Raw genomic sequence first — 115,343 nt, forward strand, 5'->3', positions numbered from 1 at the left:
CATATGTGCGGTATCTGGTCCCCAATAGTCCTTCACGACGACGTAAGGCTCCCCAAATTTTTTCGTCCATTTTGCCTGTGCGCTTTTATAGCCGCTGTCCAGACAGAATTGTTCAATTCCCCGTTCGTGAAGATACGTGACCACTTCTCTAATCAAAGCCGAGGCAATTCCCTGGCCCTGATCGTCCGGCAGTACGTATAAACTGCCCAATTCCCCTACTTGCTCCAATTGATTGCCTGTGCAGGCTTTAATATCCTCGCCCGACGGTCCAAAGGAAACGGTACCAACCACAACCCCCTCCCGCTTGGCAAGCCAAAAACAGGTTTCCGGCTCATCTCTGTCCATAGCGCTGCGGAACGTATTTATTTTGTATTCGATCTCTGCCCGCATGTCATCTGTCAAATGTCCAATCCCGTCCTGTTCGAAAGCGTTGGGGATCGCCGTTTCAAACACATGGCAGACCTGCTCGAGGTCGGATGGGCTGAACTGAGTGATGGTAAGGCCGTTCATCATTTTTTGTTCCTTTCGATGTAAAATGGATGGAGGCAGCATGATTTTCTTAAGATTATAGCATGCTTTAACCAACAAAATCTGCACCGGTATTGTCGGCTCAATCCCTGTTCAGTTTGATACGATACGAATCGAAAGGAGGGCGTGAATTTGGATGCATTAAAGCAGGTCAACCTCGCTATGAGTTATATTGAAGCCAATTTGGCCGGAGAAATCGATTTCAGGGAAGCTGCAAGGCTGGCCTGCTGCTCGGAATATCATTTCAAGCGGATGTTCTCATTCCTGTCCGGCCTGTCACTCAGTGAATATATCCGCCACAGAAGACTTACTTTGGCAGCACTTGAGCTTCAGAGTCTGCAGCATATAAAAGTTATTGACCTCGCCGTCAAATACGGGTACGATTCGCCGGATTCATTCACAAGGGCTTTCCAGGCATTACATGGCATTACTCCATCGGAGGCACGAAAGAAGGGTGCTGCTTTAAAGGCATTTCCGCCCATGACCTTTCAACTGACGATTAAGGGAGGCAGCAAAATGGACTATCGAATTGTAGAGAAGGAAGCTTTTCAAATTGCCGGGATCAAAAAACAAATCACTTTAATTTATGAAGGCGTAAATCCGCAGATGGATGAGATGTGGGCCAGCCTGACGGAAAATGATTACGCTGAGCTGAAGCGTCTGTCCAATGTGGAGCCGACGGGTATACTATGCGCCTCTGCCAATTTCACCGAAGGCCGGGCCGAAGGAACGATGCTGGACCAGTACATTGGGGTTGCCACCTCGGAAGCCGTACCACAGCGTTGGGAGGTATTGAACGTTCCGGCAGGCACATGGGCTGTGTTTACAGCCATCGGACCATTTCCACAGGCACTCCAGGATGTTTGGGCCAGAATTTATGCCGAATGGTTCCCAACCTCCGGGTATGAAATCACAGGAGGGCCGGAAATATTATGGAATGAGAGCAAGGATACCAGCAGCCCGAACTATAAAAGCGAAATTTGGATTCCGGTAAGAAAATCGCTCCGCGATTCTTCCAGCTAAGATAAAATCTGCGCAAGCCTTGGATCAAAAGGCATTGCGCAGATTTTCTGTTGGTTTAATAATACTTACGAGAAGGTGTAGAAATTATACGTGTATAAAAAGAAAGTGAAAATGAGATAAGCAAGGGTCACAAGCACTAGGCAGGTTTTTTGGAAAAAGCTAATCCCCTGTTTCCTCCATCCTTTAGCAGCATAGAAAATGAGCGTTATAAAGGCTGCTCCCAGCACCCAATTCAAGATGATGTTCCAGTGAAAGCTGGACATCGGCTGAAAGGGATCTCCCGCCAATTTCATAACTGCAATGACCAAATTGACCATTCCAAGCAGTCCACCAACGGAAATCAGCAGGATGCTTTTGTGCAGACCAGACTGCCGGGTTTGCTCTCCCCTTCTTCTTCTGCCGGCGTTTTTCACCCAGCCAACAATGCCGATCGTTAGTCCAATTACAAACAAAATCAAGCACGTTCCTACCAGAATATAGCTAAAAAGAGCGGTTTGCAGGAATGAAATAGGCAGCTGGTCGGCAATCACGCCATACGACATTTGATGGACCTTCCCATTATCGTCGGTCAGGAAATAAAGACGACCTATATTCACATCTGCAAAATCCATAGGCGTTTTCGCGGAATCGGCCCGCTCAAAGAAATACGGGGCTGTTTCTACATAATCTGCGCTAATATTCAAATAAGGAATTTGAAGCGTAATTCCTCCTTTATCGTTAGCAGTAATCAGCGTATCCGTATCTGAGATGACGGAAGTGACTTTTAACAGACTTGAGGCTGCTTCACGTGCAGAGCGATATTTGCCTGCCACCTCTTCGCCATGATTCAACGTTAAGTCGGATGACGGGGATGTAAAGGTATCTCCGACGAGCAATTCAACCAGCTCGGTTCTCGCGCCGGACATTTCGCTGCCTGCATTGGTCAGGATGCTGATGCCGAAGTTTTCCTCCGGTACGATGGACAACAGGGCAGAGAATGCATCGGTATTGCCTCCATGCTCCAGCACACGATGATTTCCCGCGAATACCTCCCAAAATCCATGCGCATTCCCCGGAAGTTCGGGGGTGTGGCCAAACGATCTTTCGTGCATCCATGCCAGCGTTTCCTTCTTGGAGAAAAGCGAACCGCCCGAAGTGCCGTCGCTATTCATTTGGGCTATCATGAAATGCGCCATATTTTCCGCAGTAATGTTTAATGAACCAGCCGGCATATCATTGATGAAGAAATCTGGACGAGCCAACCATTCTTCACCCTGTTTCAAGTAGCCGACGGCTTTGTTCTCCTTGACATCAGGTATGAGATCATATCGCTGTGTGAAATAAGCCTTCTTCATGTCCAGTGGCTCGAATATATGCTTCTCGATATAGGCATCAAAGGGCATCCCGGACACACGCTCCACAATATAACCGGCCAGGTTGGTTCCGTAATTGGAATAAGCGATGATTTTGCCCGGAGGGTAAATCTGATCCGGCTGATTTTGCGGTGAAATATGCTCTGCTAAAGGCCGGAGTCTGGCTGGATCATCCACCAGCAGATTCTCCAGCCGCTCCTCAAATCCGGCCGTATGGCTCATCAAGTGATTAAGCGTAATCGGCTCTTTAAACGAGAGCTTAAGAAAATTTTCCGGCAGGTATTCTCGTATATCTGCGTCCAGATCTAGCTTGCCTTGTTCCACTAGCTGCATGACCGCCGTCCAGGTGAACAATTTGGACACCGAGCCTGCTTCCATATAGGTTGTGTCTGCGTTCATCGGTATCTGCTTAGCCACATCGGCATAACCATACCCTTTAGTGAAGATAATCTTTCCATCCTTCACAATCGAAACCGCTGCGCCGGGCGTGCTTGTGCCGATGTGCTTTTCCATAATCTCATCCACCTTGTCTTCCAGCCCGGAAACGGGCATTCCGGAAGGTGTGACCGGAACGGATGCAGGCGCCGCATGGGCTTGAAGCGGACCCAGGACCAATATCACTCCTGCCAATAACATCATTAGCATGTTTTTTACTCTCATTATCAAAGACCTCTCTTCTGCTTGAATATAGTTTGATCCTCCTCTTGTTCAGGACGTTTTTAGAATACCAGGCTAATTTTTCTTTTCTCTCTCTTATTCCTTACTTTTCTCTTACTTCGACGCAACCCGTACACGATACACAAAAAATCCCCTCAGACCACTGTGTTCAATTCACAGTTTGCCATGAGGGGATTTCTTAAAAGGACCTCGATCTCCACTATACAGTGGAATTTGAGGTCCATTCGTATTGTAAATTGAGATATTCCCATGTCATGCGAACACTTCTGGGACAGCCCCTTATACAATGTTATTGAGCGGATGCCATATACTCGGCGAGGCGATCCCATGTTTCCGTAAAGCCTTGCTGCATGCCCATGTCGATGACCGTTTTAACCGCATCGGCAGATGCATACAGTGCCCGGTTAACAACCTTCGTTTTGCCGTCTTGCTCGATAAAGGTCAAGGTGACTTCCGTAGCAGGCATGTCGTCCGCGGTGTTGCCTTCGGCATCCGAGAAGTAGTCGCTATACACGATTTTCTCCCCCTGCACGATCTCATGGTACAATGCCTTGCCCCACGCCTCAACTCCGAAAAAATCCCCCTGATTTTGATCCATACATTTCATACAGTAGTGCCATACGCCGCCCGGACGAAAATCAATATTACATACCGTCAGCTCCCAACCGCGTGGACCCCACCAGTGCTTCAAATGCTCGGCCTCGGTGAACGCCTTGAATACCAGCTCACGCGGTGCGTCAAACGTGCGCTCCGCAAATACTTCCTGTCCTTCTGTCCTGAAAATCATTGAATTCGTCATCATCGTTTCCTCCCTGAAATAGAGTTATTCCTTCGATTGTTTATCCTCGGCTTGCAGCTTTTGCAAATACCGATCCAAGGCATCAAAGCGTTCCTGCCAGAGTGCTCTATACGTTTCAAGCCACTCGTTCAACTCCTGAAACGGCTCCTGCCGGAGTCTGTAAATCCTGCGGTTCGCGACTACCTGCACCTCGACAAGACCGGCTTCCAGCAAGACACGCAGATGCTTGGAGGCTTGGGGCTGACGAATTCCCACTCGTTCGGCAATTTCCCCTACGGTCAACGGACCGTAACGCAGCAGTTCTACAATATGCAGCCGGTTTGGTTCAGCCAGCGCACTAAAGGTCGTTGTATCCATACCATTGTTCCTTTCCGTATCTGGGTCCAATCCACCTCATTTCGTCGGCTGTATATCATATTCACAATATACCATATAAAGAATATTCCTGTAAAGGAATATTGATATTGTTTTAATGTGCCTTCAATCAACCTCTTTCACTTATTTAGGAGTCGGTGAGCTGCTTCAAGGCACCTTTCGGTAATATGCCCACTTCTTTATGAAGGAGCTTTCCATGTTTGAAGTTGAGTGTGGCAGGTATGCAGCCGGTCAGCATCGCTCCCCCCTCCGCATGGTTGCCTGCGGTAAGCTCGCCTCCATGACGCCTGATAATTCTTTGCGAAATCGCCAGCCCCAATCCGCTGCCACCGGTGGAACGATTCCTGGATGCTTCTCCCCGGTATAAAGGCTCGAACACCCGCTGCAGCTCTTCTGCCGAGAAACCCGGCCCTGTATCACGTATCGTAAGCTTTACTTGGTCGTTCTCTGCATCACATTGAACCACAATTTCACCATTGGGAGGAGTATGCCTTACCGCATTATCCAACAGGTTGCTGATGGCACGCTCCAACAGGTGCATGTCCCCGCTAATGAAGCAGCCGTCTGCGGCATGGTTCGAGATCGAGATGTGCTTTTGCCGGGCCAGCGGGCTTAAACTGTCCATCGACTTCTGCAGGATGAGTTTAAAATCAACCGTTTTTTTGTTAAGTTCCGTCTCCAGATATTCCATCTTGGTAAATGTGAAAAGGTCCTCCACCAGCCGGTCCAATTGCGTCGATTTTTCCTTGCATACCGTCACATATTTTGCTATTTTCTCCGGGGATTGAGCAATGCCTCGCTCCAAGCCATCCAAATAACCACGCAAGGCGAACAACGGAGTCCGTAAATCATGCGCGACTGCCCCGATCACGAAGCGGCGTTCTTCCTCCAATTCCGCCTGCTTCTGAAAAGCTGTTTGCAGCCCCTTCACCATCACTTCGAATCCGTCGCGCACAGCAGAGATTTCAGTGATATGGGACCGGGGCAGCTCCGCATCCCAATTTCCCGCCGCGATTTGTCTGGCTGCAAAGCTCATCCTCTCAAGCGGCTTCAGCAGGAACCTGCGCATTTCCATACCAACGATAAGAAAAGCCAATAAGAACCCGGCCAGCATCGAAATCATCAGAACCGCATTGGGTGGCTTTGGCAAATAAATGACGACCCTCCCCAACAACCGGCCATCGTCGATGACAGAGAACTGCTCGGTTGACGATAAAGCGGCACGACGCTCCGGGTTAGAGCGGTAGATGACCTGATCTGACGCAGTTCGAATCGTCACATCCATTTTTGTTTGCTGTAACTCTTTATGCAATTGATTTTGCCAATTCGCATCCTGCCATTTGCCCGCGCCCGTTTCGATCAAATGTATGATCCCGGTCAGTTGTCCTTGCAGATGCGCATCCAGCGGACGGTCTTCTGTGATTCTGAACGTTTGGGTTTCCATGAAATGAGCGGTAAGATAGAAGATCCACGGCACCAGCAGTACGAAGAAAAAGCACAGCAAAGTAAATGTGCGAATGCGAAGTGTTTTCATATTATCCTCCCTCGAAACGATAGCCTACTCCCCATACGTTGACCAGGTATTGTGGATGGTTCGGATCGGATTCGATTTTTTCGCGCAGCCGGCCAAGATGCACCCGGATTGTATGCCTGTCGCCCACCCCGTCCCAAAATTTATCAAGCAACTGTTCATACGTAAACACATGTCTGGGATGCTCGGCAAATAACTGCAGCAGTTCATACTCCTTCGGTGTCAGTACGACATTTTTTCCATCCACGGTCACTTCTCTTGTGGACAGATTCAGCTTGATGCGACCAAAATCCAAAACCCTGGCATGCAATTGCCGCTGCGAAGCGGAACGCCGCAATACAGCCTTGACTCTGGCTACAATTTCGCCGGGTGAGGCCGTTTTGACGATATAATCGTCACCGCCAAGCGTCAGCCCACGAATTTTGTCCACATCATCGCTGCGGGCGCTCAAGAAAAGGACTGGAACGCTGCTTTCCGCCCGAATCCGGCGGCATAACTCAAACCCGTTCTGTCCTGGCATCATGATGTCAAGAATAATGCAGTGTATGGAATGCTGTTCAAACACTTCCCACGCCTGCGCTGCATCACAGGCCGTGATCACGTGATAATTTTCGAACTCCAAAAAATCTCTCAATAGCTCGGATATACTTTGGTCATCGTCTACAACCAGTATTGTCGTTGCTTCGCTCATGAACATCCCACCTTCGGATTCCAGTGTAACATTTCTGCCGCAAGCAGCTAACGCAGCCCCTGTTTTGTGATGAAATGTTTATTGTTTTGTGACTTTTTTGCAGCTTCGTTTGAGATATTCGTTGGTTACAATTCTTCATGTGGGCACAGACTATGGGGCTGCGGGGGTTTTGAATCTCATGAGGAAACCAAGAACATTATTCAGACTTTTGACCGTGATCAGCGTGCTGTTCATCGTTTACGCATTGGTGAAAAATTATATGATCGATCCCGGGGCCGCAGGGTTTTTAAGCCGTAAAACCGGACTAAGACGCGAGCTTAATCTCCCTGTCTGGCTGAACGCAATGTATGTTCATGTTGCATTTGCATGTATTGCCATGGCGTCAGGGCTGCTCAATTTTTCCAATCGAATCTTTGAAAAAAGCCGCCGCTTTCATCGCAGCAACGGTTACGTTTACATTGTGTCCGTACTGGTTGTCGTGCTGACGTCCGGATACATGGCGCCTTACGCCACCGGGGGAAGAATCAGCAGTATCGGCTTTAATTTGATCAATATGATATGGCCGTTTATAACCGTTATGGCGCTTGTGCAAATCAAAAAGAAACGTATGATCCGGCACCGGAACTGGATGATCCGCAGTTACGCCTTTTGCTTTACGAATATGTTTATTCATCTCATCACCACCCTTTTTCATCAGGGGTTCGGCCTTGTTTACGCTACCAGCTATACCATCGGTGTTTACGGCTCCATTGTGCTGCTGCTGGTCATTCCTGAAATCGTTATTAGAACAATCGGTCAATCCGGTGAAAAGATCGCTTAAGACAAACTGAATGCGCGGGCTGGTCGGCACACTCGGGTCAATTATTTTTAATAGTGCGTGTTCAAAAAGTCACACCCGGCGGGACAGCCCAGCTCCTCAAAAACTTTACGCGCGGCAGCATCGACCGGCAGAAAAGCCACAATTTGCGGATATCCGCGGCTGCCTGCAGAAATCGAAACCTGCCTGTAGCGGATGGGAACAAGCTCGCCGGAGCTTTCTCTTCTGGCCAATATGGTTTGCGTATAATCCACCTTTTCCTCTGCATTCGGCATATTCAAATATTCGTCCGCGTTATATTTCTGAGCTCTATGAAGCAATTCTTGATACCAGGTGTCGTAGCGGGACAGTATGTGTTCCCTCTTGAACCCCTGGATTCCGTTTATGGCGTGCACCTCCCACTGCTCGAACGACGTTTTATCGAAAGTGGAGCGGGACCGGATAGGCAAGTCAGGATTAAAATGAAAATCAACCCTGTTCATTAAGCCGTCGTAGGAACGCTCGCGGGGAATATCGAACAAGCGGCGAAACGGCTCGTTAATCTCCTTGATGTCCTGTGTATGCGTTACAATCATGGCGGGAAAAGGAATAGGCCCCATCGTTTGTTGCGCCCATTCCAATGCACGTTCCAGCACCCGCCCCTCCAATTCGGTCTGAATCGGAAGATAATCGGCGGCCAAAAGCAGATCGTTACGCTCATCAGAAGTACACTCAAGATACTCGGCGATGTTGATGATCGTCTGACGATCCGGTAATCGGCGGGAACGCCCGACCAGCAAATTTTTATATGAAGGAAAGGCCTCGTCGTTCATCTCCTGCTGTGTAAACCGTTTCAAGGACGGATGAGACCGATTCGTAAGCTCGTGCTGGCGCTTCATCCGCAGCGCTTCAATCTCTCCCAATACGGTTTTAAGTCTGGAATTCTCCGTATGCATGCCCATCTTCCTCCTCCCCTTCTTTTGATGAAGTGTAGTTCTGCACTTGGGCCGATCATTTAAATTAAAGTATACTCCGTAATGAAATCGAAAGTCATCTAATGACACACAACCAATTCATGGAGGAGATACAATATGATTCGTGCCATTACAGTTGATCCGCTTGCCCCGTTACATTTGGCGTTCAAGGAAGTTGACGCTCCACAGGCCCAGCCCTGGGAAGCGCTCGTGCAGGTGAAAGCCGTCTCTCTTAATCGCGGTGAAGTAAAAGACGCCAAGGAGCAGGAAGCATCCAGCAGACCCGGCTGGGATTTCGCCGGCATTGTCATTGAGCCTGCCAAGACCGGCGCAGGTCCGCAAAAGGGAGCCCGGGTTGTCGGCTTGCTCCCGCTGGGCGCCTGGAGCGAGCAAGTGGCCGCCCCTGTATCGATGCTGGCCGAAATTCCGGACGAGCTCACCTTTGCAGAGGCGGCGACCCTGCCCGTAGCGGGCCTGACGGCGCTTTATGCGCTGCGAAAAGGTGGCATGCTGCTCGGCAAGCGCATTTTTATTACAGGCTCTACCGGCGGTGTCGGGCTGTTCGCCCACCAGCTTGCCGCCCAGTCCGGCGCATTCGTCGTAGGTACGGCCAGTACAGAGGACAAGGCCAAGCTTGTCCGGGAGGTCGGAGCCGACGAAGTGGTCGTTGGCTATTCCGAAATTTCATCAGCCAGCAAATTCGGGCCTTATGATCTGATCATCGACTCGGTAGGCGGCGCTACGCTGGCGGCGCTGCTGCCGCAGCTTGCACCGCAAGGCATTTGTGTCGCGGTGGGATTTTCCTCTTCTAACACCGCGACGATCGATATGATGAATCTGGTGACCAGCGGCGGACGGACCTTATATAGCTTCTTTCTTGGGGAAGAGCTTACCCGCCATGCGGCCGCAGATGATCTAAGCTTGCTGGCCCGGCTGGTCGCAAAAGGTCGGTTAACACCCCGGATCGAAGTGCAGGCACCTTGGACCGAAATTGACACCGTCGCCCAAAGTTTGCTGGAGCGGAAATTCTCCGGCAAAGCCGTACTCCACATAGGTTGATTGTAAAGCTTTGCAAAAACAGATCCGCAAAAGAACCAGGGGCGCTCCCTGACTCGTTTCGAGTAGAGAGCGCCCCTGGTTTTCAATGAACTCGGCTATTTCACTTTTATATTCGGTATAGTCATATTTGGTATAGTCACGCATCCCGCTTCAATATTCACACCGCTTATTCTGCGGAAAAATCCGTTGACATCGTGACCTCTGCCCACTGCTCTGCCTCGGTTGCACGGGATCGGGACGATTCCCGGGCGAGCTTGAGCGCATCCGATCCGAGGAGCAAGCGCAATGGCGGTTGCTCCAGTTCGGCCATATCCGCTATTACCTTCGCGGCGCGAGCAGGGTCTCCGGGCATCTTCCCGTCGATTTCTTTGCGGAATCGATGCATCTTACCCACAGTCTCCTCATAATCCGCACCCACTTCCCTTATTTGCATGGACGGGCCACCCCAATCCGTGCGGAAGCCTCCAGGTTCGATAATGCTCACCTTAATCCCGAGCGGTTTCACCTCGTTGATTAACACTTCCGAAAAACCTTCTACGGCAAACTTGGCGGATTGATAAGCACTGAGTCCGGGCGATCCCCCAACCCGGCCGCCTATCGAAGAAATTTGCATGATGTGGCCGGTGCGCTGCTTCCGCATAACCGGGAGAACAGCCTTTGTCATATGGACAACGCCAAAAAAATTCGTTTCAAATTGAGCTCGCAAGTCTTCCTCTCCGGTTTCTTCGATCGGTGAGCTGTTGGCATATCCGGCATTGTTCACAAGCACATCCAGGACGCCAAACGTATCGATGGCCTGCTGAACCGCCGCTTCCACCTGTGCTACATCGGTAACGTCCAAAGCGACAGGAAGAATGCGGGCACCATATTTCGCCGTCAGATCGTTCAATTGCTCAGGGCGGCGCGCTCCTGCAACCACTTGATCCCCCCGCTGCAAAACTTCTTCAACCAGATTTCTTCCAATTCCACGAGAGCTGCCTGTAATCAACCAAACTTTACCCATATTTATCGAGAACCTCCTTCACATTGTTCAAACCTATTATCCTGCAAAATATCCGTTGAAAGTAGGCCATTCCTGCCCTATGTTTGCCTAATCCTGCAATCCAACATTCCCGCACCAAAGCAAACGAGCCCCCAGGAAATCCTGGGAGCTCACTGTTTGTGGGGCCTATGTGTTGTTTCGTATCTCATGGATATCTTTTAACGGTGGCAAACCAAAAACCCGCCGATATTCCCTATTAAACTGCGTTGGACTCTCATAACCGACTTCCCGCGCTGCCGTAGTCGCATCCGTGGCTCCACTCAACATAGGACGCCTTGCCTCCTGAAGGCGAAGACTTTTTTGGTACTGCAACGGTCCCATGTTAAATTTGTGATGCAGCCCCGAGACGCTCATGTTGCACATTTTAGCCAGTTCGGCCACGGTAAACGAGTGAGTGTAATTCTCCCTGATCCAGGTAATGGCTTTGCCTATTCCTTCAGACTGCTGCGCCCTGCTCCATTTTTTATTTTTCAGCTTGACATGAATTCCTGCCTCCATAATAACGGAAGCAATCTCTTGCATCGATAGATCGATACGCAGACCAATATACGGAGACTTCTCTTGTGCACTTACGGTCTGCCCGGACGCAGACATGTCAATTAAAGAGGCCAGGTAATCGCCCGCTCCATAATAAATGATCTCTTCACCAAGATATAGCTTTTTAGTTCCTTGCAAAATAAGACAAAAAGAAGGAGCCAGCACGCTTTGCGTCAGCATCGTCGGCCGACTGTGCTTATAGATTGAAAGAAACGGAATGATCGTTGGGTTGCGACCCTCTGGAAATGCTCTTCTATCAACCATAAGGAGCAGTTGATCCAACAAATTCAGACCGGATGAACCAGCCACCTCGAAGGCAATTGCGGCACCCCCTGCTTGCTTGTTCTCCGACATGGATTCACCTCGATTTTCAATCAAAACTTCCATTAGATCTCATGAGTTAGCAGATAATGTATCCCAGACGCACATCAGTTGAGTGATGGCAGCATCGATAACCTCGTATGGAACACCGTCACGGGCTTGCGTCGATATTCCTCGCAGAAAAGTTTCATACAACGTAACCAGCATGCAGATATCCGTTGAACCGGGCAGCTCGCCATTGGCTACGGCACGTTCTATACAATCTTTCAGCCACCCCCTGACTCTCTCCCTTTCCTTGGCGAGCATCTCCCGGATGTGCTTTTGCTCGGGAGAGCAGTTTACAGCGGACAAAACCAACAGACAGCCAGAAGGGTGAGAGTTCTCGGTCTGCATCCGTGCCGATCGCCGTAATCCCTGCTCCATGGCTGCTCTCGCTGTCAGGCTTGTATCCCGGAAGCTTTCCGAAACATCCCCATAAGTAGATATATATCGATCCACCGCTTCGCGGAACAGTGCTTCCTTGGATTCGAATGCCGCGTAAAAACTCGCCGCCGATATATTCCCCATCGCAGCGCGCAATTGGGACAATGAAGTGGATTCAAAGCCGTTTTCCCAAAATAGAATCATCGCGGCAGCGACCGCCTCGTCACGGCTAAATGAGCGTGGACGCCCTGTTTGTGGCATAAGACAACCTCCCTTATTAATTTTATACTAATCGATCCAGAACTTCTTGACAAGGGAGCCTGCCGGAACTTAATATATGGAAAGGCTGATCCACAATTCATTTCAGCTTAAAGAAGAAACGAATGCAATCATTGCTAAATTCTTCTGCAAAGGGCGTGTTGATCAATGATCCACTTTAGAGATAAATCTTATCGCTGCACCTCGGAAATTGTACTGGGTTTGGTGAGCGGGAAATGGAAAATATCTATTTTAAATTATCTGGCCAAAGGCCCGGTTCGTTTTAATGAGCTGCAGCGCCTGCTTCCTGAGGCGACTCAGCGCATGCTTACGATGCAGCTAAGAATGCTTGAAAGCGACGGTCTGATTATCCGCAAGGTTTATCCGGTTTCGCCGCCAAAAGTGGAATACAGCTTGTCCGAACTGGGCGAGCAGTTGACCCCCATGCTCTTGATGTTATGTGAATTTGGCACCACATATATCGAGAGCTTTCCCGATGAAGTAGCGTACACCAGTCATAAGCATGCATAAGCAAAAAGTCTATCGGCGCACATTCAAAGAAGCCAAACCGCGTTTAGCAGCAGTTTTTTTGCGATTCCAATCAAAGACCATGCCCTATCCGATTGAATAATTGAAGTCAAGAGGCACCCTCTCAGGTGCCTCTTGACTTGGTGCTCAATATTCGTTGCGGAGTTGCTTTAGCAAATGGTTAATCAGATCTGTTCCTCCATCACAAGCTTTTAACTTCGTATTGGCCCCGAAGACCCTCTGGGGATGGTTGCAAAGCTTGCCAGCAGAGAAACGATTCCCACCACTATCCCCTAATGATTTACAGCACTAAAAATTGCGTTCCGAATCCCTTGCCGGAAACATACGCCGCTTCCAGCTCCTCCTGGTCCCCTTTGTCCAATAACACCACATTTTCGGGATACAGTTTGCCTAACAAAGCCCATACTACAAGCTCATTTCCACCAGTAGGAATAAAATGGATTCCATCCGTATTCGTCACTAATCCAGCAAACGAGAAGATATCCACCACCTGATGCAGGCTGATCAATGTACGCTTGACAATCGCAGCTTCGGCATTGCCGTTCCCTTGCGGCCGATATAAAAAGCGATGCCCTCTAAAGAGCTGACCGAGGTCTACCGTAAATTCGCGGCCTTCCATTTCCAGACTGAAGCGCAGTGTCGTGCGATCGTCCTCCGTATTCGGCAGCAGCCGGGCGACGGATGGTTGATCGTAATGCTCTCCGGGAATAGGAAGTGTATCCTTGCTCCCCGGTGTTCCTGCTCCTGCTTCGCTGCGCGGAGCGGCATAATAATCGGCATATTCATAATCGAATGCGACCGCAGCCAAAGCTTGTGTTTCTTCTGTCCGAATCGTGTGTACCGGATGCCATTTCAAAAGATACCGCGCCGCCGTCCCGGCCGCCTCTCCCAAACCAGCAGGCAGCACGGTCCCCAGATGGTACTGGAAGCCGTAACCGGCTGTGCTCAAACCGGAACTAACCACGCTTTGCGCATACTGGACAATCGATTTGTGAGTCAGCTTCTTCCCGAGCAATTGAGTTAAAAAGACCTCACGGGCTGGCTCCAGAAAACGCAATCCTTTGAACTCCGTATATTCCTTGACTTCAAACGGTACCTGCTCCCAATTGGCGAACGGAAGCAAGGCATCCCGCAGCAGAACAAATTGGTGCAGATATTCATTGTAGAGCTGCATGACCCTTGGGCCACCCGTTGGGCCGAAAGCCTGTGCAATAGCTTCTGGAATCAGGGCATGACCATAACAATGGCTTCTAAACTCCATCGCTCCGAGCGTTTCCGGTCCGTATTGCGCGAGCACTCTCTTCTGTGCATTAATCTCCCGTGCCCAGCTTACCAATTGCTCGCCTATACGCACCGCCTGAGCCGTCAGCTCGGCGCCAGCTTTATCTTCCAAAGCCAAAGGACCAAGCGGCAAGGCCGACACACGTCCGGAAATCGCCAAATTGGCCTGCAGGCTGTCCAGCAGCACCGTCGGATCACCCTTAACCGGTTCGCCAAGCTGAACCAGCATCGCCTCCAGTAGCTTATCCAGCTCCACGACGACCTCTTTGGCTCTATATATACCGGCAGGCAAATTCCAATCCAAAGCCGTGTTCACGCCTTGTCTGATGGAGTCGCCGGAATATTTGCCAATAAGAGACTCAATATCCACAGCAGTTCCCCACACAATCTGTTTATCTTTCAAAGTAAGTTGATATTTTTGCATCATTTCGCACCCCATCTATGAGTATTTAACGGCCGCTCCACTTATGGATCGTTCGTTCTGTATGTAGATTACCAAGTTCCCATAACGCTGAATAGTACGCACTTTTTTGTATGGTCCGATCATTTTTGTAGGGTAGGATACATTTTGATACTGAGCCGACAATGCGGATTTAAATAAGAAAACCGCCCCATTTAGGGACGGCTGTTTGCTACATATTCTCTATCAAGCAATTTTAAATAACTCAACTTTCGCAGAACCCAAATCCAATTAAACCTTTGTAGCTACTGGGTTCGGAGGAATTCGAATCCCCTTCTTGCAAGTTTGCCGATTTCATGCTGCAAAAGTTAAGTTAACTCATTTTATGGACTCCAACTCCACCTAATCATCCGTGCTTGACAGTCAAGCCGCCCGTCGATCGTGGCAAGGCATGTGAACTCGCTGTCCGGGGGCTTTGCACAATTATCCCGTTGGATCAGGTAAATCAGGTAAAGAGAAACAGAAAACCGGGAACCGAACATATACTTTAGGCACGTTAAAGAAAATAACGGATCCAATGAGGCACGAAAATGTCTGTGGTTACGCGATTCAGGGCCATTGAATGGGTCTATTATTTTTGGATGTGCCTTATGGAGAAGCAGATCGGTTCGAGATCATGAGGCGATCTTAGGAGAAAGCAGAGCGTTTAGGTGATGTGAAACTGACCGAGAGAGGAGGAGGGAGAGGAGCAAGGCACCGAAAAAATAAAAAGACCCGGGTCCTCGTTGCCGCTTGAACCCGAATGCTTCCGATGTCCTCGTTCATGCTGACCCACACCGGTCAAGCCACGCACCTCATGCTCACCTTTCCTCGTTCAAGCCCTGCGATCAGGCAGCAGCCGCAAGAGGCTGCACCGGTTGGCGCGCGATCAGTCGGCGGTAAGGAATCGCCGGAATCGTCACGCTCATGTACAACAACTTCTGCCATATCGTTTCTTCCCCTTCGGTCAGGCGCAGTCGGCGGCGTCCGGTGTACTCGTTGAGGTACGCCTGCAGGTGCTTTGGTCCCAAGGCTACATACGTACTCTTCAGCGATTTCCACGCCTCTCTCACCACTTTCCGCAAGGGCGTATACAGCCGATAGGCTTGAGGGAACGATTGTACCGCCGATGTACGAACATCTACCTGTTCATGGATGAACGCAGCGAGTTCGTGACGATTCGCTCCGTTCCCCTCTCCCCTCATCTGGGGGACCAGGCGGATTTTGACCTGCTTCAGCTCGCCCGACTCCGTGACCGTGCACCCGGCTACGACCGCCGAAGCATATGGATGAGGAAACTGTGGCCGGGACGGATTACGCCCATACAGGTCACTGTTCACCTTCACGTCTCCGCAGAGCAGCTCCCGGGCATCGAACTCCCCGATGGCATGGCGGATTCGGTGTAGCATAAACCAGGCGGTCTTGTAGGTGACCTGGATCACCTGGCTCAGCCGCATCGCCGAGATGCCGTCGGGCAGCAGGAACAATTCCAGCGCCTGGAACCACTTGGTCAGGGGGAGATGGGTTCGTTCAAACATCGTACCGACCAAAGCCGACGTTTGATGCGCACAGCTGGCGCATTCGAACATGGGGATACGCCGGGAGGTCAGACGACTGCAGCGGGTGTGAGCGCAACGCGGGCAGACGAAGCCGTTCGGCCACTTCAGCACGATCAATGCCTCCATGCAGGCCTGCTCGTTGTGATAACGACTGCTGAAGGGTTGAAGTTCCGTTTCCGCTTGGACTTCCATGTCTGCTCGCCTCCGAATCAACAAAATAAGAACATAAGTTCTGTTTCTCATTATACCAAACATACGTTCCTATTTCAAGCCAAACTTCCCACTTGAGCCACCTTTTTTCGTATCTCGTTTCTCTTTCCTTCCCCCAGGCCCTCTCAAGCCCCAAGCCTCGACCCCCGCATTCTGAATAAAAGGGATAATCATGCAAAGCTATATGGGAAGGCAGCAAGCAACAGGCATTAGGCATTAGGCATTAGGCATTAGGCATTAGGCATTAGGCATTAGGCATTAGGTATTAGGTATTAGGTATTAGGCATTAGGCAACGGACACCAGACACCACTCCCTATAGACACCTATCTCACTCTGGCTACTAGACTCTGAGGGGGCGAATCCCCTTCTTGCAAGAAAGCTAGCAAAAAAGCTGTCTGCTTTGAGTACCTTATACAAAATGGAGGACGGTCAGGAGGTCACTTTCAGCTTCTTGTTCAATGAGAAGGAGTAGGCGGCGACAAGCATGCCGATAAGGATGATCATAGCCCCGATCCACCCCAGATTCTTAACAGAGGTTTGGGTTACCGCCCACCCTCCGGAAGCGGCCCCAATAGCTATTCCGAGTTGGGTAAACGAATTGTTCAACCCAAGCACCAAACCGGACGTGCCAGGAGAAATGGAAACCAGATAATACTGCTGTGCAGGCGCCGTCATATAAGCAGACCCGATCCAAACCGCGAGAATGATAAAAGCCCCTGCAAACGATACCGCTCCCCACGGAAGAACCATTAACGCTACGGCGTGGAGCAGTAGACTGGCGGACAAGGTCCGGTAAATTCCCCAGCGGTCCGCCCCATATCCACCAATACGCGAGCCTATAACCGCAAAGATGCCACAAATGAAAAGTATCAGGCTGATCTGCGAAGCATGCAAGCTTGCCGACTCCTGCAGAAAGGGAGCTATATAAGTGAACAATAATTGATAGCCCATCGTCCAAAAAAGCGTAATAAATAATCCGCTCAGAATTCGGCGGTCACTTAATGTCGCAAGTTGGGTCTTCAACGATACGGACTCCCGGCTTTCCGATGTAGGAACGAATATAGCAAGCCCAATTGTGAAAAGCAGAGCTAAGACAAAATTCAATAGAAACACATCACGCCATCCCCAATATTCGCCGATTAACGTTCCAAGGGGAACGCCGACGACCAGAGCGGTGCTTGCTCCCATCATCATAGTGCCGATCGCGCTGCCCCGTTTCTCCGGTGCCGCCAGACTGGAACCCACGGTCAAGGCCACTGCCGTGAATACACCAGTGCTTGCTGCCTGCACCATTCTGGAGGCCATAAGAACAGCAAAGTTGGGGCTAAAAAAAGCAAGCAGATCTCCAATAAGAAAAACGAGAGAGGACAGGATCAGCACACTTTTCCGCTCCATTTTAGAAGTTAATGACAACAAAACGGGCGAACCAACGGCAATCATAACGGCAAAGACCGTGACCAATTGCCCGGCCATCCCCACCGGTACACGGAGATCCTCCGCAATCATACCCAATATTCCTGCTACAACAATTTCCGCTGTCGCCATGATGAACAAACCAAATGCCAGTAAATAAATGACTCCATTCCTTTTCATTCCTACCCCTCCAACCTGATTAATAAGTTTGACATATCTTTTCTTGAATGATCATTAAAGAAATGACCAAAATAATGGCCACGCTTATTCAAAAATCGAAAGCGTGACCGACACGATGTCCTTCAGCACTGTCATATCCGTTGCCGCTTTGGCGGTAACCATCAAACCTCCATGCGAGTTTTGCAGAAAACGCGCAAGTGCCCGCAAATCCCGGTAGCGTGCCCCCAAGTCTCCTTGCTGCCTCGCCCTGGTCAAAGCCAAATAATATGCATCTTCCATGCGGATTCTTTCTCTCTCGATAAATGCGGCAATTTCCGTATCATGCGGTGCAAGCTCGACACAGGTATTGGAAATGAAGCATCCCCTTGCTCGATTCTCCGGATGGTCCAGGTCTGCAAGCAGTTCATAAAATACGTTCGTAATCGCTTCTTTACCCGACGGCGTCTGCTCAAGGGTAGAGATCACCGTGCCCTGATTGACATAATGCTTTAGCGCAGCAAAATACAGGTCCCGCTTGCCCCCGAAGGCGTTATACAGGCTCTGCGCTTTGATTCCAACATGGTGAACCAGCTCTTGCATCGATGTGCCATCATATCCATGTCGCCAGAAATGGTCCATGGCTCTATCAAGCACTTCGGTCATGTCAAACTCTTTATGTCTGGCCATCAAGCCTCCCCCTCCTTCCAAAATATTACCATTTCTTTAATGATCGTTCAAGATATTTTTTCCGGCTAAACGATATCATAGCTTAAAAATATTCGAAGCCCCCCAGAATTCTCCGAAGGGCTTTGAATATAAGTCAAACATGAGGCTATGATATCGTCTGCCCCAGCAAACCGGTTTAGCCGTTAGTTCTCCATATGCGACAAGCGAAGCTGCTTCTGATACACAACTCTGGAGATCGATACACTGATTTCGTAGAGCAAAAACAGCGGCACGATGACGATCAGATCTGACATGATATCCGGTGGCGTGATGGTCACGGCAATGATGCAGAGCAGGAAATAAGCCATCTTGCGGGCCTTCGCCAGCCGGTGCGGATTCACGATGCCCAGCTTGGTCAAAAATACGATAATCGCTGGCATCTCGAACAGCAATCCGAATGGTACCGTCATATGAATCATGAAGGTAAAATACTTTTGTGCCGTATACATCGTCAAAAATCCGCCCTCGGCCATCCGCTGCATAAACTGCAGCACCATAGGAAACAGGACAAAATAAGCAAAGCAAATACCGACAATAAACAGTAAACTGATCACCGGGATAAGCACTATGACAGAGCGCTGAGCCCCATCCGGCAGAGCTGGCTGCACGAATTTCCATGTCTGGTAGGCGGCGACCGGCAGGGTGACCGTTAAAGCGACAACTCCGGCGATGATCATGTATACCCACATGACCTCGGATGGACCAAGCAGAACCAGCTTACCGTCCATGTCCCGGACCAGCCAGCGATAAATATCTTCAACATAGATCAAGGCAGCCGTCATCGCCACGATAAACGCCAGGAGCGTGCGGATCAGGCGCTTCCGCAGCTCCTCCAAATGCTCAATCGCGCTCTGGTCGTTCGGATCAGCCTTGCTGCTTGTCGGACGCGGCAGCAGTTTGCGGAGCATGGTCCTTGCCCCCGTTCTCTTCTTCCCCATTAATCAGGCCGCGGGTGGCGCCTTTGAATTCGCTTAACGTTCGCCCGAAAGCCCGCCCGAGTTCAGGCAGCTTGGATGGACCAAATATGATCAGGGCAATGATCAGGATCAGGATTAAACCTCCGATTCCGATGTTTCCAAACGGCATGCTCTTCTCTCCCTTCGCTTAATTATTCAAGATTGAATCCGCTGATAGCAACAACTCCGCAGCGGGCCATATTTTCGCCGGGACGGTGAGGCCAGGTGCTTGTCGGCTTGCTTAAATCCTCCGTATTTTCACCAGGATGCTGTACGGACAGGAAGAGCGTCTGCTCATCCGGCGAGAAGAATGGACCCGTAAGCTCACATTCGACCGGACCGGAAGCAAACTGCAGCGCCACGCCTTTATCGGGGCCGCTGGTCGGAATGACAAACAATCCGTTATTCATAAAGGATTTATGTACCCCCTTGTTCTGGCTGCTGCTGGAGATGTCGGTGACCACCCACAGGTCGCCATTGGAAGTAAAGGCCAGGTTGTCCGGCGAGCTGAAGCCAGATTGACGGCCGCCAGCCGCAAAAATTTCAAAATCAAATTCCATCGCGCCCAGGTCGTTTCCAGCTTCAAAGATGCGTGTAATATGCCCGTGAATATTTCCGTGATTGTCGTTATTGGTGTGGCAGATAAAGACTGTGCTGTCAAATGGAGAAATTTCAATATCCTCCGGACGGTCGGTCGGTGTGCCTCCAACAAGCTTCGCCGCCTCTTGGCAATAGGTCACTACATCTCCCTGGGACGTGAACTTGTCCAGCAGGGAAGGGTCCTCGGTGGCTGCTTTGGTTACCGCCTCCAGCGTGACCGGGTGCCAGACCCCTTTTTTCAGATCCGCGACATACAGCGTGCCATCTTCCAGGAGAGCGGAGTTGGCGCGGCCTTTGTTTTTGTCGAATTTATTTGTGCTGATAAATTTATAGACACAGGCATCCTTTTTATCGTCACCCATGTAGACGACAACACGGCCGTCCGCTGCCAGACCCATTGCGGTGTTCTCGTGATTGAAGCGGCCGAGGGCGGTATGCTTTTTCAGGAAGGACTTGTCGAACGGGTCCACTTCCACGACCCAACCGTAATGCGTCTCCGGCAAGCTGGAGTTAGCCGCCGTTTCTTCGAAATTCTCCTCACAGGACAGCACCGTGTTCCAGAGCGTCACGCCGCCGGAGCAGTTGGCAAAAGTACCTGTGGCGGTGGTTGCGCTTTTCAAGGCCGGGATGCCGCGGGCTGGGCCGGTGATATCGAATTTGCTGAATCCGTTAATGCGGCGTGCGTAGGAGGACGAAGTGTCCATTTTCCATACGCCCTTCTCGTCACGGTAGATTTCGATGACAGACATGCCTTGGTAATACAGACTCTTCTGAATTTGATCCGGCGTCATCTTCCCGTCTTTTACGGGGCCGACCGAAAAAATAGTGGAGTATTCGTGGTTGTTGACCAAGAGGCCGCGGACTTGAGAGCCGCTGATAGGGAAAAATGCGTTGTAATCGCAGCCAGAGCCGAATTTATCTCCAGCCTCGTTAATAACGTCGTCAAATGCAGCAATAACATCGTATTTAAAATTTTTAGGTAGGACGAGCTCGTCTGCCTTGGTCGGTTCGATCGGATCGAATTTTCCGCTGACACGGTTGGTTTTAAATCCGAACAACTGATCTTCCGTTCCGGACATGGCGGAAGCCTTTCCCTCCAGGACGCCCAGTCCGGCGGAAGCAGCCGCCAGTGCCGTTGCCCCTGTTCCCAGATAAGAAAGAAATGTCTTGCGGTCCATCTTATTGTTCAACCTGATCCACTCCTATTCCAATATTGTGATCAGGACAAGTGTAATATGTATGTGTTAAGCAGGTGTAATCGGGAATCAGAGATTTGTAAAGAATGGAAGAATAGCGGCGTTTTCACATCCTTCCCCATACCAAGCGATAGGCAATCCTTTACAATGAAATCGCTATCAAATCAAGCGGTCACCAGCCCTCTTCACCCCCGGTAATCCGACCAAAGGAGTTGTCCCTTTGACTGTTCTGCTTTTGTTTTTGATGGGGGCCGCTCTCATCCTGTTTGTCACCAAAGCCTGCAGCCCTTTTTCGGGTCATCAGCATCGGGTTTCCTCCTTGGGTTGGAGGAACTCGCCTGCCAAGAAGACGGCGAATCAAATTCACCGTCCTCTGCTTGTTCTATATATGTTGCGAATTAAAAATTAGTTGCAATAATCTTCGAAGCAAGTTCGCTTGTCATAAAATCCATCGCGGAAACACCGAAGCGGCCGCTCGTGTTCGTGGTAAAGAATTGATTGACCTTTGGATTGATCTCGTCCGAAATCGCTCGAATGTTCGGAATGCCGAACAAGCCCGGGCTGTACCCGCTTGTGAAGTTAATGTATAACATCGATGGATTGGACGAATTCGCTTCGTTGTATTTGTTCTGAGTATCCGTCCACTTCTTGTTTCGGTCCGTTACTTTGTAATAATCCTGGATGTTCAAGTCGGCTGCATTATGGATTTCGAAAGAGGTATTGTCTTTCCAAGCCGTTGCATCAATGCCTTTCGGAAGCTGATCTGCCGCAAATCTTCGAAGAAGCACGATCTTGCCCCTGGCCTCGCCTAGAGTAGGGATGTGATCCGTCATCAACCATTTGTTCGGATTTTTATTGACGTACCACTTAAAGGTCTCCTCATAGGAACGTGTATTTTCGGCGGCGGTATGTTCCTGTTTCACGCTCATGATCACGGTTTCCGTCGGGTTGTTATTCAGGAACGAAATCACGGCATTCAAGACGCCGTCAAAGTTTTGATTCTGATACACCGCACCGTGGTGAATCGTGAAGGCGTCCTTGAAGTGTCTCGTACGAATATCCAGATAGCGGACCCCACTGGACAACTGCTCTGCAATCGTGAGATCCTGCGTCTTGGCCGTACCGTAAACCGACTCGTACATCGCACCGGAATCATGTGTTCCCGGGATCGAGAGAGCGGATAGCGCGGTCTGATCGCTAATCTCCCCCATCCAATTGGAATTGCTGTAAGCCATGGATGTGTTCGCCAAAGACGTGAAACACACAACAACGACGGCAACAAACAGAAGAGCTTTCTTAAACATTTTTGTACCACCTTGCCTCTCAATGGATTTATGTTGAAAATTAGCCTAGTAATGATTTGGTTTATTGCTGACCTTCCAGCCAACTCTCCGTCTCTTCCTGCGCTCTCTTCATTCCTTCGACAGGCGACAATTCACCTAACAAAATGCGCTCTACGTTCTCCGACAAAATATAACGCGGTTGTCCGGAACGATAAGGATAGCGGGGCGCCCACAGTTGGCTCATTTGTTTGAGAATAATGTCCATCTGCGGCTCTGCCTTCACACTTTCCCAATCTGCCGCTGCCTTAAGGACAGGCATACTCTGAGAGCGTTGTTCTTCCCACATGTATTTCTGAAAAACTTCGCTTCCGCTGAACTTCAGCCATTCCCAGGCAAGATCTTTGTTCTGGCTTGTTGTACCGATGGCAAACGGGCTTCCCGCAAACATGCCGCCCATTCCTTTCTCGGAATGCTTGAAGAGAAGCGTCGCCTGGTAACGATCTTGCGTGCCGAATGTTTTGATGCTGTCGATAAAGCCGGGTGCTACGCGCAAGTTGATAGCGACATTGTTGTTATCCTTCAAGAAGTTCTCGCTCCCTTGATCCACAAGCACACCCTCTGGAGCATACTGGCTCGCTTCCTTCAGCCGTTCCGCCGCCTCGATCATCGTCGGCGAATCGAATTCCACCTTCATGCCTTTCCACAAGAACCCGGTTCCCCACTGACCGCCAAGCGATTCGTTGACGTTCATGACAGTATCTGCGGCATCCTTTCCATTAAAGGTCAATCCATAGTTTTGTGCGCCGGTTTTCGGGTTGTTTCCCGTCATCTTCGCCGCTTTTTCCAGCACCTCATCGATCGTTGGCGATTCGGACAAATATTCGACACCCCAATCGTCGAAAAGCTGCTTGTCATACACAAGGACACGCGCATCGCCGATGAACGGCAAACTGTAAATTTCCGGCTCCTGGTCGTTCGGCCCCATCGCTCTCCAGCCGTCCACCTGACCGTTCAGATAAATACCCAGATCGAATTTGTCTTTTTCAATATAAGGCTGAAGCGACTCCAGCAGTCCTTGTTCCGCGAACGTAGCGATTCCGGGCACTTGATATACGTCGGCTGCGCCAGACTGGAGCATCGTTTGCGTCTTCTCGTTGTAGCTATCCCATCCCATAAGCACGAATTCGACCGTCACGCCGGGATACTGTTTTTCAAACTCTTCTTTCAATACATGAACCCCTTTAGTTGTCACTCCTGTGACAGGGTCCGTCGTGTCCTCAAAGGAGAAGCTTCCGATCAATTGCACCTTCACCGTTCCCGACAGTTCCTGCTTAGATGAAGTCCCCGGTTCGGATGAGGAGTTCTGCGATTCGGGTGCCGAACCGGCAGACTTGTTGTTCGATGCGCTGGTATCGGCGCTGTTTGTCCCGCTGCATGCGCTGAGTATGGCCATAAATATGAAGAACAGAGCAACGGCGCTAAACCTGGATTTTCCTTTGAACATCGTGATTCCTCCATAGATTTAAGTATTTACCTGCACTTTCTCCCTTTCTTCCCCCCGCCCCATCACTCTCCTTTCAAGCCGCTTAATGCAATGCTTCGAATGATATATTTTTGGAAAAACAGGAACACCAGCAGCATAGGCAAGATGCTCATCGCCGCCAGCGCCATCGTAACCCCGGCGAGCCGTCCGCCGTTCTCCGTGGAGAAACTGGACAGGAACAACGGCACGGTCTTCAGATCCTGGTCGTTAATGACGACAAGCGGCCACATGAACGAATTCCAGCTGTCTTGAAAAGACAGGATTGAAAGCGTCGCCGTAATCGGGCCGGTCAGCGGTGCGAAGATGTAGAAGAACGTCTTGAATTCACCGGCACCGTCCATTTTGGCGGATTCCCTCAGCCCCTCCGGAAGCTGATCGAAATATTGCTTCGCCAGCACAAGACCGAGCGCATTAACGATCGAAGGAAGGATGAGCGGATACTTCGTATTGATGAGACCTATATCGTTGAACATTGTAAACATCGGGATGAGCCGCGTTTCGAATGGAATCATCATCGTTGCCAGCACTGCAAAGAATAACAATTTCTTTCCCTTAAAGTTACCTCGTGAGAATGCATATCCACCAAGCAATGCGGAACTGACGCTAAGAACGACGCTAAAGACGGCGATGACGATCGAATTCCAATAGGCCAGGAGCAATTTGTTATTCTCGAATACAAGTCCGTAATGAAACCACGAGAACTCCTTGGGGATAAGCCGCGGCGGGAATGGCATCGCAACGTTCGCCGTTTGCTCCAGACTGACGCTGATCATCCAGACGAACGGATAGATCATAGTGAAGCCAGTGGCTGCCAGCAACAGGAAAACCATGGCGTTCAGGATTTTCTGCCTATCTTTCATAACCGCGCATGGACACACGCGACTTTAGCCGTGTGAGGAATTGCGCTCGGCATAAGGGCTACCATTGGTAGCTCGAAAGCCGAAAGGTCCATGCTTCCTCCTTTCATCATGAGAATTTAACATGGTGTGCTATATTGAATGCAGTGAAAAGAGGTGAATCCGATATCCACCATTACAGCAAAAATCCAAATCGATGTCCCGCATGAACATACAGAAATGCTCACCAAGACCATCCAAACCTATCGTGAAGCATGCAACTATCTTTCTGGAATTGTCTTTCAAACCAAAGAGTTACGTCAGCGTGCACTCCATGACTTGTATTATCGAGAGCTGCGAAGTCGTTTTGGTTTGAAAAGCCAAATGGCGCAATCAGTGATCAGAACGGTCATCGCCCGCTATACCTCTGCCCGATCCAACGGACACGACTGGAGCTTAATCCGATTCAAACGACCTGAATATGATCTGGTATGGAATCGAGATTACTCGTTGAACGATGATCGGTTTAGCGTAAATACGCTGGACGAACGAGTGAAGCTTCGTTACAAAAAACAAGGCATGCAGCACTTCTTTGATGGCACATGGAAATGGGGCACAGCCAAGCTCGTGTATAAACACAAGAAGTGGTTTTTGCACATTTCCATGACCAAAGAGTTCCCTGAATTGGATCTTACAAAGGTCAAACACATTGTAGGAATTGATTTGGGAATCAACTTTCTCGCCACCACCTACGACAGCCAAAGCCAGACGACGTTTTATCCTGGACGAACCGTGAAACACAAACGGGGCCAGTATAAAGTCTTACGCAAACAACTTCAGATGAGACAAACCCCCTCCGCTCGAAAGCGACTCAAGGAAATCGGTTCAAGAGAAAACCGTTATGTTACCGATGTCAACCATCAGATAACCAAGGCACTCGTTGAAACGTATCCGAAAGGCACGCTGTTTGTGATCGAAAATTTAAAAGGTGTTCGTTCCGCCACGGAAAAAGTATGTGTTCGCCATCGGTATGTGTCGGTTTCCTGGGCATTTCATCAATTCCGTGAGATGTTGGAGTACAAGGCTCAACTGAACGGACAGGGCGTCATCGCAGTAGATCCCAAGTATACGTCCCAGACCTGCCCGAAATGCGGACATATTGAACGAGCCAATCGAAACAAAAAGACGCATAGCTTTGAATGCCGAACTTGTCACTATCGTTCGAACGATGACCGAATCGGTGCCATGAATCTGTACCGCAAAGGAATCGAGTACATCGGTACAGGTACAACAGGAGTATAGCTCTTGTTGTAGGGGCGAGGTCGACCGTCCTGATGTTCCAACACGCTAAGGTAGGAGCACGATAAGGTGCGTTTGCACTACCGGTTAGGAATAAGTCTAAAAGGCTTGTGCGCAGCTCAAGCACTGTCTACGAAGTAGGCAGAGACAAGCTCGTGACTTGAGTCATGAGTTGTTGACGCGCAACAACTTGGTATTGAAATACGTGAAGATCAGAATAAGCACAAATAAAATATAGGCTGCGGCCGATGCAATACCGTACTCATGGCCGCCGAAACCGCGCTCGAATATGAATCCAACGACCGTATACAGCGACCGGGCCGGGCTACCTTGCACCCCACCGAGCATGTACGCATCGGAGAAACGCTGCAGTCCTCCGATCCAGCCGAGGATGAACAAGATGGCCAGACTTCCAAGCATATTGGGCAAAGTGATCCGCCACCATTGCTGCAACGGCGAAGCGCCATCGATCGATGCCGCCTCATAGTATTCAATCGGGATCGCTTGCAAGTTCGCCAGATTAATAATGATAACGAAGCCAAGCCAGTGCCACACAGCCAGGATCACCGCTCCCCATTTGGCCGAGACGGGTTGTGACAGCCACACGACCTTCTCAAATCCGAGCAGCTCAGCAACATAATTCAACGGCCCATCTGGATGAAGGATCGCGAGGAACACCGTTGCCGCCGCCACCATCGAGGTTGCATTCGGAATATAGAACAACACCTTGAAAAAATACGAAGCCCGCCGCAAGCTATTAATCAGACAAGCGATGAGAAAACCGATCGGAATCGCGATCAGAAGTTGAAAGATCGTGATGTAGATCGTGTTGTAGACCGCGTACCAGAACGTCCCCGAGGTGAGCACGTCCGCGTAGTTCTGAATTCCGACGAACCGTTCCTCCGCCCCCCGCATGAAGCTGAGCCGCAGCGACTCACTCAAAGGATAAAGGGTAAAAATCAAAATGCCGAGCAATGTTGGGAGCAAGAATACATACCATACGGCATGCGATTCCCGTCTCGAGGCGCTCCTCCATCTTCCGAACGCCTTAGCTTTTGATTGTCTTGCATTCAACTGCAACATGATTGTCGGACAACACTTCGGCTGTCCTCCTCCCTTCTATCATGGAATCAGACAATATGGTATCGATACCATATTTGTCAAAGAAAATGGGCGTCATCCGACGACCAACGCTTCGCTAGCTCCATGCAGGCGGATACGTCCATCACGGACACTGCGTCTACCCCCATGTCAACATATTTGCGGAGCAGCGCCCCGTTCGCCGGCAGCGTATAAATCCAGACGAGCAAGCCGCGCTGTGCCGCATGCTCGATCAATGCTGCGCGGCACGATTCGTAATGGGCGTTCACCCCGGCAAAGCCTGCTTGCTTCACCTGCTCGCAATGTCGCCGGATATCCGCATCGTAATCGTCATCAGATGTGCTTAGCGGGATGTGTGGCAAATTCCATACGACATGCTTTGCCCGGATGCCATGCGCAAGATGGTCGGCAACACCCGTAAAGTACACTTGACTCCAGGCGTCCAGTCGGTCCACGACCTTCGCTGCGGCTTCATAAGCTTCGGGTGTCTTCAAATCCAGGTTGAATTGAATACGCTTATTGAGGAACTGTCTCAATACGGTTTCCAGCTTCTCGACCGGATCGTGTTCGGCACTCATCCACTCCGTATATGTGTAGAGCGAGACGTCAGGTTCATCATCATGATAAAGCACCGCTGCGCCGTCCTTCGTCGCGCGAACGTCCACTTCCAGCATGTCGGCGCCTGCATCGAAGCCGGCTTGACAAGATTCTGCCGTGTTGTAAGGGGTTCCTTCGCAGCCGGTATGCGCGATGATCTGATAACGTTTCATTGTGCCAACTCTCCTTCTCCAGTCAATTCTGTTCCAGTTCCAGTGATTTCCTCCGCGATCAACAGTTCGTCCATCGTACGTTCCACCCTTTACAACATTGATATGGTATCGTTACCAGAAATGATTCTGTGTTCATTCTAGCTGGCTTATGTAAAATCTATTGCTATTTTTTGTTTGACATTATGTAAATTGCACAAAGCGAAAAAAATCACCCCTTCGGGTGACATAGATTGTTCTCTGGGAGCACTACATTAACGCTCGACTGCTTTCACGTACGACGAGTCGATGCTGCAATATAATATCCGAATCGAACGTGAACTCCGGGTTTACGATCAATTGGTGCATATAGTCGACCGACTTCCTTCCAAGTTCCTCCACCGGTTGCTCCATTGAGGTAATCGCAGGGCGAACCAACTCCGTTATCCGACTCCCGTCAAAACCGACGATGGAGATATCTTCCGGCACCTGCAGTCCGTAATCCAGTGCACAATTGAGCGCCCCAACGGCCATATCGTCACTGGCGGCAAAGACGACCGTCGGCAACTCACCTTGTCGAATGATTTCCTCCATCAGCCTGCGCCCTGAAGGTAGCTTGTAATCGCCGAATTTGACGAATCGTTCGTCCTGCTCCAGCCCATGCTTCTTCATCGCATCAAGAAATCCGCGATACCGATTCAATCCGGAAGTAATGTCATCCAAATCACCGCCGAGATAAGCAACGTTCACATGCCCTGTCTGAATAAGATGCTCCGTCGTGTCGAAAGCGGCTTGATAATCGTCAATCATCACTGACAAGTATGCGGATGATGGGGCTTTCACACTGGAAAACAAAATCGGCATCGAGGCGCCCGCAAAAAAATCAAGAATGCGGTCATCAAACTTCTGATGCATTACAATGATGCCATCGACCCTCATGTTTTGAAAAATTCGCAAGTACTTCAGTTCTTTCTCCATGCTCTCCGCGATGTTACCAACAAGCAGATTATATCCTTTCTCACTTGCGGTTGCCTCGATGTTGCTTAAGATCGTCGAAGAAAATTGATTCGTCAAATCAGGAACAATGATGCCAATGATACTCGTCTTCTGCGACTTCAAGCTGCGCGCGATGTGACTCGGCGAATAATTGAGCTCTTCAATGACCCGATTGACCTTCTCAAGCAGCGCCTTGCTCACATACTTCTCACCGTTCAACACCCTGGACACACTGGTAACAGACACACCGGCTCTTCGCGCGACGTCTTTAATGCTTGCTCCCACCTTGCCACCCCTTAACCGATTACGTTCCTATAATTACGATATGATACGTCCGTCCATTCGTCAACTTTCATGATGGGCGAGAAAGACCGACGAAATTCAAGAGCGCCGAAAAAGGTTTTGCGTAACGTTACGCCAATTACGTATTTGTTAGTTTTACACAAGAGAATGCCCAACCGTGAGCTCGTTTGGATATTTATTTCCATTTATTTACATCAATTTCAGGGAAAAAGGTATCGCTCCCCTAACTTCCGCCCATAACATCAGGTTTGCCCCCTCTGAACACCTCTACCATCACCAAAGCCCCCATTCTAAACCCCTGGACAAAAGCTTCACTTGCAAGCATCGAATTAGACTCATCATTTAAATCCAATATCTGCTCAAGGGCCGCAAATTCGCTCTCCGAAAATCTCTGTTTGACTTCCGTCATTAATTCAGAAATTTTTCTGTTGAGCGGACGATATTCCGGATCTGTGGGGACCATTCGTTCTTCAGGATCCAGGTTGCCTCTGTAAAGTTCCTCCAAGATACTTTTCATTTCACACTTCCCCTTTAAGAAGATTATGTAAAAATCCGTGTACATTCGTTTATCACCCAAGCTAAGTTTAAACTACGTGAAAGCTGCATAGTGAGTTTTATGCATTTTTCGCATAAAATCTACTTGTGAGTGGATGTTTTCTCACCAAATGAATATATAATGAACTGACCGAATCCATAGAATTATACATAATTACACAGCAATCCGTTGAATTGTATAATTTCATTGTGGTAACATAAGAATAGAAAAAGGACCGGCGGCAACCGGTCCCTGCACAACCACCGCTAAAAGAGCGGGCAGCCAGTAATAACACACTCACATGGAAATGAGCCGTTATCCTATCCACAGGGCGGCTCATTTCCGCTTATTGAAAGACAGCATGGCAATTACAAACATGCCAAATGCAAGCATCAAGTATAATGCTTCAAACACTGTCATAGCCTCACCTCCCTTCCGGGAGATTTGGCTTTTCGTTTAGAAAACTGGATTCAATTATTTTGGTTCTTGGCTCCCCACTCACATAACTGTTCCAAAACGGGTAACAGGGTTTCCGCCTTCTCTGTGAGACTGTACTCGACCTTAGGGGGAACTTGAGGATACTCTTTCCGTTTCACCATGCCATCTGCTTCCAATTCTTTAAGCTGTGAACTCAATGTTTTATAAGTAATAGCCCCGATCTGTCTCTTCATATCATTAAAACGAACAGGTTGCTTTTCTGCCAGCAGGTACATAATTAGCATTTTCCATTTACCACCAATGACTGACAATGTATAACCAAAAGGTGTCTCTTGAATATTACCCTTATCTTTATAGTCGGCCATGCTCATGTTTGCACTATCCTTTCTGATAGTACCTATCAATAAAGTGCGTACTATTTTTTTGTTTGCGTTCATTTTATACTAGCCTTACTTTGAAGTAAAGGAGACAGCAAAATGGCTAATATTAAAACATACGATCACGGTCTTTGGGATCATGGCATCTCCCAGGGTTATAGCGTCAACGGCACCATCTACATTTCGGGACAATTTTCCCACAATACAGAGGGCGCGTTTGTTGGCGAAGGCGATATCGAAGCACAGACTCGGCAGACACTGGAGAATCTGGATCGTGTGCTGGCGGAATTTGGTGTCACGAAGTCGAACCTTGCTTATGTGGAGCTCTATCTGACAAATCCGCAAGAGCATCTCGAGCCGGTCATCGGGCTGTTCAGGGAGTATATGGGCGACCATCGGCCGGCCGGCAGTGCCATCGGCGTGACCTACCTGGCGTTCCCTGAGCAATTAATCGAAGTCAGAGGCGTCGCACACACGGACTAATCCGGCCACCACGCCCGGCGCTACGCCCGGCAGCGGACTTCGAAAAGACGCGACCGCTATGTTCTGCTCCATATAAAAATACACTCACGCACTATATGTTTGCGAGGGTGTATTTTTATATGGAGCAAGTGCAAAAAGCGTGGTAAACCAATAGGCCATATGCCGTCCGCCCCATTGCCCGGTATGTCTGTCGCCACTTTGATACCGCTATACGGCCCAAGCAAAAAAAGCTCCTGAATCGTCACAAGGACAAATTCAAGAGCTTTTTCACTTTGACAAATTAACGACCATCATTAGTTAGTCTCTTGTAAAATTTTCGAGCATTCCAGCGGGATATCGGCTACCTGCTGACCCGTGCGGAAGAATTCCAGCAATACGTACCAGATCCTCCTCGGATAATACAATATTGCTTGCACCCACATTTTCTTCAAGGCGCTGTTTGCTCCGCGTACCGGGAATGGGAACAACGTTCTCATTTTGGGCTAACAGCCAAGCCAATGATAACTGTGCTACAGTTATATTTTTGCTTGCAGCCAGTTCTTTAAGTTGTTGGACTGCATTCATGTTATAGGTAAAGTTACTTCCTTGCCAACGCTCGTCCCAACGACGCATATCGCCTTCCGGATACTCCTCCGCTGGTTTGACAGACTCAGTCAAAAACCCTCTGCCTAATGGTGCGTACGGCACTAATCCGATACCTAACTCCTTTAACAATGAAAGAATATTACGTTCTTCTAGTTCACGCTCAAAAATAGAATACTCGCTTTGCAATACGGACACTGGTGTCACAGCATGTGCGCGACGTATCGTTTCCGGTCCTGCATTGCTCAATCCAAAATACTTCACTTTCCCTTGTTGAATCAGCTCGCCCACTGCGCCAGCAACTTCCTCAATTGGAACATTCGGATCCGGGATATGCTGGTAAAAAACATCGATGTAATCTGTCTGCAGATAACGCAGGCTGTTCTCTGCCACTTTACGTATATTGTCCGGGTGGCTGTTGAAGCTGGAACCGATAGATTCAGTTGTCATATCAAAGCCAAATTTTGTGGCAATTACAACTTGATTACGAATGTCTTTAACTGCTTTCCCCAATACTTGCTCATTATGACCATTACCGTATAACTCTGCGGTGTCAAAGAAATTAACACCCAGATCATAGGCATGGCGAATCGTTTCAATACCCTCTTTCTCGTCAGATGAACCATATGCTATAGAAATACCCATGCAACCAAAGCCAAGTGCAGAAACACGCAATCCCTGTTGACCTAAAAATCGATATTGCATACTCTTTCCCCCTTCATTAATAAGGCTAATTACAAGCCATAGTCAGTTACATAACGACCAGCATACTCAAGAAGTTTATACTTCAGGTTTAGCATCAGATCATCGAAGTAATGATATCATACAAAAAAATCAAAGTAAACAAAATATATATTTTTTGTTTACTTTGCATACAGAGCGTATTATGTATTTTATGTAGCGGAAGAGTTATAATGTTGAACGGGGTGAATTAAATGAACAACAAGATGATCAATGATAACCATCATGAAACAAGAAATAAACTTATGGCGAAACTAGTTCCCTACGTAAGGAAAAACGGGTTTCAATCCCTTACAATGGACGAAATATCCAGAATCATGAGTATCAGTCGCGCCACATTATATAAATATTTCTCTACTAAAGAAGATATTGTGGAGCTTATAGTGGATGGTTGGGTGAAGTATATTCATGAAATCGTTGATGAAACGACTGGGGAACGTATTGATGTTCGATTTCAGCAAATTTTTGAACAATCGGTCATGTTAATTCAATACCTCACAGATGTTTTCTTGAACGAACTGGAATATAATTATCCTGAGAAACATGAACGCCTAAGAGAGACATTAAAAATGCGCGAAAATCAGATATTAGATTTCTACAATGAAGGCATGCGACAGGATATCTTTAACCATATAAATGGGAAAATTTTCATTAAACAGGATGAGATTTTAAGAGATATACTGGATACAAAGTACTTAATGGAGAATAATCTTACAGTTTATACTGTTATTTTTGATTATTACAATATAAAAAAGCTACAATTATTTAAACCTGATCAGCTTCAAACTTTAGACGATAGTACAATGATTGCTAAAATTGAACATATGGCCAATAAAATAACCAGAAATCTGCTTTAGCTAATATTGGAGGTGTTAATTGTCGACTCTATGAATAAATTGTTATCGAATAAAAAGTACCACTTCTAATGGAATTCATCCCTGGAAGTGGTACTTTTCATTACCATATTACTTTTTTACCATTCAAGCCCCCCGTCATTCGGATTTTTCTTGAAAATGTACGGAATATGCTCGGACGGTACCGTCTTGTGCAGTAACCCGTATTACTGCTGTGCCGGGAACCGATTCAGCCTGCTCGGTCGTCACTTCACTTGTGTCCGACACCGCAACGCCGTTCACGATCGGCAAGTCATTCGCTTGATCTAGCTTTACTTCGTAGTCGAGCTTGGCAGCATCAAAGCCCGCTAGAGGCTCGCCATCGACCGTTAAGCTGTTTAACTCGTTTCGGCCGTCAGCCAGTGTAGTGATAGCAGCCGGATTCCATCCGTCGCTGCCTCTCAGCAAAAGAGCCGGCGTCAGTTTTGCTGCTTCCGCCACAGTTAGCTGCTTCGTCCATCTCAGTCTTTGTTGCGGCTGAGCCCCTGGTCCATAACTTGCAAACTCCCCGTAACGCGCCGTTGTTTCATTATTCGGATTTCCCCAGTTATCCCAGCCTTCCGGCTTGATATGGTCGTCCATGTAGCTATGGATATACATGACATACGAATAAGGCCGCCATGGCCTGCCAAGCGATACCGCTCCGGTCAACCCCGGCTCCGAAGTCAAGCGGCTGTTCAAGAAGATATAACCCGCGCTCTGATCTGCGGTGGAAGCAGCCGTCACGTAACCTTCGTTCAAGCTGTGAATGATGCTGTTCTCGAATACGGCCGTTGCGCCGCCGAAAATAAAGTCGACATCACCTTCAATATAGCTGTCAACGTAATATTGCCTACCGCCATGAGCATACAGCGTATCCTGCCAACCTCGAAGGCTTACGTCGCGGAACGTCAACCGATCCGCAGACGCATAAAGCGCGACAGCCTGACCCGCATCGTCTCCGGCATCGTTCTGGATCGTAAGATGCTCTGCAGTGAAATCATTCGCTTGCACCCGGAAGCTGTAGCTGCCCGATGTGCCGAGAGGCGTACCGTTAGGACCTATCGTGCTGGCGGAATCCCCGTACACGAGAATCGTCCCTTCCCTGCTTTCGCCAATCATGCGAATGGGGGATTTTCCCGAAGGCACATCCAGTTTCTCGCGATAAATGCCATCTTTGATTTTAATAATCGTTGGAAGATCCCCCCCGCTCGGCACGGCGTCGATGGCATCCTGCACTTTCTTGAATAACGCGCTGCCGTCCGCCGCGACGGTAAGCACTTGCGCAGGCATTTCGCTGATCACGACCGAGGATGCTCCCTCGCCTGCTTCGTTCGATGCAGTGACCACATAGTAATAGAGTACGCCGTTCGGCAAACCGGAATCCGTCATTTGCGTTGACTCAAGGTCATCTGCGACCGTCACGAACGGACCGGCAGCAGATGTGCTTCTTCTCACGGAATAACGGTCGGCTCCTGTTGCAGGCTCCCAGCTAAGATCGATACTGCCGTCGCCAGGCTCTGCAAGCAGTGCAGCAGGGGCCGCAGGCGTCCCATCATTCTGAAATGGACGCACGCCGATCGGCATTGAATCGAGACTATACGTAGCATCGCTAACCGCAGTTATTTTATAGTAAAAAGGTTGGCCGTTGATCAGCCCCGAATCGGCATAAACACTGCTCGCTACTCCCCCGGCAATGATCGTATACGGCCCATCCGGATGATCGGCCCGTTTAACGTCATAAGCTTGGGCGCCCGGTACGGACTGCCATTCCAGTTCCGCTCCGCCCGGCACCGGCTTTGCCGTGAATGCGGGAGTGGAGAGATGACTATAAGGTGTAACACTTACAGCCACCGAATCCTCGCTTTCACCGGCAACGCTCGTAGCAGATATGACGTAATAATAAGTCGCGCCGTTTTCAAGACCTCCGTCACGAAACGTCAAGCTGCTTATTTGAGAAGCAACTGCAACGAAAGGACCTTCAGGGCTGTCTGAGCGTTTTACCGTGTAATGTGTCGCGTAGGGGACCGATTCCCAATGCAAATCTGCTTGCGAGCTGCGCGCGTTTCCTGTCACCCCTGTTGGCGCTTGCGGTTTTACAGATTCCTCGGAAGGAGCTGCGGATGTCTGATTGGAAGCACCGCTTTCGCCGGTCGTCCCCATTGCGGTGACCACGTAATAATAGGTCGTGCCATTGGCGACCGTCTCGTCGATGTACGTGACGTCGGTTACATCTGTCGCAATCGTCTCGTAGGGTCCTCCATCGGTGACACTTCGCTTTACATTGTAAGAGGCTGCATTTTCCGCTGCGGTCCACTCCAATCTGACCTTGCCGTTACCAGGTACGGATAACAAGCCTTTTGGACTCTCGACAGGCTCGACATACACTTTAATATTGTCGTAATATATCGTACCCTTGCCGGTTCCAGGGGTCTTTGCCGATATTCGCGTTATGCCGTCTTGTTTGACGTCCGCCTGAAACGGCACGTCGTCGGCCATTAATACTTGATCAACATAAATATCCGCCGTGTGCGTAGCCACCTTCGCCACAATCTTCAGGTTATACCACTGGTTATTCGCCGGCGGGTTCATCAGCTTGTGATCCGCGCCGTTCAGCTTATAGGTCATCGTGTAATTCGGCTCCGGAGAAGGGAGCGCCGGCTTGCGGATCTCAATCGTTAGCGGCGACCGGCTGCCCGAATCATTTTGAAGAGATAACACGGCTGAGGTGCCCGGCCATCCGGGGGCCGCAACGTCTGTCTCGATAATAACGGTACCGAGCTGCGGCGTGAAGCGTTTGACGAACTGCGAATTGCCCGCCGCATTGTCGAACAGCATTAATGCTTTAGCCGAGTCATTGCCCGTCATATTCTCCGGGACTTTTGTAACAACCAGCTTATGAGCGTCGTCCTGAGGGTCTGGTGTCACCATGTATCCAACCGGTGTCGTATCCGGGTCTTCGCTTTCGAATTCGTCATCAACGAGATAGATGGTTCCGCTCCCCGTTTCGGGTTCGCCCTCCGGCACGGCGCTTGCTTCTGCTGATGCAAAGCTGATGCCTTTCGCATTCTGGGCGTTTACGATATAGTAATATGTTTTGCCTGCGATAAGACCCGTATCGGAATATGAGGCTTCGGTAACGCTCGCTGCGATCTGTTCGTAAGGCCCTCCCGGCAACTCGCTCCGGAGAACATTATACGTATCCGCAACTTCAACCTCGCTCCACGACAGCGTAACCGACTGGTCTCCTGGTGTTGCCGTCAATTGGGATGGGGCGGTCGGATAATCCGCATCCAATGCCGTGGCAGCCGCATTCGAGAACGTGGATGCGTTGTATTTATCTACCTCGTCATCCGGCTTCGATGCGTCTGCGGCCAGGCCGAAGTAGACGGTCTCACTTAACGGCATCGTGACCGAGTCGAATACGGTCCAGTTTTGACCGTCACTTGACGTAAGCGAAGTGAACTGATCACCCAGACGAACAATCTTCACCCAGTATGGCGTTGATACGAGTGTCTCCGGTTCTTTTAGCTCGATCTTGCCGCCGTCCGACTTTCGGGTCATGCCGATGTACTTCTGCCCCCCCTTCACATACGGAATGAAGAGGCCCACGAACCGGGAATCCGGGTTCAAGCTTTCGCGGACCATGACTCCGGCCTCTGCACCGTCGTCCGTAGCCGTAACACGCTCGATCCGTGCAACAATTTCTCCATTGCCTGTGAGCTGCTGATAAGCAAAGTGGAAGCTGTCGGACCTGTCGGCAATATCTCCAGACGCCTTAACGATAACGTCTGTCTTGGATGAGCCAAGCTGCGTATGCCCTGCGATACCCGGCGTTCCGATATCAGCCGCTTGCCACGGTGCAATACTTCCTTCCCGATTGACATGAATCGCTACATTACTGGACTGTGTGGATGTGCCCGAGTCGTCAACGGCACGCACTGTCAGGAAATGTGTTCCTTCCGGCACGTTGCTCCAACTGTACGAATAGGGTGTCGAGTTGTCTTCACCAAGCTTGGAATCACCAGCGTAGAACTCAACGTTGACTATCTTGCCATCGCGATCTGACGCGGCTGCCGTGATTTCAACGGTTTCTCCATCTGCTGCAATTGTGTTATTCGCAGGAGTTAATATCTCGACTTCCGGGTTAGCAAAACTTTCTCCTGCGATGCCGTTCAAATACTCCTCCAAGAACGTGTAACCCGATTCGTGAATGCCGTTGCGGTCAGCAGTGTCGTTCGGATTCAGTCCGTTCGCCGTCTCCCAATCATCCGGCATGCCATCATGATCAGCATCCGCAAGTGTTGATTGCACTTGCTCGAATTCCTGATAACCACCGACCTCCTTCTGCGAATTGATGTGCCGTCCGGTGCCGGTCGCCGTCTCATGAACGATTCTCGCGTCGATGGCATCCCGTTTCGGCAATACCGCCCCTGCCTCCGCCAGGACGCGATGATAAGCAGTCTCGGCCGGCTCGGGATTAGACAAATTCGGCATGACCACAGGTTCCTCCAGCTTGGAAGCCGGATTGGCGACCGTACCCACGCCTTTCCAGTTGTCAGCCGTCACAGCGGGATAACCTTCGACTATATTTCCGTCAATATACAAACGCGTCTCGGGCGCAACATCATGGAATACACTGTTGCGCATGGGACGATACGTATTCGGACCGGATTTATAATAGTTGTTGATCAGATTATAATTGCCCTGCTCACCGCCATACGCAGAGAAGAATCCCCAGTTATAGATGATGTTGTTGAACATCTCGAACGGGTAGTCTGGTGCTCCGGCAAGCCTGGGATTGCGGCTGACGTTGTGTGCGATCAGATTGTGATGAAACGTCACATTGTTGCCGCCCCAGATGCCCCCATATCCGTGTCTGCCCTTCTGATGTGTCGTCATGAGCATACTTTCCGAGACCATGGACCACTGGACGGTCGTATTCTCGTTTCTGTACATGCTTAGCACTTCATCCACGGACCAACTGAACGAGCAGTGATCGATGATGATATTTTTATAATTTCTGCCACCAAAGGCATCGTCTTCGCTTGGGTACCGATCGCCTAAGCGGAAGCGCACATACCGTACAATAACGTTATCCGCGTGAAAGGACGTCCAGTAATCGGATACGGTTATCCCTTCACCTGGAGCGGTCTGTCCCGCTATCGTTACGTTTGTGCCGGTAATCTTGAGCGGCGACTCCAGATGAATCGTACCGCCAACGCGGAATACAATCGTTGTGTTGCTGCGACCCACGCCTTCGCGTAGCGAGCCCGGACCGGAATCGGCCAGTGTCGTTACTTCGTAGACGTCACCTCCTCTGCCGCCCGTCGTATACATACCGCCGCCTTCCGCTCCCGGAAATGCAGGGATCGATGCGCTTAATTTCTCAGTCGTGATCTCGATCGGCAGAGACTTATTCGTCACCGCTTCATCCACGGCTGTATCGGCTGACGCCATGCCTGACAGCAAGCTGACCAGCATGGCCACACTCAATAAGCTCGATAGCAACTTTTTCAATAGAATGCCTCCTTTTCCCCATCGTTGTTAAGCTGTGCCTGACGTCGCTGATAAACAGAAGCAGGATCTTCCATATTCATTTCCCTCTGCATCACCCCTCTCACTTATTCATCCGTTTTGTAAACGCTATCAATTCGTGAGTAAAAAAAGCTCGTTCCGCCTAACGGATAATCCGATGCATATAGGCTGAACAAGCGATGGTGTAAAGTATGATATTGTCTGCCGCTGACCAGATTCATCATCAATGCTCTCGTGCGAGTTCAAGCAAAGGCTTCATGACGAGAATGTTCAACCTTTAATGCTTCCTAACAATGCACCTTTAGCAAAGTGCTTCTGCAGGAAGGGATACACTACTAAAATAGGCAGGGTAGCAACTACGATGACAGCCATTTTCACACTTTGAGCTGGCGGGAGCACATCTTCGCTTGCCCATCCTGAAGTATCGGCTGTTAATGCGCTGGCAATAATTACGATTTGCCGTAAGATCACCTGGACCGGCCATTTGGCCGGGTCATTAATGTACATGATCGCCTGAAAGTAAGTATTCCAATAGTTAACTGCATAAAACAAAGATATCGTGGCTATAGCCGGCATCGATAACGGAATGACGATCCGGAAGAGAATGCTCCAACTGCCCGCTCCGTCGATTTTAGCCGATTCCTCCAATCCTTCCGGCAAGTTCTGAAAAAAGTTGCGCATAATAATCAGGTTAAAAGCGCTCATCGCCGACGGGATAATTAAAGCGCCATAACTATCGATGAGTCCTAAGCTTTTCACCACTAAGAAAGTGGGGATCAAACCGCCGCTGAACAGCATGGTAAAGACAATCAGAAACATAATCATGCTTCGTCCGCGCAAATCTTTTTTCGACAATGCAAAAGCCATCAATACCGTCAGCAGCATGCTAAACATAGTACCCACAACTGTGATAAAAATAGATACACCCATTGCCCGAATGACCGTATTTGTAGAAAAAATGTACCGGTATGCATCAAGTGTGAATTCGGTTGGAAAGATCACAAACTGCTTTTGAGCAAGCTCCCCAACGGTGGTGAAAGAACCGGCAAAAACATAAATAAATGGAAGAATGGTGACGATCCCTATGAAAGCCAACAATACCAAATTGATTCCGTCGAATAACCGACTTGCCCATGATTTGTCCTGGATCATACCATCGCCTGTCTCCTTTGTGCTGATTAATAAATTCCCTCTTCGCCAAATTTCTTTGCAAGCCAGTTCGCCCCAACAACCAATACCAGCCCTACAAACGATTTGAAAAATCCTACCGCTGCGCTATAGCTGAATTGGCCTTGCTGCAAGCCCGCTAAATACACATAGGTATCAAAGACTTCCCCGACTTCACGATTCATGGCATTCAATAACAGGAAGATATGTTCAAACCCTACCTCCAGAACGTCTCCAATTTTAAGCAGCAAAAGAATGACGATGACGCTTCGAATAGATGGAAGGGTAATATGCCAAATTTGCCGGAACCGCCCTGCACCGTCGATTCGCGACGCTTCATATAGCTGAGGGTCAATGGAGGCCATAGCTGCGAGGTAAATAATCGTTCCCCAGCCCGCTTCACGCCATATAATCTGTAAAATGTACATAGGCCGGAACCAATCCGGATTCATCAAAAAGTTCACTTTCTCAAAACCTGCTGCCACCAGCAATTCATTCATCAATCCTCGATCCATAGATAGCATCACGAAAGAAATCGAAACGATAATGACCCAGGACATAAAATGCGGGATGTAAACCATCGTTTGAATGGTACGCTTAAATACCTGCTGCCTGACTTCATTTAGCATTAGAGCCAGCACAATAGGTACTGGGAAAAAGAAAATCAAGTTCAAAAAAAATAATACCAGCGTGTTTATAAAAATATTTAAAAACATGGGTTCGGAAAATAATCGTTCGAAATGAGCAAATCCGACCCAATCGCTGCCTAGGATCCCCTGATATGGCTTGTAATCCTGAAAGGCGACGACTGAACCAAACATAGGAATGTATTTAAATACTACAAAATAAAGGAATCCCGGAAGCAGCATGAAATATAAAGCGCCATTTTTCATGATGCTTTTTACCAGATCTTCTTTGTGCGAAAGACGGTTTAGAGATTTGACTTGTGCACTCGCGTGGTCGTTCATTGTTCGGACCCACTCCCTTCCTTCTCTCTGCTTATAAGGGTCGGCGGGGCTCGTTGCTCGCAAGCCCGTCTGCAGCTTCTTATTTAGCCGCCCTATTTTGAGGTCTGATATGCTGCGGTATACTCATCGATGATCTTTTGTCCTCCATCGGCAAGCCATTTGTCCACAACCGCCTGGAACCCTACTTCATCGATATCGCCAATAACAAACTTATACGTTGCATCGTTGATTAATTGCTGCAAACGTTCCCCCATTTCAATGAAAGTTTTGGATTCCAGTGAAGCAACTGGATTTTCGATGAGAAATTCATTATTGTCTACGACCAGACTTTCCGCTTTTTGTTTAATCGGATCTTCCCATTTCGCTCGGAGAAGGTCCGGAATGGACATTTCTCCGCCGATTGCGATCACTGAATACGGTTTCACTTCGCGATCCAACATTTTTGTATCATCAACAGGCTTCGCCATTCCGTCTACCACCGTGTAATGCTCTCCTTCAACTCCCCACATCACCAAATTGGCAGCCTCCGTAGACATCAGCTTGTTATAGAACGATAAAACTTCTTTTAACTGCTCTTCGGATTTGATTGCTGATTTAGGGAATAAAAGAACCTCGCCTCCCCCTTGTACAGCCATCCACACGCCCAGTCCTTTAGGTCCTTCAATACGGTTGTGGACATCCAATACACCATTGGGATTCACCTGGCCCATTTCGGTCTGCAGCCCCCATGCATCCGGCATAGCGCCTATATAAGCACCTGCTGTCCCACTGACTAATAAAGCACGCTGATCCTCTTTACTGGTAACGGGGAAATCCTGGTTGATGAGCCCTTCCTGATGCAGTTTACGAAAAAATTTCATGGTCTCCAGATATTCCGGGAACATGAATTCAGGCAACAGCTTGCCGTCCTGTTCTCCCCAATAATTTGGCGTGCCATGCCATGATGCGACCGTTTTAAACGCACCGTAAATCAAGTCGCTTCGATCCGTGAGCCCGATCGTATCGTTCTTGCCGTTTTGATCCGGGTCATTGTTTTTGAATTGCTTGAGCATTTCATAAAGCTCGTCCAGATTCGCCGGTGCTGATAACCCTAGCTGATCGGCCCAATCCTTGCGGAAGATTAAACCTTGACGCGACAATGGCCGCTCAGAGTACAGGGAGTACAGTTTGCCGTCTACTTCCATGTTTTGCAGTATGGAAGGATTCAACTGACTAAGGTTTTCGAATTCGTCCAGATAAGGTCCGATTTCCCAGAACTGTCCGTCAATTATGGCTTCGCGCAGTTTGTTGATATCCCCGGAGAAGGCCATCGGCAATGCTCCTGTAGCGAAAGCCGCATTAATCTTATCCTCGTAAATCGTATTTGGCACCCATTGAATATCCAGCTCCGTGTTGGTTTGTGCCTCGATCAATTTTTCCATTTTGTCTGATGGAACTTCAGCGACATGGAGCTTTGCAATCATAGATATTTTAGTCGGAGCTGTCTCATTACCGGCTCCGCTGTTCGTGTCACCCGTTGCTGCTGGTGTTGATTCATCGCTGCCAGAGCAACCAACGAAAAGAGCCATTGCAACCCACATTGGCACCAGAGTTGCCAACTTTCTCAGTTTCATTTCATGACCTCCGTTTGTAATATTTGGATTGGTTTTGACAATTCCCATTCTAGGGTTGGAGCATGATTACGTAAATGATCCATTCATTTGATCAGGAAATCCCTGGTCACAGACGCCTTTTGCAGTTGCATCTATAGGATGATTATCCATGCAAAAGATGATTATTCTGATGAACAGTTGCTCCACAAATATAATGATCATTACCGCAAAAATGATTATTGCTGCAATCGCTGATCGAAGGCTACAATAAGATTGTAAGCACTTTCATAAATGGAAAGGCGGTTCTTATGAACAGGCACAGCATCTATACCAAGATGGTGATCTTCGGATGTGCAGTGAGCATCATCCCGTTGCTATTGCTTGGTTATTTCTCATACCAGAAATCCTCAGAATCGATCCAAAGCCATGTCAACGAAAGCCGCCTTGATTCTTTGAATCAGTTGAGAGCCAGTATGGAGCAACTTCTGCGATCACTAGACTACACCATGAGTTATCTCATAAATACGTCACTGGTACAAGAATCCATTTTTCAAGAAATGAACTATCGAGAATTCGTGCGTATTAATCATCTCACCAGGGAGCTGTCATTGCTTAAATCACCGATAACCAAAGTAGACGATGTCATATTGGCTAGCTATGTATCCAATTGGCTCATTAACAATCAGGGCTTGTCTACGTTCGAATCTTTTAAATACAAAGATCTGTTGGTGGACTTAATGAATAAAGAAGCGGTCACTTCCTGGATCATTGTCAAAACTGACCAGATTAGCTCAACCTATAATTCAAGCTATAATTGCCAATACGCTGTCGTTCTCGCCAAAAAAACACCCTACTTGTCTGCCGAGAAACGCGGAATTGCCGCTGTAACTATCCCCACCTGCAATATGGCCGATATCATTAATCAACCTCCTGCCAGTGATATTATGGTTCTGGATCAAACGAATCGTGTCATTATTCATCCGCAACAAGACAAAGTCGGAGCCCGGCTGGATGATTTGGGATACCTGGACTCCTCTGAGCTGTCTTTGCTTGAAGGTGACGCTGGCGAGTTTTTGTCGAAGACGGGGCATCATTCAGTTACCTATATAAAATCACCCTTCAACCAGTGGACTTATATTTCATTTACCGAGTTGTCTGAGCTTACCAAAGAATCCCGCGATATCGGCTGGTTCACCTTTTATGTTTGCATGTTCATCATTCTGGGATCGATGGGCCTGGTTTGGCTGGGCAGCCGCAACGTGTATTCACCGATCCGGCGTCTTTTTCAGGATGTGGTACAACGTGTACCGGAAGGCAGAAGAGAAAAAATGAATGAAATCCAATTCATCAATGACCATTTCAGGGACATGTTTACATCGATCTCTACGTTAACGACAGAATTGGGCAGACATCGTGAGCAGGCCATGAGCCTTTTTCTCCATAAACTTTATCTTGGTACGAACAAAAAATCCGAGACGGAGGATAAGCTTCGGCTATTCGGCTTGCAGGATCGACTATTACCGTGGAATCACTTTATTATACTTACGCTGCAGATTGATTTACTGGAGGATACACGCTACGAACAAACAGATCTTGATCTGTTGCTATTCGCAATGAATAACATTATTGAAGAAATGGTCCCACCAGAGGAACGATTGCCTACCATTATCATTGAACAAACCCATGTCATTTTGATAGGCAGTGAAGAAACGAACCTAAATGCCTTTAACGATTACATCTATAATTTGACGGAGCAAATGCAAAGTAACATAAGGGGGTTTCTGGATTTGGATGTGAGCATCGGCGTCAGCTTGCCCTTCCACCATTTGCTGTATGCCTCACGTGCATATCGGGAAGGTATGGAAGCGTTGAAGCATCGTATGAAGCTGGGCAAAGGTGTCATAATCCCCTATTTCAGCATGAATTCGGGCAATCACAGCAATGTGTATTTCTATCCAAAGCAAATCGAAAACGAGCTCTTGGACTCCATTCGGATCGCAGATGAACATCGGGCCCATAAAGCGTTGCATCAATGGCTGACGGAAGTATTCCAAAAAGAAAGGGAACCGCATGAATATCAAATCTCGTTAATTTGCCTTCTCAATGAGTTCATGATCCTTATGCAGGAAAATGGCATCCCACAAAAGCAAGGGTCTGGCGAAGCACAGTCGCTTTATGAGCAATTATTGCAAATGTATATTAGCGCAGAAATCGAAACCTGGTTTAGGAAAAAGCTAATAGCTCCAATCATTGAAGTATTCCGTGACCGGCAAAATTCAACCTATCATAATCTAAGCGAACAAATCATCCATATGATACAGAACGAATACAATCGGGATATTACCCTCGATGAATGTGCTTCAAGGTTACATTATAACTTGTTCTATGTTAGTAATATTTTCAAGAAGGAGACGGGTGTGTCCTTCAGCGAATACCTTGCGATGTTTCGATTGAACCAAGCAAAGAAGCTGCTTATTGAAACCGATCTTCCGATTAAAGACATTGCTGAGCGGCTGTCATACAATAACCCACAAAACTTCATTCGTTACTTCCGCAAGCTGGAGGGAATCACACCTGGTCAATATCGTAAAAATCATCTAAATAAACAAGCATAGTACCTTTGTGATACGGTTTTCCCTATTGCTAGCAACAGCAAGTTGTAGCCCCCGATGGCAGCATCAACTATTCGAAGAAAACAAAGTTGTGGGCTGGAGTTGCTGGTTTTACGCAGTTTTCCAGTTCAAAGATCAAATGCAACAGCGGCGGACTAGGGCGTGAAAATAAAGCCCTAGCCTGGCCGCTGTTGCGATCCTTAAATTATGCTGAGCACCTGTAAATGACGCACACTCAAAGCGGTGGCGTCGTCACTCCTAACTGTGCCCAACCTTCCTTGGAAGGACCATATACTGCAGGTATAGGCAACCCCGCTTGGCGCATCAGAACTGTAACTTGGCCTCGATGATGAACGATATGTTTGATCAATCCCATGAAGATCGTCGCGTTGGATTCCATTCTGCCGAACGCATTTTGAATTTGCTTCAACGAATCGTCCGTCCACTGCTCTTGAAGAGCAGTGACTACATGAGAGCTTATCTCATTAAAGGTTTCCGCAATCTCCTTTGCAGACGGCAGTTCGTTCGGATTTGACACTTTTGCTACCGAGACTCCGAATTCAGTTAAATAATCCGGGATATTCGCGACAAAATGCCACGCAATTCTTCCCAACATCCGTCCCTCCGGATATACCTGCTGCAAGAGCGCTTTATCGGTCAACCCGTCCAGCACCTTCTGGGTTAATACAGCCTCTTTCTTCCATTCGGCGATCAAATCTTCAACTGTAACGTACATCTTCCCATCCCTTTCTTGGATAAATTCGCTTTCAAGTTCATCTTAATCGACAATGGTGACAGCTGTTGTCATAGTTGTACATTTTTTCAGTTGCGCCGGCTATCGCCAGGGCCGGACTTTTGATTTCCGCCTGTGCTTTTACGGTTTCGCAGATTTGTTCATCTTGAATACAGTTCAAAGTTTTCTTCGGCTCAAGTGGTGAGCAAGGTCTTGCAAATTCCGGGTATATAAAAAAGCTCCTGAATCGTCACAAGGACAAATTCAAGAGCTTTTTCACTGCTAAATTGATGCGGTCGAGAGGACTCGAACCTCCACGGGGGGTTAGCCCACACGGACCTGAACCGTGCGCGTCTGCCAATTCCGCCACGACCGCATATTTGAAAGTAAATCTATGAATCACGTAATTAATACTATACATCCAAGCAAGTCAGAAAGCAAGCTTTTTTTAAGCCGAACTTTGTTTAAGCAAAAAAGCAGGTTCATCCCTTCCGAACAAGGAAGGAACACCTGCTTTCGCTGTTTTTTGCGCTTTATTTAATGTGGGCAGTACGGGAGGCTTCATAAACCTGCTTCACCAGTCTGAGCGATTTGATGCCTTCGGTACCGTCAAGCCAAAATTTCTTTCCTTCCCGAACATGTGCATAAAAATCGCGAATCATCAGCCTGTGCCCGGTTCCCCAATAGCTTTTGGCACCGGTGATGGCAAGCGGCGGCTCACACAACAGCGTTTCCCGCCCGTCCCTAGAAAGATACAGACAATCCCTCCGCTGATGAAGGGTCCCTTGCTCAAATACGATCTCCAGCTCCACCGGTGAATTGACCGCATAAGCGTTGGTGGCATATAGAATCGCCGTCGCTCCGCTGGCAAACCGGAAATGAGCATGAGCGGTGTCCTCCACCTCGATGACACCATCCAGCACATCCGTCGTTACACTGCCCCGGACAGCTTCCACCGGTCCGCCGAACCACTGCAGCAGATCCAGTGTATGGATGGCCTGGTTGATCAGCACCCCGCCGCCTTCCGTAGCCCATTTTCCTCTCCAGCCACCTTTTGCATAATAGCCTTCATTCCGGTGCCAGGTCACGATGCCCTTCATGCCAACCAACCGGCCCAGCTCGCCCGATTCAATGATTCTGTAAATGGTTTGTGAGGACTCGTTGTATCGGTTCTGCAGCACCACACCCAGTTGTCCCTTGCTATGGTCTGCGGCCTGCACCATCCGTTCCGCTGCTTCGATGCCTGCGGCCAACGGCTTTTCCGTCACCACATGCTTCCCGGCCTTCAGCAGCTCGACGGCCATCCCGGCATGCTCATGATGCGGCGTACATAGATGCACTACGTCGATGTCCTCCCGCTCCAGAATGGCAAGATAATCGTCCGCTGCCTCGCCCCCGTATTCCGACGCGGCGGCTTCCGCCTTGTTCCTGTCCCGGTCCACCAGCAGCCTCAGCGTCACATCCTCCAGTTCGCTGACCGACAGAGCATGCAGCGGATGAATCGAGCCGCAACCGATGATGGCCGCACCCAGTTGCTTCATGCTCATACCTCCTGTTCAACCGCAATATGCAATGCCATGTCCTGAGCCTGCAGGCATAGCTCTGCCGCCTTGAACGCATGCTCCTGCGTCATGGCCCTCTCCGTGCGGTGCAAGCAGTCCAGAATCAGCTCGCCAAAATAGGGATATCCCACCTTGCCGCTGACTTCAAAATGCTGCTCCCCGTCTCCATTGACCAGGTACACATGATTTCCTTGTGTAGTTCTGGCAACATCGATATATTTGCGCAGCTCAATCGTTCCTTCCGTGCCAAGGATGAAAGTTCTTCCATCCCCCCACGTCCCCAGACCGTCCGGTGTGAACCAGTCCACCCGGAAGTAATGGGTGCTGCCGTTGTCACCAAGCAGTGTCGCATCCCCGTAATCCTCCAGCTCGGCATACTGCGGATGGTGGTAGTTGGCTACCTTGCTGTGCAGCACTTTGGCATTCCGATTTCCTGTAAAATAGAGAAACTGCTCGATCTGATGGCTCCCGATATCGCAGAGAATGCCGCCATAATTCTGCTTACGGAAGAACCACTCCGGGCGGGAGGCGGCATTCAAACGGTGCGGACCGAAGCCTGTCACCTGCAGCACCCGACCGATCACTCCCTGCTGCACAAGCTGCCCCGCGAACACGGCAGCTTCCACATGGATTCTTTCGCTGTAATATACGGCATATTTCCGGCCGGTTGCCGCCGTTTTCCGGCGCGCGCTTTCAAGCTGCTGCAGCGAAGTGAACGGGGCCTTGTCGGTGAAATAATCCTTGCCTGCGTCCATGACCTGCAAGCCGAGGGCGCAGCGCTCAGAGGGCACGGCCGCTGCGGCCACCAGCCGAACCTCGGGATCATCCAGCACTTCCTCCAGGCTGGCCGCGGGTCTGGCCTCCGGGAACCTTTCCCTGAATTGGCGCACCTTCGCCGGATCGGGGTCGTACACCCATTTCAGCGTCGCTCCCGCTTCCGTCAGCCCGTTGACCATGCCGTAAATATGGCCGTGATCCAGAGCCGCTGCTGCGATGACAAATTCACCGGGGCGAACGACCGGATCAGGCTTGCCCTGCGGCGCATAATTCATGCCGTCCTGCCTGTTTTCAGCCATGTGCTCACAGCCTTTCCCGTATGAATTTAGCAAACGCTTTCAGAAGCTGCCGTGAGTCATATTGGCCGCTGAAATCCTCAATGCCGAGATAGCCTGCATACTGGACGGATTTCAGGCTCTGCAACACCTCTGCATAATTGATCATTCCTTCCTCCAGCGGGGACCAGTCCGCCAACCAGCGTACAGTGCCGTCCGCTCGCCGTCCCTCCTGCCTCCAGGCGGCGTTCTTGATATGCACATGCGCAAGATAAGGACCAAGCAGCTCTATTCCCATTTGGAACGGCTCATATCCCTCATACACCATGTTGCCCGGATCATAGAGAACCCCGATATAATCGGGATTGCAGCCGCTGACGAGACGGTAGGCGAGAGACGCGCTCGGCGCGATCGTCCTGTGGTGGGTTTCAACCAGCCCCTTAATGCCATACCTTTTGGCCAGAGCCTCTACCTCCTGCAGATACCGCACCGTTTCTTCATACAGCCGCGGATAAGGCGCGGTTCCGTCATATCCTGCGACACCGACACGAATCATCCCTGCTCCTAATTGACTTGCCGCATGAAAAGCCTGCTCCGCCGCCTCCAAATTTCCCACCGGCAGATAAGGCATCAGCCCCGCCACCTTAAGCTCCCTTGATAGCGTGATTTCTCTAAATCTCAGCAATTCTTCCCCGGAAAGCCGTGGATCGATGGTGCAGCGGTTATTGCGCCAGTACGAGGGCTGCTCTTCTACGGTATTCGGTGAGATCTCCTTATACCTCCACTCCACCCCGTCGAGCCCCGCTTCCCTGGCAGCATCCACCAGCGCCTCTGGTGTAAGCTCCGGTGTAGCAACTGTAAATACAGAAAGCTTCATATGCAGTCGCTCCTTTCATAGGTATATCGAATCAGCCCGGGTCTAATGCCTAATGTGAACCTGATACATCCAATACGACACTGCCTCCGTCATTTTTACGGAAGGAAGAATGACGAATTCGTTCATTCAGCATGTCTGCGTACAATTGCTCATTCAGAGGCAGGCTGACCCAATCGTCGGTCCAGGTGGACAAATGCATCGCATTGGATAATGTCAGTCCGAGAATGCCTTCCTCCCCTGGGGCAAGCAGCTTTTCTCCATACAGAATCGCATTCGTGAAATTTTGCAGAATACCCCTGTGTTGGCTTCCATCCCCGCCAGCTACAGGGATTTCGCATGTCCAGCATTCCGGACTGCCGAAGCCCCCTTTATAGGTCGCGTTAAATTCAGGCTCCGGCGTCCGCAGCCTCCAGAAGGTCAGCTTGCCATCCTCGGCCACAATTTTGCCGCGATCGCCCGTCACCTCGAAGCGGTTCGTGCCCGGTGCTTCGCCGGTAGTCGTAATAAAAACGCCTGTCGCCCCATTTTCATACTCTGCATAAGCCGTAACATCGTCTTCCACTTCAATATTGCGATACTTGCCAAATTGGCAGAAGGCTCTGATCCGTACCGGCATCATACCTGTCGTCCACTGCCACAAATCGAGCTGGTGGGGGTCCTGGTTCAGAAGCACGCCGCCCCCTTCCCCGGCCCAGGTCGCTCTCCAGCCCCCAGAATCATAGTAGCTTTGAGAGCGGTACCAGTTCGTAATGATCCAGTTCATTCTGCGCACCTCGCCCAGCTCACCCGACAGCACCAAATCCCGCAGCTTCTGGTACAGCGGATTGGTGCGCTGATTATACATGATGCCGAACATCCTGCCTGTCCCCGCTGCGGCCACGTTCATTTCACGCACCGCCTTCGTGTACACGCCGGCAGGCTTCTCCACCAACACATGATAGCCATGCCGGAAGGCCTGCACCGCAAGCGGGGGATGATCATAATGCGGCGTGGCGATGAGTACCGCATCCATAGCCTCTGAAGCATAAAAGTCTTCCGCATCGCTGAATTTGAGCACGGTGTCGGGCAATTTCTCCTCCGCCCAGCGAAGGCGGTCGGGGTTCGCATCACATACCGCAGTCAGCTCCGCTCCCTGAATGTGCCGGCTCAAGCTGAGAGCATGCGAGGTTCCCATATTGCCGATGCCAATGATTCCGAATCGCACCTTCTCCATTCCGTTCCAGCCTCCCTCTTCCTTATCAGATCACCCTTTTCCATCCTTCTTGAGTGTAGCCTGAGAACAATGGCCAGAACATAGCCGTAACTAAGGAGTTTTTGTACGATCCTAAGATGAATCCGATAAATCTGCTATAATGAATGACAGCGCTAACAATACGACACGGCCTGCTGATCGTTTAAGCTATGCTGCAGACTCGCCGTGGCTCAGGAGGTGCAATCGCAGTGGATGCCTCGAACCCGTTCTACTTCGGACTGCTCGACGGACTGACGGTCAGTGTATCCCATGCCCAGCAGCGCAGCACGTATGCCGGCTGGAACCGTTCGGAGGAACAACCTTCATTTAACAGGCTTTATTTCATCGCCGGCGGTGAAGGGAAAGTGGTGATCAACGATGTCCCCTACTATCCCAGAGCCAACCAGGTTATGCTGATGCCAGCCTTCACCCGGCAGATCACCGAGACGTCCGTTCACAATCCGTATGACCGTTATTTTATCCATTTTGACGCACGCATCGGTGAATGGCCATTGTTTCACGCCGCGAGCCGGCTTTTCATTACCGACGTTTCCGAACCTGCAGCCGTCCGCTCCCTATTCGCTGACACGATCACGCAATTCAACCGGCCCAGCGTGTATTCTGTGCTGAGAATGAAGGCCTCCGTCCTCTCTATCCTGGCCTGCTGCTTTGAAGAAGAGGGACATACCGACTTTATTCATGAATTCGTGCTGCCAGCGGAACACGGCAACCTGGCCAATGTGCTGCAGTATATCAACAGCCATCTGCATGAGCAACTGCAGGTGGAACAGCTTGCGGAAATCATGCATCTGCACCCCAATTACTTTATCTCCTATTTCAAAAAATACATGGGCGTTACACCGATGAGGTATGTGCTGGAGAAGCGGATGGAAGAGGCTAGACACCTGCTCTCCTTCTCTGATTGGGGCATTACCGATATCGCAGAGCATATGGGTATAGAGCTGGCTTATTTCTCCAGAAAATTCAAGCAGCTACACGGTGTCTCCCCGAAGGCTTACCGTGCAGCCACCAACGATTCGGTTCATTCGTAAACCCGGATGGCGACCACCTCCGCGCTTAGAGCCCCATTCGTGCGCTCGATGACCAGCCGCACGGCGTCTGTGCTCACTGGCACCTCCAGCCGGTGAACACGGCGACGCTTCCGGTTGCCGGCCTCATGGAACAGAAGCGTCCAGCTTCCTCTGCAGCGCGCTTCGAGCCTGTAATCCGCGACAAGCTCGGGAATGGTCTCAAACGGTGTCCGGTGATGATGCAGATTGATCAAATCCTCATTAACATCGTCGTTGAAGATCACCTGAATTTCGCGCACGCTTTGCAGCTTAGGCCACTCAAGGGCGATCCACTCCTCAGCGCCATCCTTCATCCGCTCTGACACCCAGGAGTGCGGCCCACCATATGGCCTGTTGTATCCGTCGATTATATTCTGCGGGGCATATGCGGTCCCGGCATCCGACCTGACGCAGAAAGGCCTCCGCACACGACCGCGCTGACTCCAGATCACCACAGGCTGGTCAAATCCGCTGTCTTTTCTAGCAGCCGCTTCATCCCACTCAAAGCTGAGCACGCCGGTGAACGCAGCATCAGACCAGTGGAGCGCCACTGCCGGGTTGCTGCGGATAATAACGAAGGCATTTTGCGCTTCCTCAGGCTCCCACGGTATTTCAAAAGCAGCCCACTGCTTCTGCCCAGGCTGTACCTCCGCAGCGGCCTTGCATTCGCAATGGATCGGAATATAATTTTCCGGCCGGCCGGTGCTCCAGACCTCCAACTCCAGCTTGGTCGCCTCCTCAACATCCACAAGCAGCTCCAGCTTGCCGGACCGTGTCCAGAACGGTAGCAGAACGGCAGCGTCCCGCTCCAACCGCTGCATGCCCGCCGATTCGGTAATCTCGATGCGTGACATCCAGGAGGATGCCCGCACCTGCGCGGATTGCGCCTGATTCTGCTCATCCGGCACACATAAACCGAGCACGGCGGCATCCTGGCGCAGCAGCGTCAACTGCAGCTCTCTGAGCCTGAAACGATACAGCTCTCTGGGGCGGATGCCATACTGAATGCACAGCGCGGCCCCCGTTCCGGCCGCTTCACCCATCACGGCACAGGTCCCCATGACCCGTGTGGTGCCGAAGGCTACATGCGTCGCGCTGATGTTGCGACCGGCAAACAGCAGGTTGCGCACATTGACGGAATACAGCGCCCTGAAAGGAATATGGTAGTTTCCATCGGCGTGCCGGTGCTTGGAGCCGCGCTCCTTGGCGTACATGCCCTGCGGAGGATGCAGGTCAATCGACCAGCCGCCGTAAGCGACGCGGTCATTGAACGGCGTCTGCGCCACAATATCGTTTTGCGTCAGCATATAATCGCCGATAAAGCGCCGGTACTCCCTTTTTCCAGGCACTGATCCGACCCACTCCAGCGTCAGCCGCTCCGCTCCGAATTTGCCGGAGTTTTTGATATAATCCCATATTCCGTAGATGACAGCCCATAATTCGTCACGGATGCGTTCATTATCATGCAGCGTGTCCAGCTCTCCTCCCCACTCGATCCACCAATAGTGGCAGCCGTTATCGCCGCTCTGGATAACCCTGCGCATGGGAAGACCCGCCGCTTCGATATCACGGGCAAAGGACGGCGCCACAAACCTGACCGGTTCACCCGCATCCTTCGTGTAGAACAGCAGCGTGCTGCCAAGCGTGATATCGTCGCTCACCAAGGGAGCCCAGTCCTCCTGAAATTCTGACTTGGCCTCCCTGCCAATCCGGTAGCGCGCTCCCGCCAGAAAGCCGACAAGACCATCACCTGTACAATCCAGAAAGATATCGCTGCTGAACATGATGCGCCGCTCGGAGCCTGTCATCCAGCCTGTCACAGAACGGATTACCTGCTGCCCGCCATCCTCATAGACGTCCACTTCATATACGTCGGTATTCAGAAAGAGGGATAGGTTCGGTTCGGATCTTACCGTCTCCAGCACCACCAGGTCCCATAAATACGGATTGCCGAGCGGATTACGGTACTGGTTCTCCACCAGCATTTCGCCCATAATGCCAGTTTCACGGGCATAACGGTTAACGCCGTGCGCCGTCCCGCCGCATACCCAAACCCGTACCTCGCTGCTGGAATTGCCCCCCAGCACAGGCCGGTTATGCACCAGTGCCACCCGCTGCCCCAGTCTTGCCGCTGCGACGGCCGCACAGACGCCGGCTAGTCCCCCGCCGATGACCGTAATATCAAATGACTGATGTTCCTCCCTCATGCCTTCAAGTCCCCTTTCAGAGATGATGTTCATAGCTTTCATTTCATCATAAGCGAACAATAAAAGGGAATGAATGCATTTTCTTTCATGTGGGTTTATACTTTATTTCATACAGCTCAAGGAGGGATACGTGTGCTGGGGCGTACAACCTATTTGTGGCATCACTACTGGCAGAATAAAAAAGAATTTGCGAAAAACTCCGACATTTATCCTGTCTGGACCCTGTTTGCAGTGGAGAACGGAAGCTTTTCCTATATCATTGGAGAAATAGAAGGAGACGGAACAGAAGGGGACCTTGTGCTGTGCCCGCCGGATATTCCGTTTGGAAGGAAGGTGATTCAGCCGCTGAGCTTTCACTTTCTGCATTTCAATGTGGAGCCTAATCCAATATTGGACAGTTGTATGTATTTCTACCCGTTGCAGACTGGAGCCATGCGTATCAGCCGGGACTGGCTGCCCCGTTTCCACTCCACCTGCGCGCTGCTGCGCGAAATGCCCGCGCCGCAAGGAGCCGTGGGAGAGCATCAGCCAGCCGTCTTTCAGCATTTGCTGGATGATCTGCTGCTGACGGCATCGCTAAAGCCGCCTGCACCCGCTGTGCAGACGGCGGTTCATGATCCTTTGATGGCCCAAGCCTGGGCCAGACTGACCGAGGAAGCATGCGGCAAAATCAATCTGCGCGGGCTGGCGCGGGAACTGAAGCTAACCCCGGTACAGCTTACACGCAGATTCCGGGCCGCGTATGCCGTCAACCCGAGCGAATATGTGACAAGCCTCCGCATGCGCAGAGCCTGCCGGCTGCTGGAAGAAAGCATGCTAACGCTGGAGGAAATCGCAGAGCAATGCGGATACGAGAACGGCTACTATTTAAGCAGAGTTTTCCGGAAGCAGCTCGGCATGTCCCCTTCCGCCTATCGCGACCGTTCCCGTGTCTAGCCAGCCAATGAGCAGCCTAGTCGGACGTTTATTTTTTGCTGATCCGCTTCTCCAGCTTCTGCAGCAGCAGTTCAGCCTCCGACGCCCGGATGACCTCTGATTTCATGACGGCGAAACATTCTGTTCTGCATATTTTGCAGCTACCGAGACAATCCTTCTTTTTGATCTTAATATCGTCGTCTTTCTGGTAAATATCCTTTAACGTTTTGTATGCAGGCTTGGAGCCTTTAGCCAGATTTTTTCTGCAAAACTTCACCTTCATGCTTATTTCACACCCTTGATGTTGTTCAAAGTTGTATTATACCATTAATACAGAATCGTTCACCGTTTTCTGACCAGATTGGAGAGAACCTTCCTTGATAAGAAGCTGTTTAATTCGCATAAATACCGTTATGGAAAAATGGACTCCGCTGATCGCGCCCGGCAGTTTGGTGCTCGGCATCCTGCTCGCACGCTGGCTGAGTCCTTATATCGGGCTGGTTCCGTGGATATTTGCTTTTATGACGTTTGCCGGCAGCCTGGGCTCCAGCTTTAACGATCTGAAAAGAGTGCTGGCCCGCCCACTGCCGCTGCTTATGTCCCTGCTGCTGCTTCATGTATGGATGCCCTTGGTCGGCTGGGCCGCAGGATCACTTTTCTTTCCCTCAGACATCTATACAATCACAGGAATTTTGCTCGCTTTTACGATTCCTACCGGGATCATCAGCTTTATGTGGGTATCCATATTCAAAGGCAACATCGCCGTGACACTATCACTGATCCTGATTGATACCTTCCTGTCTCCTTTTATCGTACCTTACACCCTGAAGGTTGTGGTCGGAGCCGATGTGCAGATCGATACGCTCGGCATGATGGCAGGCTTGCTGTGGATGGTCGTTCTTCCTTCCTTGCTAGGTATGCTGCTTAATTATCTGACAAAAGGGCAAATAAAAAACGGGCTCGGCCCCTTGCTCGCTCCTTTCAGCAAAATCGGATTGATTGCCGTCATTTCCATTAACGGCTCTGTGGTCGCTCCCTTTATGCTGGATTTTGACTGGAAGCTCGTTCAGATCGCAATGGTCATTTTGCTGGTGGCCGCTTCAGGTTATCTCTTCGGACTGCTGGCAGCACGGCTGTGCAAATGGGACCGCGGGATCACCGTGGCGATGACCTTTAACTGCGGCATGCGCAACATCAGCGCAGGGACGGTGCTGGCCATGACTTATTTTGCCCCTGCCGTTGTGCTGCCTGTGATTCTGGGATCCTTATTCCAGCAAATTCTGGCTTCGAGCTATGCGAAGTTGCTTCGCTTTATATACAGGAAACAGGATCAAGCCGCACTGACCTCAGAAATTTCATCTTACAAAGCAGGACATCGAAGAAATCGACCTGATGTTTAAATAACACAGACATGACAAAAGAACAGCGCACTGGCCTTGTATTTGACCGGTGCGCTGTTCCTTTAGTATTCCCATGCAAGCAGATCCTGCAGCAGCTCCTTGGCGAAATCCAACTGCTCAGGCGTATATTTGCCGAGGAAGTCTTTGAACCGCTGTTCAACTTCCTTATGAAGCTTGTCATGGATAACATGAAGCTGCTCTCCCCGCAGGGTTAAACGGAAGAAAACCTCTTTCTTGTTGTCGTTGAGCTGTTCCCTTCTGATCAAGCCCTGCTCCAGCAGTTTGCCGCTGATGCGGGTAATGGAGCCCTTCGTTAAATTCATTTTCTCGGAGAGTGTAGTGACATTGATCGGCTCGTGATCGCCTATGCATGCAATCATGTGAATGTCCGACAGGTTCAGATTCAGACGGAGGCCGAGCGTCTCCTCCAGCTTGTCCTTTTCTTCCTCGACCCGTGAGGTCATTACGTTATCCTTCACTTCCTGCTGGCTGATCAGCCTGATGAACAATTCAAAAATCCACTCTTTGGTCACATCCGTATCCTTCATGTTTAACAGCATGCTCCTCCGGTTAGTTTCGTCCTCCTTATTATACATATTGTTTACCCCAAAACAATAAAAAGGTCAGAATCCGGGGTACTTATGCTTTAAGCCCCCAGTGATCAAGTCCCTTTTTAATGATTTCATGAACATTGTCCTCCGTCCGGTTCACCGCCCAGGCAACATAACCGTCAGGCCGGACAAGAGCAGCATGAACGTTGTGCCAGTCGGCTTTTGTGGACTCAACTTCTCCCTGTACAACAAGCACCCGCTGATCGTCCAATCCGGAACAAGCCTCCTGCAGACTTGGTTCATCCACAGCATGCAGCAGCACAAATTTGCCGGAATGGAAATAGTCATAAAATCTATGGATGCTTCCATCCGAAAGCTTAATTTGGATATCAGCCAGCCTGCAGCCGTTCAACGGATGCTCCGGCATATTCGCATCAGGAGCATAACGGACATGGAATGCCGAAATCTGCTCTGCCATAATATAATTGGCTGCAGGAATTTGCAGCATACGCGAAAGCAGGTCACGCAGTTCCTTCACCTTCGGCGAGGATTCCATCAGCATCGTCTGCACTTCCGTGTTTCTCAGCAAGGCGGTGTTCACCGGATAACGCTCCTCATGGTAGCTGTCCAGCAGCCAATCCGGCGCCTTTCCTTTAATTTGGGCGGCGAGCTTCCAACCCAGATTAAAGGCTTCCTGCAGACCGACATTCATCCCCTGCCCTCCGGCCGGAAAATGAATATGGGCAGCATCACCGGCGAGCAAAATGCGTCCTTCCCTATATCGGTCCGCCTGGCGGGTGGCATTGCCGAACCGGGAGAGCCAGTGAGCGTCAGTTATGCCATAATCGGTGCCAACGATCCGTTGCAGACTTGAACATAGCTCGTCCAAGGTTACCGGCTCCTCTTTAGGCACGCCTGTTCTTGCAGCATCAACGACAACCACACGGTACAGAGGAGGTGTCATCGGTACAATCATCACGATCCCCTTTTCATTATAACTGGATACCGGTCCTGCAGGCGGCTCGTTTAGGGCCACATCCCCCAGAATCGCTGTGATGGTCGTATCCGTTCCGTTGAATGCAATGCCCGCCTGCTTACGTGCGGTACTGCCGGCTCCATCGGCACCGACGACATACTGGGCAGTGAGCAGACTCTCTCCATCCCGGCCGCTGACCAGGACCTCCGCCCTTTCATCATGCTGCTCAATACGCAGCGCCCGCTGCTCACGTAAAATGTCAACCCCAAGACTGCGGGCCCAGTCTTCCAGCATCTGTTCAGTATGCTCCTGTTCAAGATAGAGCGTGTAATTGGATGCAGAATCCAGAGCACTAAAATCAAGCCGAGTATCGAGAACTGCGAAATGTCCTGTCGGAAGCGGTTGTCCCAGCTCCAGCAGTCTTCCCTTCAGGCCACGCATATCCAGCAGCTCCAGACTTCTCGGGTGAATGGTAAGCGCCTTGGAGTAAGGGGTTGTTTCTTTTAATTGCTCAATGACACAGACTTTTATATCGGCCAAGGCCAGCTCCGCCGCAACCGTCAGGCCGACCGGGCCTCCCCCAATAACAATAACTTCATAATTCATGATGATTTCCTCCTGTAAGATCAATTTATAATTGCCGCTATAACATCTACTTCAATCAGCCAGTCCGGCATGCCAAGCGCCTGAACTCCCAATAATGTGCTCGCCGTTAAAGGCCACTCCTCGCCAAATACCTCAAAGCCCGCTTGGAAAATAACCTCCACCAGCTCTTCACGGTGATGGACTACGTGAATTTTCATCTGCACCACATGCTCGGGCTTCGCCCCGGCTGCCTCCAGCGCCAAATTGATATTTTTGAACACCTGCAGCGCTTGCTGCCTGTAATCGTTGATGCCAATCAGCTCACCTTCTTGGTTAACGGCCACCTGCCCGGAAATAAAGGCTAGACTTGACGGTGGTGTGACAACCACTTGAGTGATTAAATGACTGAACCTTCGATCCAGAGTCGAAGGATTTATTTTTTCCATACGCTTCACCCTCCTTTTTTGTTTTTCACAAAACAATATCACTAAAAAATATTGTTTTGTACGAAACAATTTTATTATAACACTCGATTTTTATTTAGCAATATCTATCAAGCCTGTTCGCCACATAAAAAAGCTGGTCGTCTCATATGCTGTTCTGAAAGTTTTGGGTTCTCCCGCAACTCATGAAATCGGAAGGAGATTGAGGCACTTGGGAAACCAACAGGAACGAAAAACAAAGCATAATAACATACCACAGCCGATTCGGGAAAATGGGGCGGGCGGTCCGGATTACGGACCACGGGATATTCTGCGTGACAGGCAAAATCCCGATCTGCTCGTCCCTCCGTCCACCGATAATGGTCTGCTGCCCAATCTGAAATTTTCTTTTTCAGACACACATATGAAGCTGAACCATGGGGGATGGTCCAGGGAAATCACAGCCCGCGAGCTGCCGATCGCCACAACGCTAGCAGGCGTAAATATGTACCTAACGCCGGGAGGGGTGCGTGAGCTTCACTGGCATCAGCAGGCGGAGTGGGCATTCATGATTCTTGGGAGCGCACGGATCACCTCGGTCGATCAGGATGGCAGAAACTTTATAGCTGACGTAAGCGCAGGAGATCTTTGGTATTTCCCACCCGGCCTGCCGCACTCGATCCAAGGATTGTCCTCAGGGTGTGAGTTTTTGCTTGTTTTTGATGACGGAAATTTCTCGGACTTGAACACATTATCCATCTCAGACTGGTTTGCGCATACACCCAAGGAAGTTCTGTCCGCCAACTTTGGCGTTCCTCCACAAGTTTTTGACACTCTTCCTCGGGATCAGGTCTATATCTATCAGGATGAAGTGCCTGGTCCTATAGGAACCCAGCAGGTTCATTCCCCTTATGGCACGATCCCTTTAAGCTTCACCCATCGCCTGCTGGCACAGCCTCCGCTAAGAACGCCCGGAGGGAGCGTGCGTATTGTAGACTCCAGCAATTCCCCTGTTTCCACAACCGTTGCGGCCGCTCTGGTCGAAGTCCAACCAGGCGCTATGAGAGAGCTGCATTGGCATCCCAATCAGGACGAATGGCAGTACTACCTGACGGGGGAAGCACGCATGACCGTTTTTGCAGCCAACGGAATAGCCCGCACGTTTGATTTCAGAGCCGGAGACGTCGGTTATGTTCCATTTGCCAATGGCCACTACATTCAAAATACCGGGGCTAAAACACTATGGTTTCTGGAAATCTTCAAAAGCGACCGTTTTAAAGATATCTCATTGAACCAATGGATGGCGCTTACTCCACGCGAGTTGATCCAGTCCAATCTGAACGCTGAGGAAGAACTGCTTGATGCCCTGCGCAAGGTCAAATGGCCTGTTGTCAAATATCCTGCTGAAAATGAAAAGAAGCCATAAAAAAGCAAGATTCCCCTCACATCATCGCGGAGGGGAATCCTTTTACTTTTTATAGCTTCTTTTTATGCTTCTGTTCTTTTTTTCCAGAGTCCCAGTACAAGTCCCGAAACGACTGCGCCAATCGCAACAGCCAGCAGGAAGAGCAGCGCGTGGTTGGCAAGAGCCGCCACGAAGATACCGCCATGCGGAGCCGGAATGTTGATGGCCCACAACTGTGTTAGGCCACCTGCGATCGCCGAACCCAAAATACAGGAGGTAAGCACACGCAGTGGATCGGCCGCCGCAAACGGGATCGCTCCTTCTGTAATGAAGGACAGGCCAAGCACATAGTTGGTCAGACCTGATTTTTGCTCCTGTTGCGTAAATTTGTTCTTGAAGAACGTTGTAGCCAAGGCGATAGCCAGCGGAGGCACCATACCGCCTGCCATGACAGCCGCCATCATCGTTCCGTTCTCGTTGCCGCTGGATGTAAATACCCCGATGGCAAATGTATATGCCGCTTTGTTGAACGGTCCGCCCATATCGATGGCCATCATGCCTCCGAGGACAAGACCGAGAAGAACCGCGTTACCTGTACCCAGGTTGTTCAGTGCGCCTACCACCCATGTGTTGATCGCGCCGAAAACCGGGTCGAAAATGTAATACATGACCGTACCGGCAATCAGCAGGCCGAACACTGGATACAGAAGGATGGGCTTTAAGCCTTCCAGCGTCTTTGGTAAACCGGCAAAAGCTTTACGCAGCCCGATGACTACATAACCTGCCAGGAAACCCGCCGCCAGACCACCAAGGAAACCGGCGTTGGAGTTCACGGCCATGAGTCCGCCCACCATACCCGGCATCAGCGCAGGACGGTCTCCAATGCTGACCGCGATAAAGCCGGCCAGAACCGGGATCAGGAAGTGGAATGCGCCATCTCCGCCGCCCAGCGCCATCAGCAGCTTGAACAGCGGATGCTCTGCTCCTCCGAGCTGCTCGAACAGGAAGGAGATCGCGATCAGAATCCCGCCGCCCACAACGAAAGGCAGCATGTGGGAAATCCCGTTCATCAGGTCTTTATAGATTTTACTGCCGATGCTGCCTTTTTCCTCATGCTTTTCGCCCGCACCGTTTCCGCCTGCGCTGCGGTAGATCGGAGCGTCTCCCTTCAACGCTTTCGAAATGAGCTCCTGCGGCTTGCGAATGCCGTCGCTGACCGGTCTTTGCAGAACAGGCTTGCCGTCAAAGCGGTCCATGTCCACCTTTTTGTCCGCTGCTACAATGACCCCTTTGGCACGGCTTATTTCTTCGGGCGTCAGCACGTTTTGCGCACCCTCCGAGCCGTTGGTTTCCACCCGAATTTGCACGCCCATCTCCGCAGCCTTTTTCAGCAAGGCATCCTCCGCCATAAAGGTATGGGCAATGCCTGTCGGACAAGCGGTTACCGCAACGACAAAGTCCTCGGATGCCGAAGCCGCTTTCGTTACCTCGGCAGGCGTTGGCTGGGCAGACGGTTTCTGCTTACTGTCTTTTTTCTCCGCCTCTTCCGCCTGTCTGGCATCAAACAGAGCTGTCACTTCATCCGGCGTGCGCGTATTCATCAGTTGGTCAATGAAATCGTTATCAATTAACAGTCTGGATAAGGCCGCCAGTGTGCGCAAATGCGTGTTACCTGCTCCTTCGGGAGCTGCAATCATAAAAAATAATTTCGCGGGCTCACCATCCAAAGATTCGTATTCCACACCTTTGCTGCTTTTGGCAAATACGACCGTCGGTTCGTTAACTGCTTTCGTTTTGGCATGCGGCATGCCAATGCCGTTGCCGATTCCTGTGCTCGATTCCCCTTCGCGCTTCAGGATCATTTCTTTGAACAGGACAGGATCATTGATCCGGCCGCTGGCGGCCAGGCTGGCAATCAATTCATCGATTGCGGCTTCCTTGGTCGTTGCCTGCAAGTCCATGATCATTGTTTCTTTCATCATCAGGTCTGTAATTCTCATTTTTTTGCACTCCCCTTGAGTTCGTTCAACACTTAGAGCGGCAGGCAAGGCCTCAACCTCGTCTGCCCCCTTCACATTTTCTTAACATTCAGTAATCTTTACCTGCGGCTGCAGCCGCTCGATCAGCGACCGCTCAGCCAGATCATCGGAAAAAGCAGTTGCACTGCCTGAAGCAACTCCTGTGCGGAAGGCCTCCAGAAGATCTCCATTAAGCACGTAGGTCCCTACAAAGCCGGCAATCATGGAATCACCTGCGCCAACTGAGTTTTTTACAGTTCCAGCAGGCACGCTTGCTTGATACACCTTATCCGATGTCATGAAGAGCGCCCCTTCGCCAGCCATGGAGATCAGAACGTTCTTAGCACCATACTCCAGCAGCTTGCGGCCGTAGGCTATAATCTCTTCACGTGTACGAATCTCGACGCCGAACAGCTCCGCCAGTTCATGGTGATTAGGTTTGACCAGCAGCGGCTGATGGACAAGCGTCTTCATAAGGGCTTCACCTGTCGTATCAATCACGAATTCAGCACCCGCCTGCCTGCATGCGCCGATCAACTTCTCGTAAAAGTCTCCGCCCAGCGAGGGAGGTATGCTTCCGGACAGAATAACGATGTCATCCTCATGCAGCGCAGACAATTTAAGCAGCAGCGCGTCAGCCTCCTCTTGACTGATATCCGGTCCAAGGCCGTTAATCTCTGTCTCGGCGCCATGCTTAAGCTTAATATTGATGCGGGTATCGCCCTGGACCGTCACAAAATCGGTTCGAATCAATTCCTCACGCAGCTTCTCGTCGATAAAACGCCCAGTAAAGCCCCCAAGAAAACCGATAGCGGTATTCTCTGCTCCCAATTGGCTCAATACCCGAGATACGTTAATGCCTTTGCCTCCGGGCAGCTTCAAATCCCTTGTCATCCGGTTCAAGCCGCCCAGCTTTACATCTTCAACCTCCACAATGTAATCAATGGAAGGGTTAAGCGTCACAGTATATATCATTGGTTATCCCTCTATTATTTTAGTTTCCTGAGCCATCGTCCGGCGCCAGTGCTCCGGCACGGATTCCGTAATCAGCACACCTTCCTTTAATTCAAATAGTTTGGCAAAAGCCACCTCGCCGATCTTGCTGGAATCCGCCAGCACGTAAGTCTTGGCTGACAGCTCGTGTGCACGCCGCTTGATCAACGCCTCTTCCGGATCGGGAGTGGTGTAGCCCATCTCCGCATCTACCCCGTTCGTGCCGATAAAGCATTTATCAAACCGGAAATTGTCCAGATTCTGAAGCGCAATACTGCCGATCACGGCTTTGGTGTGCATCTTCATCATCCCACCCAGCAGGTAACTTCGAATCCGTTGGCTCACCAGCGCTTCGACATGGGACAAGCCATTCGTCACCACGGTTACATCTTTAGCATCAATATGGGCAATCATGGCTAGTGTAGTCGTGCCCGCATCCAAATAGATACATTCACCGTCCCGTATTTCGCGGGCTGCCAAACGGCCGATGACATTTTTTTGTTGAACGTTTTTGAACGTTTTCTCATCCATGCCCGGCTCCTGGCTTTTCTGGTTAAGCAGAGCCGCTCCCCCATGAACCCGCTTGAGCAACTGACGGCCTTCAAGATCGATCAGATCCCGGCGGATTGTTGATTCCGAGGCTCCGATCTCCTCAATCAGCTCCTGCAATTTTACAATTCCATTATTTTGTAAGCGCTCTAAAATTAACTTGTATCTTTCCTCTGTCAGCATGGTCACTCCTCCAACTGAAGCTATCTTATCATATTATCGTTAAAAAACAATCATTTTCATTCAAAAAACTTCAGAAAAATTTAGCTTAACAGCGTTATTTTACAGAATTATGAACTGAATTTCCAATTTGTTGGTTTCGCTTACAAACTTAGGATTGCATCTGTTAGCCTGAACTACACAGTAAATCCAAAAAGACGGCATTTCATTCGGAAAGCCCAGAATGAATGCCGTCTTCTTACCTCCTGTCTTGTTCCTCCAGGATCATATCATCTTTGGAAACTTTCTCGAACTTAATTGCTTTTTCGTAAGATATCTTGCTATCATCAGCAGCCCAATCCACTAACGAAGTGATGATGTATGTACCATTCTTCTTGTGTACGGATAAGCCAGTAGTAATATACTCATATTCTGTGTGGTTAGCTCTATAAAATATATAAGTGTATTTTTCATCATCGTGTAGAGAGAAGCCGTTACTTTCAGAATCCCTTGCGATTTCATTCTGAACTTGTTCAGGAAGCTCACCAAAATTCAGGACTTCATATTCTACCTTCTGGTCCATAATTTTATACATTGCGAACGAAATGATAAGAACAACAACTATAGATGTAATTATGAATATTTTTTTCAATATTTCACTCCTTCTGTTAAACATGCGCATTTATTTTACCATATTCGTCCAATAAACGGCATAGCCTCTTTCCAAACATTCCTTTTCGAACATTTTGATCAAATGGCGCTATGTATACCTATAAAAAAATGCCCGGTTGCCCGGGCGCTCGTTCTTCCTTCCTTCCTGCTGTAGCCTATAAGGTATGGAGTTTATTCATCTTTGCCCACATAACGGAAGCTGGCGAAATCGGCATAGCTGCCTGCAAACTGCTGCATGTCATGTGCTCCAATACCAACGAAGTTGCCTGTAAAGCCACCGGACAGGAAGCTGATTCGCTGCTGGTCGAAGAGTGACTTCCAGTCACCGGCATCCTCTTCCGCCCCGGTCCGGTAATAAAACTGCGCATCCGCCTCATTCGCCTCCACGGCCAAATGCACGGGCACATGCTCCTCAATTGTGACGGTTTCCGGCAGCAAAGTGAATTGATCTCCTTCGCATTTCATCATTCGAAGCACCTTTCCCAGCGTTTCATCCCGGCTGACACAGGCATACAGATAGTTCTCGTCATTCAGATAAAGCAGCAGCCCGGCCATCTGCAAATAGCTCTGAGCATGATACTCCAGCACCGTCTCCGCCCGAAAACGTATATCCGTCTGCCGAATGGCGAGCAAGTGATGCCGGAAAAGGCTTTGCACCGACTCACCTGCTGTAATTCTAAGGTAGCCGGGGCGCGCCGACAGCGAGCACCAGCTTTCATCTGCCAATATACGCAGGGTATTCCAGCCCTTTTTCAGCTCTGTACCGTCGAATTCATCCACGAAATTCCGGTTCCGCACCTGCGTGTCTGCGCCGAGGCCCGCATCATCTGGCATAGGGACCTGCAGCAACGGCGTATTGCCGCCTGCTGTTAGACGCAGCCAGCCTTCACTGTCCCAATAGACCTGCTGCAGTGCAGTCTCCCGTCCCAGAATCGCATACTTGCCTTCAATCGGACGTGTGCACAGATGGGCCATATACCATTCACCACTTAGCGTCTGTACAAGACTTCCGTGTCCCGCACACTGCAAAGGCAGCTCGGGATTGTCCCGCGAAGTCAGCATCGGATTGCGGGGATCCACTTCATAGGGGCCGGACAACTCCCGTGATCTCGCTACGGTTACCGCATGCCCGGAGCCTGTTCCCCCTTCCGCCGTGATCAGGTAATAATAGCCGCTCTGCTTGTAAATATGGGGGGCTTCCGTTTTCTTGAGCCAGGTGCCGTCAAAAATTTTAACAGGCTCGCCGATCAACTGCTGCTGCTTGCTATCATATTCCTGCATCACGATGCCGCTCGATTTGTTGCTTTCCTGTATTCTGTAATCCCACAGGGCATTCAGCAGCCATTTGCGGCCGTCCTCATCATGGAACAGGGAAGGGTCAAAGCCGCTGCTGTTCAGATACACAGGCTCTGACCACGGCCCTTCAATGGACTGTGCTGTGATCAGGAAATTATGGGCATCCTTGAAGGGGCGCCGGGTGCTCTTCACATCGGTGTACACGAGGTAAAAAAGCTTATCATGATAGCTTAACTGCGGTGCCCAGATGCTGCAGTTTTTCGGGTTGCCCCGCAGGTCGACCTGATCGGTCAAAATATCGGTGCAATGCTCCCAGTTCGCCAGATCCTGCGATTGATACACACGCAGCCCGGGCAGCCATTCAAAAGAGGATACAACGATATAATACATATCATTAGCCCGCACGATGCACGGGTCGGGGTTGAAGCCTCTCAGGATCGGATTTTCAATCATCTTGTTCATAAGTTCTCAGAGTTCTCCTTTTCCTCATCCATCATCAGCCGTCTGTTCCGTATTACACACAAAGCAGCGGCCACAAAATAACAAAATGCGAGTGGGAAACCGAGGTATTGGGTACCGAGGAGCAGGCATAATCCTGCGAGCACATAACAGATTGACGCCACGATGAGGCGGCTGATCCTGGCCGCACAGAGCCCGGCCAGGATCGCCAAAACCAGCACCACCATCACCGTCATGCCGAACCAGGCTCCCAATGTGCGCATCCCCTCATAACTTTCCTGCAGTATCAAGCCGCTGTCACTCTCCCGCAGCAGCGGGAAAAGTGTCGTTTCGAAGGTGCCCTGAGGCATCTGCAGGATCACTACGGAAAAGCCGCCGATAAACACGGCCGACAGTACAGATGCAAACCAGCATATGCCGATCTCCCATTTTCGAAATGTCATAGACTAATTCCCTCCATCCTGCCAAAAATCCGTTCCGGCAAAAACTTTGCCCTTCGTCCACGCCTCTTCCCCCGCAGCCAGACAACCAGCCCAGAGAACACGCAGAGTGCGCAGTGCGGTGGCATTCTGTGCGCTGTATTCACGGTAATCGACCGTTTCCTCGTTCGCGGGGTTGCCCCAGTTATCCCAGCCTGCAGGATGAATATGTCCGCCCATGCGGCAGCTAGCATACACGGTCTTCGCATATTCCCGCCACGGACGGCCGAGGAACACCGATGAAGCTCCCTGCTCGGCAGTCAGGAAGCAATTTTTGAACACATAACCGTACTGCTGCCCTCGCGGCGTGGATGCGGCTGTGATGTACCCCGGCTGATCCTTGACATGCCGCAGGCTGCGGATTTCGCAGGCCTCGAAATAAGCGGTGGCTCCGCCAAAAATAAAGTCAACCGTTCCTTCAATGCGGCAATGCCGGTACAGCTGCCGGTACTCTTCATGATGCTCACGCAGCGGGATGCCGCCAAAGCTGGCTCGCTCCCTCGGTTTGGGCGGAAGCGGCCCGGTGAACAGGGTGTCCTGATGCCCCTTGAAGATGCAGTTCCGGAACACCGTTTCATCACAATGCGCGTAGACGGCCACCGCCTGCCCAACCTCTTCCCCCTGCCCCGCCGTATTGGAGACGGTCAGATTCTCCAGCACAAGTCGGCGTCCTCCAAGAAACAGGGTCGGTGTGGCAAACGTGCCGATTTCCTCGCCATGGTCATCAAGCTCTTTGGCATAGCGATTCATGGTGATTTCCACCTGGCCAATGCCCACAATACGCAACCATGAACGGTAAATGCGAACCGTTTCCTTATAAATCCCCGGCAAAATATACAGAGTCTCCGGCTGCTGCGGATCGCCCTGCTCCAAAACATCAATTGCAGCCTGGATGGTGTCAAAATCGCAAAAGGGCTCTTTTCCTACCAGCATCGTGCGCATGTTCCCCCCTTGGAATGATCCCGGAATTATAGATGGCTGGCTAAAAACCGCTGCCATGCCGTCCTCATTTCCAGCGTCTCCATATGTCCGCCCGCAGTGATGACAGACTGCCAATGCTCCGGCTTGCCAGCTTCGTGGTAGGCTGCCGACAGCCCTTCCGCTAAATGCTCAACCCCTTCGATAGGGCACAGCCTGTCATTCCTGCCCGTCAGACTCATGCGCGGGCGGGGGATAATCCTTTTCTGAATATCCAATGTGGTGAAATGCTTCAGCAATCCGGGAACATACGAGTAGAAGCCGTGATGGTCCAGGCCTCTTTTGGCAATCAGAGTATGGGCATCCACCTGTCCGCAAATGTCGATGACGACCCCAATCCGTTCATCGAGCGCCCCCAGCCACCATGCCATCAAGCCGCCCATCGACATGCCGATCGTTGCGATTCGTGCAGCATCGATCTCTTGACGCGTACACATATAGTCCAGCAGACGGCGGTTATCGTAAAGCATCATGCCCCACATGACCCGGCCGTGCCACAGCATTTCCTTCACCAACTCGCTTTCGGTTTTGCCGCCCCGTTCATTGAAGCCCCACATATCGATACAGCACACCGCATAACCCATCCCTGTCAGCACGGAGGCAAATGACGGTTGCTGCAAATACGGGCTGCTGCGGATCAATTCATTGCGACCGTTGGCATAATTTCCGCCATGCGAATGATTAAACACGACCAGCGGATAAGGCCCCTCACCTGATAAAGGAAAAGCGATAGACGCAGGCACCTGCTCCATCCCGTTAAGATCCAGCAACACAGATTCCAGCCTGTATCCGTCCTGCTCCTCCTGTCTCAATACTTCCGCCGAGATCGGTGTTTCCGGAGGGAGGTCACCCAATAATTGCAGCAGCACATCCTTCTCCATAGATATCCTCTCCGTTCACTAAGATGATGCTGGTGTCGCTGTCACCTGTTCCACCAGTTTCTCCGGTTTGGCGGTATGTTTCGAGCGGCAGTTGATGACCTCGACGTCTTCCCCGTTTTCAATGTAAATGGCCGGCCCTTCATGATTCTCGATCGTCACTTGCTGGAACAAAATGTCCCGCACATTGCCCAAATAAAAGCCGCGCTTCTGCATCTCTTCCAGACCCGACATCATAGCCGGCAGACCGGGTGTCGCAGGCTCAGCCATAGAAATGTCGATATTGGTGAACGTAATGTCGGAAATATACTGCTCTGCCAGCCCGTACAGGAAGCCTGCGGAGGCGTGCACATTACGCGCGGTGATGTGGTCAAAATGAATCCGTCTGAAGCAAGGCGTCTCCTCCGTGACCGGATACGGATTTTTATCCCACACATATTTGTCCTTGCCGCGCGGGCCGCAGAAATAGTACAGATTCAGAATAAAGGGACAAATGACCTGATCCATCACGATGTTGGTCACCCGGATATCCTCGATGGTGCCCCCGCGTCCCCGTCTGGACTTGAGCCGGATGCCGCGGTCGGTCTGCTGGAAAACGCAGTTGCTGATCGTGACATTGCGGATGCCGCCGCTCATTTCACTGCCCAGCACGACTCCTCCATGCCCATGGACCATCGTGCAGTTTGTGATTGTAATATTTTCACAGGCAATGCGCTCCTCGGTATCTTCCGTGCCGGACTTGATCGCAATGCAATCATCCCCTACATCAATGCTGCAATTGCTGATACGCACATTACGGCAGGATTCGGGATTGATGCCGTCCGTATTCGGGGAATCGGCAGGGTTATAGATGGACAGATTGTCGATCGTCACATCACTGCAGCGGATGGGATTCACCGTCCATGACGGCGAGTTGCGCAGGTTCAGGTCTTTGATCGTGACCCGCCGGCAGCCGTCAAAGCTAATCAGCTTTGGACGGGGATACTGCAGCTCCTCCGGCGAGTTTCGCTGCTTCTCCCACCAGGGCTGGCCGTTGCCCTCCAGCGTGCCCGAGCCGGTGAGCGAGATATTCTCCAGGTTCTCCCCGTAAATACAGGAGGCGTGAACCTCCCGTTTTACCCCTTCCCACCTGGATTCCACCGCAGGATAATGCTCGGGGTCTGTGCTGAAAGACAACACAGCTCCTGGGCTCAGGTGCAGCTCAATATTGCTTTTCAGAATGATCGCACCGGTCCGGTAGGTTCCCGCAGGAACATACACCGTGCCTCCTCCCGCCTCGCTTGCCGCTTCAATCGCATCCCTTATGGCTGCGGTTGCAAGCGCCCCGGTGTCCCGGGACGCTCCGTAATCCGTTATGTTATACACCTGCATTGGAGCTCTCTCCGATCTGCTGCCCGTCCGGGTCCTTCAACTGCTCATATTCGCAGCAGGCCTTCAGGAAAGCCCCCAACCCTTTCTGATCATTGCTAATGATGGGCTCGCTGATATAATAGGCGAACGTCCCGTCTCTCCGGTCCGCTCCCCCCAAGCCTGCCACCTGACAGACTTTGTTCAGATTGATCAGGCCTTCCTTCGTTTCTGTCACAAATTCGGTGATGATGCCCTGAAACGCCCGGTCGAGCGGTGCCAGCCAGCTTTGATCCAGCACGCCCAGACGAATGCCCTTAGCCATGGCGTATGCGATCATACTGGATGCGGAAGCCTCCAGATAGTTGCCCTTGCGGTCCGCCAGATTCACCACCTGGTACCAGACACCTGTAGCCTCATCCTGATATTGCCGCAGAGCGGCCAGCGTATCCCGTAAGATCCGACACAGCTCGTTATAATCTGCATGGCTGTCCGGCAGCAGCTCCAATACATCCACCAGCGCCATCACATACCAGCCTAGAGAACGTCCCCAGAAGTTGGGCGAAAGTCCCGTCTCCGGATCACACCAAGGCTGTACACGCTGCTCATCCCAGGCATGATACAACAGGCCTGTCGCCTCGTCCTTCGTATGCTGCTCACACAGGATGAACTGCTTCGTCACATCGTCCAGACCTTCACCATTTTCAAAGGCCAGCAGATATTCCAGGTAAAACGGCGATCCCATGTACAGACCGTCCAGCCAGATTTGGTAAGGGTAAATATTTTTATGCCAAAATGCGCCTTCCGAGGTTCTTGGATGCGATTCGAGCTGCTCCCTTAACAGGGCGGCTGCCTTCTTGTATTTCTCCTGCCCAGTCTCGCGGTACAGAGGAAATAACAGCTTGCCATTGTTGATATGATCGATGTTGTACTCTTCCTGATGATAACCCCGGATGCTACCGTCCTCCTGGATGAAGTAGTCCATGTTGTCCTGGATGAACCGGAAATATTTCCGGTCCCCCGTCCGCTTCCAGAGTCCTTCAAACCCCTTCAGCACAACGCCGAAGTCATAGGACCACTTGTTGTCATATCCTCTTGCCTCATACAGCCTTGGCGTGCGCTTCATAATGGAATCGGCCGTCCTTACGGCCCACTGTTCAGTCAATGCTGTCCCCTCCCTGGTTTTGTAAGATCACGGTCTGTACCGCTCATGATTTCGAGTTTTTATAAGCTTCTTCATAGTCACTGATAATTTGATTTCCGCCAGCATTTTTCCAGTTTTGCACCGCTTCCTTGAATCCGTTTTCATCGATCTGGCCCATAATGTACATGAAGGTAGCATCGGTTATGATTTTTTCCAGCTCCGTCCCCTTCTCATTGGCGGTTGCCGAGTCCAACGGAACGGTCGGGTCCAGCACGACGAATTGCTCATTTTCTTTCACAAGCTCATTCGCCAGTGCTTTGTCTGGATCAGCATCCTTCAAAGAGTAGGTGACTTCACTTGGTCTGGAGCTGGAGAACGGCTGTACATCGGCCTGCCACAGGTCTTGATCGATTTTCTTGAACGCTCCGTTCTCATCAATTTCATAGTGAACACCTTCAATTCCACCAGTCATATACATATAAACCTCTTCGTCGATCAAATCATCCACAAATTTCAGCAGCCGCTTCAGTTCGGCCTCCGATTCCACCTCTGACTTGGGAAAAGCCAGCAATCCGCCGACACCGTTGCCTTCGGACCAGATATGGTATTGGCCGTCACCATTGGAAATTTTGTTGACAGGCACGACCTTCATCCCATCCTGCAGTCCCTTCGCCAGATTCTTCAAATTCGCAATATCGATCATCCCGGTGTAAATGCCGGTCTTGCCCTGAGCGAACTGCTGCTGTTGATCCGTCTTGGCCGTTACAGCAAAATCCTTGATCAAATATCCGTTCTTCGTACAGCTTCCGCGAATAGTTAAAGCCAAAGTGCTGATCAGAAGAACTGCCGTACTTTTGGCAAGCACACGCTTAAGGTTTGTTTTTTTCATATTATGAGTTCACTTCTTTATAGGCAGCTTCGTATTCTTCAATCATCCGGTTTCCGCCGGAATTCCTCCAGTTCTCCAGTGCTGCTTTGAATTCTTCCAGGCTCGATTCGCCTAAAATATACTTGTAGGTGGCGTCTGTAATGATTTTCTGCAGCTCAGAGCCCTGCGTCGTGAAGGTTTCCGATTCCAGCGAATAGGCCGGGTTCAATACAGCATATTTCGCATTTTCCTTGATCAACTGATCGGCCTTCTTCTTCAACGGATCCGCATCATGAATGGTGTACCCGTACTCTTTCGGACGGCTTGAAGCAAACGGCTGTACTTCCTGCTGCCACAAATCTGTATCTGTAATCGTCGCGGCCTTCGTGTCGTCCACCGTGTAATGAACTCCTTCGACACCGTAAGTCATCAACGCAAAAGCATCCTCGTCGTGCAAGTCATTGATGAATTTCAGGATACGCTTCAATTCCGCTTCATTCTCCACTTCCGATCTTGGGAACGACAGCAGACCTCCGATGCCGTTATTGGCTGCCCAGATGGCGCGGTCACTTTCGTTGCCAGTGGAGGTGATATTGTTGACAATCTCAAGCTCCATGTCATCCTGTATTCCTTTAGCCATATTGAACAGATTTTTACTGTCAAATAAAGCGCCGACATAAATGCCCGCTTTTCCCTGGGCGAATTTTTGCTGCTGGTCCGTTTTGGCGGTCACGGCAAAATCCTTGTTAATGTAACCGTTATCAAATAACTTCTTCATAAAATCCATGGTGTCCACGTATTCCTGGGTCTCAAATTCCGGCGTCAATTTGCCATCCTCACTGACCTTCCAGTTGTTCGGCACCCCAAAATACGAACCGAGCGTCTTGAATGCGCCGTAAATCAGGTCATTACGGTCCACAAAGCCTGTCGTGTCGTTCACACCGTTGCCATCAGGGTCCTGTTCTGTAAAAGCTTTCGCTATAGCCATCAGGTCATCCGTTGTTTTCGGGGGCTCCAGCCCAAGTTTGTCTAGCCAGTCCTTACGGATCGTGACTCCATTACGGGCAAGATCCTTCTGGAATGGAATCCCGTACAGCTTGCCTCCAATGGATGCCGATTTACGGGTATCCTCTGAAATCTTCGCCAGGTTCGGGAATTCATCGAGGTATGGCCCTACTTCCCAGAACATGCCGGATTTCAGCGCATTCCGGACGGAAGAGTTATCGAGTATGGTCAGCGTTACGATGTCTGCCAGGGAGTCAGAAGCCAACGCCGTATTGATTCGTTCCTCCTTAGAGGCATCCGGAATCCAGGAGAACTGAATGTCCGAGTTCGTCTTCTCTTCAATCTTGTTCAAAACGGTGTCCGTAGGCGGAGAAGCCGTATGCAAAATGTTCAGCCAGGTAATGGTTGCTTTTGCGTTTGCATCATACGTCCCGCCTTCCTCTCCTGTGCTTTGGCCACCGCCGCAAGCTGTTAATAACAGCGCACAGCAGAGGAATAAGACCGCCGTTTTTGTACCTTTTCGCTTCATCTTCACTGCCCCTTTTTATGTTTTATTGTGAGACGGATACAGCTATATCTTCCTCCTCCGCTGTTGCCTCCCGTTCTATCCGGGTGAATACCTGATGAGTCATCCACATGACGAGATAGCCCATCAGGCTGGCTCCGGCAAAGGTCAGAATTCCTGGATAAAAACGCAGGATTAATCCACCGGATACGACCAGCGCCACAAACAGCACAAGCGTGTACTGCAGATGGGAGAAGCCGATCACGAACGACATCCGGATTTTTAACCCGATGCCCTTCCAATCGTAATGGACAAGCAGCGGAAATATATACGCCAGCGAAATCATGTACAGAAATACGCCAACCAGCACCACCACACGCACATACCAGGAGGTGACGAACATCAAATCAACATACAGCACGTATCCGACAAGGCTGTATATGACTCCGATCAGCACGCCCTCTTTGAAATTCTCTTTGAAATAACGGACAAACGCGGGGAAAATGGCCGCATCCTCGTTGCCACGGATCCACTGCCTCTGAATACTCAGCATCGCGGCGGTCGCGGGCCCGATACTGAACACCCCCAGGCCCAGAATAACAGCCATTGTCCATAACAGATTCAAATACACCAGCCGCAGCAAACGCATGCACCATTGGTTCACGCTTTCCACAAACTGTATCATCGCGCATCCTTCCCATCCTGATTAATAAACGCCGTCTTCTCCGAATTTCTTCGCGAGCTTATTGGATAAGACCACCAGGACCAAACCTACGACTCCTTTGAACAAACCTACCGTCGTACTGAAGCTCAGTTGACCATTCTTCAGCCCTGCCGTGTAGATGTACGTATCAAAAATTTCGGCAACCTCCCGGTTCAGCGAGTTCAGCAGCAGGTACATATGCTCAAACCCGAGATCCAGTGTGCTGCCGATCTTCAGGATCAGCAGTGTAATGATGACTGGCCGGATCGCCGGCAGCGTGACATGCCAGGTTTTTCTGAGCCGTCCCGCTCCGTCCATTTCGGCCGCTTCATATAACTGTGTATCCACAACGGTGATGGCAGCAAGATAGATGATCGTGGACCAGCCCAGCTCCTTCCAGATGATCTGGCCGATATAGACCGACCGCAGCCACTCTGGTGAAGTGAGGAAGCTGATCTTCTCTCCCCCCAGGCTGGCGATCAGTTCGTTGAGCACGCCCCCATCCACGGTCAGGAACACGTAGGAGATGGAGACGATGATGACCCAGGACATAAAATGCGGAATATAGATAACCGTTTGCACGGCTGTCTTGAAGTACCTGTTCTTCACCTCGTTCAACATCAGGGACAAAATGATCGGCAACGGAAAAAAGATGACAATGTTCAGTACGAACAAAATCAGCGTATTGCTTAAAAGCATAAAAAAGGTGGGCTCTGTGAACAATCGGATAAAATGCTTTAATCCGACCCACGGGCTGCCCATAATACCTAGAAAGGGTTGGTAATCCTGAAACGCAATGATCAGTCCGCCCATGGGAAAATACTTGAAGATGATAAAATACAGCAGCCCCGGCAACACCATCAGGTACAGAATCTTGTTTCTTCGGATACTTCCGAGATGACTGGCCGTTTGTTTCTTCTTTTCCATTTTCACATCCACTGCTGCAGCTGTTGAAGCCTTCACTTGGCAACCTCCTTTAGACGATCCGTTTACGTCTTCCAGCGTATGTTCTTTTCCGCATTCCGTATATAATCATCAATTGATAGCGTTTACAAAATACTGTAGCAACGCGGCTTTTTACCCCTCTTACCTCAGCTGATGATTACTTTATCATCTCATGATTATCGGGCACTCCAGGGCGGCCGTTCACCAGTCTGGCAACACCTCACAAGCTGATTATGTACGTAACCGGACTCGCCTGCTAAAGTCTACATGTAAACGAATTCAGGGAGGATAACGCATGGCACAACGACTCAGAAAGAAACAGACCGTGGGCAGCCGCATTTTTACGGCGGTAAACAGTACATTGCTGATTCTCATCGGCCTGACCTGTCTCCTGCCTTTTGTAAATGTAATCGCCAGTTCCTTCGCTTCAACCCAGGAGGTAGTGGCCAAGAGGTTCATTCTTTTCCCCACCACGTTTTCATTGGATGCTTACAGGTATATCCTGTCCACGCCGACCATTTTCAAAGGCTTGGGTGTATCCGTTGGGGTGACGCTGGTGGGCACATTCGTAAGTATGGTGCTGACTGCTTTTATGGCCTACGGATTGTCCAGAAAATATCTTCTGGGCAGAAATTTCATCAACTTTCTTGTCGTATTCTCGATGCTGTTCAGCGGCGGCATGATCCCGACCTTTCTGGTGGTCAAAAGCCTCGGCTTGATCGACTCCTACTGGTCGCTTATTCTTCCGGTCGCCATCAACGCCTTCAACATGATTATTATGCGGAACTTCTTTCAGGCACTACCCGACAGTCTGGAGGAATCGGCCAAGATGGACGGGGCAACAGACTTTGGCGTATTCCTGAAAATTATGCTGCCGCTGGCGCTGCCGTCTATTGCTACGATTTCCTTGTTTTATGGCGTTACGTACTGGAACACTTATATGAATGCCATCCTTTATCTGAACGATTCCAACAAATGGCCAATCCAAATCCTGCTGCGCCAAATCGTCATCGTCTCCAGCGGCATGCAGGCCGAAGGAACGTCCGTGGATGTCATTCCGCCTGCCCAAACCATTAAAATGGCGGTCATCGTAGTTGCAACCGTTCCGATGCTGATCGCTTATCCTTTTGTGCAGAAGCATTTCACGAAAGGCGCACTGCTGGGGGCGGTTAAAGGGTAAGACATTTATCATTTCCGATGCTGAACACGAAAAAGAAGTCTTCGCTCCCGCACATTTCTGCAGAAGCGAGAGGCTTCTTCTTTGCTGTCCTTAATTGGCCTGCTTCATTTTCCGGTAGGCTCCGGGCGTGACATTCTCCTTCTTGCGGAAAGAGCGAATAAAGTTCTGCGGATTCTGGTACTGGAGCCGTTCGGCGATCTCCTTAATGGTCATGTCTGTGTCGATCAGCCATTTCTTCGCCATATCCAGCCGATAATTCATCAGATAATCACTGAAGGTTGTGCCAAATTCTTTTTTGAAAATACTGCTCAGGTAGTTGGGGTTATAATGCAGCCGGTCCCCGATCATTTCAAGCGACAGCTCCCGGTCATATTCAGCCCGCACGATAGCAGCAATCTTCTCGGACAGGGAGCGGAACTGCTGGTTGGTCTTCTCCTTCATACTGCGCACCATCGGGAAAATGACCTGCTCAACCAGCAACCGCTCCACCTCTTCGGGATTACGGATACTCAGTACCCGCTGATACAGAGCATGATTATCATGGGTCATCAACACTTCAATACCGAGCACCTGCTCCAGTTGGATCAGATTATTCACCAGCCGTACAAGCATAACCTCCAGATGGACCGCATTTTTGTTGTGCTTCATCAATTCAGCGAGCAGCGGGTACAGCGCGCGCGCAACCTGTCCCTCATCTCCGAGACGAATCGCGTCAAACAGCTGTGTTTCCAGTTGGGCAGGATAATGCAGCAGCACCGGACCCGAGACGACCTTGGTAATGTCCTCGTAAAATATAATCGACTCTTTGCCCAGATTCAGGCGGTGGTGCAAAGCCTGCTTGCTCATCTCACAGGCTTCCTTACTCAGCAGCAGGTTCTCATACGATTTACTGATGCCGATGCTGATGGAGCATTGCAAATACTCCTTTACCGTCCGGATCATTGTGCTGGCATACTCCAGCACCTCTCTGCGAATCTCCTGCGCATTAGCTTCGCTGAATGCCACAATGGTCGCCTGGGTGTCATCATTCAAGATGATTGGAAGCAGCCTCCGTTCCTCCGGAATAACCTCCTCCACCACCTTGTTCACCGCCAACAGCAGCACATCCTTGTCGGATGCCTCCCGCTTGCCGATGTTATCGAGCTGGACGAGCATCGTAACATACACCCGATTGCCCAAAATATCATAACCGAACCGGGGCAGCTTGCGTTCCAGCTCCTCCTTCGTGACCCGGTTGCGGAACAGATTGAGCACAAGCTGGGTTTCCAACTGGGGCAGCTCCGACTGGACCAGGGTTTCCAAGCTTTTCTTTTCCGTAACAATCGAGTCGATGGAGTTGATAATCCAGTCGATTTCGTTCTTGGACGTGAGGTGATGGCCTTCCGGCAGGCTGCGCTTGATGCGCAGAATCGGCTTGGTAAAGTAAATGGAAATCGCATAAGCCACCACCGCGATCAACAGAATCAGCAGCAGACCCATTGTGATGAGTCCAAACCGGGTCATTTTTAGGGCATCGTTCACTTCTTTCTGGTCTAGCAGGGTGATATATGTCCAATTGTTATAAGCAGATTTGGCATACAGCACCTTCAACGGGGCATCGTCAGGCCGATCCAGGGAAAACATGCCCGTATCCTGCTGTGTGGCGACTGTCCTGGAGATCGAACGCCGTTGAGCATCTGTCAATAAACTTGCTCCCGGATCGGTTTCATACATCAGATCGCCCTGCTTGTTGACAATCAAGACGGCTGGTTGTTCCCCGGTCTTAATCATGCGATTCAGCGTCCCCAAAGAGATATCCGATAAGGCGATCGCTTGTTTCTTCTTTGAGAACACCGGCAGCGTATTGACAAAACGAATACCCGTATCCGTCCTGATCCAGAACAAGCTCTGATCCTGTTTATTTATGTAGTCCTCGTATAATCGGTTCAGGTCATCTTGCTCCAGGTGGGACAGGCTTCCGTTCGATACCTGCCATTTCTGATCCAGGCTGATCAGCGTGTAGGTCGCTCCCTCCAGCCCCATCGAAGCAATATAGTTCAGTTGTGAGTTGATATTCCGGTAGGCGACAAAGTCCTTTTCAGTTATAGGGTTTGCTACCACCTCGTTAAAAAATGGGGTGGTGCTGAACGTGTTGAAGGCATATTCAATCGTCTGGATTTTTTGCTCCAGGTTATTTTTAATCTGGGTAATATAACTTTCCTTGCTGTCGGCCACCCGATCGACGACGGAATTCATCGTATGATAGTAAATATATATTTCAAAGCTGGTGACCAATCCAATGCCCAAAACCAGAATCGGAATAAAAATTTTGTAAAACATAACCCCTTTTTTCATCGCGATCCTCCATCAAACCATGTAATTATATGTAATTATAGCGTTTCCAATGTGAGTAATCTATGAATTTTTTACATGCAGAAGCGGGGGCCAATAGCTCCTTGAACTGGGTTACTTTTATTGTATGTTGTGAGATACTCCGTGCATCCCCCTATCTCAAACATAGCCCAAATAGGCCAACCAGAAGTTTCCGGCTGACCTAATAATACAACAGTGAATAGATAAAACGCATATTATGGTGATGTTATTTATCTGCCGTCCAGCAGATTGCCCAGGCCTCCGAGGATGCTGCCTTCTTCCTTGCGGCCCGATCCGCCGGCGGCGGAAAGAATACGGTCTGCCATCCTGCTGAACGGCAAGGATTGCACCCATACCTTGCCCGGACCGCGCAGCGTGGCGAAGAACAGCCCCTCACCGCCAAACAGCGCCGACTTGACCCCTTTCACCATCTCAATATCGTAATCCACCGAGGAAGTCATCGCGACAAGGCAGCCGGTATCCAGCCGGAGCATTTCTCCAGGCTGCAGTGTTTTCTCCATCACATAACCGCCTGCATGCACGAAGGCAAGCCCGTCGCCCTCCAGCTTCTGCATAATAAAGCCCTCGCCGCCAAAGAAGCCGGCTCCCAGCTTTCGCTGAAATTCAATACCTACCGAGACGCCTTTGGCCGCACAGAGAAAGGAATCCTTCTGACAGATAATTTTACCGCCATATTGAACCAGGTCGAGCGGGATGATTTTCCCTGGATACGGTGAGGCAAAGGTTACAGACCGCTGTCCAGAGCCGCCTGCATGGGTGAACACGGTCATGAACAGACTTTCCCCAGTAAGCACCCGGCGGCCGGCGCCCATTAGCTTGCCCATCAATCCCCCGCCCTGGCTGGAGCTTCCATCCCCAAACACAGTCTCCATGCGGATTTCCTGATCCATCATCATGAAGCTGCCCGCCTCGGCAATGACGCTTTCACCGGGATCAAGCTGAATCTCCACACACTGCATTTCTTCACCCATAATCGTATAATCAATCTCGTGTGCCGCCATTTCGTTGCCTCCTAAGTTCGTTCATATGTTATTTTGAACGTATTCAACACTGTTCAATACGTTCGTTATTGAAAACTGTTTCGTTTAAGTATTGACAATCTAGATGTTTAGATACTAAACTTATGGCATGAAAAAAAACAATCCGATTCCCCAACCATCTAACACATCAAATGAGGCCAGCCTTCGGCTGGGCCGACTTATTCTGCAACTGCGCAAGCTGGAGAGCGCGCCTCGCGTTTTCGGTGCAGCGGGTGCCTTAACTCCTAGCGAAATTCATACGATCGATGCGATTGGCTGTGACGGCGGGGTCTTGATGAGAGAACTTGCTGACCGTCTGGGGGTTACAAAGGGTGCCGTAACACAAATTATAGACCGTTTGCAGGAGAAGAAGCTTGTCAAACGCTCTCCTCACCCCCATGTTCCAAAAGGCATTCTCCTGAGCCTTACGGATATCGGCATGGACGCCTATCGTGCTCATGAGGAAATGCATCTTGCCTTTTACAACAAGCTGCGGGCAGCTTTTACAGAAGAAGAAATCGCGATCTTTGAAAAATGCGTCACAAAATTCAGCGAAATATTGAACGAATAATTTTTTTGCAATTTAAGTTTAGGTACTAAACATATCCTCCATGTTTCAAGTGACCGATATTGCGCTTATTACTCTCCTGTTACCTAAGGAACAACGGGGACGCGCGCTTGGACTTATCTATTAGCCATTCTGGTATGTATCTTTGCCGGTCGCATGCATCGGCGGCCTATTCGTTCTGAAATAAGGAGAGAGAAATAATGCGTGATTCGATTCTTGTGATTGGTGGCTACGGCCATGTGGGAAGCAAAATATGTAGAAGACTTGCCGAGCGTTATCCTGGGAAGGTATATGCTGCAGGCAGAAGCTTGTAAAAGGCGGAAGCATTCACTTTTGACACAGAGGGCAAGGTTCTCCCTATGCAGATCGATATAAACAAAGCAATAACTCCTGACATCTTGTCTTCTTTCAAAGTAGCCGTCATGTGCCTGGACCAGCAAAATACAGATTTCGTGCAAGTCTGTCTGCAACAAGGGATTCATTACACAGATATCTCGGCTGACTATAGCTTCTTATCGAAGGTTGAACAGCTTCGTCCAACGAACGGCTCTCAGGGAGCTACTGCTGTACTCAGCGTTGGATTAGCGCCTGGATTAACTAACCTGTTGGCACTGCAAGCGAGCCGTCAGTTAGATAAGGTTGATGAGATCCATATTTCGATCATGCTAGGCCTCGGAGATTCTCATGGCAGAGCAGCGATTGAATGGACCGTCGATAATCTCCGTCAGAACTTCAGTACTTTGGAGCAGGGAGAGACTGTTGAAAGAGTGAGTTTCACGGACGGAAGAGCAACAGACTTTGGCAGCGATATGGGAACAAGAACCGCCTACCGCTTTAATTTTGCGGATCAGCATATTTTGCAGCGTACGCTGCAATCAAGCGTAGCTACACGGTTATGCTTCGATAGTGAATGGGTTACGAAGGGAATTGCCGCGCTGAAGCGGGCTAGGGCCCTCCGCCTGCTTAACGTTCCGAGGGTACGGGAGCTTATGATGAATCTTCTGTCCTCCATCCAGATCGGAAAACCGATTTATGCCGTCAAAGTTGAAGCTCGCGGCTGGAAGCAGAACAAGCCTGCTTTGGCGGAATGCTTTCTCCGCGGCTCGCATGAGGCGGATGCCACCGCTGCTGCGGCAGCGGTTGTTGCGACAAAGCTCTATGCTGCGGAGCTTCCTCAAGGAATTTACCATATCGAAGAATGGTTTGACTATACAGCATTTGAGAAGCCATTAACCGGAGTTGTAGAGATGGCCGAGCGGTTGACCTTATTCCCACCCGGCTTGAATTTTTACAAGCTTGGACGCAGGGTATCACCATAATCAGTTTTGACTTGTGACAAACATCATTATAAAATTGACATAAGTCAACTATATTCAATTCATTGATCTATGAGGCAAGGTGAAAAAAATGAATGACGACCCACACAAAAATATGCGAAGAGCACAGTTGGAGCTGAAGCTCGGTGAACAACTCAATGCCCTGATTACTTCATCTCATGCGCTAAACGTAAAAACTGCTGCTCGGTTTGATTCTTCCCTCCAGCCTGCTGCGTTCCATATTGTCCGCTGGCTTTATTCATATGGCCCTACAAGCGCCTCTGCATTGGCAGAATCCACGGCTATGGATCGCAGCTCCGTTAGCCGTCTCGTCAAGCAGTTGGAGCTTCTGGGATATGTGAAAAGAGAATCCTCCCCCGATGATCGTCGAGGAATCCAACTATCTCTCACAGAGCTTGGGCGGCAAAAAGTGAAGGACGCCATGAAAGAAAAAGAAGTCGCCTATTTTGAGCGCATTTCTACATGGAACGAGGATCAGCTTGAACATTTTATCAGAATGCTGGAGATTTTTAATGGATTTGATGTCAAGTAACCAACAACTTACTTACGACTGGAGAATACATCTAAAATCATCTTCGCTTCCATCGTCCCTTCCTTCCCTATACATGCAAAAAAAACAGGGAGCTCGAAATAAACGAGCTTCCCTGTTTTTTTGGTATGACTTAAGCAGACACTGCGTTAACCTGAGCGAAGTTAACATAAACGATAGAGCCTGCAGTAAGGCCAGAGGTAAGTGGGGTAGTTACAGTAGCTTCGAATCCATTACCATCAACACTAATGATACGGCCTTGAAAAGCTGTGCTATCCAGAGTAACGGTTACCGGTGTACTTGCGAGAGCCCATCCGTACATCCGTTGTTGTAAGGACGGCCCTACAAAAGGTTGCGAAGTCACTGGCTGTGTGTTTGTATCATAAAAGTTCTGACTTTGACCATAGTAAGGAGTGCTCCCGAAGCATTTGATTTTCACTCTACCCTTTGCCTTAACTTTTCTTGGAGCCTTTCTAACTATTTGACTGTAGTTTTTTACACGCATTGTTTTTGCCATGGTATTTCTGCCTCCCTTTATTTGAGATATTGTATTCTATGACTATAAAAGGAAGGCGGCTTGGACAAATACTCTAGTAGAATCGTGGAATTTTAATAGTTTTATATCACGCAAGGCTTTTTGGAATGGCCAGGTGAACCGATTCGGCGTCCATACCCAATGAGGTCAAGGCAGCTAGTCTATCGCCGCGTATTCGTAGCAATGACGATCCTGAAATTCCTCAGTCAGGACGCTCAGACGCGAATGGAGTACGAGGCTCGACTGAAATTCCTGCGTGACGAGACAGCCAGAGCCGAAGGAGCACTGAGGTTAATGAGGGTATGACAAACAGGAAAGTGTTGCTAAACGCTCATGCTCGAAAAACATAACTGGATCGGTCCCCGAACTTGTCCGCATTTAAAATCCCCCGTGTTCACGCCTGTTTATTAACCGATTTTTAGTTATTTAGCACAGCAAATAGATGTACTTGTAATCCACACGCTCCCTCCGAGAGCAGCATGTTCCTTGCAGATTTCTATAACATCTCAATCAATTCGACTCCGACAGGCACGTTTTCTTTGTCCACAGATATTTCATACTGTTTGAATCCTCTTGGTGGTGCGCTTTTGTCCTGCAACCTTGCTTCGATTAGATCAAAAAGTGCAGCTGCCGGAGCATTGCCCAGCTCAGATTCATGTTTGAATACAAAGAGTTTACGTGCCGACATCTTACCTCGCGCTGCCGAATGATCATGGTCAAACATCAACTTTAATGCTTCAAAGAATAGGTTGAGATCGTCCTCCGTGAACCCTGTTTTCTGCGCAAACTTGGCGGAGATGAACCCTTCTACTCTGTACAACGCATAGGGCACTATATATTTTCTCCCCATCGTCCGATTCTCCGAAGCATTTTCTTTTTCCGTTGTAGAGGCCATACGCGTAATTGTAACCTCTTGTGGAAGAATAGGATCTTCGCTTTTGGAGAAGCACAATTGAACAGGCCCTCGCACCTGTCCGCATTTAAAATCTCCTGTATCCATAACTGCCCCAAATGTCCGAACGTCAAAAAAACGTTGGCACATATATGCCTGAGCCGTCATTTTATCATCCTTGTTATCTTTTGTCGTAAGCCCCGTGGCTTCATAGGCCTCTTTCTGCTTATTATTCAGAACAGCGCCCTCGCTGACGTAAATATCAAATCCTTCTTCCCCTTCACGGGCATACTGCACATAGTTGCGTACTTTGCGCTTCAAGCTGACATCTGTGACGATGCCATGGCCTGTCTGGGGATCAATGCGCGGCATGTTACCGGCATCCGGATCACCGTTTGGATTGCCGTTCTCCACATCATAGTACAGAACAAATTCATAACGATTAGCCAATAGTTCACTCATTTTATTGCCTCCTCTTTGAGATCATGTTAATTTTAATTTTCAGCTTGCATTTCAACCTGCGTCTCCGCACCATCTGAATCCGTTTCTTCTACAACTGTTCCCTTTTTTTTGAAGAAGGTTTGCTGTTGATGATAAAACCCAACCATGAACTGTCCTTGCTCTTTGGCATTGAGGGTAGGCGGAAAACCTGTCGGCGGAACTGCAAGCATTACTTCACGCAGTAATTGCTGTGTATAATACCTTTTGGCTTTTGCGAGTTTGGAAAAATGATTTTTCGCATGGGAAAGCAATATAGGAAAAACCTGCTGAGGGCTTGCCAGAGCCGTATTTAAATATTTGTCTACAATCGAAGCATTAACCTTGGATAATGCCTCATACTGTGCTTGATTCAGAATGGCAAAAATACGCCCTAACGTATAAGCAAGTGTTTGTGATTGTGTTTCTTGCGTCTCTTCCAGATTCACTCCGATCCACTCCTTTTCACCTGATTGGCGGGCTAGTCGATTCAAACAACCTTTAATAACGCCGATTCTGGTCCGATTGATTGCCGCTTGGGCATCTGCTCCCGCTTCTGCCCGAATACGGCCAAGCATTGCCATAAACAGACTATTCGGATAAAGAGTATCGTTAACAATACTTCGCATTAAGGATCCCTGATAGGGGGCCGGCACGTTTTTGCTTTCCCTGCGAACTGCCGTCTCAATTAATATCTTGGCTAAGGAAGGATGCTCCGGCTCCCAATCCGGTCCTTCCACGTATACATCCACATGGTGCTGCTGCAGGCGCTCAATTATTATGCCAACGGTATTTACGTAGAAGTGACGGATAACAACACGCGTTTTATTGGTGGAGATACCCAAGACGAACATTCGTGTGTTCACATCCAAATCCAACTCTTCGGGACGGGTACCCTTATACAAATGCCCCATCACTGATGCCAACCTGCGGCTGGTTACTTCATCTTTCTGGATTTCAGGCTCCGAGGTTACGCCGCCCATTAGCAAGGCAATCGCGTTTTCCTCCACCGGTAGCGACTTTTCCGCCCAAAACAATACTTTCTCTCCATGAATATTTTGGCTATGTCTTCGGTCTCCAATCATCATATTAAGCGCCGTTACATATTTAAAAGCCGCTGTTTCCGATACAGGAGCATTCTCCCCCTTCTCCTTACGATAAGAGACGAAGCTGTCTTGATTAAAGCCTACTAATGTCGGCTTGTCCTGTCCAAAGCCATCCAGATTGCCATGAATGCGTGCGATCGATCCTCTTTCCCCAGTTACCAAACACTGCCCGACTGAAGCATGTTCTTGTTTACCCAGTCTGTAAGCATCCCATGCCTCCTTGATTTTGGGCCGGTTATGAACATAATCCACTTCACCCAGAAGCATAAATACAATGTTGCCTCCATCATTTAAACCTGAGGTATCCACTTCACCATACTCGACAGAGCCAGGCTTGCGTTTGCGGAAAAATGATACCACTGCCCTTGCCCCATCATCATCCACATGACTAAGAATTTCCTCATGCAAAGCTCCACTGGCTTCAAAACGGTACTTTGCCCCTGCCGGATCAGGATATATCCCAAAAATAAAATTGGCGTTTTCGCACAGAAAAGCAGGTTGCGGCCGGCTGCCGCTTCGTTTCGGTTGCTGCGGCGTGATAACACGTAGTGGGAAAAGCTTAATTTCCTTTTTCCCCTTCTTGTCTATGAATTCACGCTCCACTGTCTGGTCTATAACCTGCAGCAAATTTCCTTCATGATCAATCACAAGGCACTTCGATACAGGAGTCACCGCATAACCCGGATTGGCAATCTCCGCCGAATCATCCCCTACCATCCGGTCGTAATACCCGCATAACGCTTGCAATATCATAGGCTTACCTCATCTGGAACTTCAATGATACCGTGACGCATACAAGCTCGAAAAAATTTCGGTTCATAGGTATAAACGGATTTTCTCTTCAATACCTCTTCCCCATACTTAATGTCCCATAGCATCCAGCCCAGGTCGATCTTCGCTTCTTCAGCATAATAACTTTCCGGTCGTTCTTCCCCATGCTCCACCAGCTTGAACTTTGCCGCAAATTCGCGACAACCCAGATAAGGATTGTGAAAGCATTGTCCTCCCCGAGCTCGTCTCAGAAACATATTATAGAATTTTTCCTGTGTATCCGACTCTCCCGCTTTCTGCGGAACCATAACAAAATGTGCGTCGATCAGATAATCGACATTCTTCAAAATAAGCGACGCACGCTGCTGTCGGTCGGGAGTCGTATACTGATGCAGATCAATGGCCGCACCAGCCATGGCCTTAGCTACATTTCGCGGAGGGACTTTGGATCCCAACTCGTTCCGACGTATGGACTCAAATTCGATTTGGTTCAATACTGTAATCTTGTCGACCACCCATTTAATCGCAGGTTTCCACAAGATGGCTTCCAAAATCCCACGAGCCGCTGAGGGTGTCATCACATCATAACTAACTCGCTCCGCCTTCATTTCAGGACGAGTGTATAGCGCGTAATCTCCACTCACCCGCAGAGTTATGCCATATCCCATATCAACAATTTCTCCTCTCTATTCTATATAAATGCGCAATCCAGTCTCCTCACTGTAAGAATTCCATATTTGTCCATCCACTTCCTCTTTCTCTGTAGTCAGGTAATGAACCGCACCATGAAGCGTGCAAATTCTGTTGAGCTTATCCAGACGTTCAAATTGATTCGGATAGATTGAAACCGTGTATCGCTGAAGCTTGCGGCTGAACCTGACGGGATACAAGGAGTTTTTGATCTCATTCAAATACTCAACACAATCAGAATCATAAGGAATTACGAGTGGAATCATCTCCGTTTCAATTAATTTATATTTTTCGGAAATTTCTTGGAATTGAAATGAACATTGTGTGGCCCCGGCATTTAGATCTTCAAGTATGTGATGTGAATCCAGGTTGCGTCCCATCCCATGAGCCAATTCAAAATAATAGTGGATCGCTTCAGGATCTAAAAGGTTAGGATATAACTTCAGTACCGTTTGCGTTATCTGAGCCCTCGTCTTAAACCAACCCTCCCGAAGAGGATGATCGACAGATTCGAAGATAAATACATGCCCCAGTTCCAAGCCACCCTCCCGGTTCGCCCGGCCAGCCGCCTGTGCGATGGAATCGACTCCCGCAATCTCCCGATACACAACAGGAAAATCAAGATCTACGCCCGCTTCAATCAAGCTTGTTGAGATAACGATGCAGCTTGTCCCCTCCAGTTTCAATCTGTTCGTGATATCTTGCAGCTTTTGTGATCGATGTTCGGGGCACATGAGGCCACTAAGATGAAAGACCCCCTCCTTCTCCGGGAATTGCTCGTACAAAGCAAGCGCTTGTTTCCTAGAATTCACGATACACAATGCGCGCAGATGATGATTCAATCGTTCAACTAACTCTGCGTTTGTTTTCTTACCGATTGGTTCTACCTTTACACGTTCGTTAAGCTTACAATATAATCCTTCCGGATCACCAATAATGTCGGTTGGCGTGACCCCACCCAGCCATTCAGGCTGGAACGCCAGCTGTGTAGCGGTACAAAACAATACCGTCACCCCGTAGTGGTCACAAAGACATTTCAATGCAGCCAGCGAAGGCTTCAGTAAATTAGCGGGGATCGCTTGGGCTTCGTCCAATATAATAATGCTGCCTGCCAGACGATGCAGCTTGCGAGCCCTGGAAGGCTTCGCCGAGAACAGACTTTCCAACAATTGTACATGCGTAGTCACAATCAAGCTTGCTTCCCAGTTCTCACTGGCGAGCTGTTTCGGATTAAATTCACTTTCGGAATCCGAATGGTAGCTCACATTGCTATGATGTTCCAGCACAGCTTCTTCTCCGAATACTCCCCGAAAAAGTCCCGCTGTTTGTTCAATTATGGAGGTGAACGGCAAAGCTACGATGATCCGCCGCATCTTGGAATGCTCTTCAGCATGCTTCAGAGCAAACGCCAACGAAGACCAGGTTTTCCCGCTTCCTGTAGGAGCCGTCAGTGCATACATGCCTGCAGGTCCCGTTGCTGCCAGCAAACAGCTTTCAAGTACAGAACGCCTTGCTCGCGCAACTTTATTGTTTTGAGGTTTGTTGAGCAACTCTTGCAGCTTAGGATAAAAAGGAATATGTAGTTCTAAGAGAGAAGGAAATTTGTTGCGAAGTTCGGTTTTTAAAGGCTGAAAGTATCGTTCCGCATCAAGATAATCTGAATCAATTAATGCGGAGTACAACATGCGAATCCATAGAGAAAGTGACATTCCGGGACTGTTGGCTGTTATCAGGGCTGGAGGTAACTCAAGCTTGGGGAGATGAGGAAGAACACCGGCGATAATCTGGAACTCCTGTTTCAACACCTGCTCAAGTCCTACCTGAGTTCCGACAGAGATATGATTGGGCAAACCGCCATGGTGCCCATATACGGCATAAGCCATCATTAGCCCGTAAGGAAAAGGATAGTACTGATGTACCAGTAAAGTACCTGCCGTCTTGTGGTCGACAGGCGCTAGCGCACCGTTCAATCTCATCTGGAAATCAGGTTTTAGCTTACCGTAGTCATGGCTATAACCTAGTATTCGCCCGATACTGGAACAACCGAAATAACCAGCGAACTCGGCTGCGTTCTCTGCAGTATCTTCGAGATGCTCATCGAGCCGGTGCCATTCTGACTTGGGGAGCAGTTCTTGGGTGAGAGAGTCGCGCTTGGAATGAGCATAATTCATATCGAGAGGCCCCCTATTGTGTTGGTCCGCTCCAAAACAATGCGAGAGACCGTTTTTCGCAGCCGTATTCCTTTCCAGACACGAGTTACATCAATCGTTCCTTCATCTGCTCATTACAGACGATTTCTTACGACCATGTGTATGATTTCGTCATAGGACGACCTCTACGGAGGAAAACATCCGTATCCAGGCTTGCCGCTTGGGAGGGATGCTTTGGCGGTCATAATAGATTACAGAGAGGCATCCCTTACCCAAGGCAGCTCCTGACTCCCCTACTCAATAAACATCTGGGCGACGTGGGGTTGTCATCAAGGCAGGACTCACCTTCCTACAAGTTCACGCAGCATTTTATTCTCCATTTCTTTCTCGCCTAATGCTCTTAGCGTCTGGTTATAATTCTCTTCCAGTTCTGCGAATTGGAGCTCCTTCACCCAATTTCGAATGCTCTGCGGTGATACATCGCATTCTTTCGCGAGAATCCCTACTTTAGCGCCGCTTAACGCTTGCTGCGCCACTTTGTATTGGAATTATTTGGACACATTTCTCCGTTTCCTCATTATCCCAGCCTCCTCTTCCAATTTGTATCCTAAATTCTCTCCGACTTGATTAGGGGCTTAATAGATATTGTACAATCTCCTTTAACGGCGTGCTAGCTGATCCGCAGCATCCCGAGCAGCTGTTTCCACCTATGAATTTCGCTGATCATCTTCATCCTAACGATAAAGGATTCAAAGCATTAACCGATTTATCTCCTTCTTTGTGGTAAAATCTAAACGTAATAAAAAGAGTTTTGTATAAACACGACGCTCCTACAGGCAAAACTGTAACGACGACTCAATTCCGCGAATTTCGGGTAAGCAACGGAAAAATCATCGAGCAGCGCGGCTGGATCGATATGGTGACCATGTGGCACAAGATTCGAGGCAACTGACTTGAAATACAACAACTGATTCGTTAAGTTTATATGTTCTCCTCCATCTTTTTCCGCCCTAAAAATGAAAATAACCGATTCTGCCCATGATAGGATCGATCGGTTGTTTAAATAGATATCCGAATCTTTAATTAAGTAGTGCTCTCTCATCGATGACCATTAGCTACAGAGGTTGTCCCGCATAACCCGACCGAAGTTATATCGATCCAGCAGATACACGTGAAGAAAACAATCTTTCCGTTAATACAAAATAGAACTGAGCCCCTTGGAACGAAAGATTGACACCATGGACTCCCTCTCGTCAGCTTCTATATTCATAATAGATCGGGACTTTGAATCGATCCGATGTACTCGTAACGATATATTTTGCCGGTAGTACCCGTCGGGATTGCACGAAACTTGCCTTGTTCCACCAATTCGCGGCAATACTTGATAACGGTTTGCTTGTGAATCTCCAGTTCTTTCGCGGCCTGTGACGGACAAACGATACGATCGTGCCGAATGGCCAGACGCATCAACTGGCGCTCGATTTTTCCAAACTTTCGGTAGACTGCTTCGCTCCCGTCTTGGATTGCCGAAAGATAAGGGGCTAAAATGCTCCGCACCATAGCCAGCACAAACGATGGATTTTCTTTCATCTCATCTAATGAAATGGCGATCACGTGGAATTCTTGTGATTGTAGGAACAACCCTCGATTCAGATCCAATCGATATTTCGAACGATCTTTGCCATGCGAACCATAATCCATGATTTCAAATATGAAACGAAGACCGCCCAAGATCCAGATGAAGTCCAGGAAATACGACCGTCCCCGCCAGTCTTTCACCTCATATTCCGGATGCAAACCCGTAAAATGTCCCAGTAAAGTCCACCATATTTTTTCTGCAAACATGCGGTTCCCATACCCATGCCCTCTTTTCAGCGCATCTTTTCGTTCCCCTTGACGACTCGACAAATGTTTGTTTATCCACTTTTCATGTTCGATCTCGAAACTCAATCCTCTCACCCTTTCCCGAAAAACAAAAAAACCTCGACCTCCCTTCGTTCTGAAAGGATGATCGAGGCGTGCTTCGCCACAATAATTATCTATATCTTAATCCAATCACACCCATGTTTGCAAGGACTCGATCCAAAAGCAGCAACTTTGAACGATATTTCGTACAAAATCCTAGGACTGGGCCGCTTACGCACTCTCTTTTGTATGACTTTTCATACAAAATCCTGAGGAGGAACGCTTACATGCTCTCTTTTGTACGGTTCTTCATACAAAATCCTAGGACTGGGTGCTGACGCACTCTCTTTTGTGCGACTTTTCGTACAAAAACCTGAGGAGGAGCGCTTACGTACACGCTTGAATATAAGCCTAGGGGAGTATAATTCGCACAAGCTCACTTTTCCGTGATCAGATGTCCGAATCTTTGATTGAATGGCTCCGAAATTCATTCGCTGAGACCCTTTAGCGGTAGGTTCAGATGCCGTGCACGTCCGTTTGATGCATCCCCTAGAAGCTTCCTCTTCACTTCCTGCGATCGGGCGAACCTTCGGGTAACTCCCCCATCCAAAAATAAAAAGCCGATCCAGCGGATCGACTTTATGTTATGGAGCCTAGGGGGATCGAACCCCTGACCTCATCGCTGCCAGCGATGCGCTCTCCCAGCTGAGCTAAGGCCCCACATATTTTACTCGTCATCCATTCGCGTCGACTTCTATATCATATAAAATTCAGAGCGTGGTGTCAATACTTTTTCACCGCCTGAGGCCGACGTTTATTCGTCGGCCGTGTCCTTGGAAAGCAGTGTTTTCAGTTCCTTCATGAACATGTTGATATCCTTAAATTGGCGGTACACCGAGGCAAAACGAACGTAGGCTACCTCATCCACCGGGTACAACTGCTCCATGACCAGTTCGCCAATATCGCGGCTTTCTACCTCGGCGGCTGCGGTGTTGCGCAGTGCATTCTCCACCTGGGAGACGATCCGCTCCAGATGCTCAACGGATACCGGCCGCTTCTCGCAGGCCCGGATCAAACCGCGCAATATTTTGTCACGGCTGAATTCCTCGCGGCTGCCGTCCTTCTTGATGACCATCAACGGTGTTTCCTCCACCATTTCGAAGGTGGTGAACCGCCGGCTGCATTGCTCACATTCCCGGCGGCGCCGGATGGATCTATTCTCATTCGCTGGTCTGGAATCCAGCACTTTGGTTCCAGCGTAGCCGCAGAATGGACATTTCATAAAAACTCGCTCACTTCCTTTTACCAATAACTTCCCTGCTAACAGCAGTAATAAAATCTGTCTATCTACACATAATACGTGTACCAACTCAGAGGAGGTGAACAGCAATGGGACAAGGTAACAACAACTCCAACAACCTGGTTGTAAAACAAGCTACTGGAGCATTGGAACAACTTAAATACGAGGTTGCTCAAGAACTTGGTATCTCTATTCCACAAGACGGTTACCAAGGTAACATGACTTCTTACGAGAACGGTTCGATCGGTGGTTACATCACAAAACGCTTGGTGACAATCGCTGAGCAGCAACTGGCCGGTCAATTTCGTTAATTCTTAACCACTTAAAGCGGCGGGACAGGTCAAATGGCTTGTCCCGCTTTCCTCTTAGAAAAGTGCTGCACCTGTTAAAACTGGCTGTATATTTTAGTGTACTGTCTGTAATAATGGATTACCCGCTGAACATAATGCCTTGTTTCACCGAATGGAATCTGTTTGATCGTCTGTTCCCTGCCGTCCCAAACCCCTTCCCGAATCCATTCGTTAACCTTCCCGGGGCCTGCGTTATAAGCGGCAATCATAGCCACCGGGTTGTCCTGAAACTGCTCACCCAGCCTGTGTACATACCACGTGCCCAGCTTAATGTTCATATCAGGCTCATCCCTTATCAGCTCCAGAGAGACCTTAGAGACCTTGGTTGTATCCATGATCCACTTCGCCGTGTCCGGCATCAACTGCATCAAACCCAGCGCTCCTCTGCGCGACTCCGTGCTTGTCTGGTAATTGGTCTCCACGCGGATAATGGAGGCAATCAGGAACGGATCCACGTCATACGTCTGAGCATGCTCCCTAATTTCATCCTTGTAGTGAATCGGATAGAACCAGGACATCCAGTTGGAGTTAAGGAATAAAAAAAGCACAAAAGCAACGAACAAAACGAGTAAAACTCTCTTTTTACGCAAAATCCTCATGAAAATTCCTTCCGCTCCAACAACTCATTCAACTGCCGTTCCGTAAAAGCCACATCACGGCTGTTATCCACGACGATATCCGCTAGACGCTTCTTCTCCTCAATCGGCAACTGCGCATTCAGCCTCTGCCTGGCTTGCTCCGCTGTAAGTCCATCCCGCTTCATCAGTCTCTCCAACTGCACCTCTGGCTGCACATAAACGACCATTACTTTGTGAAAAAGGTTGTCCAGCCTGGATTCATATAGCAGCGGAATATCCACAATGATCAGCTTGTCCGGAAACTCCGCCTCGTAAGCATTCATCCGGCGTATCATCTCCTGCCGAATAGCCGGATGTGTAATTTCATTCAAGGCTTCTCGCTCTGCGGGATTAGCAAATACAATCTCCCCCAGCTTCTTGCGGTGCAGCGTACCATCGCCATGTAATACACCTTGCCCAAAATGATGGACAACGGCTTCCAAAACAGGGTGCCCCGGAAGCATGACCTCCCGGGCAATAGCATCGGCATCAACGATCAGCGCTCCCTTGGCTGCCAGCAGCGCTGATACCGTGCTCTTCCCGGTGGCAATACCACCGGTTAAACCGATAATCATGTATTCACCCGCTTTCGGCTATAACAATTTCATCATACCCATAATAATTAAAAGCAATGCAGGCAGTAGGCCGAATACCCTCATAAAGCGGAAAGCCGACAAACGAAATCCCGCCTTCATGCCCGCGATTAAAAATAGACCGCTGAATAATGCAATCGCTGCCGCCGTAAGCAGCGGGTTAAATCCCAACATCGCCGCCCCCAATCCGGCTCCAAAGGCATCCAGGGATAAGGCGATTCCAAGCCAGACCGCTTCTTTGGCCGAAATGCTGCCGGACTGGTCCGTATCGGCTGCCGACGGGCTACGCAGAATGTGAATGACAAGCCCGATCTTACGCAGTTCCACTGAGAACAGCATCTTTACATTTCTATCAGCATCTGCGCTGGCCGGCTCCTGCTCACGCAGAAGAGGTTTCTGAACCTCTTCCTTATCAGCCTTGCTATGTCCCGGATGAAGCAGCGACCAGCAGCCGATGCCGATCAGAATGACTGCGCCGAGCAGTGAAGCGAATGTAGGCGATAAAAATTGCATCAACAGCGTTCCAGCCTGCATAGACACCATAATAATCAGGCCGGAACAAAGAGAAATGACCACGATAGATCCCAGCGGGATCCTCATCTTCCTCAAACCGTATGTAATCCCTACGCCAAAGCTGTCCAGACTTAATGCAAAGGAAAGCAGCAGCAGAGATAACCATGCATAATCCATCCCGAATCCCTCCCTGTGACGGAGCCAGGCCGTTCGGGCCGGCATCACGCCTCATATCTCAGGGATAGTATATGGGGTGGATATAGGGGAAGTGCATGCTACATTGTCGGCACAGGCTGGCAGGAAGGGCAGTAATGGGTCCCTCGTCCTGCAACCACGGTCTTTTCTACCGCCGTTCCGCAGCGAATACACGGCTCTGCTTTCCGGCCGTATATTTGCAGCTGATGCTGAAAGGAACCGGATTGCCCCTGTCCGTTCACATAAGATTTGACAGAAGAGCCCCCGGCGGCTACGGATTCGGACAACGTGTCCACAATAGCCCTATGCAGCCGGGAGATTTGATCCATGCTGAGCGACTTGGCCGCTTGAGCAGGATGAATACTGGCACGGAATAACGACTCATCTACATATATATTCCCGATCCCGACGATATATGCCTGATTCAGCAGCGCAGCTTTGATGGAAGTCGCTCTGCTTCCCACGGCATCACGGAGCGCCTCTGCGGTAAATGCCTCATCAAGAGGCTCTATGCCCAGCTTGTACAACGGCGCTGAAATCAGATCTTCGCCGGAATTAAATAAATGCATCGTTCCAAACTGTCTGACATCTTTGTATCTCAGTTCAGTCCCATCCGTAAAATGAAAAATGACATGCGTATGCTTCTCTACCGGCTCGCCCCTGTCATAGAGGCCATAACGACCTTCCATTCGCAAATGGGACACCAATACAAGGCCATCCAGCAAAATACGCAAAAATTTGCCCCGGCGCTCTACACCAGTCACATGATGTCCGGCAAGCTCCATCGCAAACGCGTGTATATCGTCAGGCCGTTGTATGATACGCGGCAGACGGACTGTTACTTGCTCGATTTGTTTACCTACAATAAGCTCGTTTAACGTTCTTTTGACTGTTTCTACTTCCGGCAATTCCGGCATGTTGACTTCACCTCATGCTTTATTATAACGGATGAACCGCCTGTATGGCATGAAGCAGTCCATTTGCTTTATTTCGCTTCATACCAGTTGCTGCCGTAGCTTACCTCCGCTTTCAGCGGAACGGACAGCTTCAGCGCCGCTTCCATCGTAGCCGGAACCAGCTCTTTCATGATCTCCAGCTCATCCTCAGGCACCTCGAATACAAGTTCATCATGAACCTGCAGCAGCATGCGGCTGCGCAGCTTGCGCTCGCGCATCACTGTATCCATATGCACCATGGCCAGCTTGATAATATCGGCCGCGGTTCCCTGAATCGGTGTATTCATGGCTGTCCGCTCGGCGAAGGAACGGAGGTTGAAGTTGCTTGCATTGATATCAGGCAGATATCGTCTGCGTTCCAGCAGTGTTGTGACATAACCGTCACGCTTCGCATCCTTTACGATCTCGTCCATGTAACGGCGGACACCTTGGAACACATCAAAATATTGATCGATGAACCTTGCGGCTTCCTTCCGCGTAATGTTCAGGTTTTGGGAGAGACCGTAATCACTAATGCCGTAAACAATGCCGAAATTGACAGCCTTCGCGGAGCGTCTCATATTGGCATCCACCGCTTCCGGCGAAACACCGAATACATCTGAGGCCGTCTTGGTATGAATGTCCATGTCATTCAGGAACGCTTCCTTGAGCCGCTCATCATCGGAGATATGCGCCAATACGCGGAGCTCAATCTGGGAATAGTCAGCCGCCAGAATCAACCAGCCTGACTCGGAAGGAACGAATACTTTACGGAGCTTTCTTCCTTCTTCCAGACGGATCGGAATATTCTGCAGGTTCGGGAATTGGCTGCTAAGCCGTCCTGTAGCCGCTACAGTCTGGCGGAAATAGGTATGCACCCGGCCTGTTTTGTCCGATCTTTCCTTTAAGAGACCTTCCACATAGGTAGACTGCAGCTTCGCAATCTGGCGATATTGTAAAATATTCTGGACAATATCATGGTATGGTGCCAGCTTCTCCAACACCTCCGCATCAGTGGAGTAGCCGGTTTTGGTCTTCTTGACAATAGGCAGACCCAGCTTATCAAACAAAATTTCGCCAAGCTGCTTGGGCGAGTTCAGATTAAACTCCACGCCCGCGATAACATAGATTTCCTTAACAAGCCTCGTAATCTGCTCTTCAAATTCCTTGCCCAGCGCTTTAAGCTCATCTATATTGACCCGGATTCCCTGTTTTTCCATATCCGCCAGAATGCGCGAGAGCAGCATTTCCAGTTCGAAGAACAGCTCTTTCATACCGTTTTCTTCCAACTGCTTCTGCTGTGCAGGGATCAGTTCCTGAACAACAGCCGCCTTGCGCGCTAGATGATCCGCCAGAACATCCTCCCCAGGCACCTTGTACTTGGCTCCTTTACCGAAAATCTCCTCATCCGGACGAATGGACGGCAGACCGTACTTGGCCGCCAGCGCGGTTAGTGTTTGATTGGCATCCGTCGGATCAAGCAAATAGCCTGCCAACTGGACGTCAAATTCGGCACCTTCGAACTCAATACCGTGCCAATGCAAAGCCAGATCCGCCCGGTGCAGATCATAGCCGCTTTTTTTACACTGTGGACTGGACAGCCAGGAACGGATAGAGGCGGCCGCATCCAGGTTCATGAGTTCAAACGGGACGAAATACTGACGATCCGGAGCTCCGAACACTAGCGCGATCACCTGCGCTTGGTGAGGGTTGTCTCCATGGGTTTCGATATGAACGACCTCGATGGCATCCAGCGCTCTCTCCAGCTCCTCCAGATTTTCTTCGCGGACGACCAGCACATCCGCAGCCGCCTCCGCAATGGCTGTAATACCGCTTTCAGCAGACAAGGACAGACGCTCAAGCAGCGACTTGAATTCCAGCTTCGCCAGTGCGGCACCTGCTGTCTCTGTTCGAAGGCCGCTGAACGCGATGTCATCCCACGTCTTATCCAAAGGAACTTCACGATATATTGTGGCCAGCTTTTTACTCATGCGGGCATCTTCGGCGTGCGTTACAATACGCTCCTTCATTTTGCCTTTCATGTCATCCGTATGGGCAAGCACCTCTTCAACCGAACCGTATTGGTGCAGCAGTTTAAGAGCCGTTTTCTCCCCAACTCCCGGGATACCGGGAATGTTATCTGAGGCGTCGCCCATCAGCCCCTTGAGATCGATGATCTGTTCCGGATTCAGCCCGTAACGCTCCTGAATCTCGGCAGGACTGTATACCTCAACCTCTGTAACCCCTTTCCGCGTCAAACCGACCGTTACATGATCGGAAGCAAGCTGCAGCATATCCTTATCCCCCGTGACGACCATCACGGCGCGTTCCGACTCGTCCGCCTGCTTCGTCAAGGTTCCGATAATATCATCCGCTTCATAACCCTCAAGCTCAAACTGAGCGATACCGAACGCCTGCAGCAGCTCCTTCAGCAGAGGAAACTGCTGGGACAGTTCAGGCGGCGTTTTCTCGCGTCCGCCCTTATACTCCTGATAGCCTTCATGGCGGAACGTCACCTTCCCTGCGTCAAAAGCCACCATAACATGCGTAGGTTTATGCTCTTCCAACAGCCGCAGCAGCATTGTCGTAAAGCCGTAGACCGCATTGGTCTGCTGCCCGCTTGAATTCGTGAGTGGTGGCATAGCGAAGAACGCCCTGTATATAATACTGTTTCCATCTATAAGCATGAGTTTGTCCATTCCAGCACCTCGCATGTTCATCATACACATTTACTTATTCTATCTTAACATAATCCTCCTCTATCCAGAAAAAAATCCTCCAGTCGTAAAATTCAAGGCCCAAAAATAAAAAACGGTTATCCTGCACCAGGGATCGATTTCATCAACCTTCCGCTGATCGCAAAATAACCGTTTTATTCAACATTAATTACTGATTAAGGTCCGGCCGATGGCCTGTTACCAGGTAGACCGTGCTCTCCCCAATGTTCGTCGCATGATCGCCAATCCGTTCAATGTATCGTCCGACAAGCAGAAGGAGCATAGCCTGAGAAGCCTGGGAAGGACTATCCATCATAAAGGAATAGAGTTCAGTGATCATCTTGCTGTATAATGCGTCAACTTTATCATCCTGCTGAGCCATTTTGTAAGCAAGGTCCGTGTTCTCGTCCAAGTAGGAGGTAATGGCATCATCGATCATGCCCTTCACGATTTCGGCCATCTGTGGGATGTCAACCAGAGGCTTGATCAACTGCTGACCTTCCATCCGCAAGGTAACCTTGGCTACATCCAGCGCCAGATCCCCCATCCGCTCCAGGTCGGTCGAAATTTTGAAAGCAACGATGATTCGTCTTAAATCCTTTGCTACCGGCTGCTGCTTAATGATGAGACTTGATCCCATATCGAGGATGTTCTCCTCCATCTGGTTAAGAGCAACGTCATTTTTTACAATTTCCTGGGCAAGCTCCGTGTCATTGGTCTTCAGACTAATGATAGCACGGTCCAGCGCCTCGGATACATGCTGCCCCATTTGGCGCAACTGGACGCGAAGCTCTTCAAGCCCTTCATCAAATTCTTTTCTGCGGATCATCTGCAGATGCCCTCCCCTTGTGCTTCGTCAGCCGAACCGGCCGGAAATGTAATCTTCCGTACGAGAATCTTGCGGTGTGGAAAATAATGTTTCGGTAGGCGCAGCCTCAATCACTTCGCCATTCAGGAAGAATACCGTTTTGCCGGAAACACGGGCCGCCTGATGCATATTGTGCGTTACCATAACGATGGTATACCGGTCTTTCAGCTCCACGACAAGCTCCTCGATCTTGGCTGTGGAGATCGGATCAAGCGCGGAGGTCGCTTCGTCCATCAGCAAAATTTCCGGTTGCACCGCGAGCGCCCTCGCAATGCACAGACGCTGCTGCTGTCCGCCGGACAGGCTGAGCGCAGAACGTCTTACGAAATCCTTAACTTCATCCCACAAAGCGGCATGGCGAAGGCTCTGCTCAACCAGCTCGTCCAGCCGCGCCTTATCGCGAATGCCATGCAATCTCGGTCCATAGGCCACATTGTCGTAAATGGATTTTGGGAAAGGGTTGGGCTGCTGGAACACCATGCCGATCCTTTTACGGAGCGTCTCTACCTCCATACCGCTGCCGTAAATGTCCGAATCGCCTAGCTGTACTTTCCCCTCCACCCTGGTGCCGGGAATCATATCATTCATCCGGTTCAGCGTTCGCAGCAACGTGGATTTCCCGCAGCCTGATGGACCGATAAATGCGGTTACTGTTTTGTCGGAGATATCAAGATTTATATTTTTGAGCGCATGAAATGATTCGTAATACAAATTCAAATTTTCTATGCGTATTACTGCCTCATTTAATTGAATTGCGGTTTCTGTCATGGGATTTGATCTCCTTCACCTGCAGATCTGGATTTCCATGCCTGCACTGTTCCAATACCTACCTACAGGCAATATGAAAAAAGTATAAACGAGGTATGTAAATGAAGTACTTTATGTTTGTAAACGCAATGTAAAATTTAATGATTGGCCATTTCCTCTGCAGAAGACCGAGAGCGCATGGTTCCCAGCTCATTGGAAACGAGCACGGCTGCTACAGCCGCACCTTCTGCCATCCGCGATAGCCCTTGGCTGCGCTGGCTGACGGTCTCCATTTTAAGCATGAGCTTGGAGAAGGCTTCGCTGCCTGCATCAATGTGCCCCGCACCGTATTCAATTTGCCGAAGGCTTGACTGTGTATGTGCCACAGTCTCTCCAATCAGCAACCCGATTTCACCCAGAAGCGAGGAGATATCCTCTGAAAATTGACGTGTCTGTTGAGCGAGCTTGCGGACCTCGCCTGCCACAATCTGAAATCCTTTTCCATGCTCGCCGGCATGGGCCGCTTCGATGGATGCATTGAGGGCAAGCAGTCCGCTCTGATCAGCGAGGCTGCGTATGGAAGAGGCCATACCTGAAATGGAATCGATGTGCTGCTCAAGAACCCCGGTCTGTTCAAAATGAAGCTGCATCTGTTCCACGATCAATCGATAGGAAGACAGGACTTCGTTAAGCCGTCTTCTGCCCGCTTCGGCCAGCCCGCTCATTTCCTGCATAAGATCTACGCTCTCTGCTGCTTCCTGCGCCATCTGCAGCGCATTGTCCCCGATTCTGACAACCCCGCTACAACTCTTCTCCACTGCCACTCCGCTTCTATCGTCCGCTTCCTTCTGCAGCCGCCGGGACAGCTCCATTAAATCCCTTAAGGTTAATACACCAAGGAGACGTCCCTCGTCCATGACCACTACGCAGTCATAGAATTTCTCATCTGGCCGCAGCATCGCCCTATTCAATACCTCCACAGCGGGATCGCCAGCATCGACAATCAGTGTATCCGGATCCGCGAACATGGCCGCAGGCTTCTCATAATACAGCGCGGCTGCAAACCTTCCCGCCAAATGGCGGTTAAACCCTTCCCTCATAATAATGCCGGCAATGTCTCCTCCATCACGGGCAATAACAACACAGGGAGCCGCCGCATTCCCCCTAAGTATGTCCAACAAAGCCAAGCAGGAAACTTCCATTCCGATAGCGGGAACAGAACGGCAGACTGCATATTCAATAAGCCGCCCCGTAAGCCTGTTCTCCTCTACTTGTCCGGTGTGATCGCCGAGCGAAGTGTCGTCCGTCTGTGTCGTCTGCATTATCTGCTGCGGCGTTTCCAACTCCGGTGCCATGATCATGATTAAATTCCCCTTTGTCTAAATACCGGTTATATTCGGCTCACTCTATAGGTCTATAGAACCATCATAAACGCATTTGGTAAACTACAAGGGAGGATTGTGTATATAGTTTGTAAAACAGACGCAAAACTTCCGTCAAAAATCCAACTCGATACTTAACTGCAGAAAAAAGCCCCAATCATTTATACTAAATGTTGGGGACTTCTTTTTCTGTTTACCACTAATTTGTAGCCAACACCGCGAATGGAGTCGATATGGACGGATTCCGGCTCCAACTCAAGCTTCTTGCGTAATGAGCTGACATGAACATCCACCGTTCGCTGCCCACCGATATAATCAAAGCCCCATACGGCATTCATCAGATCGTCTCTCGTCAGCACAACCCCAGGCTTTCTGGCCAGGTACAGAAGCACCTCGAATTCCTTCGGTCTGAGGCTGATCGACTGTCCGCCCAGAATAACCTCATATTTTTCAGGATAAATCTCCAGCTCACCCAGTACGATTCTGGAAGCGTCATTCTGATCGGGAAGCACGCCTTCATCTCCGCCCAGCGAGCGACGCAGTACGGCATCCACACGGGCGAGCAGCTCGGATACTCCAAAAGGCTTGGTAATATAATCATCCGCTCCGGATTTTAGTCCCTGCACCACTTCAGCTTCCCCGTTTTTGGCGGTCAGAATAATGATGGGTGTCGCCAACCCTTGCGCGCGGAGTTTGTTCAGAATGTCAAGGCCGTTCATGCCAGGCAGCATCAAATCCAGCAAAATTAAATCAAAGGATTCTCTTGAGGCTTTCTCAAATCCGGCGGTCCCGTGATCCTCCGCCTCCACCTCATAACCTTCCTGTATCAGATTGTAAGAAAGCAGCCTGGCCAGTGTAGGCTCGTCTTCGATAACCAACAGACGTTGTGCCATGATAGTAACCCCCATCTCCCGTTACACATTGATTTGAATGAATGCAATAACGCATGTATGTCTGACTCGAACCTTATTTTATCACGGCATTGTTAACGGCGTGTAAAAAACGTCAGGATTGATCCTCATCCTGCTGCAGCAGCGGCAGTTCAACCTTAAACGTCGTGCCCAGACCCAGCTCACTATCCACTGTGACAGTTCCGTGATGAAGCTCAACCAGATGCTTGACGATCGACAGCCCCAGTCCGGTTCCGCCCGAGTTGCGGGATCTTCCTTTATCCACACGATAAAATCTTTCAAAAATACGCGGCAAATCCTTCTTCGGAATGCCGATACCGGTATCGATGACGCTAAACACCACTCTCTCCGGCTCACCATCCTGCAGCAGAGCCTTCACCTTCAGCTTTACGATGCCGCCTTCCTGGGTGTAGTTGATCCCGTTGGAGATCAGATTCAGGAATATTTGCTTCAGCTTGTCCTCGTCCGCTTCAATGAACAGTTCCTCGGGAACATCCATTTGCAGACTGATGTGCTTCTTCTCCGCTACTCTGGCCAGCGTGCCGTTAAGCATATCGAAGAATGAGGACAGATGAACAGGCTCGCATTCCAGCGGGGAACGTTTGGATTCGATTTTAGAAAGCTCAAGGATATCTCCGATCAACCGGTTCAGACGTTCACTCTCATCGTAAATGATCTGCAGAAACGACCGGGCTGTCTCCTCATCCTTCACTCCACCTCCAAGCAGCGTTTCAGCAAAGCCTTTTACCGCCGCAATCGGTGTTTTTAACTCATGAGACACGTTGGCTACAAACTCGCTGCGCATATTCTCCAGCCGGCGGATCGCGGTAACGTCCTGTAGCAGAAAAAGCATGCCGCGGTAGCTGGCTTCATCCTGCATCGGAACACCGTCCAGCAGTATGAGATGTTCCCCCGGATTGAACACGCTAACCTCCTCGTGCATCCGTTCTCGGTTCTGTATACTGTTCTCGACCAGCTTGGTCAGCTCATAATGCTGCTTAAGCTCATAGTAGGGTTTACCCGTTACTCGACTGCTGCTGATCCCAAGCATTCGTTCCGTCTCACGGTTCACCAGCGCAATCTTGCCGTTGGCATCAATCATCAGAATGCCGCCTGTCATATTGCTCATGACCCGCTGCAGCAAATCCTCGTTATCACGGATCGTTTTCATCTGCATCTGCAAGCTGTCGGCCATACCGTTAATGGCAGCAGCCAGTTGTCCCACCTCGTCATTGCGCTGCAGCGCAACCCTGGCATCATAATCAAGTTTGGAGATGCGATTGGCTACCTTCGTAATATGCTCCAGCGGTGAGGTCAGATTGCTGGCGATACGGTAGCTAATCACGGAAGCAATCAGAAACAGCAGCACCAGCCCAATAATCATCGCCATCCAGGCACGGTGCATGCCTTCATCAACAGCCTGCAGACTCATAGAAACACGTATGTATCCGTCAAACCCGCTTTCCGATTTTACCGGCTCTGCCACATATAACATATTCTGTTTCAAGGTGTCGCTGTAACGAATAGCACTGCCGACGCCATCTTCTTCGGCCTGCCGGATTTCATCCCGCAGCGCATGATTGTCCATTTTACGGACATCCATTTCCGAATCTCCTATGACGGTTCCTTCCTTATTGATGAAAGTGATGCGGGAATTGATCACGTCTGATAGTTCCTTCGCCTTTTCCGTATAATAAGCCGTATATTGCTCGGTTGATTCACTGCTTATGCTATGAAAGTCAAAAGTGCTGCGTAAGAGGTTTATTTCCCGGGCCATATTTTCCTCCAACGCTCGGATATGCGATTCTTTGAAGATTTGTCCCATCGTCAGGCCTGCCGCAATCACAGAAATAGCGATCAGCGTCAAGATAATGGCGGTCAATCGAAAACGAAATGATTTCATAAGCTCTCCCTCAGCAGCATGGTACGTGCGTTTTTTAAAGCCTATTTTACCGTAATGGCTAGCCCCCTTCCATACTGCACCATTAACGGAGTGTAAAATTTGATCTATTTTTTCGTCATAGAACATAATGAAGGACCGTCCTCTGTCTGATCGCTTAGAGAAACGGTCCTTCATTATTGAGTTTAGTTCACCTTCAACATAACCTGATTCCTTAGTGAATCATCCGTTTACTACCTCTCCGCCGTTAACGTGAATGACCTGACCGCTGACATAGGAGGAATCCGATGAGGCCAGATACACATAAGCCGGAGCCAGTTCTTCGGGCTGCCCAGGACGCTTCATCGGCTGTGTAGCTCCGAACTGGCTTACCTGCTTCGCATCAAAGGTTGATGGAATAAGCGGAGTCCAGATCGGTCCCGGTGCAACCGCATTAACACGGATTCCCTTCTCGGCCAAATTCATGGACAACGAGCGGGTAAAGGCGGTAATGGCCCCTTTAGTCGATGAGTAATCAAGCAATTGCGGGCTGCCTCTGTATGCTGTGATCGAGGTTGTATTGATAATTGTGCTGCCCTGCTTCAGTAAAGGCATGGCAGCCTTTGTAAGGAAAAACATCCCGAAAATGTTAGTTCGGAACGTCCGCTCCAGTTGCTCGGCAGTAATGTCTTCAATGGACTGCTGCGGATGCTGTTCGGCGGCGTTGTTCACCAAGATATCCAATTTCCCCAAATTCTCCACCGTTTCTTGCACAACTTTCTTAGCAAATTGCTCGTCACCTATATCACCAGCAATCAGCACGCATTTGCGTCCCTCCTGCTCGACCTGACGCTTGGTCTCCTCTGCGTCACTATGTTCGCTCAAGTACACAATGGCTACATCTGCGCCTTCTTTTGCATAGGTTACAGCTACCGCACGGCCAATCCCGCTGTCACCCCCCGTAATAAGAGCTACCTTACCGGTCAATTTTCCAGCAGGTTTATAGGCCGGCGTCTCGAACTCCGGTTGCGGAGTCATTTGGGATTCAATCCCTGGACGCTGGTTCTGGTGCTGTGGTGGCAATGTCTGTTGATTGCTTGGCTGTGTGGACATGCTTCATTCTCCTTTCGTAAAGCCAGAATGATGAAATCTTCCCATAGGATGCACATAACTGTTTAGATTAACACCTCGCGACACTGTACTTTTACCACACTCCGGCCGGACTTAAACACGTTGATCTGGAGCTCCCACTTTATGCTGTACGGAGACGCTCCAAGAACGAAGCATTCCTGCAATCGCTGTTGACCCTCCGGGCCAAAGGCGAACGTTTCGTTTTTCCGAAATCGCTTTGTTCTCTCCGCTGCTGCGTGCATCTCCCTCCCTATATAAGAAAAACGTCTATCGTTATGACCGAAAATCTCGCCACAACATAAAAAGAGCGAGTGCTAGTGGGAAACTGACCACCGCTATCTCGCTCTTTTCACTCAAACATGTAACTTTCGAATACCCTTATCATCCTATCCCAAAACTATGCGGCTCTCCCAAGACATTAAACGATCCCGTTGTATACCATGAAGAACAGCATCAGCAGCACACTGATAGCAAGCAGAGCGCTGAAGGTTCTGAGCTTGGCCTTCTGGGCGGAAATGTCATTTCCTTTGCTAAGGCCCTCTATCGCAAGACGCAGCGGCTTGCCCATCATTCCGCCCAGAGCGGCAATAATCAGGAGCAGCAGAATTACGATGATCATCCATGCCAGCGAATAGTCTCCTCCCATCAGCATATACCCGCCAGTCAGCAGTTGGATAATCAGCGCATACTGCGCAAACCGGTTCAGCGTCCGCACGGTGCTGACAGCTCCTTCCTGTGCCGGCGCAGACAAGCTATCGAGCTTTCCGACCACTAAAGGCAGCAGCAAATAAAACCCCATGGCCACAGCCCCGATCATATGCAGCAAATATACCACCATAAAATAACCTCCCACTATTAATTCGTTTCGTTGATATGTAAGGTCTCACGCTCTATTAACCTCAAACGTATACTATTATACCGGGAAGAAAGCATGAATCTCAATCTGCAAAAAAAGAATCCTCCCAAATAGAGAGGATTCCTGCTATATAACGTTCCCATTTGATTATAATGAAACGACTTTAATCACATTACGCACGGATTCGGCCGATTTATCGAGCGCTGCTTTTTCTTCCGCAGTCAGCTCAAGCTCGAACACCTTCTCGATACCGCTGCCGCCCAGAAGGGCCGGTACGCCGAGGAATAGATCCTCGTATCCGTACTCGCCTTCCAAATAAGCGATCACCGGAATAATCCGCTTTTTGTCCTTCAGAATCGCTTCGGTCATCTGCACAAGGGACGCTGCCGGCGCATAATATGCACTGCCGTTGCCCAGCAGGTTGACGATCTCTCCACCACCGACGCGTGTGCGCTGCACAATGGCTTCAATACGATCTGCCGGAATCAGCGTATCGATAGGAATGCCGCCAACGCTGGAATAACGGACAAGGGGCACCATATCGTCACCGTGGCCACCTAATACAAAGCCTCGCACATCCTCTACCGAAACATTAAGCTCCTGTGCGATGAACGTGCAGTAACGTGCCGTATCGAGCACACCAGATTGACCGATCACCCGGCTCTTGGGGAAGCCGAGTGTCTGATACGCCGTGTAGGTCATCGCGTCAACAGGATTGCTAAGAATGATGACAATGGCGTCCGGACAGTGATTCTTCACGTTCTCGCATACCGATTTCACAATGCCTGCATTGGTATTGACAAGATCGTCGCGGCTCATGCCTGGTTTACGGGCAACACCGGCGGTGATGATGACAATATCCGAACCGGCCGTGTCCGCATAATCGGAGGTTCCGACAATATTGCTGTCAAACCCTTGCACGGGGCTGGCTTCCAGCATGTCCAGAGCTTTGCCCTTCGTCGGGTTCTCCAGTTGCGGGATATCTACCAGGACGACATCGCCCAGTTCTTTTTGCGCAAGCATCAATGCGGTCGTTGCACCGGTAAAACCGGCCCCGACAACAGTAATTTTGTTACGTTTGATGGCCACGGTACACCTCCTACATATTGCTGATGATTTGGTCGGCAAACTCAGAGCATTTTACCTGCGTGGCCCCTTCCATCAGACGGGCAAAGTCATACGTAACCGTTTTATTATTAATCGAAGTTTCCATGCCTTTGTAAATGAGGTCAGCAGCTTCCTGCCAGCCGAGATGCTCAAGCATCATAACGCCTGAGAGAATTACGGAGCCTGGATTCACAACATCCTGGTCCGCATACTTCGGAGCTGTTCCATGCGTTGCTTCAAAAATAGCATGACCTGTCACATAGTTGATGTTGGCGCCTGGAGCGATACCGATCCCGCCTACCTGCGCAGCCAGCGCATCAGACAGATAATCACCGTTCAGGTTCAGCGTAGCGATGACATCAAATTCAGCCGGACGTGTTAATACCTGCTGCAGGGCGATGTCGGCAATAGCATCCTTGATGATGATTTTACCTGCATCTTCAGCCGCCTTCTGAGCTGCGTTAGCCGCATCGGTGCCGTCTTTTTCCTTGATGATGTCGTACTGGGCCCAAGTGAATACTTTATCGCCAAATTCCTGCTCAGCCACTTCATAACCCCAGTTTTTGAATGCACCTTCGGTAAATTTCATGATATTACCTTTATGGACAAGCGTTACACTCTTGCGGTTATGCTTGATGGCATACTCCACAGCCGCACGTACCAGACGCTTGGAGCCTTCGGAGGAAACCGGCTTGATCCCGATGCCTGATGTTTCCGGGAAGCGGATTTTATTGGCTCCCATTTGCTCCTGCAGGAATTGAATGACCTTCTTCACTTCCTCAGAGCCTTCCTGATATTCGATGCCGGCATAGATATCCTCCGTATTTTCACGGAAAATAACCATATCCACCAAGTCAGGACGTTTAACTGGAGAAGGAACACCGTCGAAATAGCGCACCGGACGAAGGCAGACATACAAATCCAGCTCCTGACGCAAAGCAACGTTCAGAGAACGGATACCGCCGCCGATCGGAGTAGTAAGAGGGCCTTTGATCGCTACGATGTATTCGCGGATCGCTTCGAGCGTATCGTTCGGAAGCCATTCCTCGTATGTATTGAAAGCCTTCTCTCCCGCAAACACCTCATACCACGCGATTTTCTTCGAACCGCCGTATGCTTTCTCTACAGCAGCGTCAAGTACCCGCTTGGAAGCTTTCCAGATATCGCGGCCTGTACCGTCACCTTCAATGAATGGGATGACCGGATTATTAGGCACCTGCAGTTTTCCGTTATCGATTGTGATTTTTTCGCCTTCTGTAGGGAGATCAAACTTTTCCAATTTCATGAGTTCCAGTTCCTCCTTGTATGGTTAATGGTTCGTCCCTGCCTGGCCAATGGAACTGCCGGCATGGAGGGGAGAAAGGGTGATTTCTATCATTGCCACTTGCTCCCCCTGCTTTTCTATTGTACATGATTTTCCTAGGATGTCACCGCAGTTCAGGGGAAACGTATTTCTGATTCGTCGGCCCAGTGTATTCCGCACGAGGCCGGATGATCCGGTTATCTTCATATTGCTCCAGAATATGCGCGGTCCATCCCGATACGCGGCTAACGGCAAAGATCGGCGTGAACAGCTCACGTTTGATACCGAGCTGAGTGTAGACGGATGCGGAATAGAAGTCCACATTCGGCTTCAGACCTTTCTGGGAAGTGACAAGCTCCTCAATACGAACAGACATGTCATACAGCTTCGTATCCCCATTCCGTTCGCCGAGCTCGCGTGACATCTTTTGCAGATGCTTTGCACGCGGATCGCCATTTTTATACACCCGATGCCCGAAGCCCATAATTTTATCGCGGTTGGCAAGCTTCTGCTGGATGAATGGCTCCACGTTATCAAGTGAACCAATCTCGTCCAGCATTTTGGCGACCGCTTCGTTGGCTCCTCCGTGCAGTGGCCCCTTGAGCGCTCCTACAGCGGATGTGATGCCGGAGTAAATATCCGATAAGGTAGCCACGGTAACACGGGCAGCAAACGTTGAAGCGTTCAGCTCATGGTCCGCATGAAGCACCAGCGCCTGGTCCATAGCTTTGACAGCCGTTTCAGACGGCGCCTTCCCGTCCATCATATAAAGGAAGTTTTCTGCGATGGAAGCGCCTTCTTTTGGCTGCACCGGTTCTAATCCGTCACGTAGACGGGAAATCGCCGCTACAATGGTAGGTAGCTGGGCCTGCAGCTTCATTGTTTTGATTTCATTGGCTTCACGAGACATATCGTCCGCTTGGTTGTCAAAAAGGGCCAGAGCCGACACTGCGGAACGGAGCGCTGCCATGGTGTTCATGTCTTTAGGATACAGCTTCATTTGCGAGATGAGCTCATCGGGAATCGGGGCATATCTGCTCAGTTGCGCCTGCAGTTCGCTTAACTGGGACGAACTCGGCAGCTTACCAAACCACAGCAAGTAAGCAACTTCTTCAAAAGAAGCGTTAACGGCCAAATCATCAATATTATAGCCACGGTAAGTGAGGACGCCGTCTACAATCGAGCTAATGGAAGAAGTCGTGGCAACGATTCCCTCCAGACCTTTAGTCGCTGTCATATTACATCTCTCCTTTGTCTAAAAGCTTTGTAAAGGACTTGCAAAATGAAAACAGTTTCAAAACTAAAGATGAAATGGGGAAGCCTTAAAATGTTAACGTCTTATGTCAATAATTTTTATCTCCTATCACTATACTGGATTTTGTCGGTTATGTGAACATCGATAAGCTAATCTGCTGCATTCAAATATTTTATCACTCCTATAAACATTTTTTGAAACCCCTTTCATTTCATAGTTTTTCTAAGTTTGTACCATATTCTCCTCATGGCTTGCATACAAATATACTTCCATGATTCGGTATTTCCCAGACGACATAAGAAAGATTGAAGCAACCTGGCGGGGGGTAATGAATTACAAACAAAAAGGAGAAGTAGAAGGTGAACCGACTTATACTAAAACGTATTTCACGCGCTCTATGGGTCGCCATTGTTATCGTTTTGTTCATTCTGGTCGTATACTGGCTCTTCCCGCTCATGTATCCGTTCCTGCTGGCGTGGCTGGTGGCTTACGTGATGAATCCGCTCGTGCTGTTTCTTCAAAAAAAGGCCAAGCTCCCCCACTGGCTGGCAGTTACCCTGTCGCTGTTCGTCTACCTCGGGGCCATCCTGCTGGTGCTGTCCGCTGCGGTCACACGCTTAGTGAAGGAACTTATTAAGCTGACGAAAACCTTTGATATTCACATTGAAAATTTCAAAAATCTGTTTGTAGCCTGGACACAGAGCGATGTCATTCAAAATATTGTCCTGGAAATTAATAAGTTCATCCGCGAAAATCCTGATTATCAACAGACCATCAATAACAATATTGATAAAACGACACAAAGCGTCAGCAGCGCCGTTACCGATCTGGTTAATCGCTTTTTCAACGGGATTCTGAATTTTCTGACCGCTCTGCCGAATATGGGGGCCGTCCTGATGGTCATTGTGCTGGCTGCTTTTTTCATCAGCAAAAACTGGGAACGGCATGGAAGAACCTTCTCCGGCCTTGTCCCGGTCAATCTGCGTAAACCCATGGCCGACATTTGGAGAGACCTGCGCAAAGCTCTATTCGGCTATTTGCAGGCACAATTTATCATGATTTCCATAACCACGGTCATTGTCATCATTGGGCTCATCATTTTGCGGGTGGATTCCGCCTTTACGATCGGACTGGTGATCGGGCTTGTCGACTTGCTGCCTTACCTTGGCGTAGGCATCATCATGATTCCATGGGCCCTTTATGCGTTTATGTCGGATGATTTAACGCTTGGGATCGGACTCTCCATTCTTTACACTATCATCCTCATTGCACGCCAAATCACCGAGCCTAAGGTACTGGCCAGCAGTGTCGGACTTGATCCGCTTGCCACCCTGATCGGCATGTTCGTTGGGCTTAAGCTGTTTGGCGTACTGGGACTTATTATTGGCCCCGTCTCCCTCGTCGTGCTGGATGCGTTCAATCGTGCCAACGTGCTGCGTGATCTGCGCAATTACATTCTCGCCGGCAGAATAAGGTAGCATCCTCCACCACCGATGAAGCAACAAAAAACGGCGGCATTACGTCAAAACCGCCTGAACGTAATGCTGCCGTTTTTCATCTTTTTCTCCACCCATTTGAACAACAGCTTCCTGTAAATAGGCCGTGTGAGCGGGAAGATCAAACTAAAGCCGATGATATCGGTGATAAAACCCGGAAGAACCAGCATACTGCCTCCGAGGAAAACACATAGTCCATCCAGCATTTTACTGCCTGGCATTTGCCCTTTGTTCATTTGGAGCTTGGCATCAGCAACGACCTTGCGTCCTTCAAACTGCAGCATGGCAAGTCCGATGATGGAGGTAAAAATAATCAATAATATCGTCTTTCCTGCACCAATTCGTTCACTTACCCACAGAAAACCATACAGCTCTACAACGGGAATTAATAATAATAAAAACCAGTAAGGCCTGCGCATGCTTTACTCCTTTCTGTCCGCAACCAGACTCTGCAGCGATTGATACACTTCAGGAAGGGCTTTATCAAGTCTGGCCGGCTTCCAATCGCGGTTCAGCCACACATGATGCGTTGCACCGGTGACGAGTAGATCACCTTGAATCCGTGACATCTCCTGTTGATCGACAGCCACACATCTGATCTCATAAGCAAAACTCAGGCGCATTCTTGATAATTCAGTAAGTTGTGTATATACGGTCACCAAGTCATCATACTTGGCGGGTTTATGATACTTCAGGCTTACATCAATGACCGGCAGCAGCAGTCCCTGCTCCTCCATGCTCCGGTAAGTAAAGCCGGACTCGCGAATCATTTCGGTACGCCCAATCTCGAACCAATTCAAGTAATTGGCATGGTAAACAACACCCATCTGATCGCATTCCGGATAACGCACGCGGAACTGAATGGCAGACCAACCATGCCCTTCTTCCTGCTTCTCTCTGATCATGTAGTGCTTCTCTCCTGTCTTCTGAGCTCAGTCTTAAAATAAAATGACCTTACTCCATTAAACCACATTTCAGGTTCAGGAACAAAAAAAGGCCTGCCTCGAAAGGCGGCCTTATCATTTAGCCGAAACGGCCCATAATATATTCCTGGGTTAGCTCATTGGTCGGGTTAGTGAAAATATCTTTCGTATTACCATGCTCAATCAGATTACCTACATAAAAATAAGCAGTGTAATCAGAAATACGAGCCGCCTGCTGCATGTTATGGGTAACGATGACAATACGCAGTTCTTTCTTAAGCTCGGTAATCAGCTCTTCAATCTTGCCCGTGGACACCGGGTCGAGCGCAGAGGCCGGTTCATCAAGCAGCAGAATACTCGGATTGACCGATAGCGCACGGGCTATGCACAGACGCTGCTGCTGCCCACCCGACAGAGCAAGCGCCGAACCATGCAGACGGTCCTTGACCTCATCCCACAAGGCTGCTTTGCGCAAGCTGGTTTCCACAATTTCATCAAGCTCCTTTTTCCTCTTGATGCCGCGGTATCTAGGTCCGAATGCAATATTGTTATAGATTGATTTATAGAACGGATTCGGCTTCTGCCAGACCATGCCGATCTGCTGACGGAGCTTGATCACGTCCGTATTCGGGTCGTTCAGGTCCTTGCCGTCCATCCAGATATGACCTGTCGCATGGGCTCCTGCAATTTCATCATTCATCCGGTTCAGCGAACGTAAAAAGGTCGATTTCCCGCATCCTGACGGACCAATCAGGGCCGTTACCGTTTCGGCTGGGAATTCCATGCTGATTTTTTTGACAGCTTCAAAGGCTCCATAATATATGCTTAAATCCTCGGTACTGAAAGGCTGGGCCATGTGTTGGTTCATCTCCTTTTAATCCATACGCTTCGCAGCAGTCATCTTTTTGTATACCACTTTGCCAAGCCAACGGGCCGACAAATTGAATGCCAGCACAAGTAGAACCAGTACTGCTGACGCTCCGGCGGCAATTTCTGCGGAGTCAGGCGCAATACCTTCACTGTTCACCTTCCAGATATGCACGGCCAGCGTTTCAGCAGGCCGCATCGGATTGATCGGCGATCTCGGGCTGAGCGGATTCCAGTCCGTGAAATCAAGCGGAGGCGTAGTCATGCCTGCCGTGAACAGCAGGGCCGCAGCTTCGCCAAAAATACGACCGGCCGCCAGAATCGTACCGGTAATCAAGCTTGGCAGCGCAACCGGCAGCATAATGGAAGTGATGATTTTCCATTTGGACAAGCCCAAAGCCAGCCCTGCCTCTTTTTGCTCTCTTGGCACTGACCGGAATGCCTGCTCCGTCGTACGCACCATAAGCGGCAGATTAAATACCGCCAAAGCGAGCGCACCCGACAATAAGGAGAAGCCGAAATTAAACGTGTTGACTATCAGCAGCAATCCAAAAAGACCGATGATGATCGACGGGAACGAAGACAGAACCTCTACGGTCAACCGGATGAAATCCGTAAGACGTCCCGGCTTGGCGTATTGCGCCATATAAATGCCCGCTCCCCATCCGAGGGGAATTGTAATGATCAGCGTCAACACCAGCAGAAATACGGAGTTGAACAACTGTGGACCGATACCGCCACCTACACGCAGCGTTTGCGGAGCACTTGTTAAAAAATCCCAAGAAATATGGCTGATGCCGCGGAACAATATAAAACCAATAAGACCAATTAAGACGGCGACAATCAACAGAGCAAAAAAACAAATGATAAGCGTAGCGGCTTTATCGATCGATTTAGCTTTCATCATTTAAATCCGGTTTCTCCTTTCAAGCAGCCTAACCAGCAGCACGAATACGAATGTCATCAGCAGGAGAACGAGTGCCATGCTCCATAAAGCATCGTTTTGCAGCGAGCCCATCGCTGTATTGCCCATGCTGAGCGTAATCACACTGGTCAGCGTTGAGGCTGATTCCAGCAGGGACTGTGGAATGTGCGGAGCGTTACCGATAACCATTTGCACGGCAAGAGCTTCACCGAATGCTCTGGCCATGCCGAGGATGATACCTGTCATCAAGGCCGGTAGCGTAGTCGGAATAACCACCCGTGCAATCGTCTGCCAGCGGGTTGCACCAAGAGCAAAAGAAGACTCTCGAAGGCCCTTCGGCAGGGACGCCAGAGCATCCGCCATAATACTTGTAATCGTAGGAAGAATCATAAGCGACAAAACCAGACAGCCTGCGAGAATGCCGTTGCCTTGCCCGCCAAACACATTGCGCAGCAAAGGCACAAGCACAGTCAGCCCTACAAAACCGTAAACAACGGAAGGAATACCGGACAACAATTCAATCGCCGGCTGCAGAATCCGTTTACCGAACTTCGGCACGATCTCTGTCATGAATAAAGCCGCACACAGACCAAGTGGGCTGGCAATAAGGGCTGCAAGAATGGTAACCGCAAACGATCCCGTAATAAAGGGGAGCGCGCCGAATGAGGCCGGTCGACCGTCCGGACTCCATTTCGTACCAAAGAAGAACTCGCGCAGACTCACTCCATCAAACGCAAATGTAGCCACTCCCTTGGAAGCTACAAAATAGACGATAGAAATAATAACTGCAATCAAAAAAACGACACAAACCGACGTAAATATACGGCCGGTCCATTCTTCCCAGTAATGCTTTTCTCTCATCATGCCACGGGATTTTTTACTTTGCTCCATGTAAGTCTTCCCTTCAATAGGTTCCATCTTAAGCTCCTTTTAACCGAAGAATAGAGGCCGGACGCATGTCCGCCTCTCTTCTTCGTGTGATGACTGATTGTTCGCCGTACATGTGTCCGGCTCATGAAGTGTTTATTATTTTTTCGTTACGTTACCGTCAACATCACGTGTAACTTGCATGCCGCCTACCGGGATGTAACCAAGATCCACAACGTCAGCTTGTTGAACCGTGTCGGACAGAATGTAGTCCAGGAAAGCTTTTACATGAGGCTGTGGATCACCTTTAGTGTACATATGCTCGTAAGCCCACACCGGATAATCGCCTTTTTCAACGTTCTCGACATTAGCCTCAACACCGTCATATTTCAGAGAAGTAACGGTGTCATCCAGGTAAGACAGAGCCAGGTAACCGATAGCGCCAGGTGTTTCAGCAATCAGCTTTTTAACTGTACCGGAAGAATCCTGCTGGATGGAACCTGGAAGGTCTTCAGTTTTGGTACCCAGAGCGTATTTCTCGAAAGTAGCGCGTGTACCGGAGCTGCTAGGACGGTTAATGATCACGATCGCTTGATCCGCAC

General features: G+C 49.7%; 105 protein-coding genes, 2 tRNA genes and 1 pseudogene (2 of these 108 running past the window's edge). 19 read left to right on the top strand and 89 right to left on the bottom strand.

What is annotated here, in order from left to right; all coding sequences use genetic code 11:
• Positions 1 to 513, bottom strand: the 5' portion of a protein-coding gene (locus OIN60_RS13455; protein WP_305755357.1) for a GNAT family N-acetyltransferase. Its footprint begins 36 nt before the window's first position; 513 of the gene's 549 nt are visible here — the first part of the coding sequence; the start codon lies at positions 511 to 513; its stop codon lies beyond the left edge, outside the window.
• 147 nt (positions 514 to 660) lie between these two features.
• Here OIN60_RS13455 and OIN60_RS13460 point away from each other — a divergent pair, with 147 nt between their 5' ends.
• Positions 661 to 1,551, top strand: a complete 891-nt coding sequence (locus tag OIN60_RS13460) for an AraC family transcriptional regulator (RefSeq protein WP_305755358.1) — start codon at positions 661 to 663, stop codon at positions 1,549 to 1,551.
• Between the two features lie 65 nt (positions 1,552 to 1,616).
• On the opposite strand, the gene OIN60_RS13465 is transcribed toward OIN60_RS13460, so the two are convergent.
• The 5 genes from OIN60_RS13465 to OIN60_RS13485 form a co-directional block, all read right to left on the bottom strand.
• Positions 1,617 to 3,563 (bottom strand): serine hydrolase domain-containing protein, encoded by a 1,947-nt coding sequence (locus OIN60_RS13465; protein WP_305755359.1) that lies wholly within the window; start codon positions 3,561 to 3,563, stop codon positions 1,617 to 1,619.
• 307 nt (positions 3,564 to 3,870) lie between these two features.
• A complete protein-coding gene (locus OIN60_RS13470; RefSeq protein ID WP_305755360.1) occupies positions 3,871 to 4,383 on the bottom strand; it encodes an SRPBCC domain-containing protein in 513 nt (170 codons plus the stop codon).
• Between the two features lie 21 nt (positions 4,384 to 4,404).
• Positions 4,405 to 4,737 (bottom strand): ArsR/SmtB family transcription factor, encoded by a 333-nt coding sequence (locus tag OIN60_RS13475; protein WP_305755361.1) that lies wholly within the window; start codon positions 4,735 to 4,737, stop codon positions 4,405 to 4,407.
• Between the two features lie 145 nt (positions 4,738 to 4,882).
• The gene (locus OIN60_RS13480) at positions 4,883 to 6,289 is read right to left on the bottom strand and encodes a sensor histidine kinase (protein ID WP_305755362.1); all 1,407 of its coding nucleotides are present in this window, start codon (positions 6,287 to 6,289) and stop codon (positions 4,883 to 4,885) included.
• 1 nt (position 6,290) lies between these two features.
• Complete coding sequence (locus OIN60_RS13485; protein WP_305755363.1) at positions 6,291 to 6,977, bottom strand: response regulator transcription factor; 687 nt, start codon at positions 6,975 to 6,977, stop codon at positions 6,291 to 6,293.
• A gap of 178 nt (positions 6,978 to 7,155) precedes the next feature.
• Here OIN60_RS13485 and OIN60_RS13490 point away from each other — a divergent pair, with 178 nt between their 5' ends.
• Positions 7,156 to 7,797: a DUF2306 domain-containing protein gene (locus OIN60_RS13490; RefSeq protein WP_305755364.1), complete on the top strand. Its 642-nt coding sequence runs from the start codon at positions 7,156 to 7,158 to the stop codon at positions 7,795 to 7,797.
• Positions 7,798 to 7,844: 47 nt separating this feature from the next.
• On the opposite strand, the gene OIN60_RS13495 is transcribed toward OIN60_RS13490, so the two are convergent.
• Complete coding sequence (locus OIN60_RS13495; RefSeq protein ID WP_305755365.1) at positions 7,845 to 8,735, bottom strand: hypothetical protein; 891 nt, start codon at positions 8,733 to 8,735, stop codon at positions 7,845 to 7,847.
• Positions 8,736 to 8,864: 129 nt separating this feature from the next.
• Here OIN60_RS13495 and OIN60_RS13500 point away from each other — a divergent pair, with 129 nt between their 5' ends.
• Entirely contained in the window at positions 8,865 to 9,806 is a 942-nt protein-coding gene (locus OIN60_RS13500) for a zinc-binding dehydrogenase (protein ID WP_305755366.1), read from the top strand.
• Between the two features lie 166 nt (positions 9,807 to 9,972).
• Here OIN60_RS13500 and OIN60_RS13505 read toward each other — a convergent pair whose 3' ends face one another.
• From OIN60_RS13505 to OIN60_RS13515, 3 genes are all read right to left on the bottom strand, one after another.
• A complete protein-coding gene (locus OIN60_RS13505) occupies positions 9,973 to 10,809 on the bottom strand; it encodes an oxidoreductase (protein WP_305755367.1) in 837 nt (278 codons plus the stop codon).
• Positions 10,810 to 10,974: 165 nt separating this feature from the next.
• A complete protein-coding gene (locus tag OIN60_RS13510; protein WP_305755368.1) occupies positions 10,975 to 11,739 on the bottom strand; it encodes an AraC family transcriptional regulator in 765 nt (254 codons plus the stop codon).
• A gap of 39 nt (positions 11,740 to 11,778) precedes the next feature.
• Positions 11,779 to 12,390 (bottom strand): TetR/AcrR family transcriptional regulator, encoded by a 612-nt coding sequence (locus OIN60_RS13515; protein WP_305755369.1) that lies wholly within the window; start codon positions 12,388 to 12,390, stop codon positions 11,779 to 11,781.
• 165 nt (positions 12,391 to 12,555) lie between these two features.
• Here OIN60_RS13515 and OIN60_RS13520 point away from each other — a divergent pair, with 165 nt between their 5' ends.
• Positions 12,556 to 12,918, top strand: a complete 363-nt coding sequence (locus OIN60_RS13520; protein ID WP_305755370.1) for a winged helix-turn-helix transcriptional regulator — start codon at positions 12,556 to 12,558, stop codon at positions 12,916 to 12,918.
• 298 nt (positions 12,919 to 13,216) lie between these two features.
• On the opposite strand, the gene OIN60_RS13525 is transcribed toward OIN60_RS13520, so the two are convergent.
• The 11 genes from OIN60_RS13525 to OIN60_RS13575 all read right to left on the bottom strand — a co-directional run bounded on the left by OIN60_RS13525 (position 13,217) and on the right by OIN60_RS13575 (position 25,162).
• Positions 13,217 to 14,644, bottom strand: coding sequence for a hypothetical protein (locus OIN60_RS13525; RefSeq protein WP_305755371.1), 1,428 nt, complete (start codon positions 14,642 to 14,644; stop codon positions 13,217 to 13,219).
• An 860-nt stretch (positions 14,645 to 15,504) separates the two neighbouring features.
• Positions 15,505 to 16,407, bottom strand: a complete 903-nt coding sequence (locus OIN60_RS13530) for a transposase (RefSeq protein ID WP_305755372.1) — start codon at positions 16,405 to 16,407, stop codon at positions 15,505 to 15,507.
• A gap of 448 nt (positions 16,408 to 16,855) precedes the next feature.
• On the bottom strand, positions 16,856 to 18,019 hold the full coding sequence (locus tag OIN60_RS13535; protein ID WP_305755373.1) for an MFS transporter: 1,164 nt from the start codon (positions 18,017 to 18,019) through the stop codon (positions 16,856 to 16,858).
• A gap of 84 nt (positions 18,020 to 18,103) precedes the next feature.
• Positions 18,104 to 18,685: a TetR/AcrR family transcriptional regulator gene (locus tag OIN60_RS13540; protein ID WP_305755374.1), complete on the bottom strand. Its 582-nt coding sequence runs from the start codon at positions 18,683 to 18,685 to the stop codon at positions 18,104 to 18,106.
• Between the two features lie 182 nt (positions 18,686 to 18,867).
• A complete protein-coding gene (gene tatC / locus OIN60_RS13545) occupies positions 18,868 to 19,632 on the bottom strand; it encodes a twin-arginine translocase subunit TatC (RefSeq protein WP_305755375.1) in 765 nt (254 codons plus the stop codon).
• Positions 19,589 to 19,810 carry a twin-arginine translocase TatA/TatE family subunit gene (gene tatA / locus OIN60_RS13550; RefSeq protein WP_305755376.1) on the bottom strand — a complete coding sequence of 74 codons (222 nt, stop codon included), beginning with the start codon at positions 19,808 to 19,810 and terminating at the stop codon, positions 19,589 to 19,591. The genes tatC and tatA overlap by 44 nt, the downstream gene beginning before the upstream one ends.
• Positions 19,811 to 19,832: 22 nt before the next feature.
• Positions 19,833 to 21,458 (bottom strand): PhoX family protein, encoded by a 1,626-nt coding sequence (locus OIN60_RS13555; RefSeq protein WP_305755557.1) that lies wholly within the window; start codon positions 21,456 to 21,458, stop codon positions 19,833 to 19,835.
• Positions 21,459 to 21,648: 190 nt separating this feature from the next.
• Positions 21,649 to 21,783, bottom strand: a complete 135-nt coding sequence (locus OIN60_RS13560) for a hypothetical protein (RefSeq protein WP_305755377.1) — start codon at positions 21,781 to 21,783, stop codon at positions 21,649 to 21,651.
• A 91-nt stretch (positions 21,784 to 21,874) separates the two neighbouring features.
• Positions 21,875 to 22,780 (bottom strand): phosphatidylinositol-specific phospholipase C, encoded by a 906-nt coding sequence (locus tag OIN60_RS13565; protein WP_305755378.1) that lies wholly within the window; start codon positions 22,778 to 22,780, stop codon positions 21,875 to 21,877.
• 61 nt (positions 22,781 to 22,841) lie between these two features.
• Positions 22,842 to 24,263: an extracellular solute-binding protein gene (locus OIN60_RS13570; protein WP_305755379.1), complete on the bottom strand. Its 1,422-nt coding sequence runs from the start codon at positions 24,261 to 24,263 to the stop codon at positions 22,842 to 22,844.
• 62 nt (positions 24,264 to 24,325) lie between these two features.
• The gene (locus OIN60_RS13575; protein WP_305755380.1) at positions 24,326 to 25,162 is read right to left on the bottom strand and encodes a carbohydrate ABC transporter permease; all 837 of its coding nucleotides are present in this window, start codon (positions 25,160 to 25,162) and stop codon (positions 24,326 to 24,328) included.
• A 162-nt stretch (positions 25,163 to 25,324) separates the two neighbouring features.
• On the opposite strand from OIN60_RS13575, the gene OIN60_RS13580 reads away from it, so the two are divergent.
• Positions 25,325 to 26,440: an RNA-guided endonuclease InsQ/TnpB family protein gene (locus OIN60_RS13580; protein WP_305755558.1), complete on the top strand. Its 1,116-nt coding sequence runs from the start codon at positions 25,325 to 25,327 to the stop codon at positions 26,438 to 26,440.
• 162 nt (positions 26,441 to 26,602) lie between these two features.
• Here OIN60_RS13580 and OIN60_RS13585 read toward each other — a convergent pair whose 3' ends face one another.
• The 6 genes from OIN60_RS13585 to OIN60_RS13605 form a co-directional block, all read right to left on the bottom strand.
• Entirely contained in the window at positions 26,603 to 27,424 is an 822-nt protein-coding gene (locus OIN60_RS13585) for a carbohydrate ABC transporter permease (protein ID WP_305755381.1), read from the bottom strand.
• 173 nt (positions 27,425 to 27,597) lie between these two features.
• A complete protein-coding gene (locus tag OIN60_RS13590) occupies positions 27,598 to 28,308 on the bottom strand; it encodes a glycerophosphodiester phosphodiesterase (RefSeq protein ID WP_305755382.1) in 711 nt (236 codons plus the stop codon).
• A 246-nt stretch (positions 28,309 to 28,554) separates the two neighbouring features.
• Positions 28,555 to 29,565 carry a LacI family DNA-binding transcriptional regulator gene (locus tag OIN60_RS13595; protein ID WP_305755383.1) on the bottom strand — a complete coding sequence of 337 codons (1,011 nt, stop codon included), beginning with the start codon at positions 29,563 to 29,565 and terminating at the stop codon, positions 28,555 to 28,557.
• Positions 29,566 to 29,806: 241 nt separating this feature from the next.
• Positions 29,807 to 30,145 (bottom strand): DUF6809 family protein, encoded by a 339-nt coding sequence (locus OIN60_RS13600; protein ID WP_305755384.1) that lies wholly within the window; start codon positions 30,143 to 30,145, stop codon positions 29,807 to 29,809.
• Between the two features lie 309 nt (positions 30,146 to 30,454).
• Positions 30,455 to 30,538 carry a putative holin-like toxin gene (locus OIN60_RS22640; RefSeq protein ID WP_355318476.1) on the bottom strand — a complete coding sequence of 28 codons (84 nt, stop codon included), beginning with the start codon at positions 30,536 to 30,538 and terminating at the stop codon, positions 30,455 to 30,457.
• A 50-nt stretch (positions 30,539 to 30,588) separates the two neighbouring features.
• Positions 30,589 to 30,927 (bottom strand): winged helix-turn-helix transcriptional regulator, encoded by a 339-nt coding sequence (locus OIN60_RS13605; protein WP_305755385.1) that lies wholly within the window; start codon positions 30,925 to 30,927, stop codon positions 30,589 to 30,591.
• A 105-nt stretch (positions 30,928 to 31,032) separates the two neighbouring features.
• On the opposite strand from OIN60_RS13605, the gene OIN60_RS13610 reads away from it, so the two are divergent.
• Positions 31,033 to 31,416, top strand: coding sequence for a RidA family protein (locus tag OIN60_RS13610; protein WP_305755386.1), 384 nt, complete (start codon positions 31,033 to 31,035; stop codon positions 31,414 to 31,416).
• A gap of 297 nt (positions 31,417 to 31,713) precedes the next feature.
• Here OIN60_RS13610 and OIN60_RS13615 read toward each other — a convergent pair whose 3' ends face one another.
• Entirely contained in the window at positions 31,714 to 32,703 is a 990-nt protein-coding gene (locus OIN60_RS13615; protein WP_305755387.1) for an aldo/keto reductase, read from the bottom strand.
• Positions 32,704 to 32,933: 230 nt separating this feature from the next.
• On the opposite strand from OIN60_RS13615, the gene OIN60_RS13620 reads away from it, so the two are divergent.
• Positions 32,934 to 33,596 carry a TetR/AcrR family transcriptional regulator gene (locus OIN60_RS13620; protein ID WP_305755388.1) on the top strand — a complete coding sequence of 221 codons (663 nt, stop codon included), beginning with the start codon at positions 32,934 to 32,936 and terminating at the stop codon, positions 33,594 to 33,596.
• A gap of 135 nt (positions 33,597 to 33,731) precedes the next feature.
• On the opposite strand, the gene OIN60_RS13625 is transcribed toward OIN60_RS13620, so the two are convergent.
• The 4 genes from OIN60_RS13625 to OIN60_RS13640 all read right to left on the bottom strand — a co-directional run bounded on the left by OIN60_RS13625 (position 33,732) and on the right by OIN60_RS13640 (position 42,897).
• Positions 33,732 to 39,131 (bottom strand): pectinesterase family protein, encoded by a 5,400-nt coding sequence (locus OIN60_RS13625; protein ID WP_305755389.1) that lies wholly within the window; start codon positions 39,129 to 39,131, stop codon positions 33,732 to 33,734.
• Positions 39,132 to 39,419: 288 nt separating this feature from the next.
• Positions 39,420 to 40,301 (bottom strand): carbohydrate ABC transporter permease, encoded by an 882-nt coding sequence (locus tag OIN60_RS13630; protein ID WP_305755390.1) that lies wholly within the window; start codon positions 40,299 to 40,301, stop codon positions 39,420 to 39,422.
• A gap of 26 nt (positions 40,302 to 40,327) precedes the next feature.
• On the bottom strand, positions 40,328 to 41,284 hold the full coding sequence (locus OIN60_RS13635; protein ID WP_305755391.1) for an ABC transporter permease: 957 nt from the start codon (positions 41,282 to 41,284) through the stop codon (positions 40,328 to 40,330).
• Between the two features lie 92 nt (positions 41,285 to 41,376).
• On the bottom strand, positions 41,377 to 42,897 hold the full coding sequence (locus OIN60_RS13640) for an extracellular solute-binding protein (protein WP_305755392.1): 1,521 nt from the start codon (positions 42,895 to 42,897) through the stop codon (positions 41,377 to 41,379).
• Positions 42,898 to 43,184: 287 nt separating this feature from the next.
• On the opposite strand from OIN60_RS13640, the gene OIN60_RS13645 reads away from it, so the two are divergent.
• Positions 43,185 to 45,491, top strand: coding sequence for an AraC family transcriptional regulator (locus tag OIN60_RS13645; RefSeq protein ID WP_305755393.1), 2,307 nt, complete (start codon positions 43,185 to 43,187; stop codon positions 45,489 to 45,491).
• A 232-nt stretch (positions 45,492 to 45,723) separates the two neighbouring features.
• Here the strand turns inward: OIN60_RS13645 and OIN60_RS13650 are convergent, their stop codons facing one another.
• The 6 genes from OIN60_RS13650 to OIN60_RS13675 all read right to left on the bottom strand — a co-directional run bounded on the left by OIN60_RS13650 (position 45,724) and on the right by OIN60_RS13675 (position 50,925).
• Positions 45,724 to 46,224 carry a DinB family protein gene (locus OIN60_RS13650; protein ID WP_305755394.1) on the bottom strand — a complete coding sequence of 167 codons (501 nt, stop codon included), beginning with the start codon at positions 46,222 to 46,224 and terminating at the stop codon, positions 45,724 to 45,726.
• Between the two features lie 288 nt (positions 46,225 to 46,512).
• Positions 46,513 to 46,597 (bottom strand) — tRNA-Leu (locus tag OIN60_RS13655).
• Between the two features lie 157 nt (positions 46,598 to 46,754).
• Positions 46,755 to 47,762, bottom strand: a complete 1,008-nt coding sequence (locus OIN60_RS13660; RefSeq protein WP_305755395.1) for a Gfo/Idh/MocA family protein — start codon at positions 47,760 to 47,762, stop codon at positions 46,755 to 46,757.
• 2 nt (positions 47,763 to 47,764) lie between these two features.
• Positions 47,765 to 48,859 carry a Gfo/Idh/MocA family protein gene (locus OIN60_RS13665; protein ID WP_305755396.1) on the bottom strand — a complete coding sequence of 365 codons (1,095 nt, stop codon included), beginning with the start codon at positions 48,857 to 48,859 and terminating at the stop codon, positions 47,765 to 47,767.
• A gap of 4 nt (positions 48,860 to 48,863) precedes the next feature.
• Entirely contained in the window at positions 48,864 to 49,712 is an 849-nt protein-coding gene (locus tag OIN60_RS13670) for a sugar phosphate isomerase/epimerase family protein (protein WP_305755397.1), read from the bottom strand.
• Between the two features lie 49 nt (positions 49,713 to 49,761).
• Positions 49,762 to 50,925 (bottom strand): Gfo/Idh/MocA family protein, encoded by a 1,164-nt coding sequence (locus OIN60_RS13675; RefSeq protein WP_305755398.1) that lies wholly within the window; start codon positions 50,923 to 50,925, stop codon positions 49,762 to 49,764.
• A 227-nt stretch (positions 50,926 to 51,152) separates the two neighbouring features.
• On the opposite strand from OIN60_RS13675, the gene OIN60_RS13680 reads away from it, so the two are divergent.
• Entirely contained in the window at positions 51,153 to 51,995 is an 843-nt protein-coding gene (locus OIN60_RS13680) for a helix-turn-helix transcriptional regulator (protein WP_305755399.1), read from the top strand.
• On the opposite strand, the gene OIN60_RS13685 is transcribed toward OIN60_RS13680, so the two are convergent.
• Positions 51,986 to 54,220: an FAD-dependent oxidoreductase gene (locus OIN60_RS13685; RefSeq protein WP_305755400.1), complete on the bottom strand. Its 2,235-nt coding sequence runs from the start codon at positions 54,218 to 54,220 to the stop codon at positions 51,986 to 51,988. The genes OIN60_RS13680 and OIN60_RS13685 overlap by 10 nt on opposite strands.
• A 132-nt stretch (positions 54,221 to 54,352) precedes the next feature.
• Here OIN60_RS13685 and OIN60_RS13690 point away from each other — a divergent pair, with 132 nt between their 5' ends.
• The gene (locus OIN60_RS13690) at positions 54,353 to 55,156 is read left to right on the top strand and encodes a helix-turn-helix domain-containing protein (RefSeq protein WP_305755401.1); all 804 of its coding nucleotides are present in this window, start codon (positions 54,353 to 54,355) and stop codon (positions 55,154 to 55,156) included.
• A 28-nt stretch (positions 55,157 to 55,184) separates the two neighbouring features.
• Here the strand turns inward: OIN60_RS13690 and OIN60_RS13695 are convergent, their stop codons facing one another.
• Positions 55,185 to 55,418 (bottom strand): DUF1450 domain-containing protein, encoded by a 234-nt coding sequence (locus tag OIN60_RS13695; RefSeq protein WP_305755402.1) that lies wholly within the window; start codon positions 55,416 to 55,418, stop codon positions 55,185 to 55,187.
• A 130-nt stretch (positions 55,419 to 55,548) separates the two neighbouring features.
• Here OIN60_RS13695 and OIN60_RS13700 point away from each other — a divergent pair, with 130 nt between their 5' ends.
• Complete coding sequence (locus OIN60_RS13700) at positions 55,549 to 56,535, top strand: bile acid:sodium symporter family protein (protein WP_305755403.1); 987 nt, start codon at positions 55,549 to 55,551, stop codon at positions 56,533 to 56,535.
• Between the two features lie 62 nt (positions 56,536 to 56,597).
• Here the strand turns inward: OIN60_RS13700 and OIN60_RS13705 are convergent, their stop codons facing one another.
• Genes OIN60_RS13705 through OIN60_RS13715 form a run of 3 tightly spaced genes read right to left on the bottom strand, consistent with a single transcriptional unit; the run spans position 56,598 to position 59,093 of the window.
• Positions 56,598 to 57,131 (bottom strand): MarR family transcriptional regulator, encoded by a 534-nt coding sequence (locus OIN60_RS13705; protein ID WP_370872487.1) that lies wholly within the window; start codon positions 57,129 to 57,131, stop codon positions 56,598 to 56,600.
• Between the two features lie 43 nt (positions 57,132 to 57,174).
• On the bottom strand, positions 57,175 to 58,668 hold the full coding sequence (locus OIN60_RS13710) for a monooxygenase (RefSeq protein ID WP_305755404.1): 1,494 nt from the start codon (positions 58,666 to 58,668) through the stop codon (positions 57,175 to 57,177).
• A 20-nt stretch (positions 58,669 to 58,688) separates the two neighbouring features.
• On the bottom strand, positions 58,689 to 59,093 hold the full coding sequence (locus OIN60_RS13715) for a RidA family protein (RefSeq protein WP_305755405.1): 405 nt from the start codon (positions 59,091 to 59,093) through the stop codon (positions 58,689 to 58,691).
• A 208-nt stretch (positions 59,094 to 59,301) separates the two neighbouring features.
• On the opposite strand from OIN60_RS13715, the gene OIN60_RS13720 reads away from it, so the two are divergent.
• Positions 59,302 to 60,495, top strand: coding sequence for an oxalate decarboxylase family bicupin (locus OIN60_RS13720; RefSeq protein ID WP_305755406.1), 1,194 nt, complete (start codon positions 59,302 to 59,304; stop codon positions 60,493 to 60,495).
• Positions 60,496 to 60,557: 62 nt separating this feature from the next.
• Here the strand turns inward: OIN60_RS13720 and OIN60_RS13725 are convergent, their stop codons facing one another.
• The 14 genes and pseudogenes from OIN60_RS13725 to OIN60_RS13790 form a co-directional block, all read right to left on the bottom strand.
• Complete coding sequence (locus tag OIN60_RS13725) at positions 60,558 to 62,474, bottom strand: PTS fructose transporter subunit IIABC (RefSeq protein WP_305755407.1); 1,917 nt, start codon at positions 62,472 to 62,474, stop codon at positions 60,558 to 60,560.
• 81 nt (positions 62,475 to 62,555) lie between these two features.
• Complete coding sequence (gene pfkB / locus OIN60_RS13730) at positions 62,556 to 63,467, bottom strand: 1-phosphofructokinase (protein WP_305755408.1); 912 nt, start codon at positions 63,465 to 63,467, stop codon at positions 62,556 to 62,558.
• Positions 63,468 to 63,470: 3 nt separating this feature from the next.
• On the bottom strand, positions 63,471 to 64,217 hold the full coding sequence (locus tag OIN60_RS13735; RefSeq protein WP_305755409.1) for a DeoR/GlpR family DNA-binding transcription regulator: 747 nt from the start codon (positions 64,215 to 64,217) through the stop codon (positions 63,471 to 63,473).
• A gap of 235 nt (positions 64,218 to 64,452) precedes the next feature.
• Positions 64,453 to 64,845 carry a hypothetical protein gene (locus OIN60_RS13740; RefSeq protein WP_305755410.1) on the bottom strand — a complete coding sequence of 131 codons (393 nt, stop codon included), beginning with the start codon at positions 64,843 to 64,845 and terminating at the stop codon, positions 64,453 to 64,455.
• A gap of 191 nt (positions 64,846 to 65,036) precedes the next feature.
• Positions 65,037 to 66,614 carry a glycoside hydrolase family 43 protein gene (locus OIN60_RS13745; RefSeq protein WP_305755560.1) on the bottom strand — a complete coding sequence of 526 codons (1,578 nt, stop codon included), beginning with the start codon at positions 66,612 to 66,614 and terminating at the stop codon, positions 65,037 to 65,039.
• 5 nt (positions 66,615 to 66,619) lie between these two features.
• Positions 66,620 to 67,063 (bottom strand): hypothetical protein, encoded by a 444-nt coding sequence (locus tag OIN60_RS13750; RefSeq protein WP_305755411.1) that lies wholly within the window; start codon positions 67,061 to 67,063, stop codon positions 66,620 to 66,622.
• Between the two features lie 3 nt (positions 67,064 to 67,066).
• Positions 67,067 to 68,032 (bottom strand): pectinesterase family protein, encoded by a 966-nt coding sequence (locus OIN60_RS13755; protein WP_305755561.1) that lies wholly within the window; start codon positions 68,030 to 68,032, stop codon positions 67,067 to 67,069.
• A gap of 35 nt (positions 68,033 to 68,067) precedes the next feature.
• Positions 68,068 to 68,958, bottom strand: coding sequence for a dienelactone hydrolase family protein (locus OIN60_RS13760; protein WP_305755412.1), 891 nt, complete (start codon positions 68,956 to 68,958; stop codon positions 68,068 to 68,070).
• Positions 68,959 to 68,976: 18 nt separating this feature from the next.
• Positions 68,977 to 70,326 (bottom strand): glycoside hydrolase family 28 protein, encoded by a 1,350-nt coding sequence (locus OIN60_RS13765; protein ID WP_305755413.1) that lies wholly within the window; start codon positions 70,324 to 70,326, stop codon positions 68,977 to 68,979.
• Positions 70,313 to 71,467 (bottom strand): glycoside hydrolase family 88/105 protein, encoded by a 1,155-nt coding sequence (locus OIN60_RS13770; protein ID WP_305755414.1) that lies wholly within the window; start codon positions 71,465 to 71,467, stop codon positions 70,313 to 70,315. Before OIN60_RS13770 ends, OIN60_RS13765 begins: the two co-directional genes overlap by 14 nt.
• Positions 71,468 to 71,510: 43 nt before the next feature.
• Positions 71,511 to 72,261 (bottom strand): annotated as a pseudogene (locus tag OIN60_RS13775) (type 2 periplasmic-binding domain-containing protein); the annotation flags it as partial.
• A gap of 75 nt (positions 72,262 to 72,336) precedes the next feature.
• Positions 72,337 to 73,848, bottom strand: coding sequence for an extracellular solute-binding protein (locus tag OIN60_RS13780; RefSeq protein ID WP_305755416.1), 1,512 nt, complete (start codon positions 73,846 to 73,848; stop codon positions 72,337 to 72,339).
• A gap of 22 nt (positions 73,849 to 73,870) precedes the next feature.
• A complete protein-coding gene (locus tag OIN60_RS13785; RefSeq protein WP_305755417.1) occupies positions 73,871 to 74,509 on the bottom strand; it encodes a YesL family protein in 639 nt (212 codons plus the stop codon).
• Positions 74,510 to 74,530: 21 nt separating this feature from the next.
• Positions 74,531 to 75,454 (bottom strand): ABC transporter permease, encoded by a 924-nt coding sequence (locus OIN60_RS13790; RefSeq protein WP_305755562.1) that lies wholly within the window; start codon positions 75,452 to 75,454, stop codon positions 74,531 to 74,533.
• 313 nt (positions 75,455 to 75,767) lie between these two features.
• Between OIN60_RS13790 and OIN60_RS13795 the strand changes: the two genes are divergently transcribed.
• A complete protein-coding gene (locus tag OIN60_RS13795) occupies positions 75,768 to 76,652 on the top strand; it encodes a carbohydrate ABC transporter permease (RefSeq protein WP_305755418.1) in 885 nt (294 codons plus the stop codon).
• Between the two features lie 90 nt (positions 76,653 to 76,742).
• Here the strand turns inward: OIN60_RS13795 and OIN60_RS13800 are convergent, their stop codons facing one another.
• Positions 76,743 to 78,986, bottom strand: coding sequence for a helix-turn-helix domain-containing protein (locus OIN60_RS13800; protein WP_305755419.1), 2,244 nt, complete (start codon positions 78,984 to 78,986; stop codon positions 76,743 to 76,745).
• Positions 78,987 to 79,234: 248 nt separating this feature from the next.
• Positions 79,235 to 80,026 (bottom strand): TIGR00266 family protein, encoded by a 792-nt coding sequence (locus OIN60_RS13805; RefSeq protein ID WP_305755420.1) that lies wholly within the window; start codon positions 80,024 to 80,026, stop codon positions 79,235 to 79,237.
• Between the two features lie 127 nt (positions 80,027 to 80,153).
• On the opposite strand from OIN60_RS13805, the gene OIN60_RS13810 reads away from it, so the two are divergent.
• The 3 genes from OIN60_RS13810 (at position 80,154) to OIN60_RS13820 (ending at position 82,481) form a co-directional block, all read left to right on the top strand.
• A complete protein-coding gene (locus OIN60_RS13810) occupies positions 80,154 to 80,615 on the top strand; it encodes a MarR family winged helix-turn-helix transcriptional regulator (RefSeq protein WP_305755421.1) in 462 nt (153 codons plus the stop codon).
• A 356-nt stretch (positions 80,616 to 80,971) separates the two neighbouring features.
• Positions 80,972 to 81,931 carry a saccharopine dehydrogenase family protein gene (locus tag OIN60_RS13815; RefSeq protein WP_305755422.1) on the top strand — a complete coding sequence of 320 codons (960 nt, stop codon included), beginning with the start codon at positions 80,972 to 80,974 and terminating at the stop codon, positions 81,929 to 81,931.
• 88 nt (positions 81,932 to 82,019) lie between these two features.
• A complete protein-coding gene (locus tag OIN60_RS13820) occupies positions 82,020 to 82,481 on the top strand; it encodes a MarR family winged helix-turn-helix transcriptional regulator (RefSeq protein ID WP_305755563.1) in 462 nt (153 codons plus the stop codon).
• A 130-nt stretch (positions 82,482 to 82,611) separates the two neighbouring features.
• Here OIN60_RS13820 and OIN60_RS13825 read toward each other — a convergent pair whose 3' ends face one another.
• From OIN60_RS13825 to OIN60_RS22645, 6 genes are all read right to left on the bottom strand, one after another.
• On the bottom strand, positions 82,612 to 82,995 hold the full coding sequence (locus tag OIN60_RS13825; RefSeq protein ID WP_305755423.1) for a hypothetical protein: 384 nt from the start codon (positions 82,993 to 82,995) through the stop codon (positions 82,612 to 82,614).
• A gap of 514 nt (positions 82,996 to 83,509) precedes the next feature.
• Complete coding sequence (gene cas7c, locus OIN60_RS13830) at positions 83,510 to 84,367, bottom strand: type I-C CRISPR-associated protein Cas7/Csd2 (protein ID WP_305755424.1); 858 nt, start codon at positions 84,365 to 84,367, stop codon at positions 83,510 to 83,512.
• A 32-nt stretch (positions 84,368 to 84,399) separates the two neighbouring features.
• Positions 84,400 to 86,241, bottom strand: coding sequence for a type I-C CRISPR-associated protein Cas8c/Csd1 (cas8c, locus tag OIN60_RS13835; protein ID WP_305755425.1), 1,842 nt, complete (start codon positions 86,239 to 86,241; stop codon positions 84,400 to 84,402).
• The gene (gene cas5c, locus OIN60_RS13840; protein WP_305755426.1) at positions 86,238 to 86,927 is read right to left on the bottom strand and encodes a type I-C CRISPR-associated protein Cas5c; all 690 of its coding nucleotides are present in this window, start codon (positions 86,925 to 86,927) and stop codon (positions 86,238 to 86,240) included. Before cas5c ends, cas8c begins: the two co-directional genes overlap by 4 nt.
• Before the next feature lie 18 nt (positions 86,928 to 86,945).
• Positions 86,946 to 89,120: a CRISPR-associated helicase Cas3' gene (cas3, locus tag OIN60_RS13845; protein WP_305755427.1), complete on the bottom strand. Its 2,175-nt coding sequence runs from the start codon at positions 89,118 to 89,120 to the stop codon at positions 86,946 to 86,948.
• Between the two features lie 320 nt (positions 89,121 to 89,440).
• Complete coding sequence (locus OIN60_RS22645) at positions 89,441 to 89,635, bottom strand: transposase (protein ID WP_370872488.1); 195 nt, start codon at positions 89,633 to 89,635, stop codon at positions 89,441 to 89,443.
• A 275-nt stretch (positions 89,636 to 89,910) separates the two neighbouring features.
• Here OIN60_RS22645 and OIN60_RS13850 point away from each other — a divergent pair, with 275 nt between their 5' ends.
• Positions 89,911 to 90,051: an ester cyclase gene (locus OIN60_RS13850; RefSeq protein ID WP_305755428.1), complete on the top strand. Its 141-nt coding sequence runs from the start codon at positions 89,911 to 89,913 to the stop codon at positions 90,049 to 90,051.
• Between the two features lie 314 nt (positions 90,052 to 90,365).
• On the opposite strand, the gene OIN60_RS13855 is transcribed toward OIN60_RS13850, so the two are convergent.
• The 3 genes from OIN60_RS13855 to nrdR form a co-directional block, all read right to left on the bottom strand.
• Entirely contained in the window at positions 90,366 to 91,058 is a 693-nt protein-coding gene (locus tag OIN60_RS13855; RefSeq protein WP_305755429.1) for a putative endonuclease domain-containing protein, read from the bottom strand.
• A 593-nt stretch (positions 91,059 to 91,651) separates the two neighbouring features.
• Positions 91,652 to 91,724: transfer RNA gene (locus tag OIN60_RS13860), tRNA-Ala, on the bottom strand.
• A gap of 94 nt (positions 91,725 to 91,818) precedes the next feature.
• Entirely contained in the window at positions 91,819 to 92,286 is a 468-nt protein-coding gene (gene nrdR, locus OIN60_RS13865; RefSeq protein ID WP_305755430.1) for a transcriptional regulator NrdR, read from the bottom strand.
• A 107-nt stretch (positions 92,287 to 92,393) separates the two neighbouring features.
• Here nrdR and OIN60_RS13870 point away from each other — a divergent pair, with 107 nt between their 5' ends.
• Positions 92,394 to 92,615 (top strand): alpha/beta-type small acid-soluble spore protein, encoded by a 222-nt coding sequence (locus tag OIN60_RS13870; RefSeq protein ID WP_305755431.1) that lies wholly within the window; start codon positions 92,394 to 92,396, stop codon positions 92,613 to 92,615.
• Between the two features lie 74 nt (positions 92,616 to 92,689).
• Here OIN60_RS13870 and OIN60_RS13875 read toward each other — a convergent pair whose 3' ends face one another.
• The 15 genes from OIN60_RS13875 to citZ form a co-directional block, all read right to left on the bottom strand.
• Positions 92,690 to 93,253 carry a lytic transglycosylase domain-containing protein gene (locus OIN60_RS13875; protein WP_305755432.1) on the bottom strand — a complete coding sequence of 188 codons (564 nt, stop codon included), beginning with the start codon at positions 93,251 to 93,253 and terminating at the stop codon, positions 92,690 to 92,692.
• Positions 93,250 to 93,846: a dephospho-CoA kinase gene (gene coaE / locus OIN60_RS13880; RefSeq protein WP_305755433.1), complete on the bottom strand. Its 597-nt coding sequence runs from the start codon at positions 93,844 to 93,846 to the stop codon at positions 93,250 to 93,252. Before coaE ends, OIN60_RS13875 begins: the two co-directional genes overlap by 4 nt.
• Positions 93,847 to 93,864: 18 nt before the next feature.
• A complete protein-coding gene (gene ytaF, locus OIN60_RS13885) occupies positions 93,865 to 94,554 on the bottom strand; it encodes a sporulation membrane protein YtaF (protein ID WP_305755434.1) in 690 nt (229 codons plus the stop codon).
• 98 nt (positions 94,555 to 94,652) lie between these two features.
• Complete coding sequence (mutM, locus tag OIN60_RS13890; RefSeq protein WP_305755435.1) at positions 94,653 to 95,489, bottom strand: DNA-formamidopyrimidine glycosylase; 837 nt, start codon at positions 95,487 to 95,489, stop codon at positions 94,653 to 94,655.
• A gap of 68 nt (positions 95,490 to 95,557) precedes the next feature.
• Positions 95,558 to 98,206 (bottom strand): DNA polymerase I, encoded by a 2,649-nt coding sequence (gene polA / locus OIN60_RS13895; RefSeq protein ID WP_305755436.1) that lies wholly within the window; start codon positions 98,204 to 98,206, stop codon positions 95,558 to 95,560.
• 187 nt (positions 98,207 to 98,393) lie between these two features.
• On the bottom strand, positions 98,394 to 99,053 hold the full coding sequence (gene phoU, locus OIN60_RS13900) for a phosphate signaling complex protein PhoU (RefSeq protein ID WP_305755437.1): 660 nt from the start codon (positions 99,051 to 99,053) through the stop codon (positions 98,394 to 98,396).
• A gap of 27 nt (positions 99,054 to 99,080) precedes the next feature.
• Complete coding sequence (gene pstB, locus OIN60_RS13905) at positions 99,081 to 99,860, bottom strand: phosphate ABC transporter ATP-binding protein PstB (RefSeq protein ID WP_305755438.1); 780 nt, start codon at positions 99,858 to 99,860, stop codon at positions 99,081 to 99,083.
• A 137-nt stretch (positions 99,861 to 99,997) separates the two neighbouring features.
• Positions 99,998 to 101,200, bottom strand: coding sequence for a methyl-accepting chemotaxis protein (locus OIN60_RS13910; protein WP_305755439.1), 1,203 nt, complete (start codon positions 101,198 to 101,200; stop codon positions 99,998 to 100,000).
• Between the two features lie 182 nt (positions 101,201 to 101,382).
• Positions 101,383 to 102,114, bottom strand: coding sequence for a response regulator transcription factor (locus tag OIN60_RS13915; RefSeq protein ID WP_305755440.1), 732 nt, complete (start codon positions 102,112 to 102,114; stop codon positions 101,383 to 101,385).
• 112 nt (positions 102,115 to 102,226) lie between these two features.
• Positions 102,227 to 104,035, bottom strand: coding sequence for a two-component system histidine kinase PnpS (gene pnpS / locus OIN60_RS13920; RefSeq protein WP_305755441.1), 1,809 nt, complete (start codon positions 104,033 to 104,035; stop codon positions 102,227 to 102,229).
• Positions 104,036 to 104,254: 219 nt separating this feature from the next.
• A complete protein-coding gene (locus OIN60_RS13925) occupies positions 104,255 to 105,124 on the bottom strand; it encodes an SDR family oxidoreductase (RefSeq protein WP_305755442.1) in 870 nt (289 codons plus the stop codon).
• 436 nt (positions 105,125 to 105,560) lie between these two features.
• Positions 105,561 to 105,980: a hypothetical protein gene (locus OIN60_RS13930; protein WP_305755443.1), complete on the bottom strand. Its 420-nt coding sequence runs from the start codon at positions 105,978 to 105,980 to the stop codon at positions 105,561 to 105,563.
• Positions 105,981 to 106,145: 165 nt separating this feature from the next.
• Entirely contained in the window at positions 106,146 to 107,087 is a 942-nt protein-coding gene (gene mdh / locus OIN60_RS13935) for a malate dehydrogenase (RefSeq protein WP_305755444.1), read from the bottom strand.
• 10 nt (positions 107,088 to 107,097) lie between these two features.
• Positions 107,098 to 108,390 (bottom strand): NADP-dependent isocitrate dehydrogenase, encoded by a 1,293-nt coding sequence (gene icd, locus OIN60_RS13940; RefSeq protein ID WP_305755445.1) that lies wholly within the window; start codon positions 108,388 to 108,390, stop codon positions 107,098 to 107,100.
• Between the two features lie 142 nt (positions 108,391 to 108,532).
• Complete coding sequence (citZ, locus tag OIN60_RS13945) at positions 108,533 to 109,645, bottom strand: citrate synthase (protein WP_305755446.1); 1,113 nt, start codon at positions 109,643 to 109,645, stop codon at positions 108,533 to 108,535.
• A gap of 377 nt (positions 109,646 to 110,022) precedes the next feature.
• Between citZ and ytvI the strand changes: the two genes are divergently transcribed.
• Positions 110,023 to 111,141 carry a sporulation integral membrane protein YtvI gene (gene ytvI / locus OIN60_RS13950; protein WP_305755447.1) on the top strand — a complete coding sequence of 373 codons (1,119 nt, stop codon included), beginning with the start codon at positions 110,023 to 110,025 and terminating at the stop codon, positions 111,139 to 111,141.
• Positions 111,142 to 111,185: 44 nt separating this feature from the next.
• Here the strand turns inward: ytvI and OIN60_RS13955 are convergent, their stop codons facing one another.
• The 6 genes from OIN60_RS13955 to OIN60_RS13980 all read right to left on the bottom strand — a co-directional run.
• Positions 111,186 to 111,578, bottom strand: a complete 393-nt coding sequence (locus OIN60_RS13955; protein ID WP_305755448.1) for an FxsA family protein — start codon at positions 111,576 to 111,578, stop codon at positions 111,186 to 111,188.
• 3 nt (positions 111,579 to 111,581) lie between these two features.
• Positions 111,582 to 112,064 (bottom strand): acyl-CoA thioesterase, encoded by a 483-nt coding sequence (locus tag OIN60_RS13960; RefSeq protein ID WP_305755449.1) that lies wholly within the window; start codon positions 112,062 to 112,064, stop codon positions 111,582 to 111,584.
• 118 nt (positions 112,065 to 112,182) lie between these two features.
• Positions 112,183 to 112,938: a phosphate ABC transporter ATP-binding protein PstB gene (pstB, locus tag OIN60_RS13965; RefSeq protein WP_305755450.1), complete on the bottom strand. Its 756-nt coding sequence runs from the start codon at positions 112,936 to 112,938 to the stop codon at positions 112,183 to 112,185.
• A gap of 18 nt (positions 112,939 to 112,956) precedes the next feature.
• A complete protein-coding gene (pstA, locus tag OIN60_RS13970) occupies positions 112,957 to 113,853 on the bottom strand; it encodes a phosphate ABC transporter permease PstA (protein WP_305755564.1) in 897 nt (298 codons plus the stop codon).
• Between the two features lie 3 nt (positions 113,854 to 113,856).
• Complete coding sequence (gene pstC / locus OIN60_RS13975; protein WP_305755451.1) at positions 113,857 to 114,792, bottom strand: phosphate ABC transporter permease subunit PstC; 936 nt, start codon at positions 114,790 to 114,792, stop codon at positions 113,857 to 113,859.
• 108 nt (positions 114,793 to 114,900) lie between these two features.
• On the bottom strand, positions 114,901 to 115,343 hold the final stretch of the coding sequence (locus OIN60_RS13980) for a phosphate ABC transporter substrate-binding protein PstS family protein (protein WP_305755452.1). 493 nt of this gene lie beyond the right edge of the window; 443 of the gene's 936 nt are visible here — the last part of the coding sequence; the start codon falls outside the window, past its right edge — the gene reads right to left on this strand; the stop codon is at positions 114,901 to 114,903.

The sequence above is a fragment of the Paenibacillus zeirhizosphaerae genome (genome assembly GCF_030705605.1).
In the GTDB taxonomy this organism is placed as follows: Bacteria; Bacillota; Bacilli; order Paenibacillales; family Paenibacillaceae; genus Paenibacillus; species Paenibacillus zeirhizosphaerae.

What these genes read in the sequence shown, in the direction of transcription:
- OIN60_RS13465 (WP_305755359.1), bottom strand. Translation starts at nt 3,563, where the DNA reads ATGAGAGTAAAAAACATGCTAATGATGTTATTGGCAGGAGTGATATTG.
- OIN60_RS13470 (WP_305755360.1), bottom strand. Translation starts at nt 4,383, where the DNA reads ATGATGACGAATTCAATGATTTTCAGGACAGAAGGACAGGAAGTATTT.
- OIN60_RS13475 (WP_305755361.1), bottom strand. Translation starts at nt 4,737, where the DNA reads ATGGATACAACGACCTTTAGTGCGCTGGCTGAACCAAACCGGCTGCAT.
- OIN60_RS13480 (WP_305755362.1), bottom strand. Translation starts at nt 6,289, where the DNA reads ATGAAAACACTTCGCATTCGCACATTTACTTTGCTGTGCTTTTTCTTC.
- OIN60_RS13485 (WP_305755363.1), bottom strand. Translation starts at nt 6,977, where the DNA reads ATGAGCGAAGCAACGACAATACTGGTTGTAGACGATGACCAAAGTATA.
- OIN60_RS13490 (WP_305755364.1), top strand. Translation starts at nt 7,156, where the DNA reads ATGAGGAAACCAAGAACATTATTCAGACTTTTGACCGTGATCAGCGTG.
- OIN60_RS13495 (WP_305755365.1), bottom strand. Translation starts at nt 8,735, where the DNA reads ATGGGCATGCATACGGAGAATTCCAGACTTAAAACCGTATTGGGAGAG.
- OIN60_RS13500 (WP_305755366.1), top strand. Translation starts at nt 8,865, where the DNA reads ATGATTCGTGCCATTACAGTTGATCCGCTTGCCCCGTTACATTTGGCG.
- OIN60_RS13505 (WP_305755367.1), bottom strand. Translation starts at nt 10,809, where the DNA reads ATGGGTAAAGTTTGGTTGATTACAGGCAGCTCTCGTGGAATTGGAAGA.
- OIN60_RS13510 (WP_305755368.1), bottom strand. Translation starts at nt 11,739, where the DNA reads ATGTCGGAGAACAAGCAAGCAGGGGGTGCCGCAATTGCCTTCGAGGTG.
- OIN60_RS13515 (WP_305755369.1), bottom strand. Translation starts at nt 12,390, where the DNA reads ATGCCACAAACAGGGCGTCCACGCTCATTTAGCCGTGACGAGGCGGTC.
- OIN60_RS13520 (WP_305755370.1), top strand. Translation starts at nt 12,556, where the DNA reads ATGATCCACTTTAGAGATAAATCTTATCGCTGCACCTCGGAAATTGTA.
- OIN60_RS13525 (WP_305755371.1), bottom strand. Translation starts at nt 14,644, where the DNA reads ATGATGCAAAAATATCAACTTACTTTGAAAGATAAACAGATTGTGTGG.
- OIN60_RS13530 (WP_305755372.1), bottom strand. Translation starts at nt 16,407, where the DNA reads ATGGAAGTCCAAGCGGAAACGGAACTTCAACCCTTCAGCAGTCGTTAT.
- OIN60_RS13535 (WP_305755373.1), bottom strand. Translation starts at nt 18,019, where the DNA reads ATGAAAAGGAATGGAGTCATTTATTTACTGGCATTTGGTTTGTTCATC.
- OIN60_RS13540 (WP_305755374.1), bottom strand. Translation starts at nt 18,685, where the DNA reads ATGGCCAGACATAAAGAGTTTGACATGACCGAAGTGCTTGATAGAGCC.
- tatC (WP_305755375.1), bottom strand. Translation starts at nt 19,632, where the DNA reads ATGCTCCGCAAACTGCTGCCGCGTCCGACAAGCAGCAAGGCTGATCCG.
- tatA (WP_305755376.1), bottom strand. Translation starts at nt 19,810, where the DNA reads ATGCCGTTTGGAAACATCGGAATCGGAGGTTTAATCCTGATCCTGATC.
- OIN60_RS13555 (WP_305755557.1), bottom strand. Translation starts at nt 21,458, where the DNA reads ATGGACCGCAAGACATTTCTTTCTTATCTGGGAACAGGGGCAACGGCA.
- OIN60_RS13560 (WP_305755377.1), bottom strand. Translation starts at nt 21,783, where the DNA reads ATGCTGATGACCCGAAAAAGGGCTGCAGGCTTTGGTGACAAACAGGAT.
- OIN60_RS13565 (WP_305755378.1), bottom strand. Translation starts at nt 22,780, where the DNA reads ATGTTTAAGAAAGCTCTTCTGTTTGTTGCCGTCGTTGTTGTGTGTTTC.
- OIN60_RS13570 (WP_305755379.1), bottom strand. Translation starts at nt 24,263, where the DNA reads ATGTTCAAAGGAAAATCCAGGTTTAGCGCCGTTGCTCTGTTCTTCATA.
- OIN60_RS13575 (WP_305755380.1), bottom strand. Translation starts at nt 25,162, where the DNA reads ATGAAAGATAGGCAGAAAATCCTGAACGCCATGGTTTTCCTGTTGCTG.
- OIN60_RS13590 (WP_305755382.1), bottom strand. Translation starts at nt 28,308, where the DNA reads ATGAAACGTTATCAGATCATCGCGCATACCGGCTGCGAAGGAACCCCT.
- OIN60_RS13600 (WP_305755384.1), bottom strand. Translation starts at nt 30,145, where the DNA reads ATGTACACGGATTTTTACATAATCTTCTTAAAGGGGAAGTGTGAAATG.
- OIN60_RS22640 (WP_355318476.1), bottom strand. Translation starts at nt 30,538, where the DNA reads ATGACAGTGTTTGAAGCATTATACTTGATGCTTGCATTTGGCATGTTT.
- OIN60_RS13605 (WP_305755385.1), bottom strand. Translation starts at nt 30,927, where the DNA reads ATGAGCATGGCCGACTATAAAGATAAGGGTAATATTCAAGAGACACCT.
- OIN60_RS13610 (WP_305755386.1), top strand. Translation starts at nt 31,033, where the DNA reads ATGGCTAATATTAAAACATACGATCACGGTCTTTGGGATCATGGCATC.
- OIN60_RS13615 (WP_305755387.1), bottom strand. Translation starts at nt 32,703, where the DNA reads ATGCAATATCGATTTTTAGGTCAACAGGGATTGCGTGTTTCTGCACTT.
- OIN60_RS13620 (WP_305755388.1), top strand. Translation starts at nt 32,934, where the DNA reads ATGAACAACAAGATGATCAATGATAACCATCATGAAACAAGAAATAAA.
- OIN60_RS13630 (WP_305755390.1), bottom strand. Translation starts at nt 40,301, where the DNA reads ATGATCCAGGACAAATCATGGGCAAGTCGGTTATTCGACGGAATCAAT.
- OIN60_RS13635 (WP_305755391.1), bottom strand. Translation starts at nt 41,284, where the DNA reads ATGAACGACCACGCGAGTGCACAAGTCAAATCTCTAAACCGTCTTTCG.
- OIN60_RS13640 (WP_305755392.1), bottom strand. Translation starts at nt 42,897, where the DNA reads ATGAAACTGAGAAAGTTGGCAACTCTGGTGCCAATGTGGGTTGCAATG.
- OIN60_RS13645 (WP_305755393.1), top strand. Translation starts at nt 43,185, where the DNA reads ATGAACAGGCACAGCATCTATACCAAGATGGTGATCTTCGGATGTGCA.
- OIN60_RS13650 (WP_305755394.1), bottom strand. Translation starts at nt 46,224, where the DNA reads ATGTACGTTACAGTTGAAGATTTGATCGCCGAATGGAAGAAAGAGGCT.
- OIN60_RS13660 (WP_305755395.1), bottom strand. Translation starts at nt 47,762, where the DNA reads ATGAAGCAACTGGGTGCGGCCATCATCGGTTGCGGCTCGATTCATCCG.
- OIN60_RS13665 (WP_305755396.1), bottom strand. Translation starts at nt 48,859, where the DNA reads ATGGCTGAAAACAGGCAGGACGGCATGAATTATGCGCCGCAGGGCAAG.
- OIN60_RS13670 (WP_305755397.1), bottom strand. Translation starts at nt 49,712, where the DNA reads ATGAAGCTTTCTGTATTTACAGTTGCTACACCGGAGCTTACACCAGAG.
- OIN60_RS13675 (WP_305755398.1), bottom strand. Translation starts at nt 50,925, where the DNA reads ATGGAGAAGGTGCGATTCGGAATCATTGGCATCGGCAATATGGGAACC.
- OIN60_RS13685 (WP_305755400.1), bottom strand. Translation starts at nt 54,220, where the DNA reads ATGAGGGAGGAACATCAGTCATTTGATATTACGGTCATCGGCGGGGGA.
- OIN60_RS13695 (WP_305755402.1), bottom strand. Translation starts at nt 55,418, where the DNA reads ATGAAGGTGAAGTTTTGCAGAAAAAATCTGGCTAAAGGCTCCAAGCCT.
- OIN60_RS13700 (WP_305755403.1), top strand. Translation starts at nt 55,549, where the DNA reads ATGGAAAAATGGACTCCGCTGATCGCGCCCGGCAGTTTGGTGCTCGGC.
- OIN60_RS13705 (WP_370872487.1), bottom strand. Translation starts at nt 57,131, where the DNA reads ATGTATAATAAGGAGGACGAAACTAACCGGAGGAGCATGCTGTTAAAC.
- OIN60_RS13710 (WP_305755404.1), bottom strand. Translation starts at nt 58,668, where the DNA reads ATGAATTATGAAGTTATTGTTATTGGGGGAGGCCCGGTCGGCCTGACG.
- OIN60_RS13715 (WP_305755405.1), bottom strand. Translation starts at nt 59,093, where the DNA reads ATGGAAAAAATAAATCCTTCGACTCTGGATCGAAGGTTCAGTCATTTA.
- OIN60_RS13725 (WP_305755407.1), bottom strand. Translation starts at nt 62,474, where the DNA reads ATGAGAATTACAGACCTGATGATGAAAGAAACAATGATCATGGACTTG.
- pfkB (WP_305755408.1), bottom strand. Translation starts at nt 63,467, where the DNA reads ATGATATATACTGTGACGCTTAACCCTTCCATTGATTACATTGTGGAG.
- OIN60_RS13735 (WP_305755409.1), bottom strand. Translation starts at nt 64,217, where the DNA reads ATGCTGACAGAGGAAAGATACAAGTTAATTTTAGAGCGCTTACAAAAT.
- OIN60_RS13745 (WP_305755560.1), bottom strand. Translation starts at nt 66,614, where the DNA reads ATGATTGAAAATCCGATCCTGAGAGGCTTCAACCCCGACCCGTGCATC.
- OIN60_RS13750 (WP_305755411.1), bottom strand. Translation starts at nt 67,063, where the DNA reads ATGACATTTCGAAAATGGGAGATCGGCATATGCTGGTTTGCATCTGTA.
- OIN60_RS13755 (WP_305755561.1), bottom strand. Translation starts at nt 68,032, where the DNA reads ATGCTGGTAGGAAAAGAGCCCTTTTGCGATTTTGACACCATCCAGGCT.
- OIN60_RS13760 (WP_305755412.1), bottom strand. Translation starts at nt 68,958, where the DNA reads ATGGAGAAGGATGTGCTGCTGCAATTATTGGGTGACCTCCCTCCGGAA.
- OIN60_RS13765 (WP_305755413.1), bottom strand. Translation starts at nt 70,326, where the DNA reads ATGCAGGTGTATAACATAACGGATTACGGAGCGTCCCGGGACACCGGG.
- OIN60_RS13780 (WP_305755416.1), bottom strand. Translation starts at nt 73,848, where the DNA reads ATGAAGCGAAAAGGTACAAAAACGGCGGTCTTATTCCTCTGCTGTGCG.
- OIN60_RS13785 (WP_305755417.1), bottom strand. Translation starts at nt 74,509, where the DNA reads ATGATACAGTTTGTGGAAAGCGTGAACCAATGGTGCATGCGTTTGCTG.
- OIN60_RS13790 (WP_305755562.1), bottom strand. Translation starts at nt 75,454, where the DNA reads ATGGAAAAGAAGAAACAAACGGCCAGTCATCTCGGAAGTATCCGAAGA.
- OIN60_RS13795 (WP_305755418.1), top strand. Translation starts at nt 75,768, where the DNA reads ATGGCACAACGACTCAGAAAGAAACAGACCGTGGGCAGCCGCATTTTT.
- OIN60_RS13800 (WP_305755419.1), bottom strand. Translation starts at nt 78,986, where the DNA reads ATGAAAAAAGGGGTTATGTTTTACAAAATTTTTATTCCGATTCTGGTT.
- OIN60_RS13805 (WP_305755420.1), bottom strand. Translation starts at nt 80,026, where the DNA reads ATGGCGGCACACGAGATTGATTATACGATTATGGGTGAAGAAATGCAG.
- OIN60_RS13810 (WP_305755421.1), top strand. Translation starts at nt 80,154, where the DNA reads ATGAAAAAAAACAATCCGATTCCCCAACCATCTAACACATCAAATGAG.
- OIN60_RS13815 (WP_305755422.1), top strand. Translation starts at nt 80,972, where the DNA reads ATGCAGATCGATATAAACAAAGCAATAACTCCTGACATCTTGTCTTCT.
- OIN60_RS13820 (WP_305755563.1), top strand. Translation starts at nt 82,020, where the DNA reads ATGAATGACGACCCACACAAAAATATGCGAAGAGCACAGTTGGAGCTG.
- OIN60_RS13825 (WP_305755423.1), bottom strand. Translation starts at nt 82,995, where the DNA reads ATGGCAAAAACAATGCGTGTAAAAAACTACAGTCAAATAGTTAGAAAG.
- cas7c (WP_305755424.1), bottom strand. Translation starts at nt 84,367, where the DNA reads ATGAGTGAACTATTGGCTAATCGTTATGAATTTGTTCTGTACTATGAT.
- cas8c (WP_305755425.1), bottom strand. Translation starts at nt 86,241, where the DNA reads ATGATATTGCAAGCGTTATGCGGGTATTACGACCGGATGGTAGGGGAT.
- cas5c (WP_305755426.1), bottom strand. Translation starts at nt 86,927, where the DNA reads ATGGGATATGGCATAACTCTGCGGGTGAGTGGAGATTACGCGCTATAC.
- cas3 (WP_305755427.1), bottom strand. Translation starts at nt 89,120, where the DNA reads ATGAATTATGCTCATTCCAAGCGCGACTCTCTCACCCAAGAACTGCTC.
- nrdR (WP_305755430.1), bottom strand. Translation starts at nt 92,286, where the DNA reads ATGAAATGTCCATTCTGCGGCTACGCTGGAACCAAAGTGCTGGATTCC.
- OIN60_RS13870 (WP_305755431.1), top strand. Translation starts at nt 92,394, where the DNA reads ATGGGACAAGGTAACAACAACTCCAACAACCTGGTTGTAAAACAAGCT.
- OIN60_RS13875 (WP_305755432.1), bottom strand. Translation starts at nt 93,253, where the DNA reads ATGAGGATTTTGCGTAAAAAGAGAGTTTTACTCGTTTTGTTCGTTGCT.
- coaE (WP_305755433.1), bottom strand. Translation starts at nt 93,846, where the DNA reads ATGATTATCGGTTTAACCGGTGGTATTGCCACCGGGAAGAGCACGGTA.
- ytaF (WP_305755434.1), bottom strand. Translation starts at nt 94,554, where the DNA reads ATGGATTATGCATGGTTATCTCTGCTGCTGCTTTCCTTTGCATTAAGT.
- mutM (WP_305755435.1), bottom strand. Translation starts at nt 95,489, where the DNA reads ATGCCGGAATTGCCGGAAGTAGAAACAGTCAAAAGAACGTTAAACGAG.
- polA (WP_305755436.1), bottom strand. Translation starts at nt 98,206, where the DNA reads ATGGACAAACTCATGCTTATAGATGGAAACAGTATTATATACAGGGCG.
- phoU (WP_305755437.1), bottom strand. Translation starts at nt 99,053, where the DNA reads ATGATCCGCAGAAAAGAATTTGATGAAGGGCTTGAAGAGCTTCGCGTC.
- pstB (WP_305755438.1), bottom strand. Translation starts at nt 99,860, where the DNA reads ATGACAGAAACCGCAATTCAATTAAATGAGGCAGTAATACGCATAGAA.
- OIN60_RS13910 (WP_305755439.1), bottom strand. Translation starts at nt 101,200, where the DNA reads ATGATCATGGCACCGGAGTTGGAAACGCCGCAGCAGATAATGCAGACG.
- OIN60_RS13915 (WP_305755440.1), bottom strand. Translation starts at nt 102,114, where the DNA reads ATGGCACAACGTCTGTTGGTTATCGAAGACGAGCCTACACTGGCCAGG.
- pnpS (WP_305755441.1), bottom strand. Translation starts at nt 104,035, where the DNA reads ATGAAATCATTTCGTTTTCGATTGACCGCCATTATCTTGACGCTGATC.
- OIN60_RS13925 (WP_305755442.1), bottom strand. Translation starts at nt 105,124, where the DNA reads ATGTCCACACAGCCAAGCAATCAACAGACATTGCCACCACAGCACCAG.
- OIN60_RS13930 (WP_305755443.1), bottom strand. Translation starts at nt 105,980, where the DNA reads ATGGTGGTATATTTGCTGCATATGATCGGGGCTGTGGCCATGGGGTTT.
- icd (WP_305755445.1), bottom strand. Translation starts at nt 108,390, where the DNA reads ATGAAATTGGAAAAGTTTGATCTCCCTACAGAAGGCGAAAAAATCACA.
- citZ (WP_305755446.1), bottom strand. Translation starts at nt 109,645, where the DNA reads ATGACAGCGACTAAAGGTCTGGAGGGAATCGTTGCCACGACTTCTTCC.
- OIN60_RS13955 (WP_305755448.1), bottom strand. Translation starts at nt 111,578, where the DNA reads ATGCGCAGGCCTTACTGGTTTTTATTATTATTAATTCCCGTTGTAGAG.
- OIN60_RS13960 (WP_305755449.1), bottom strand. Translation starts at nt 112,064, where the DNA reads ATGATCAGAGAGAAGCAGGAAGAAGGGCATGGTTGGTCTGCCATTCAG.
- pstB (WP_305755450.1), bottom strand. Translation starts at nt 112,938, where the DNA reads ATGGCCCAGCCTTTCAGTACCGAGGATTTAAGCATATATTATGGAGCC.
- pstA (WP_305755564.1), bottom strand. Translation starts at nt 113,853, where the DNA reads ATGAAAGCTAAATCGATCGATAAAGCCGCTACGCTTATCATTTGTTTT.
- pstC (WP_305755451.1), bottom strand. Translation starts at nt 114,792, where the DNA reads ATGGAACCTATTGAAGGGAAGACTTACATGGAGCAAAGTAAAAAATCC.